The following is a 112,157-nucleotide window of genomic DNA, read 5'->3' on the forward strand; positions in this document are numbered from 1 at the left end:
TGAACTCTCCTCCCTGTGCGCCATGGGCCACCCCCTGGCGATCTGCCCGATTTTGCCAGCCGTCGCGTGCGGCGACGAGGAAACAGAGATGACACGCCCCTCGCACGACGCGCTCTGGGCATCAATGAAAGGATGGGCGGAGCGCGCAGCACGACGGGTCCGAAGCGCAGCACACCACCGGAGTGAGGCGCCTCGGAAACGTCGTACACAGCCGCCGGAACCGTGCTTCTCGAGCACAATGGTTTTCGACCACAAGTCGACAAAACTCAACAACCCGAACACAACCGTCGAGGAGTCAAAAGAAATGGCCTTCTCCGTCCAGATGCCAGCCCTGGGTGAATCCGTCACCGAGGGAACTGTCACGCGGTGGCTCAAGCAGGAAGGGGACACGGTCGAAGTCGACGAGCCGTTGCTCGAAGTCTCCACCGACAAGGTCGACACCGAGATCCCGTCCCCCGCTGCCGGTGTTCTGACGAAGATCGTCGCGCAGGAGGACGACACCGTCGAGATCGGTGGCGAGCTGGCCGTGATCGGTGAGGCCGGCGAGGCTCCCGCTCCCGCCGCTGCTCCCGCCCCGGCGGCTGCACCTGCCCCGGCTCCCGCCGCCGAGGCCGCTCCGGCTGCGGCTGCTCCTGCACCGGTGCCCGCCGCCGCGGCTCCCGCCGGTGCCGCTTCGGGTACCCCGGTCACGATGCCGGAGCTCGGCGAGTCGGTCACCGAGGGCACCGTCACCCGCTGGCTCAAGGCGATCGGCGACGAGGTCGCCGTGGACGAGCCCCTCCTCGAGGTTTCCACCGACAAGGTCGACACGGAGATCCCGTCCCCCGTCGCCGGTGTGCTGCTGGAGATCAACGCGCAGGAGGACGACACCGTCGACGTCGGCGGCCAGCTCGCCGTCATCGGCTCCGGCGCTCCGGCCGCAGCTGCCCCGGCCGCCCCGGCACCCGCACCGGCTCCGGCTCCGGCAGCACCGGCACCCGCCGCTCCCGCCCCGGCACCGGCTCCTGCCGCGGCTGCTCCGGCCGCTCCTGCTGCTCCGGCTGCTCCGGCCGCTCCGGCCGCTCCGGCCGCTCCGGCACCGTCGACCGACGGCGCGCCGTACGTCACGCCGCTGGTCCGTAAGCTCGCCGCGGACAACAACGTCGACCTCTCGAAGGTGACCGGCACCGGCGTCGGTGGCCGCATCCGGAAGCAGGACGTCCTCGCCGCCGCCGACGCGGCGAAGGCACCCGCTGCCGCGCCGGCAACTGCCGCACCCGCGGCCGCCGCACCGGCTCCGGCCGCGACCGCCGGCGTGCGCCCCGAGCTGGCCCACCTGCGTGGCACCACACAGAAGGTCAACCGGATCCGCCAGATCACGGCCGTCAAGACCCGTGAGTCGCTGCAGTCCACCGCGCAGCTGACCCAGACCTTCGAGGTCGACGTCACCAAGATCGCGGCGCTGCGTGCGCAGGCCAAGGCCGACTTCGCCGAGCGCGAGGGCGTCAACCTGACGTTCCTGCCGTTCTTCGCGAAGGCCGTCGTCGAGGCGCTCAAGGTTCACCCGAACGTGAACGCGAGCTACAACGAGGGCGCCAAGGAGATCACCTACCACGCTGCCGAGCACCTGGGCATCGCGGTCGACACCGAGCAGGGCCTGCTCTCCCCGGTCATCCACAACGCCGGCGACCTGTCGTTGGCCGGGCTGGCCCGCGCGATCGCCGACATCGCCAAGCGTGCCCGCACCGGTGGCCTCAAGCCGGACGAGCTGTCCGGTGGCACCTTCACCATCACCAACATCGGCAGCCAGGGCGCCCTGTTCGACACCCCGATCCTGGTGCCGCCGCAGGCGGCGATGCTGGGCACCGGCGCGATCGTCAAGCGCCCGGTCGTGGTCCAGGACGAGAACGGCAACGAGTCCATCGGCGTCCGCTCGATGTGCTACCTGCCGCTCACCTACGACCACCGTCTGGTCGACGGCGCCGACGCGGGTCGCTTCCTGACGACCATCAAGCAGCGCCTCGAGGAGGCGTCGTTCGAGGCCGATCTGGGCCTGTAAGGGTTCGCCGGGTCACACACTCGACGTGAGTCGTCGACGAGGGGCACCATCTCCACGAGGGATGGTGCCCCTCGTCGTTTCCCGACACCAAGGAGGAATCCCATGCGCGTGGTCGTCGCGGGCTCGTCCGGCCTGATCGGCAGCGCCCTCGTCGAGGCACTGCGGCGCGACGGCCACGACGTCGCGCGACTGGTCCGACGACGTCCGTCGGGCAGCAACGAATTCGAGTGGAATCCGCAGGCCGGTGTCGTCGACGACGCCGCCCTCCGTGGCGCCGACGCCGTCGTGAACCTGTGCGGCGCCGGCATCGGTGACCGGCGTTGGTCGGGTGCGTACAAGCAGGCCCTGCGGGACAGTCGCCTCACCCCCACCGACGTCCTGGCGCACGCCGTCGTGGACGCCGGTGTCCCGGTGCTCGTCAACGGCAGCGCCATCGGTTACTACGGCAACACCGGGGACCGGATCGTCGACGAACGCACCCCATCCGGAGGCGGGTTCCTGGCCCAGCTGTGCCGCGACTGGGAGGCCGCGACTGCGCCCGCCCGGGACGCCGGCGTCCGCGTCGTATCCGTGCGCACCGCCACGGTGCTGGCACCGAGCGGCGGGATGCTCGGCCGCTTGCGCCCGCTGTACTCGCTCGGGCTGGGTGGCCGCCTCGGCAGCGGGCGGCAGTACTTCTCGTGGGTGTCCCTGGCCGACGAGGTCGCCGCCATCAAGTTCGCCCTGACGCACGACGTGCGCGGCCCGGTGAACCTGTGCGCGCCCGAGCCGATCACCAATGCCCAGTTCAACGGCGCGATGGGCCGGGCAGCCCATCGGCCGGCTCCGTGGGTGGTTCCTGGGTTCGCCCTGTCGGCGCTGCTCGGCGAGTTCGCCCGGGAGGCGGTGCTGACCGGGCAACGCGCAGTCCCCACCGCCCTTCAGCAGGCCGGTTTCGCGTTCCGCCACGCCACCATCGACGCCGCACTCGGATACGCGTTCGGGCACTGACCCGGCCTCCCCGCCCGGCCGGCCGACGGTAGGCGGCTCAGGCGTAACGTCGTGAGCCATGAGCAGTGCCACCGCATCGGCCCGAATCAGTTCCCAGCCGATGGCCGTCGAGAATCTCGGACGCATCGACTACATGGACGCGTGGGAGCAGCAGCGCGTCCTCGCCGGATCCCGCGCGGACGACGAGGGAAGCGACACCCTGCTCCTCCTCGAGCACCCGGCCGTCTACACCGCCGGTCGCCGGACCGCACCCGAAGACCGCCCGATGGACGGCACCCCGGTCATCGACGTCGACCGCGGCGGCAAGATCACGTGGCACGGTCCCGGCCAGCTGGTCGGCTACCCCATCGTCAAGCTCGCCGAGCCGGTCGACGTGGTCAACTACGTCCGCCGGATCGAGCAGGCGCTGATCGAGGTGTGCACCGACCTCGGCATCACCTGCGGCCGCGTCGAGGGCCGGTCCGGTGTGTGGCTGCCGGCCACGCTGGTCGACGGCCAGTGGCTGCCCGAACGCAAGGTCGCCGCGATCGGCGTCCGCGTCCAGCGCGGGGTCACGATGCACGGCTTCGCCCTCAACTGCAACGCCGTACTCGACGGCTTCGACAACATCGTCCCGTGCGGCATCCGGGACGCCGGCGTCACGACGTTGTCGCGCGAACTCGGCCGCGACGTCACGATCGACGACGTCACTCCGGCGGTCACCGAGGCGGTGCTGGCGGCACTCGACGGGACCCTCCCGGTGACGGTCCACGACATCGAGCGTGTGACGTTCGACACCGCGGCGGTGCAGCGCCTCGAACCCGCCGTGCGGACCCCGGAGTTCACCACCGTTCGGTTCGGCTGACAGGCCCCGCCCAGCCCCGAGCGAAGGATCGGTCAGGCGTACGATCGGGGTCGTGACTGTCGCCCCAGAAGGACGGAAGCTGCTCCGCATCGAGATCCGAAACGCGGAAACTCCGATCGAACGCAAGCCCAATTGGATCCGGACCCGCGCGAAGATGGGTCCGGAGTACACCGAGCTCAAGGGGCTGGTGAAGAACGAAGGCCTGCATACGGTCTGCGAGGAAGCCGGCTGCCCCAACATCTACGAGTGCTGGGAGGACCGCGAGGCCACGTTCCTCATCGGCGGTGAACAGTGCACCCGCCGTTGCGACTTCTGCCAGATCGACACCGGCAAGCCCGCCGAACTCGATCGTGACGAACCCCGCCGCGTCGCCGAGAGCGTCCAGGCGATGGGCCTGCGCTACTCGACGATCACCGGCGTCGCCCGGGACGATCTGCCCGACGGCGGCGCGTGGCTGTACGCGGAGACGGTCCGCCAGATCCACGCCATGAACCCGGGCACGGGTGTCGAGAACCTGGTCCCCGACTTCAACGGCAAGCCCGACCTGCTGGCCGAGGTGTTCGAGTCCCGCCCCGAGGTGCTTGCGCACAATCTGGAGACGGTGCCGCGCATCTTCAAGCGGATCCGCCCGGCGTTCCGCTACGAGCGCTCGCTCGGCGTGATCAGCGCGGCCCGCGACTTCGGCCTCGTCACCAAGTCGAATCTCATCCTCGGTATGGGCGAGACCCCCGAGGAAGTGCACCAGGCGATGGTGGACCTGCACGAGGCCGGCTGCGACATCATCACCATCACGCAGTACCTGCGCCCGTCGCCGCGGCACCACCCGGTCGAACGTTGGGTCAAGCCGGAGGAGTTCGTCGAGCACTCCAAGGCCGCCGAGGAGATCGGTTTCGCGGGCGTCATGGCCGGGCCGCTGGTCCGCTCGTCGTACCGGGCCGGACGCCTCTACGCGCAGGCGATGGCACACCACGGTCGGGAGCTGCCCGAGGGTCAGGCCCACCTCGCCGAGGAGGGCAGCGCCTCACAGGAGGCCAGCTCGGTTCTCGAACGCCTCGCTCGCGCCTGACGTGCGCTCTCCCCTCACCGCGCGCGCGGTAGTGCGCGGTGAGGGACGTATCCTGTGAGGTATGGCGAACGGCAGTAGGTCCGGAAAAGCGGGCAAACCAAGCAAGGAAGCGAAGGCCGCAGCGAAGGCGGCTCGCAAGCAGGCGTCCAAGGAACGCCGGACTCAGCTCTGGCAGGCATTCCAGATGCAGCGCAAGGAAGACAAGCTGCTGCTGCCGCTGATCATCGGTGCCGTGGTGCTGAGCGCGGTCGTGTTCTTCCTGATCGGCCTGATCTTCGGCATTGAGTGGTTCCTGCTGCCGATCGGCATCCTCATCGGCGTGCTGCTCGCCTTCATCATCTTCGGCAAGCGCGTCCAGAAGACGGTCTACGGCAAGGCCGAGGGCCAGGCCGGCGCCGCCGCGTGGGCGCTCGAGAACATGCAGGGCGCGTGGCGCGTGACCAACGCCGTCGCCGGCACCACCCAGCTGGACGCCGTGCACCGGGTGATCGGCCGGCCCGGCGTGATCCTGGTCGCCGAGGGTTCGCCGCAGCGCGTCAAGGGCCTGCTCGCGCAGGAGAAGAAGAAGACCGCACGGCTGGTCGGCGATACCCCGATCTACGACTTCGTCGTCGGCAACGACGAGGGCCAGGTGCCGCTGTCGCAGCTCACCAAGCAGCTCAACAAGCTGCCGCGCAACATCGACACCAAGCGCATGGATTCGATCGAGTCGCGCCTCGCGGCGATCGGCAGCCGCACCGGCGCCGCGATGCCGAAGGGCCCGCTGCCTCCGGGCGCGAAGATGAAGGGCATGCAGCGCACGATCCGTCGCCGCTGACCTCTCCCCCACGTGACCGAATGTCACATCGGTTCAGTTGGACTGAACCGATGTGACATTCGGCGTCTACGGGTGTCTACGAAGTGGCTGCGTTCAGCGGACGCGAACCAGACCGGTGCCGGTCGCGCGGTCGTGCATGCCGCGACCGTCCACGTCGGTGACGACGGCGGGGACGATGAACACCATCAGCGCCTGTCGGACCAGCGCCCGGACGAATCCGACCTTGGCCGGGGCGTCGACGCGCGCGACCTGCAGCCCCATCATGTACTGGCCCGGCGTGAACGAGAACAGCGAGACGCAGGCGACGCCCACCACGAACCACAGCATCATGGTGTAGGTGCCGAGCCGCGGGTTCTGCAGCGGCTCCTCACCGATCAGCAGGAGCACGACGCCGGCCGCGCTGAGCCAGTCGATAGCGAGGGCCGCGACGCGGCGAGCGGTCGGGGCCAGTGACCCGGGACCGTCGGCCGGCAACCCCAGCAGCTCACCTCGGTAGGCCTGCGCCGTGGTCTGATTCTTCGGCAGTGCCGCCGAGGGTCCGGAGAGCCAGGAACCGGTCATACGTGCCATGCCATCCAGGATAGGCGTCGACGTGCGCGGACCGACCGGACGGCGGCCGATCGGTGCTGCTCGTCACACCCTTGCACCGTGGGAATGCTCACATTCGCCCCGCGTAGGCACGTGAACTCCGACGTGTAACACCGGCGAAACATAGGCTTGATTAACGGGCAACACCGCGTATCTACCGTCTTGCCTCGACGAAACCGCCGAAACCCGACCGGCAGGTAACCGACTGAAGGAGCACCAACGTGGCTTTCACCACGGCCGAAGAGGTCATCAAATACATCGCCGACGAAAATGTCGAGTTCGTCGACATTCGCTTCAGTGACCTGCCCGGCGTCCAGCAGCACTTCTCCATCCCGGCGTCCGCCTTCAACAAGGACGTCTTCGAGGACGGGCTCGCCTTCGACGGTTCTTCGGTTCGCGGTTTCCAGTCGATCCACGAGTCGGACATGATGCTGCTGCCCGACGTCTCCACGGCGCGCATCGATCCGTTCCGCAAGGCCCGCACGCTGAACATGGACTTCTTCGTCCACGACCCGTTCACCCGTGAGGCGTACAGCCGCGACCCCCGCAACGTCGCGCGCAAGGCCGAGGAGTACCTGAAGTCCACCGGCATCGCCGACACCGCGTTCTTCGGTGCCGAGGCGGAGTTCTACATCTTCGACAACGTCTCGTACGACTCGAGCATGAACGGCGCGTTCTACGAGCTCGACTCGATCTCGGGCGCCTGGAACACCGGCAACGACCGCAACGCGGACGGCAGCCCGAACCTCGGCTACAAGGTGCGCGCGAAGGGCGGCTACTTCCCCGTCGCTCCGTACGACCACTACGTCGACCTGCGCGACGACATCTCCACCAACCTGCAGAACGCGGGCTTCGAGCTCGAGCGCGGCCACCACGAGGTGGGCACCGGCGGCCAGCAGGAGATCAACTACAAGTTCAACACGCTGCTCGCGGCTGCCGACGACCTGCAGCTGTTCAAGTACATCGTGAAGAACACGGCGTGGCAGCACGGCAAGTCGGCCACCTTCATGCCGAAGCCGCTGTTCGGTGACAACGGCTCGGGCATGCACGTGCACCAGTCGCTGTGGAAGGACGGCAAGCCGCTGTTCCACGACGAGGCCGGCTACGCGGGTCTGTCCGACCTCGCCCGCTGGTACATCGGCGGCATCCTGCACCACGCGCCGTCGCTGCTGGCGTTCACGAACCCGACGATCAACTCGTACCACCGCCTGGTGCCGGGCTACGAGGCCCCGATCAACCTGGTCTACAGCCAGCGCAACCGCTCGGCGGCCGTCCGCATCCCGATCACCGGCAACAATCCGAAGGCCAAGCGCCTCGAGTTCCGCGCGCCGGACTCGTCGGGCAACCCGTACCTGAACTTCGCCGCGCAGATGATGGCCGGCCTGGACGGCATCAAGAACAAGATCGAGCCGATGGCTCCGGTCGACAAGGACCTCTACGAGCTCCCGCCGGAGGAGGCCCGCAACATCCCGCAGGCGCCCACCAGCCTGTCGGCGGTCATCGACCGGCTCGAGCAGGATCACGACTACCTCACCGAGGGTGGCGTGTTCACCACCGACCTGATCGAGACCTGGATCTCGCTCAAGCGCGAGCAGGAGATCGCCCCGGTCAATCTGCGTCCGCACCCGTACGAGTTCGAGCTGTACTACGACTGCTGATCGATTCGGCCGCCTGACCTGCATCGGGACGGTCGGGTAGTCGACTGCGATACGCAGTATCTTTCGGACGAGTCCATCCGCGCCGCGATCCCAGGATCGCACTGCGGGTGGACTCGTCCGCGTTTGCGCCCGACACTGGGGTGAGCACACTTCCAGTCGTCAGGGGGTGCTTGGCCGATGGCCGGCGAACCAGTCCTCGTTCCCGGGGCCGGCGGCGTGGGCAGGGCCGTCGTCGATCAGCTGCGCGCTCGCGACGTGCCGGTCCGGGTGATGGTCCGCCGCGACGACGCCCGCGCGGCCGAGGTGCGCGCGCTCGGTGCGGAGGTGGTCGTCGGGGACCTGACCAGGCCGGAGACAGTCGCGGCCGCGCTCGACGGCGTCGGGCGGATGTACTTCGCGATGAGTGTGTCTCCGGACCTCCTGCTCGCCACGACCGTGGTGGCCACGGTGGCGCGCGAGTACGGAAAGCTCGACGGTCTGGTGAACATGTCGCAGATGACGGTGTCCCAGATGACCGCCACGAGCACGGCCGAGTCGCACCAGCAGCGACTGCACTGGCTCTCTGAGCAGGTGCTGAACTGGTCCGGGCTGCCGGTGGTCCATCTGAGACCGACCGTGTTCCTCGACAACCCGCTGTTCACGACGCTGGCGGCGCAGTCGATCCGCGAACGCGGCACGCTGGCGTTGCCGTTCGGCGAGGGCCGGACCTCGCCGATCGCGATCGACGACGTGGCGCGGACGGCGGCCACCGTGCTGCTCGATCCGGCCCCGCGCGGCGGGCACGTGTACGAGCTGACCGGTCCGCGCACGCTCGACATGAACGGGGTGGCGGCGGAGTTCTCGCGGGGGCTGGGGCGCGTCGTGTCGTTCGAGGACGTGCCGCTGGACCGGTGGCTGGCCGACGTGCTCTCGAAGGCTGGGCTGCCACCGCACACCGAGCAGCACATCGCGACCATGGCACGGCTGCACCGGGAGAACCGCTACGACCGCGCATCGGACGACGTCCGGCGCCTGACCGGGACACCGGCGCAGACGGTCGAGGAGTACGTGGCCGCCCGCAAGGACTTCTACCTCGGTTGAGCCTCGACATGCGACGAGCCCCGTTCACACCGTGGTGTGAACGGGGCTCGTGCCGTTTCGAGCGGGGCTCGGATCAGTAGCGGCTGGCGCCGGAGAAGGGCATCGCGTCGATCGACGAGACCTTCACGTTCTCACCCTCGGTGGGGGCGTGGACGACCTTGCCGCCGCCGATGTAGATGCCGACGTGCTCGTTGCCGTAGAAGCCGACGACGTCACCGGGCTGCAGGTTGGCCTTGGACACTCCGGTGCCGCCGCCGACCTGGTCGTAGCTGACGCGGGGGACGGAGACGCCGGCCTGCTTGTGGGCCCACTGCACGAGGCCGGAGCAGTCGAACGAGCTCGGGCCGGTGGCGCCCCAGACGTAGGGGGAGCCGATCTTGGACTGCGCGGCGTTGGCGATGGCCTGGCCGTGTGAGGCAACCTGGGTCGGCTGGAGCGCGGTGTTGCCCCAGCTCGGAACGGTGAGGGGCTGTGCCATCGCGGGGGCGACGGGGATCATGAGGGCGCCGGCGGTGACTGCACCGAGCAGCAGGCCACGGGTCGTACGGGTCAGGCGGGTGGTCTTCAGGGCCATTCGAGGGTCCTCCGGGTCTTGCTTGTGGTCCGACACTTGGTCTGGCATCGGTGTTCGGGCACAACCCAGAGTTCCGGCGTTATCGGATCGAAACATCGGTAGAACTACGCACAGGGGTACCTGTTCGGCCATGCGGGTATACGTGCTATTCGCCCGGATCGCTCGACGGCCGGGCCCGCAATAGCGCTCTCACCAGGTGATATGCACTGCGCGAACAGAGGAGGAGGCTACCGACGCGACTGCGCGGTTCGTGATCCATACCACGGCATCACGATGTAACGGTGGCCCGAGAATGGCCCGCAGGCCGTGAGATCACGGTCGGACGATCACGGTTTCGCTACGTCAGGAACGTGTGTGACGACATCGCAACGTCGTGTCATCCGGGCAGTTTGCTCGCCAGGACGTCGACCTTCGTGATGGTCGGATGGGAGACGAAGAGTTCGTCGGCACGGGCCATGAGGGCCTGAGCGACGCGACCGGCCAGGTGCGCCTGGCGGCCGGTGTCGTCCGGGAAGGCGTCGAAGATGCCGAAGGTGGCCGGGCCGAACCGGAGCGCGAACCAGGCGGTAGTGTCCGGCTCCTGCCGGACCAGGGCCAGTGCGCTCTCGAGGAACTCCGCGACCTGCTGTTCCTTCCCACGCTTCGCCTCGACGCGAACCAACAGTGCTGCGCTGACCATCGGGCACCTCCGAAAACGACCGGTACCTCTCACTGTTCTCGGGGGCGCGGGCGACGTCAATGAGAAGGGGCGCCGCGACGACCATCGTCACGGCGCCCCATCACAGGAACTGTCAGTCGAGTGCGGCGAACCTCGGAAGGAGGTGTTCCGCCACCTGCTTCGCCTCGTCGATCAGCGGCCAGCCGGCCAGGATGAGCGACGTCAGGCCCGTCCGCTCCCGGAGGGTCCGGACGTGGTCGGTGATCTCGTCGGGGGCACCGACGTAGTACACCGCCGACGATCCGGTGGCGAAGATGTCGAGCGGCGACCACGCGGTGATGCCGGCGTACAGGCCGTCGCCCAGGTAGAGATCGTTCGGTTCCGGGAGCTTGCCCGCGACGATCGCGTCGACCCAGCCCTGACGCTGCGCGTCGCGTGCCGTGAACGTCTTCAGGTCCTGCTTGCCCGCGGTCCGGCGCCGCACCGCCTTGTCGAGGACCTCGGTGATCTGGTCGATGCCGGTCTTCTCGAACAGCGACCGGAATCGCTCCACCGCCTCGTCCCGGCTCGGACGGACGATCACGCCGGACAACGCGCCGAAGTCGGTGAACTCACGACCCGCTGCCGCCGCTGCCGCCCGCGCGCCGGCGAACTTGTCCTCGATGAACGACGTCTCGCGCAGCATCGCCAGGTACGCGTCGAGCACCTTGCCCGAGTTGGCCAGGCCCGCCGGGGAGTCCCCGGTGCCCCACAGTGGCACCTCGTGGTCGGCCGGGCGGTCGAGCCGCAGCGGCGTGTTCGGGAAGTTCGACTCGGTGCCCTCCCGGTAGTAGCGCCGGAAGTCCGCCCAGTACTGCTCCCCCAGCTCGTACCGCCGGTCGTGCTCGACGTTCATGTCGTACTTGGTGAGGATGTTGTCGCGGCCGTTCACCGAGTTGATCATCAGCCGTCCGCCGGTGAAGGCGTCGAACGTCAGCGCCTTCTCGGCGAGCAGACGGGCGGGAATCATGTTGGCGTACACCGCGACGAGGAACTTCATGCGCGTGGTGTGCGACGCGGCCCACGTCGCGGAGGCGAACGGATCGTTCGACCACGTGGCGACCAGCGCGCCGTCGAATCCGCCGTCGTCGATGGTCTTGGCGAGCTCGATCTGACGCGCGCCGTCCACCGGATAGAGCCCGCCCGGGCTCCACGGGTAGTCGCCGTCCGCCTGGGTCAGGTACCAGAAAGTCTGGAGGCTCATCGGTTTCCGCCCTCGGTCGACAGATCGATCGTATCGATGCGGGCACGCTCGGCGAGGGTGGCCGCATCGACCGCGTACAGCGCGTCGAGATACTCGACCGCGAACGATCCGGGGCCCGAGGACTTCTCGGCCGCGATCTCGGACGCGACCGCGACGTGCGCGTGTGCCGCGGCGAGACCCACGAGCGGGGACGGTGCCACCGCGAGATAGGCGGCGACCAGACCGCCGAGCGAGCAGCCGGTGGAGGTCACCCGCGGCAGCAGATCGCTGCCGCCGGCGATACGGACACCGACGACGGCGCCGTCGGCGTCCCGTCCGACCAGGTGATCCACCGGCCCGGATGCCGAGACGGCCTCGGCGTGCGCGAGCAGTGCGACGGCCGCGGGCACCGCCGCGGCGGGGTCGTCGGAGCTGTCGACGCCGCGGGTGTCGCCACCGAGTCCCGCGAGCGCGATGACCTCGGAGGCGTTGCCCCGGATGACCGTCGGGCGGTACGTCAGCAGATCGACCGCGAGGCCGCTGCGCCACGGCAGGCCGCCGACACCGACCGGGTCGAGCACCCACGGTGTCCCGGCGTCGTGCGCGGCCTCCGCGGCGAGCGTGAAGGCGGCGGCCGTGCCGTCGTCGGGCGTGCCGAGGTTGACCAGGACGCCGCCCGCGATCCGGGCGAACCCGGCCGCCTCGTGGGCGTTGTCGATGTGCGCGTTGCTCGCGCCGGCGGCGAGGACGACGTTGGTGAGGAAGTTCGCCGAGACAATGTTGGTCAGCGAATGGACGAGGGGCACCTGGGCGCGGAGCGCGGTCAGGGCGTCGGCGAGGTCGTCGCCGGTGAGAACTGCGGTCATCGGAAATCCTTGGGCAGAGCGGTATTCGGATCGGGGCGGATCAGGACCGGCGACATCGGTTCACTGTTCACCACCCGGCAGCGTCACGAGCGGCAGCGATGCGTCCGCTGTCCACTCCTCGAGCGATCCGTCGTAGATCTTGATGTCGTCGTAGCCGGCGAGCACCAGCCCGAGCGCGGTCAGGCACGCCGAGATGCCGCCGCCGCAGTACAGCACCACGGGGGCGGGCGACCCCGCGAGCGCGTCGGACGCTGCCGCGCGCACGTCGGCGATCCCGCGGAGGCGGCCCGTGTCGTCGAGCAGGCTCTTCGCGGACAGGTTCCGGCTGCCGGGGATGTGACCGCGGCGCGAGTACCGCGTCTTCTCCGCACCGGTGAACTGTGCGGGCGCGAGCGCGCACACCAGCGTGCCCGGGGCGCGGCCTTCGCTGATCGCGAGCACCTCGTCGCGGTCCACCCACATCGGCCGGTAGCCGCGCACCGGGAGTCTGTCGCCGACCGCGGGCGCGGGCGCGTCGTCGCCGGATTCGACCGGCAGACCCAGTGCCTGCCAGCGGGTCAGCCCGCCGTCGAGCACTCGGGCACCGATGCCGACGCTGCGCAGCAACCACCAGAAGCGCGACGCCCATGTCATCGAGCCCCGGTCGTAGAGGACGATATCCGCCCCCGCCGAGATACCCAGCGCGGCAATGTCGTCCGCAAGCCGGTCGACGGCCGGCCGACTGAAGTGCAGCCCGGTGGCGGGGTCGGAGAAGCTGGTCAGCAGATCGACGTGCCGCGAACCGGGGACGTGCGCGGCGCGCCACGGCGCGGCACCGGATTCCGGTCGGTAGTCGCCATCGAAACGCGCCGGCGCGAGATCCACGGTGACGTCGAGCACCACGAGAGACTCCCGCCCCAACTCCCGGGCGAGGGCCTCGGCCTGGATCAGGGGCTGTTCTGCGGTGCTCAACTCACACATCCTCGATAGACAGTCGGACGGTCGACGGCACGAACCTAAACGACGACGTGCGTATACGCAAGTATTCGACCGTCACCGATGGCATAATCAGCAAGTCAGACCACGGAACCGACAGATGGGACACCGATGACGCGCGAGGACGACCTGGCCGATCTGGGCGTACTGCTGCCGGCAGGCAACTCCGGACGCTCCGATCAGACGTCCAAGCAGTACCTGCGCCTGCGCGCCGACATCCTCGACGGCAAGTTTCCGCGCGGCGCCGCACTGCACGAGACGCAGCTCAGCGAGACGTACGGTGCCTCCCGCACGCCCATCCGGGAGGCCCTCAACTGGCTCGCCCACGACGGGCTGCTCGAACGCGCCTCGCGAGGATTCCGGGTACGGTCCGGCACCCCGGAGGACGTCATCGAGATCTACGCGGCGCGCGTGGCGCTCGAGTCGGAGGCGGCCGGCGCCGCGGCGGTCCGCCACACCGACCTCGACATGGCCCGCCTCGAGCGACTGCACACCTCGTGTTGCCACACCGACGACGACACCACGGCGCGGACCGACAACTTCCGCTTCCACGAGGCACTGTGGCAGGCCGCCCACAACACGACGATCATGACGCTGCTCGTGCGCCTGACCACCCAGCTGCGGATCTACGACAGCGGCCCGCCGTCGAACTACGGCGAACCGGACCAGCTGAACGCCGAGCACGAACTCATCCTCGAGGCCCTGCGCGCCCGTGACGAGCGGGCCGCCCGCGAGCACATGCGCACCCACCTCGAGCACAGTCGCGAACAACGGATTCGCCTGTTCGCCAACGGCTGACCCGAGACCGCGGCATCGACACAGAAGCCCGCGGGCCCCGAGCGCGCGGGCTTCCTCGTATCCAGAACAACTTCGTGCCCGGGTCGACACGCTTCCTCTACGCGCTGCTGCGCCGGCTCGACAACAGCGGCAGCTGACTCCCGGAGATCGTCAGCTACCCGAACCGGGGAACAGCTCAGCCAGCGACCCGGTGGTCGTCTCCAGCGAACCCTTGCCGGGATCGGGACCCGGGATCGGGCTGTGGATCGCGATGGTGTTGTCACCGGCCCGGTCCGGCGCCCGCGACATCCGGTTCGCGTGCGGTCACTCGCCCCCGAACACCCGCTGCACCACGGCCTTCGCGCGCCGCGTGACGCGCAGGTAGTTGTCGAGGAACTCGTTGGCGTCACCGCCCGGCCAGCCGGCGACCTGGGCGACGGCCGAGAGCACCTTCCCCGGTCCGGGCAGCTGGTCGGTGGGCTTGCCGCGAACCAGGACCAGGGCGTTGCGCGCCTTGGTCGCGGTCAGCCACGCATCGCGGAGGAGCTCGATGTCGGTCGCGCTCAACAACTCCGCCGCGCCGATCGCGTCGAGCGTCTCGAGCGTCGACGTGTTGTGCAGCGCCGGGATCTCGTGCGCGTGCCGCAGCTGGATCAGCTGGACGGTCCACTCGATGTCGGCGAGACCGCCACGACCGAGCTTGGTGTGGGTGGCCGGGTCGGCGCCGCGGGGCAGGCGCTCGGAGTCGACCCGGGCCTTGATCCGCCGGATCTCCCGGACCGCCTGGTCCGACACCCCGCCCTCGGGATAGCGCGTCTTGTCGATCATGTGCAGGAAGCGCAGCCCGAGGTCGGCATCACCCGCGATGGCGTGCGCCCGGAGCAGCGCCTGGACCTCCCAGGACTGCGCCCATTGCGCGTAGTACGCCTCGTACGACGTGAGCGTCCGCACCAGCGGTCCGCTGCGCCCCTCCGGGCGCAGCCCGATGTCGACCTCGAGTGGCGGGTCGGTGCTGGGCGCCCCCAGCAGGGTACGCACCCGGTCACCGATCAGGTTGGCCCACTTGACCGCTCGCGTCTCGTCTACACCCTCGCGGGGCTCGCACACGAACAGCACGTCCGCGTCGGATCCGTAGCCGAGTTCACCGCCGCCGAGTCGACCCATGCCGATCACCGCGAACGTGGCGGGCGCGGGCTCGCCCGACTCGGCCTCGCTCGCCCGGATCACCGCCGCGAGAGCGGCATTGAGCACCGCGGCCCACACTGACGAGAGTGCGCGGCACACCTGCGGGACGTCGAGCATGCCGAGGATGTCGGCGCTGGCCACCCGTGCGAGTTCGTACCGGCGCAGCGACCGCGCCGCGCCGACCGCCCGGACCGGGTCGATGTACCGCGACGACGACGAGAGGATGCCTCGGGCGACGTCCTCGGGTTGCGGTTCGAGCAGCCGCGGACCGGACGGGCCGTCGGCGAACAGCCGAATGACGTCGGGCGCCTTGATCAGCAGGTCGGGGATGTACGCCGACGAGCCGAGCACCGTCATGAGCCGCTGCGCCACCGCCGCCTCGTCGCGCAGCAGCCGCAGGAACCAGGTGGCGTCGACGAGCGCGTCCGACAGCCTCCGGTACGCGAGCAGGCCGGCGTCGGGATCCGGTGTGTCACCGAGCCATTCGAGCAGCGTCGGCAGCAGCAACGCCTGGATGCGACCCTTGCGCGAGGCACCGCTCGTGAGCGCCGTCAGGTGACCGAGGGCATTCTCGGGTGCCGAGTAGCCGAGCGCAGCGAGCTGGCGGACGGCGGCGTCCGGGCTCAGCCGCAGCGCTTCCTTGTCGATACGCGCGACCGACTCGAGCAGCGGCCGGTAGAACAGCTTCGAGTGCAGGCGGCGGACCCGGTGGGAGTTGCGCTTGATCTCCGCGTTGAGCACCCCCAGCGCGTCGTTGCGCCCGTCGGGGCGCATGTGGGCGGCGCGAGCGAGCCAGCGCAGCGCCTCCTCGTCGTCCGGCGGCGGAAGCGTGTGGGTGCGCTTGAGCTTCTGCAATTGGAGGCGGTGTTCGAGCAGCCGCAGGAACTCGTACGACGCCGTCAGATTCGCGGCGTCGTCGCGTCCGACATACCCGCCCGCGGCGAGCGCGGTGAGCGCGTCGACGGTGCTCTTGACGCGCAGCGACGTGTCCGCGCGACCGTGCACCAACTGCAGCAGCTGCACCGCGAACTCGACGTCGCGCAGACTGCCGCGGCCGAGCTTCAATTCGCGCTCGCGCAGTTCGGGCGGCACCGAGTCCTCGACACGGCGCCGCATGGCCTGGACCTCGGGCACGAAGTCCTCGCGCTCGGACGCGGTCCACACCATCGGCGCCACGGCGTCCGCGTACTGGCGACCCAGCTCCATGTCTCCGGTCATGGGCCGCGCCTTGAGCAGCGCCTGGAACTCCCATGTCTTGGCCCACCGCTTGTAATAGGCGATGTGCGAGTCGAGGGTGCGCACCAGCTCGCCGCGCTTGCCCTCGGGACGCAGCGCCGCATCGACGTCGAAGAACGCCGACGACCCGACGCGCATCATCTCACCGGCGATCCGACTCGACAGCGCATTGGACGGCTCGGCGACGAACACGACATCGACGTCGCTGACGTAGTTGAGTTCGCGGGCACCGCACTTGCCCATCGCGATCACCGCGATCCGGACCGGGCACGGCTCGTCCGGACACACGGTTGCCACCGCCACCGCCAACGCCGCCGTCAAGGCCGCGTCGGCCATGTCCGAGAGCTGGTGCCCCACAGTCTGATACGGGATCACCGACTCGTTCTCGACGGTGGCGGCGAGGTCCGCAGCCGCCAGCACCATCATCTGGTCGCGGTAGCACTTCCGCAGTGCCGCAACGGCTTCCGGACCGGTGACGGCGGCGCGGTAGAGCATCGACGAGGCGTTCGGTCCCGTCTCCGAAGTGGCGCCGACGCTCGCCAGGAGCCGGCGCGTCAACTCCGCTTTCGACGGCAACGCCACATCGCCGGCCAGCAACTTCCACGACGCCGGTTCGGCAACCAGGTGATCACCGAACGCACTCGACGCCCCGATCAGCCCGAACAGCCTGCCCCGCAGTCCCTTGTCGGTGCGCAACGCGGCGTCGAGCTCGCACCACGCGTCGCCGAGTTCCTCCCGCAACCGGTCGAGCGTGCGCAGCGCCAGGTCCGCGTTGGCGGCCCGCGACAATGCCCACAGCAGCTCGACGCCGTCGAGGTTGGACCATCCGAGCGCGTCCAGCTCGGCGGGCGCGGTCGGCTCGATCAGCCCGAGTCGACCGACACCGGGCACGGCCGATCGTGCGTGCGGCGGCTTCACCGGTCACCCCCGGTCTGGACGTCGTCACGAGTCGAACGTGGACTGGCCGGCTGGGGCACGCGGTTCACCTCTTGGGGGTCGAGTTGGTCGGTCGGCCCTACAGGCCGAGGTAGGCCTTCAGTTCGAACGGAGTGACCTGGCTTCGGTACTCCTCCCATTCACGCCGCTTGTTCCGCAGGAAGAAGTCGAAGACGTGCTCGCCGAGCGCCTCGGCAACCAACTCGGACCGCTCCATCTCACGCAGCGCGTCGGACAGGCTGCCGGGCAGCGGCTTGTAGCCCATCGCACGACGCTCGGCGTCGGTCAGGGCCCACACGTCGTCCTCGGCCTCGGGCGGTAGTTCGTAGCCCTTCTCGATGCCGCGCAATCCGGCGGCGAGCAGAACCGCGAACGTCAGGTACGGGTTGCAGGCCGAGTCGGGGCTGCGGACCTCGACTCGCCTCGACGACGCCTTGTTGGGCGTGTACATCGGCACGCGGATCAGCGCGGAGCGGTTGGACGGGCCCCAGGTCGCCGCCGTCGGGGCCTCGCCGCCGTGGACCAGGCGCTTGTACGAGTTCACCCACTGGTTGGTGACTGCGCTGATCTCGTTGGCGTGCTCGAGGATTCCCGCGATGAACGCCTTGCCGGTCTCCGACAGCTGCATCGGATCGTCCGGGTTGTGGAAGGCGTTGGTGTCGCCCTCGAACAGGCTCATGTGGGTGTGCATCGCCGAGCCGGCCTGATCGCCGAACGGCTTCGGCATGAACGACGCCCGCACACCCTCGTCGATCGCGACCTCCTTGACGACGTACCGGAACGTCATCACGTTGTCGGCCATCGACAGCGCGTCGGCGTAACGCAGGTCGATCTCCTGCTGCCCGGGCGCGCCCTCGTGGTGGCTGAACTCCACCGAGATGCCCATCGATTCGAGCGCGTCGATCGCGTGGCGACGGAAGTTCGGAGCCCGGTCGTGGACCGCCTGGTCGAAGTAGCCGCCGCTGTCGGCCGGGATCGGGGTGCTGCCGTCGACGGGGCTGTTCTCGAGCAGGAAGAACTCGATCTCGGGGTGCACGTAGCACGAGAACCCCAGGTCGCTCGCCTTGCCCAGCTGGCGGCGCAACACGTGCCGCGGATCCGCCCACGACGGCGTGCCGTCGGGCATCGCGATGTCACAGAACATGCGCGCCGAGTGTTGCGCGCCGTCCTTGTGCGCCCACGGCAGGATCTGGAACGTCGAGGCGTCCGGCTTGGCGACCATGTCGGCCTCGGAGACCCGGGAGAAGCCTTCGATCGCGGAGCCGTCGAAGCCGATGCCCTCCTCGAAAGCACCTTCCAGTTCCGCGGGCGCTATCGCCACCGACTTGAGGTACCCGAGGACGTCGGTGAACCACAGTCGGACGAACCGAATGTCGCGCTCTTCGAGGGTGCGAAGCACGAACTCCTTTTGCCGATCCATGCCCGCGAGACTAAGCACACAGCGTTAAATCTGTGTTACATCGTGAAATTCGTCTCGTCCGCCCCAGCTCAGCACGTCAGGTCCGGCGCGGGGGTGGTCAGATCCACGAAGTACGCGGTCACGGGGTCGTCCACGCACGCAACGCCGTCGAACGTCGCGGTGTGCTGAGCGCCCCGGTACGTGATCAGCGATGCCCCGAGCTGTTTGGCCAGGTCCACCCCCGCCTGGTACGGCGTGGCCGGGTCCTCGGTGGTCGACACCACCACCAACGTCGGCAGCCCCGCGAGCACCGACGGGTCGACGGTGTGCGGCGCGCCGGTGTTCGGCACGGGCCAGAACGCGCACGCGTCGAGCGGCGCGTTGCCGGTACCCCGGCCGTCGTCGAGGAACGGCGCCGCCTGCCGATACCGCACGTCCGCCTCGCCCGCGACCGCCCGGTCGGTCAGCGGCGGGTCGTCGACACACCGGATCGCGTTGAACGCGTCGTTGATGTTCGAGTAGCTGCCGTCGTCGCCGCGGCCCTCGTACCTGTCCGCCAGCAACAGCAGCGTGTCCCCGCGGCCCTGGGTCAGCTGGGCCAGCCCGCCGCGCAGGGAACTCCACAGGCTCGGCGAGTACAGCGCCTGCTGCACGCCCGTCGTGGCATCGTCGTAGCTGAGCCCGCGCGGATCCGTCGTGGCCGCCGGATGGGTCAGGAGTGGGTCGACCAGGGCCCGGAAGCGGCCGTTCGCCGCGGCCGGATCGTTCCCGAGCGGGCAGTCCGGGGACTTCGCGCACTCGGTCGCGAACGCGTCGAACGTCTGCTGGAATCCGGCCCCCTGCAGCACCACCTCCTCGACCGGGTCCTGCTCGGGGTCGAGCGCGCCGTCCAGGACCATCGCGCGCACATTCGCAGGGAAGGTCTCGGCGTACGCGGTGCCCAGTCGGGTGCCGTACGAGAATCCGAGGTAGTTCAGCTTCGCATCGCCGAGCACCGAGCGGATCACGTCCATGTCGCGCACCACCTCGCGCGTGCCCACGTGCTCGAGCAGCGGCAGCCCGGACCGTTCGGCACAGCGGGCCGCATAGGTGCGGTTCTTCTGCTCGCTCGCCGCGATCCCCTGCGGGCTCATGTCGACGTCGGCCTCGCGGCGTTCGGCGTCGGCCTCCTGCGGCGTCTGGCAGCGCACCTGCGGGGTCGACGCCCCCACGCCGCGCGGATCGAAGCCGATGAGGTCGAACCGCCGGGCCAGTTCGGTGCCGTCGGCGACCGAGGCGGTGCTCAGCCCCGAGGCCCCGGGACCACCGGGGTTGACGAGCAGCGAGCCGAGCCGCGCGCCCGTCGCCGGCGAGCGCGAGATCGCGATCTCGGCGGTGTCCCCGCCGGGATCGGCGTAGTCGAGCGGGACGGTGACCATCGCGCATTCGAGAGTCGGGTCCAGCATCTCCCCGCCGGTCCCGTAGCTGTCACACGAACCCCATTCGATCTGCTGCTTGTAGAACGACTCGAGGCCGGCCGGCACCACGCCGGCCCCGGCCACGGCCTCCGCTGCCACCGGCGTCCCCGTGACCTTCCGGCCGCCGTCCCCCGACGTCCCGGCACTGCAGCCGACGGCGAGCACGGCGACCGTCCCGATCGCGGCGGCCAGGAGCATTCGGGGTCTGGACTGCATGCCTTCGATCGTGCCACGTCTCCCCGAAACCCCAGGTCCCTCCGATTTTGCCGACGTCTCGCACGGCGGGGAACCCACCGACCACGACAAGCACCTCGAACGCGGCGCGCCGGTGTGACGAACGGCACCGAAACGGCACTTCGCGGCCCCGCGCCACGGTGGCAGACTTGAGCCGTCATCACCCAACCCGGGGACCCGCACCAGCGGGCCTCGAGGCCAGAAAGGGACAACGATGTCCGAGACCGCTCCGTACGGTTCGACCAGCTCCGCACCCTCCGGCGCCCCCAAGCGCAAGACCCGGATCCATCACCTCCAGGCGATGAAGACCGAGGGCACCCGCTGGGCAGAGCTGACCGCCTACGACTACTCCAGTGCCCGCCTCTTCGAAGAGGCCGGCATCCCCGTACTGCTCGTCGGCGACTCGGCGGCCAACGTCGTGTACGGCTACGACACCACCGTTCCCGTCACGATCGACGAGATGCTTCCCCTCGTACGCGGCGTCGTACGCGGCGCACCGCACGCCCTCGTGATCGCCGACCTGCCGTTCGGCACCTACGAGGCCTCGCCGCAGCAGGCCCTGGAAACCGCCTTCCGCTTCATGAAGGAGGGACAGGCCCACGCCGTGAAGCTCGAGGGCGGCGAGCGGGTGGCCCCGCAGATCGCGGCGCTGACCGCGGCGGGTATTCCCGTCCAGGCCCACATCGGCTTCACCCCGCAGTCCGTCAACAGCCTGGGCGGCTTCCGCGTCCAGGGCCGCGGAGACGGCGCCGAGCAGCTCATCGCGGACGCGATCGCGGTACAGGAGGCCGGCGCGTTCTCCGTCGTGATGGAGATGGTTCCGGCCGAACTCGCCGGCCAGGTGACGCGCAAGCTCACGATCCCGACCGTCGGCATCGGCGCCGGCAACGAATGCGACGCCCAGGTGCTGGTCTGGCAGGACATGGCCGGCTACACCAGCGGTAAGACCGCCAAGTTCGTCAAGCGTTTCGGCGAGGTCGGCGGCGCCCTGCGCGATGCCGCCGCGGCGTACGCCGCCGAGGTCGGCGCCGGCACCTTCCCAGGGGCCGAGCACAGCTTCTGACGCGCCGGCGCCAATGTCCGGGATCGGGGGCGGCGACCGAGGGATCGGTTGCCGCCCCCGAATCTTTGGCACACTCGATATTCCCGACCGCCGCCAGCCGGTCCCCGAGAGAAACCCGAGGTGCACCATGACCGAACGCCGAGGACGCCTCGCGGCCACCGTCGCCGCGAGCGCGGCACTGGTCGCGCTCGTCGCCGGATGCAGCAGCACCAGCGAGTCCCCGACGCCCGGCAACACCGCGAACACCGCCGACGCGACGTCGGCGGCGCCCTCCAAGTCCGGTCAGCCCGGCGCGTCGGGCGGCCAGGTCGCCGGCGTCACCGACGCGCAGGCCGCGCAGCTGTGCTCGGACATCGAAGCGCAGCTGCAGAACTGGCGGACCTACACCCCGACGCTCGGCAAGGGCGGCCTGAACACGGTCGTCATCTCGTGGGCCACCGAGAACGGCGTCGACCTGTTGAAGCTCGCCGGCGATCGCGGACAGATCGACACCATCACGTCGACGCAGTGCGCGCAGGTGCGCCAGGGCGCACTGGACGCGTTGGAGATCCCGAACCTGGCGTCCGGGCTGATCGGGTTCTGACCCGTGCGGACGCTGTATCCCCCGATCGCGCCGCACCAGACGGGTTTCCTCGCCGTCGGTGACGGCCAGCGCGTGTACTGGGAAGTGAGCGGCAATCCCGCCGGCAAGCCGGTGGTGTTCCTGCACGGCGGTCCCGGCGGCGGCACCGACCCGGCGCACCGGCAGTTCTTCGATCCCACCGCCTACCGCATCGTGCTGTTCGATCAGCGCGGGTGCGGCCGGTCCGCGCCGCACGTCGCCGACGGGGCCGATCTGTCGGTGAACACCACCGATCACCTCGTCGCCGACATCGAGGCGCTGCGCACGCATCTCGGCATCGACCGGTGGCAGGTGTTCGGCGGATCGTGGGGGTCGACGCTGGCACTCGCCTACGCGCAGCGGTTCCCGCAACGGGTCACCGAACTGGTGCTGCGGGGCATCTTCCTGCTGCGTCGCACCGAGATCGACTGGTATTACAACGGCGGGGCCGGACGCCTGTTCCCCGAGCGGTGGGAGCAGTTCCTCGCTCCCGTTCCGCCGGAGCAGCGTTCGGGCGACCTCGTCGAGGCGTATCACCGACTGCTGCACTCCGACGATCCGGACGAGGCGCTGCGCGCCGCGATCGCGTGGTCGAGCTGGGAGGGCGCCACCAGCACCCTGTTGCCGCGCCCGGAGCGGGTCGAGGAGACGTCCGAGCCGCGTTTCGCGTTGGCGTTCGCGCGGATCGAGAACCACTACTTCCGCAACGCCGGCTTCATCGACGAGGGCCAGCTGTTGCGTGACGCCGCGATCCTCGCGTCGATTCCCGGCGTCATCGTGCAGGGCCGCTACGACGTGGTGTGCCCGGCGACGAGCGCGTGGGAACTGCACCGCGCGTGGCCTGCGTCGGAACTCCACATCGTCGACGACGCGGGGCACGCCGCGGCGGAACCGGGCATCACGCATCACCTGGTGGAGGCCACGGACCGCTTCCGCGCGTGACGGTTTCCGTCGACGCACGGGGATTGCCCTGGTAGACCTGAAACCGTGGCAGCACGCAAGCACGGCGCCGCTGTCGTCGACGTGATCGTCCCGCAGACGCGGCAGCACTACGAGCGACTCACGTCGCTCGCCGCCGACGTGCGCGCCGACGTCCCTGATTCGGTGCATCAGATGCGGGTGTCCGCCCGACGCCTCCGCAGCCTGCTGGGCTCGTTCCGGCACGCGTTCCCGTCCGAGGCCACAGATACGTCGCGGGCCGAACTGCGCTGGCTCGGATCGGTTCTCGGCAAGGCGCGCGACGCCGAGGTGCTCGCCGCCCGGTTCTCGGATCTGATCGACACGCAGCCGGCCGATCTCGTGGTCGGGTCGGTGCACCAGCGGCTGGTCGGGACTCAGGAGGACCTGTACCGGTCCGCGCATGCACACGCGGTCGAGGTGCTCGACGAAGCCCGGTACGCGGCGTTGTGTGCACTGCTCGACGAGGTCACGTCGGGCGAGCACCACGTTCCGCCGGAGATGACGCTGCGCGGTGGACTGGACAAGGCGCACCGCCAGCTCCGCAAGGCCGCCAAGCGGGTGCGTGCGCTCGAACGGGAGGGAGACGCGGACATCGGGCCCGCCCTGCACCGGGTACGCAAGCGCGCCAAGAAGCTCCGGTACGCTGCCGAGGCCGTCGCGGTGGCGGAGCCGTCGGCAACCGACCTCGGGGCCGCCGCCAAGTCGCTGCAGACGATGCTCGGCGACCACCAGGACGGCGTCCTGGCCCGCGGATGGATCATCGACACGGTCGCGCAGGCCCGCGACGACGACGAGGACACGTTCACCTACGGGCTGCTCTACGCCATCGAGGAGCGGCAGTCGGTCAGGGCCGTCGCCGACCTGCCGCGGCACGTCAAGGCGATCCGGCGTGCACACCGGGAACTCGACTTCGACGCCTGACCCGGTGTCCGCCGGAGGCTTATGCCGGGAACGTGAACTGCACGGAGCGGCCGACGACGTCGGCGGCGGCCAGTCGCACCTTCACCTGGTCGCCTTCCGCCGGATCCCCTGCGCACTTGGCGATGACCGAGATGGCGGGCACGAAGACCTCCGCGCCGCGCTTTTCTCCGGCCGCCCGCAGGACCGTCGCATCGAAGACCTCCCCGACGCGGCCGGCGAGCAGGGTGGCCTCGGTGAGGTCGACGCACGCCCGGTCCACCTTGTTCGCGCGCGCATCCGATGAGCGCATCACGGCGGGCAGGCTCGGCAACGCCGATCGCACCCACTCGGGGACCGCGGCGCCCGCGGACACCGCGAGACACACCTCGGTGGTGAATCGGTCGGACAGTCGCCGCAGCGGCGCGGTGACGTGCGCGTAGGAGCCGCCGATCCCGGAATGCCCCGGCACGGCGGGTAACTCGCCGTCGAACGCGACGTAGTCGGCGCCGCGGAGCAGCGTCGTCGCCTCCGTCATCATCACGAGTGACGTCGAGGCGTTCGGATCGAGCGCGGCGAGCACCTCGCCGACACCCCGACCGTCGGTCCAGGGCACACCGAGCGCGGCCGCGGTGCGGCGCAGCGATTCCACCGCGCTGTGCGGCGGCGGCGGCATCGTCCGCAGCAGTCCGACGCCCGCCTCGAGCATCAGACGGGCGGCGCACATGCCGGTCAGCAGGGACACCTCGGCGTTCCAGTCGTCGGCGTCGGTCCGCGGCTGGATCTCGACCTTCCAGCCGTCGCCGTGCCGGACGACGCGCTGCTCGGGCAGCCGCAGTTCGATGGCGCCCCGCTCGAGCGCTGCGACGGCCCGCAGCCGGCCGAACTCGGGCAGCGACCGGATCGACGGGTGCAGTGTCCCGCTCTCCGAATGCGTCTGGACCGTGTCGTAATCGAACCGGGCCACCGAGCGGACGAGGGCCCGGGTGACGGCCACCGACGTCGGCTCGGCACGCTCGTCGAGCTCGATCCGCCACAGGGCGGCCGGACGGACCACGTCGGGCAGCAGGCTCGCCGTGTCCTCCGACAGGGCCCGCGGGTGCAGCGGCACCGAACCGTCCGGCAGGTAGAAGGTCTGCCCGCGGTCCCGGGTGGCGCTGTCGAGCGCGCCGCCCGGCCGCACCACCGCGGCCACGTCGGCGATGGCGTAGTGCAGCACGAACCCGTCCGCGGTCCGCTCGAGGTGCAGCGCCTGGTCGAGATCCATCGACCCCGGCGGGTCGATCGTCACGAGCGCGAGATCCGTCCGGTCCTCACGCTCGCCGATCCAACTGTCCACCGCGGCGGCCACCTCGGCGAGCGCCTCCGGCGAGAACTCGTCCAGGAGGGCGAATTCGGCTCGCACCGAGTCGAAGTCGACTCCGTGCGTGGTGACCCGGGCCATCCCGACGGCTCGGGGTCTACCGTTCAGTCGTTCCACTCGGCGTCCGCGTCGTCCGCCGCCTTGTTGCGTTCCGCCGCTGTCTGCAGCGCACGCTCGGCGCTCTCACGGTCCGGATACGGCCCCATCCGGTCGAAGACGTTGGTCGACTTGCCCTGGCTCACCGACCCGTCGGAAAGGCTGAAGTACCACTGCGTGTCGTCGTCGCTCATGACCTCAGTGTGCCCCGCGAGCGACGCCGTCACCATCGCATCCGGCGAGGCGCCGTGATCGCTTCGTGAAGTCGACGTGAAGTAGTCGACGTACCGCTGTGACAAAGTCGCTCGGACTGCTAATCTCTGCGCGTACGGCGCACTCGCGTCGACGCCTCCCGCGTCACCGAACCGCCGGTGCACCTGTCAGCCATGTACCGACGCGATGCGTCAAAGATCGGAGTTCTGCATGTCCTACATCATCTTCGACACCCTGCTTCCGTACCTCGGCCAGGCCGGCGCCGAGTACTGGGCCAAGCTGCTCATCGTGAACCCGCTCGGCGGCTACTTCGGGTAGCGATACGTACGACGAAGGCCCCCGGCGGAAAACCGGGGGCCTTCGTCGTATTCAGGCCTGGGCGGACGAGTCGGCGTGTAAGCCGGATCCTGTCCCCGACGCTCGCGCGCCGGGTGGCGACCATCCATCTGGGCACACCGTCGCCGGGTACCTCGAGCGGTTCACCCGCAGGCTCGGGCGAGCAGCCCTCGAACACCTGCGCAGCCGCACACCATGCCCCGGAGGACACCGGTGCGGCCTTCAACCTTGCTCCGGGCGGGGTTTACCTAGCCACCCCAGTCACCTGGGGTGCTGGTGCGCTCTTACCGCACCGTTTCACCCTCACCGACGCTCACGCGCCGGCGGTCTGTTTTCTGTGGCACTGTCCCGCGAGTCACCTCGGGTTGCCGTTAGCAACCGCCCTGCTCTGTGGAGTCCGGACTTTCCTCGGCAGCGGGCCTGACACCTCGTGGATGCCGGTTCCCGTCACCGCGGCCGCCCGACCAACTCGTCCGCACGACAAGCCTACTGGGTGGCCGGATCCGATCCGAATCGGCACCGCCGGTCCAGTCGGGTCGGCACCTCCGGTCCGGCGCCGATGTCGGGGCGCGCCAGTAGGGTCGCCGCATGACCCGATACGTGTCCCTGCTGCGCGGCATCAACGTCGGCGGCGTCAACATCAAGATGGCCGATCTACGCCGGGTGTTCACCGAACTCGGGTTCGACGACGTCAAGACCGTGCTTGCGTCCGGCAACGTCCTGTTCACCACCGACGCGACGGACACCTCGAAGTTGAAGTCCGACATCGAGTCCGCGCTGCGCGCCGCGTTCGGGTACGAGGCGTGGGTGTTCGTCCTCGACACGGAGACCCTCGCCCGGATCGTCGACGCCTACCCGTTCGATCCCGAGCGCGAGGGCTGGCACCCGTACGTGATGTTCACCGCCGAATCCGCGGTGCTCGCCGATCTGCTGACGGTGCGGGATGCCCTCGAGCCCGAGATCGAGCGGATCCAGGGCGGTGACGGCGTCCTCTACTGGGAGGTCGAGCGTGGTCGGACGCTCGACAGCACCTTCGGTAAGAACACCGGGAAGCCGAAGCTCAAGGCCGTGACCACCACCCGCAATCTGCGAACGCTGGTGAAACTGCTGAAGTAGACCGGCGTGCCATCATTCGTCGGTGACGGTTGTGGCGGTGATGCTCGTGGCCGCCGTGCTGGTCTTCGCCATCGTGCGGCCGCGCGGACTGCCGGAGTTCGTGGTCGCCGGCCCGGCCGCCGTCGTCGCGCTCGCCGTCGGCGTCGTGACACCGGCGCAGGCGTGGAGCGAGATCGTCGCGCTGGCACCCACCGTCGGATTCCTGGCCGCGATCCTCGTCCTGGCGCATCTTGCCGACGCCCTGGGCGTGTTCACGTGGGTCGCGCGCGTACTGACCCGCACGGGAGGGCGACGTCCCCGGCGGCTGCTCGTGCTGGTGTTCACCGTGGCGGCGGTGACGACGGCGGTGTTGAGCCTCGACGCGACGGTGGTGCTGTTGACGCCGGTGGTGATCCGGGCGGCCCGCGCGCTCGGGATGCCGGTTCGCCCGCCCGCGTACGCGACCGCGCACCTGTCGAATTCGGCGTCCACGCTCATGCCGGTGTCGAACTTGACGAACCTCATCGCGTTCTCGGCGACCGGACTGACGTTCGTTCATTTCACCGCGCTGATGGCGCTGCCGTGGCTCGTCACGGTCGTGATCGAACTGGCGATCTTCCTGGTGTTCTTCCGCCGCGACCTGGCCGATCCCACCACCGAGGTCGCACCCGCACCGCCCGTGACGCCGGCGGCACCGGCCCCGGTTCTGGCGCTGTCGGTCCTGGCGGTCACGCTCGTGGGGTTCGCCCTCGGGGGCGCGATCGGGATCGCACCGGGCTGGATCGCCGCTGCCGGCGCCGCGGTGCTCGTGATCCCGGCGCTGCGTGACGGACGCACCAACCCGCGGCGCATCGTCTACTCCGCCGATCTCTGGTTCTGCGCATTCGTGCTCGCGCTGGGCGTGGTGGTGGCCGGTGTCGCGACGGGGCCGATCGGCGACTGGCTGGGCGACCAACTGCCCGACGAGGCAACTCTCGGCGGGCTGCTCGCGATGGCCGTCGTCGCGGCGGTCGCGGCCAACCTGCTCAACAACCTCCCGGCGACGCTGCTGCTCCTCGCCGCGCTCGGACCGGCCGCGCCCACCGGTCTGGTGCTGGCGCTGCTGATCGGAGTCAATCTGGGTCCCAACCTGACCTACGTCGGATCGCTCGCGACGATGCTGTGGCGCCGCGTCGCGGCCCGCAACGGCTGCCGGCCCGAGCTCGGCACGTTCACCGGGCTCGGGCTGGCGACCACTCCCCTCACTGTCACCGCGGCGACGGTGACGCTGTGGTTGGTGTCGTGACCCCGCTCAGCGGGCCGGTTCGAGCGACTCGTCGGCGAAGGGATCGCCCTGTCGGGGCGCGTTGTACAGCGCCTCGTCGAGGATCTTCTCCCGCTTGGCGACGATGGTCGGCACCAGTGCCTGACCGGTGACGTTGACCGCGGTGCGGCCCATGTCGACGATCGGCTCGACCGCCAGCAGCAGTCCGACGCCCGCGAGCGGCAGACCCAGCGTCGAGAGCGTCAGGGTGAGCATGACAGTTGCACCGGTCGTCCCGGCGGTGGCCGCCGATCCGATCACCGAGACGACGACGATCAGCAGGTAGTCGGTCAGGCTCAGGTTCACGCCGTAGAACTCGGCGACGAAGATCGCGGCGATCGCCGGGTAGACGGCCGCGCAGCCGTCCATCTTGGTGGTGGCACCCAGCGGCACCGCGAACGACGCGTACTCCCGCGGCACACCGAGGTTGCGTTCGGTGACCCGCTCGGTCAACGGGAGCGTGCCGATCGACGACCGGGACACGAAGCCCAGCTGGGTGGCGGGCCACACTCCGGAGTAGAAGTTCTTCACCGACAGCCCGTGCACCCGGATGATCACCGGGTACACCACGAAGAACACGATCGCGAGGCCGATGTACACGGCGATGGTGAAGACACCGAGCTGGCCGATGGCGTCCCAGCCGTAGGTTGCGACGGCCTTCGCGATGAGGGCGGCGGTGCCGATCGGGGCGAGGCGGATGATCCACCACAGCACCTTCTGGACGATCGCGAGCAGAGCGGCGTTGAAGTTCAGGAACGGCTCGGCCTTCTCCCCCACCTTCAGCGCGGCGATGCCGATCGCGATCGCAACGACGAGCAACTGGAGGACGTTGAAGCTGAGCGACGTCGTCGCCGACAGGCCCGACGCGGCGTCACCGGTGACGGTGGTCTTGGCGCCGAGGCCGAGGAAGTTCTGCGGCACCAGTCCGGTGAGGAACGCCCACCACGACCCGCCGGCCTTGGGCGCGGTCGCCGACGCGGCGTCGACCGTGGTGTTGGCGCCGGGCTGGGTGATCAGACCGACCGCGATTCCGACGAGCACCGCGATGAACGCGGTGATCGCGAACCACAGCAGCGTCTGCACCGCGAGCCGGGCGGCGTTCGCGACGTTGCGCAGGTTCGCGATGGAACTGACGACGGCGGTGAAGATCAGCGGGATCACCGCGACGGTGAGCAGCGCGACGTAGCTCGAGCCGATGGTCTTCACGGTGCCGACGAGCCAGTTCTCGTTGCCGTCGGCGGCGTCGGGCATCGACCGGGCGATGAGACCGATGACGAGGCCGAGGATCAGACCGGCGACGATCTGGGGGCCGAAGGAGGTTGCCCACTTGGGCAGGGCGCGCCGAGGCGCGTCGAGGGTGGGGGCCGACATGGGGGCCTTTCGGGTGGAGATGTGACGACAGCGGCGCACAACGGAGAACACGCGAGAGACGGGACGCGCGGAGGTTGCTCTCGAAGGTCTGGCTGACGGGGACTCGAACGATCGGGCGTCAGACGGGACAGACCGCGCTCGCCTGCAGACAGTGGTCGACGTAGCGTCGACAGGTCAGCAGGGCGTTCACAGCGGACGACGCTACGCCCTGCGGCGGTGTGGAATCCAATCGGGTCCCCACCGGGTGGGACGGCGGGAGAATGAGCACCCACGGTGCAGATCGCACCGACACGCTGCGGCCACCGGAGGTGGAAGCGATGGACCAGCCGGAAGGCCTCGCCCGGACCACGACGCAAGTGGCGACCCTGGGCATCGCCGCAGCCATCCTCCTGACCGGACTGCTCGGGTTCGTCCCGGGCATCACCTCCGGCCTGGGCGACATCACCTGGGCCGGGCCCGGCACCGACGCCCGCCTGCTCGGGTGGACGGACGTGTCCGTCCTCCACAACGCCGCGCACATCGTGACGGGGATCGTCGGCCTGGCCATGTCGCGGAAGCTGGCCGCCGCCGAGATGTTCCTCATCGCCAGCGGCCTGCTCGCGGTGCTGTTGGGCGTGTACGGGCTGATCATCGACGCCGACACCGGATCCAACTTCATGCCGGTCGACTACGCGGCCAGCTGGCTCCACCTCGTCGTGGGGGTGGCGTTGGTGTTCCTCGGCGTCGCGCTACCGCGCCACGACGACGGCCCTACAAGTGCGACGTATCGTTGACCAGCCGCACCGACGACCCGCCGTCCGGGTAGAACTCGGCGATGCTGAGCGACGCCAGGTCCAGGTGCAGGCGGTACAGCAGCGACGGACCCACGTCCAGCGCGAGCTGCAGCAGCATCTTGATCGGTGTCACGTGGCTGATCACGAGGATGTTGGACCCGGCGTAGGCCGCGGTCAGGTCGGCGCGGACGGCCTCGATCCGCTCCCGGACCTCGTCGAAGCTCTCCCCCTCGGGCGGCCGCACCGCGGTGTCCGACAGCCATCGGCGGTGCAGATCCGGGTCGCGCTGGGCTGCCTCACCGAAGGTCAGGCCCTCCCACTTGCCGAAGTCCGTCTCGGTGAGTCCCTCGTGAACGGTGACCGGGAGGCCGAGCGCGCCGGCCGCGGCGTCGGCCGTCTCGCGGGCCCGGCCCAGCGGCGACGACACGACGGCGGCGATCGCGCCCTTGTCTGCGATCCGATCGGCCGCGGCGCGGGCCTGGGCGCGGCCGTAGTCCGTCAGCGGTGGGTTTCCGCGCCCGGAGTAGCGGCGTTCCACCGACAGCTCCGTCTGCCCGTGCCGCAGCAGCAACATCCGGGTGGGGGCGCCGACCGCGCCGGTCCAGCCCGGGGACGGCGCGGTGGCCGGTTCCGGCGCCGGCGTCTCCGCGGCCGCCGCGTCGGTGACGAAGCCCGACGTGATGGCGTCCTCGCCGTCCATCGCCTCGTTCGCGAGCCGGTCGGCATCGCTGTTCTCGCTGCGCGGGATCCACGTGTACGTGACGCGCGCGAAGGATCCGGCCACCTCCCGCGCCCGCTGGGCGAGCGGAATCATGTCTGGATGCTTGATCTTCCACCGGCCCGACATCTGCTCGACGACGAGCTTGGAGTCCATCCGCACGTCCACCTCGTGCGCACCCAGGTCGCGGGCCGCGGTCAGGCCGGCGATCAGTCCCCGATACTCGGCGACATTGTTGGTGGCGACACCGAGGAACTCGCGACGCTCCGCGAGGAGCCGGCCTCGCCCGGCGTCGAAGACCACCGCGCCGTAGCCGGCCGGGCCCGGGTTACCCCGCGAACCACCGTCGGCCTCGACCACGACCCGGTGGTGGGTCACAGACCGGACTCCTTGGTGCGCACCATGATTGCGCCACACTCGGGGCACCGGACGACGACGTCGGCGGGCGTCGCGGCGATCCGGGCGATTTCGCCGCGGTCGATCTCGATGCGGCACGCGCCGCAACGGCGGGCCTGCAGCAGTGCCGCGCCGACGCCGCGCTGCTCGCGCTGCTTCTCGTAGACGGCGAGCAGTTCGTCGGGGAACAGCCCCACCAGCGCGGCACGATCCGTATCGCACCGCTGCTGCGTCTTCTCCAGGTCGGCGACGGCGTCGTCGCGACGACGCTCGGCGTCGATCAGCTCGTCCTCGGCCTGCGTCAGCCGGGCACCGGCGTGATCGTGGTCGGCCTGCGAGGCCTCTCGCCGTTCCATCACCTCGAGCAGCTCGTCCTCGAGGACGCTCTGCCGGCGCTCCAGGCTGCCGAGCTCGTGCTGCAGCTCCGACAGCTGCTTCGGGGCCAGCGTGCCGCCCTCGAGCAGCTTCCGGTCGCGCGTCTCGCGCTGGCGGACGGCGTCCACCTCACCCTCGAGCTTCTTGATGTCGCGATCCAGGTCGTCGAGCACGATCTCCACGGCCACCGCCGCGTCCTTACGGGAGACGCGCTCGGCCTCGAGCCGCTCCACCTCCTGCTGCTCGGGCAGCACCCCGCGACGGTGCGCGAGCCGGGCCAGCTCGGTGTCCACACCGGCGAGCTGGAGAAGCTTGGACTGCACTGTGGGGTCGACGTTCACGCGTGGAAGCTCCTGCTGTGTTCTTGTTCTTCAGGGCTGCTCGGACGGCCCGAGATCAGGTGTCAACCGTACCTCCGAAAACGCCCTGCCCCGACCACATCGGCTGCCGCCTTCAGTGGCACGAGACGGTCCACGGATCGGTCCGCAACTCGGTCACCCGCACGTCCCAACCGTCGACGCCGGAGAAACGCGCGTCGAGCACGCCCTTGGCCTGCGCGCACCACGGCTGCTCGCTGGCCCAGTGCGCGACGTCGACCAGCGCCGGGCCGCCCTTGCGCAGGTGCTCGTCGGCCGGGTGGTGCCGCAGATCCGCGGTCACGTAGGCGTCGGCGCCGAGCTTGGCAACGGTGTCGAGCAGCGAGTCGCCCGACCCGCCACACACCGCGACGGTGCGGACGACCCGATCGGGGTCACCGGCGGCCCGCACACCCCACTCGGTGCGCGGCAGGGCCGACGCCACCCGCGCGGTGAACTCGCGCAGCGTCTGCGGCTGCGCCAGCTCACCGATACGGCCGAGGCCGCGGCTGCCCGGGAAGTCCGCCGTCTCGAACACGTCGAACGCCGGCTCCTCGTAGGGGTGCGCGGCGCGCAAGGCCCGCAACACCGCCGACCGGGCTGCCCGCGGGGCGATGACCTCGACGCGGTCCTCGACGACGGACTCGAGGTCGCCGACCGATCCGAGCGCGGGGTTCGCGCCGGCGAGCGGACGGAACTGGCCCTCGCCCGCCACGGTCCAGCTGCACTCGCGGTAGTCACCGAGTTCGCCGGCGCCGGCGTCGAACAGGGCCGCGCGCACCCGGGCGGTGTCGGCAGTCGGGACCATCACCACCCACTTGTCAGTGACGGTGTCGGGGATCGGGATCAACGGCCGGGTCTCGACCAGACCCAGCGCGTCGGCGAGCGCGTCGGATACCCCCGGGTCGGCCCGGTCCGCATTGGTGTGTGCGCTGTAGAGGGCGCAGCCGCCGCGGATGAGGCGGTGCAGCAGCGCCCCCTTGGGCGTGTGCGCGCCCACGGTGTCGACGCCGCGCAGCAGCAGCGGATGGTGCACCAGCAGCAGCTGCGCGCCGGATTCGAGTGCCTCGTCCACCACCGCGGCGGTGGCGTCGACCGCGACGACGACCTTGCGGACCTCCTCGGCGGGATCCCCGGCCACGAGTCCCACCGAGTCCCACGGCTCGGCCAGCGCCGGCGGATAGGCCGCCTCGAGGGCGGCGATCACATCGGCAAGTCGTGGTGCGGTCACAGTATCTCCCTCATCGTCGCGATCAGTTGCTCGGTCATCGCTCGCGGACGCACCGCGATGCGCAGAAAGTCGGGGCCCAGGCCCGGGAAGGTATCGCAGCGGCGCACCGCGACGCCCCGCGTGCGCAGGTGAGTGCGCATCCGCTCGCCGTCGGGCAGACGCAGGAGCAGGAACGGCGCCGACGCCGGTGTGTGCACATCGATGCCGGCGTCGCGCAGCAGCGTGACGGCGACCTCTCGGTCGGCAGCGATCGTCCGCGCCTTGCCCTCGGCCTCGGCGACCGCGGCAGGCTCGCTGCACGCGGTGATCGCCTCGAGTTGCAGGCTGCCGACCGGCCAGTGCGCCCGGCCGTGACACAGCCGCGCCAGGACGTCGGGGTGCCCGAGGGCGTAGCCGCACCGCAGCCCGGCCAGCGCCCACGTCTTCGTCAGGCTGCGCAACACCAGGACGTCGGGCAGCGACCGATCGGCCACCGAGTGGCCCTCCCCCGGTACCGCGTCCATGAACGCCTCGTCCACCACGAGGATCCGGCCCGGGTTACGCAGCGCGAGCACGTCGGCGGCCGGGTGCAGCACCGACGTCGGGTTCGTCGGGTTACCGAGCACGACGAGGTCGGCGGACTCGGGGACCGCCGACGGATCCAGCCGGTACGGCGCGTCGAGCGTCACGTGCGTCACCGGGACACCGGCCTCCCGCAGCGCCAGCTCGGGCTCGGTGAACGAGGGGTGGATCAGCGCGGCCTCGCGGATCTCGAGCCGCGGCAGCATCGCGAACCCTTCGGCCCCGCCCGCGAGCGGCAGCACCTCGTCCGGCGTGCGGCCGTGGCGGGCCGCGACCTGCTCGCGGGCGCGCCGGTCGGCGTCGGCTCCCGGATAGCGGCCGAGCCCAGCGACGGCGTCGGCGAGCCTGCGCCGCAACCACTCCGGCGGGCCGTCGCCCTGCACATTGACCGCGAAGTCGAGCAGCCCGGGACCGGTCTCGGCGTCGCCGTGGTGCCGCAACCGCGCGAGCGTGTCCGCGGCGGTGCCCGATCCGAATTCCATAGCCGTCGAGCCTACGGCGCGAGCGGGTGCTGGTCCGCCGCGGCCAGGCGCGCACAATGAACCGGTGACGTCCCCCTCTTCGCCTCTCGCCCCGGTCCTGCTGTTCGACCTCGACGGCACCCTCACCGACTCCGCGCTCGGCATCCACAACGGCTTCCGGCACGCCCTGACGGCGGTCGGTCGCCCGGAGCCCACCGCGGAGATGCTGGCGACGGTGATCGGTCCGCCGTTGATGGACTCGATGCGCGCGATGGGCCTCGACGAGGCGACCACGGCGGCGGCGCTGGCGGCGTACTTCGAGCGCTACGACGCGGTCGGCTGGTCCGAGAACGAGGTGTACGCCGGCATCGAACCGATGTTGGCGGTCGCGAAGGGTACCGGTGCGCGGCTCGCGGTCGCGACGTCCAAGACCGAGAAGTTCGCGATCCGGATCCTCGAGCACTTCGGCCTCGCCGGGTACTTCGAGGTGATCGGCGGCGCCAGTTCCGACGGCTCGCGGCGCGCCAAGGCCGACGTCATCGAGCACGTCCTCGGCGGGCTCGGCATCCCCGCGACGGCGGGCGGCACCGCCGACGTCGTGATGATCGGCGACCGCGAGCACGACGTCCACGGCGCGGCCCACTGGGGCATCCCGACCGTGTTCGTCGAGTGGGGGTACGGCTCCGCGGAAGAGGCGCAGGGCGCCCGCTGGTCGGCGCCCACGGTCGCGGACCTGTCCCGGATCGTGACGGCGGCGGCCTGAGATGAGCATGATTCACGTCACGTTCGTGTGCACCGGCAACATCTGCCGCTCCCCGATGGCGGAGCGGATCTTCGCCGAGCACGTACGCCGCGCCGGGCTCGACGACCGCGTTCGGGTGACGAGCGCGGGCACCCACGGCTACCACGTCGGCGACGGCGCCGACCGCCGCACCGACAAGGTTCTCGAGGCCGCCGGCTACCCCACCGGGCACCGCGCCGCCCAGGTCGACGACGACCATCTGGCCGCCGACCTGGTGGTTGCGCTCGATCGCGGACACGACCGGATCCTGGCGCAGCTCGGCGTGCCGGACGACCGACGCCGGCTGTTGCGCAGCTTCGACCCGGACGCGGACAGCGACTCGGTGCCCGACCCCTACTACGGCGACATCACCGATTTCGAGTTGGTGCGCGATCAGATCGAGGCCGCGGTGCCCGGCCTGCTGGCCTGGGTGCGGGAGAACTGACCTGCACCGAACCAGTACCGTGGGAGCCGTGGGAAGGCTGAAGTTTCTGTTGCGACCCGGCTGGCTGGCATTGGCAGCCGTCGTGGCCGGTTTCGCCTTCATGTGCTTCACGGTGCTGGCGCCGTGGCAGTTGGGCAAGAACACCCGGACGTCCGAGCGCAACACGCTGCTCGAGCAGTCCATCAACGCCGACGCGGTCCCGATCGACTCGCTGATCAGCGGGACGGGCCCCGCTCCGGGTGACGAGTGGCGCAAGGTCATGGCTACCGGCACCTACGTCCCCGACAGTGACGTACTCGTGCGGCTGCGCACGGTCGAGGAATCACCGGCGTACGAGGTCCTTACCCCGATGCTCCTGACGGACGGGCAGACCATGCTCGTCAACCGCGGGTACATCCGCCCCATCGAGGGCCTCGCCCCACCGCCGATCCCCGCGGCGCCGGCCGATCAGGTGACGGTCGAGGGTCGAATCCGCATGTCCGAGGGCACCGTACCCGGGAAGGACCCGATCACCGAGTTCGGCGCCAGGCAGGTCTACTTCATCGACTCGGGCCAGGTCGGACAGTTCATCGGCACCGACCTGGTCAACGGGTACCTGCAGCTCGACGACGCCCAACCGGGCGGGCTCGGCACCATCCCGCTCCCGCAGATCGACGCCGGGCCGTACCTGTCGTACGGCCTGCAGTGGCTCGCCTTCGGCATCATGGCGCCGCTGGGCCTGGCGTACTTCATCCGCGCCGAACTGCGCGAGCGGCGGAAGGCACGCGCAACCACCGCGGCAGCCACGTCGCCCTCCGAGCCGCCGGCGGACGTGCCCGCGGCCGCGGATGCTCCGGCCTCCGAGCCGTCCCCTGCACCCGAACCCGCGACCGCCACGGAGCCCGAGAAGGCACCGGCGGGCGACGACTTCCAGTTGCCGACCCGTCGCGGGCTGCGGAAGAAGTCCAAGAGCCCCGAGGCGCCACTGAGCCAGTCGCAGGCGAGGCTGGCCGACCGCTACGGCGAACGACGCTGAGCGCCGCCCCGCAGGCGGGGCGCAAGATGCTCGGGGCATGAAGGGTGCCAGGGTCGTGTCCGCGGCCGCCGCGATCGCTCTGGTGGTTCTCCCGCTCGGCATCGGCGTGACGGTCGCCGTGCGGGCAGCGCAGCAGGGCAAGGATCTTCAGGCGTGGCCGCTGGTCCTGCTGTGGGTGGTCTACGGATCGTTCGTGGCGACGGTCGCGTTCCGGGTGCTGCGCCGCACCGCGGTCACCGAGGCCGCCGAAGCGCTGGCGCAGGCGCGCCGCGCCGACGAGGCCCGGGTGCTCGACCAGATCCCCGCCCCGGCCCGTCCCGCGCGGATCCGCTTCGACGACCTCGACGATCCCGAGGCGATGCGACTGCTCGAGTACAACGACCGGCTGGCCCGCCTCCGCGATCAGCGGTGACGTAGCCGCGCCGCGGCGAGAACGAGCCCGGCGGAGGTGACGGCCGCGGCCGTCTGCACGGCCGTGGACAGCCGCGCGGCCCGCTCGAGGTCCGCGACGACGGGCGCGGGCCCGGAACCGAGGGTGGGGCGCATCTCCACCCCGTGCGCGTACTCGGTCCGGCCGCCCAGTTGCACCCCCAGCGCGCCGGCCGCCGACGCCTCGGCCACGCCCGCGTTGGGACTCGGGTGATCCGCCGCGTCGTGCCACCACGCGGCCAGCGCGGCACGGGGCGAGCCGCCGACGACGGGAGCGACCGCGACCGTCAGCACCCCGGAAAGGCGGGCCGGAGCGAGGTTGACGACGTCGTCCCAGCGGGCCGCCGCCCAGCCGAATCGGCTGTACTTGGCCGACCGGTAACCGATCATGGCGTCGAGGGTGTTCGAGGCCCGGTACGCGAGCAGACCGGGCACGCCCGCCACCGCACCCCAGAACAGGGCGCCGACGGTGGCATCGGAAGTGTTCTCCGCCACCGACTCCAGGCTGGCGCGGGCAAGCCCGTCGGCGTCGAGGGCGCTCGGATCGCGGCCACACAGCGACGGCAACAGGGCGCGCGCGTCCGCGAGGTCCCCGGCCTCGAGATGGCGGGCCATCGTGCGTCCGGTGCCCGCGAGCGACGTCCCGCCCAGCACGGTCCAGGTGGCGGCCGCGACTGCCGCGGTCTCGCCGACCCAGCCCAGGCGCGCGGCCCATCGCTGCGCCGCTGCCCCGATCGCCGCGGTGACGCCGACCAGAGCTGCAGTGTGTGCGGCCCCGGCCAGGCGACTGTCCGCGTAGGTGCGCTGCTCCAATACTGCTGCGGCGCGACCGAATCCGGCCACCGGATGCCACCGCTGCGGATCCCCGAAGGCGCGGTCGGCGGCGTACCCGAGCAGGAGGCCGGCCGCCCGCGCAGTGGGACGAGAACGTCGGGCCGGGACTCGGCGGGCAGAGTGAAGCACGCCGGTATTTCTATCAACCGTCCGTCACGCCGCACCCACGGCCTAGCGCACTACCCCCAGTCGAGCGAACGAGGCACCTGCTGCTTGGTGAACAGCCGTCCTGGTGCCGAGGCGATCACGACGGGATAAGTCGAGCAGGTGCACGCTCACACGGCGGGACCCGAGTGGACGACCGTCAAGTCCACGCGGGTGACGGCTCGTACGGTCGACACCGTCCACGACGCGGTCTTCGCACACCGCTCGAACGCGAGCAGACCGGTCTGGTCGTCGGTCGCGTAGTCCGCGTAGTCCATCGATCCGGATGATGCCGTGCCGGTGGCACCCTCGGCGGTGAAACGGGCCGAGCCGGACCTGACGCACCGGTACACACGGTCGTCGAGGATCACGTCGCCGCCGGGTTCGAGACCGGTCCCCTCACGCGGCGTCCACAGCGTCATCTCGAGTTCGCCCTCGTCGTACTCGACCGTGAGCCGGCGACGCCCGGTCGAGCCGTCGAGCAGGTGCTCGTGCCAACGAAAGTCCTCCTGGTCGAAGGTGATCGTGCCGCCGACGACGTGGTCGACACCGGCGTACGTCACGATGTCGCCGACACCGATCCGGAGCGGGTCGTACGTCTCCGGGTGATCGGCGAGCGGATCGACGCGCGGCGACAGACCGAAAGTCCTTGCACTCCAGATGAATACGCCGATCCCTATGATCACGAGCAGTATCAACAGGACGTTAAGAAGAATCATGACATCCATCCGGACGGTATTCCCCTCACGCAGGACTCATTGCGCCGGCAGACCCTACCCGCGCGCGGCCGCCGACAGCCAGTGACCCAGCGCGACCGCACCTTCGCACACGCTTGCCGGCATCGTCTCGGTCAGCACCCAGCGCGACACCGAGCGGGCTCTGCTCGCGAAGGAGCGGATCGGCCGGCTACTCGGCGTCGCCGGAGTCCGACATCGGTACCACCGGCTCCCCCAGCAGCCAACCCTCGAAGGCCTCGTTGCACAGGCAGGCCGGGGACCGACGCGCCCGCAGCAGCGCCACCGCCCCGGGCGGGTCCGCCTCACCGGACAGAACCAGCGCCCGCGCCGCGACGAGGCTCGAGCGGTTGAGCCCCACCTGGCAGTGGACCAGCACCGGACCGGTCTCGCGACACACGTTCACCCACAGCGCGAGCGCGTCGACCTGCTCGAAGCCCTGCTCGCCGCTGTCGTACATCCGCACGTAGACCTCGGAGTCGATGTTGTGCCGCACGTCGTACTGCTCCCACGGGTACAGCGACACGACGTGGGTGACGAAACTCGGGAGCACGAGGCCGTCCCGGCAGCCGCCCTGCCACAGGTTCGGCGCGATCTCGCTGATGACCGGGACGTCGAACGGGATGTGCCCGTGCGCGGTGATACCGACCAGATGCTGACGCATCGGGTCGATCTGGATGTCGATCGCTGTGGGATCGACGAGGTCGTCGTTCACGCTCGGGTCCGTTCGGGTCGCAGCCGGGAGTTCCTGAGGATTCCAGTATCTCCGCTTTTCCCGCTCCGCGACCGTGTAAAGACAAACGAACGGCCGTTACCGGACACAAAAGTGCCCCTCGCGCGGCGATAGCGGCGCAAGGGGCTTTTGTGGGCGCGGAGGGTTTCGAACCCCCGACCGCTGGTGTGTAAAACCAGAGCTCTACCACTGAGCTACACGCCCGAAATCCGGCGACGAGTGCCGCCGGAATCGCTTCAGGACTTTAGCGCGGTGAGCGCCTTCTCCCAAGCTGCCTGGTCACGGGGTTCGCCGGGACCGTTCATCTCCGCGAATCGAACGATCCCCTCCTTGTCGATCGCGAAGGTTCCGCGGTTGGCGAAACCGAGCTTGTCGTTGAACACCCCGTACGCCTCGGCGACGGCGCCGTGCGGCCAGAAGTCCGACAGCAGCGGGAATGTGTATCCCTGCTCGGCGGCCCAGATCTTGTGGGTGGGCGACGGGCCGACCGAGACCGCGAGGATCTCGGAATCGTCGTTCTGGAACTTCGGCAACTCGTCGCGCACGCGGCACAGTTCGCCCTGGCACACGCCCGTGAACGCGAGCGGGTAAAAGACGAGGAGGACGTTCTTCTTGCCGCGGAAGTCCGACAGCGTGACTTCCTGGTTGTTCTGATCCTTGAGTGTGAAATCGGGCGCGGTGGTCCCCACCTCGAGAGGCATGCCTGGTCCTAACGTCGGGTACGTCGGCGCATCCGCCACGACAAACCTACGCCGCGCGGATGAACCGAAATGAGACTACGGCGGTCGGTCAGCGCTTGGGAGCGCGCGCCTTGGGCTGGACCAACCGACTGCCGCTCCACGATCCGAGGTTCGCGGCCGACGTCTGCGTCAGGCCGGCGGTCGGAGCGGATTCGGCGATCTCGCTCGGCTCGACGTGTCCGGCCCGGCCGGTCTTGGGGGTGAGCACCCAAACGAATCCATCGTCCGATAGCGGGCCGATGGCGTCCATCAGCGCATCGACGAGGTCACCGTCGCCGTCGCGCCACCACAGCAGCACCACGTCGACGACCTCGTCGGAGTCCTCGTCGACCATCTCGCCACCGATGGTGTCCTCCACCGATGAGCGCAACTCGTCGTCGGTGTCCTCGTCCCAGCCCAGTTCCTGAACCACCATGTCGTGGATAACGCCGAGTTTCTGAGCGTAGTTCTGAGCGTCCTCCGCGGCGACCACGGTGGTGTCCTCCTCTGTTCGGTGGGGCACGAATTTCGCGCATCCCGGTCGGGATCGAACGTGTGTCGATCAATAGTGGAAAGCGAACATGGTCGAAGCCTTTCGCGCAAGCCGACGACGCCGAAAATCTCGAGAAAGTGATCGCCGGACCGGGCGGACCGCCCCTATCAGGGCAAATCCCCGACGGGTCTCGCGGGCGCGACGCGCCGAGTGACGGACAACAGGAGCGGGGGTGCTCAGTTCGTCTGGATGGTGAAAGATGAGTGCTGCGCCATATTCATATGGAAACTCGATCGGCCCTAACAAGGACCGGCCGAATGGAGCGGACGCGACACCGCGCGTCCCAACCACAATGAGGAGCACACCTTGTCAGACCTGATCCAGGGGCCCGCGTCTCAGCCGAACGCCGACACACCAGGCGTCACCGGTGGGGCCTCGTCACCCGCTGCGCACGTGCAGCCCGGCACCGACGGCCGGGTCCGCGTCATCCGCGAAGGGGTGGCCTCCTATCTGCCGGACATCGATCCGGACGAGACCAACGAGTGGCTCGAATCGTTCGACGGCCTGCTCGACCGCGCCGGACACGCGCGCGCTCGCTACCTGATGCTGCGCCTGTTGGAGCGCGCCGGTGAGAAGCACGTCGCGATCCCGGCGCTGACCTCGACCGACTACGTCAACACGATCCCCACCGAGAACGAGCCGTGGTTCCCCGGTGACGAGGAAGTCGAGCGCCGCTACCGGGCGTGGATCCGCTGGAACGCCGCGATCATGGTGCACCGCGCGCAGCGTCCGGGTGTCGGCGTCGGTGGTCACATCTCGACGTACGCGTCGTCGGCCGCCCTGTACGAGGTCGGCTTCAACCATTTCTTCCGCGGCAAGGATCATCCGGGCGGCGGCGACCACATCTTCGTGCAGGGCCACGCCTCGCCGGGCATCTACGCCCGCGCGTTCCTCGAGGGCCGCATCGGCGCCGATCAGATGGACGGTTTCCGCCAGGAGGCCAGTCACGCGAAGGCCGGCGGCGGCCTGCCGTCGTACCCGCACCCGCGCCTGCTCCCCGACTTCTGGGAGTTCCCGACCGTGTCGATGGGCCTGGGCCCGATGAACGCCATCTACCAGGCGCGGTTCAACCACTACCTGCACGATCGCGGCATCAAGGACACCGCCGACCAGCACGTGTGGGCGTTCCTCGGCGACGGCGAGATGGACGAGCCGGAGTCGCGTGGTCTCGCGCACGTCGCGGCCACCGAGGGCCTGGACAACCTGACGTTCGTCATCAACTGCAACTTGCAGCGTCTCGACGGCCCGGTTCGCGGCAACGGCAAGATCATCCAGGAGTTGGAGTCGTTCTTCCGCGGCGCCGGCTGGAACGTCATCAAGGTCGTGTGGGGCCGCGAGTGGGACGCGCTGCTGCATGCCGACAAGGACGGCGCGCTCGTCAACCTCATGAACGAGACGCCGGACGGTGACTACCAGACGTACAAGGCCAACGACGGCGCGTTCGTCCGCGAGCACTTCTTCGGGCGGGACCCGCGCACCAAGTCGCTGGTTGCGGACATGAGCGACCAGGAGATCTGGAACCTCAAGCGCGGCGGCCACGACTACCGCAAGATCTACGCCGCGTACGCGGCCGCGATGGCGCACAAGGGCCAGCCGACGGTGATCCTGGCCCACACCATCAAGGGCTACACCCTCGGCAAGCACTTCGAGGGGCGCAACGCGACGCACCAGATGAAGAAGCTGACGCTCGACGATCTCAAGCGCTTCCGCGACATCCAGCGCATCCCGATCTCCGACGCGGAGCTCGAGAAGGATCCGTACCTGCCCCCGTACTACCACCCGGGCCCGGATTCTCCGGAGATCCAGTACATGCTGCAGCGCCGCAAGACGCTCGGCGGGTTCCTGCCGTCGCGCCGCACCGATGCCGCGCCGCTCGCCCAGCCGGACGACAAGACGTACGCGCCGGTACTCAAGGGGTCGGGCAAGCAGGAGATCGCGACCACGATGGCCGTCGTGCGCATCCTCAAGGAACTGTTGCGCGACAAGGAGATCGGCAAGCGGATCGTGCCGATCATCCCCGACGAGGCCCGCACCTTCGGTATGGACTCGTGGTTCCCGTCGCTGAAGATCTACAACCGCAACGGACAGCTCTACACGTCGGTCGACGCCGAACTGATGCTCGCCTACAAGGAGAGCGAAGTCGGCCAGATCCTGCACGAGGGCATCAACGAGGCCGGTTCGACGGCGTCGTTCACCGCGGTCGGCACGTCGTACGCCACGCACGGCGAACCGATGATCCCGGTGTACATCTTCTACTCGATGTTCGGCTTCCAGCGGACCGGTGACGGCCTGTGGGCGGCGGCCGACCAGATGGCACGTGGCTTCGTGCTCGGCGCCACCGCCGGCCGCACCACCCTCACCGGTGAGGGTCTGCAGCACGCCGACGGGCACTCGCTGCTGCTGGCGTCGACCAACCCGGCCGCGGTCTCCTACGACCCGGCGTTCTCCTACGAGATCGCCCACATCGTCAAGGACGGCCTGCGCCGCATGTACGGCGGCACGGACGGCGTCGACGGCTTCGGTGGCGAGAACATCTTCTACTACCTCACCGTCTACAACGAGCCCTACGTGCAGCCCGCCGAGCCGGAGAACCTGGACGTCGACGGCCTGCTCAAGGGCATCTACCTCTACAAGAAGGCCGAGAACACCGGGCCCCGCGCCCAGATCCTGGTCTCGGGCGTCACGATGCCGGAGGGTCTGCGCGCGCAGCAGCTGCTCGCCGACGACTGGGGTGTCGCCGCGGACGTGTGGTCAGTGACGTCGTGGGGCGAGCTGCGCCGCGAGGGCATCGAGTGCGAGCGTGAGGCGCTGCACAACCCTGGTGTCGACGCTCCGCAGCCGTACGTCACGCGGGCGCTGTCGCAGGCCCAGGGTCCGTTCGTCGCGGCGTCCGACTGGATGCGGGCGGTGCCCGACCAGATCCGGCAGTGGGTCCCGGGCTCCTACACCACGCTCGGCACCGACGGGTTCGGTTTCTCCGACACCCGCCCGGCCGCGCGCCGGTTCTTCAACGTCGACGCCGAGTCCATCGCGGTCGCGGTGCTCTCGTCGCTGGCGAAGACCGGCGAGCTGGACCGCTCCAAGGCCGTGGAAGCGGCCGCCCGCTACCGGATCGACGACGTGCTCGCCGCTCCGGAGCAGACGTCGGACCCCGGCGTCGCGTGAGCTGAGCCGATCGAAGTGATCGGCCGCAGCACACACGGAACACACTGAACGCCCGCCCCGGCACGGAGTCCTCGGGACCCCGCGCCGGGGCGGGCGTAAGTTCCTTTTCATGGCCGCGGATCACACCGAGACGTCGAACCCTTCTCCGCCTGCACGTGCGGAGCGCCCGGCTCCGCCGCAGGCCCGACGCGAGCGCTACCAACCGCCGGTCCCGGACCCGACGGGAAGGCCGAGCCGCGACTCCCTGCCCGACGCGCTGCTGCGCCGCGTCAAGCAGTTCTCCGGCAGACTGTCGACCGAGGCGATCTCCTCGATGCAGGATCAGCTGTCCTTCTTCGCCGACCTCGACGCCGAACAGCGCGCGAGCGTCCAGATGATCGTCCAGAAGTCGGTGGTCAACTTCCTCGAATGGCTTACCGACACCGACAGCGACATCCGGTACACCATCGACGCGTTCCAGGTGATCCCGCAGGACCTGGCCCGCCGGCTCACGCTCCGGCAGACCGTCGAGATGGTGCGCGTGGCCATGGAGTTCTTCGAACAACGGCTGCCCGCCCTGGCCCGGAACGACCGGCAACTGGTCGCACTCACCGAGGCGATCCTCCGGTACGGGCGCGAACTCGGTTTCGCGGCCGCGGCGGTGTACGCGAGCGCGGCCGAGTCCCGGGGCGCATGGGACACGCGACTCGAGGCTCTGGTCGTCGATGCCGTCGTCCGTGGCGACACGGGATCGGAACTGCAGTCGCGCGCCTCGACCCTGAACTGGGATGCGACCGCACCGGCCACGGTGATCGTCGGCACTCCCCCGCCCGAGGAGGGCGTCGCGGTGATCGGCACGGTGCAGACCACTGCCCGGAAACACGGCCGGGCGGCACTCGCCGTCGTGCAGGGCGAGCGACTCGTGATGGTGGTGAGCGGCGAGTTGCACGGCAGCCCCGGCGCCCACGCGTTCATGCACGAATTGATGGAGAGCTTCTCGGAGGGGCCCGTGGTGATCGGCCCGACCACCCCGACACTGGGCGCAGCACACTTCAGCGCGGTCGAGGCGCTGGCCGGAATCGAGGCGGTCGTGGGGTGGCGGGGCGCGCCGCGACCCGTGTTTGCGGCCGAGCTGTTACCCGAGCGTGCCCTGCTCGGAGATACCGCCGCGGTAGCCGCCCTCAACGAGCGTTTGATCCAGCCGCTGTCGACCGCCGGCACCGCCCTCGCGGAGACCCTCGACGCGTATCTGGACTCCGGTGGCGCGGTGGAGGCGTGCGCCCGTCAGCTGTTTGTTCATCCAAATACGGTTCGGTACCGATTGAAGCGCATTTCGGAAATCACGCGCCGAGATCCCACGAACCCGCGCGACGCGTATGTGCTCCGCGTCGCCGCGACAGTCGGCCGACTTGCCCAAACGCGCGTTCAATCCGCGACTTCCGACGCATCCGTCACAAATTTCACATTCCGGAACGTCGGGGCGTAACGCTGGAGCGTCCAGATTCGATAGCGCGCGCCGACGTGGATTTTTGTAGGGAACCTACAAAACACCTGTCCAGAGTTCATCCCCGACAACATCTCGCACAGGCACGCTGACAGTGTTCCCTTGAATGCGTGATTTCGTTGCTAGCCCCGGGTCAGGGCTCCCAGTCACCCGGCATGCTCAGCCCATGGCTCGAGCTGCCGGGCGCACACGATCGCGTGGCGCTGTGGTCGAAGGCCTCCGGCCTCGACCTCGCGCGCCTCGGTACCACCGCATCGGCCGAGGAGATCACGGACACCGCCGTGACTCAGCCGCTCGTGGTGGCCTCCGCGCTCCTCGCGTACGAGGAGCTCGAACGCCGGGGGCTCGTCCCGGCGGACACCATCGTCGCGGGCCATTCCGTCGGCGAACTCGCCGCCGCGGCGGTCGCCGGAGTCCTCTCCGCCGACGACGCGGTCATGCTCGCCGCCATCCGTGGTGCCGAGATGGCGAAGGCGTGCGCGCTCGAACCCACCGGAATGTCCGCGGTTCTCGGTGGCGACGAGGACGCAGTCCTGTCGCGGCTCGAGGAGCTCGATCTCACGCCGGCCAACCGCAACGCGGCCGGTCAGATCGTCGCGGCGGGTCGTCTCGACGCGCTCGAGCAGCTCGCGGCAAATCCCCCGGAGAAGGCCCGCGTCCGCGCGTTGCCGGTCGCGGGGGCGTTCCACACTCGGTTCATGGCGCCCGCCCAGGACGCCGTCGCCGAGGCCGCGTCGCAGATCGCACCCAGCGATCCCGTCCGCACACTGCTGTCCAACTCGGACGGCGCGCCGGTCGCCTCCGGCGCCGACGCCGTGGCTAAGCTGGCCGCGCAGGTGACCCGACCTGTGCGTTGGGACCTGTGTACCGCGAGCCTGCGGGCTGCTCAGGTCTCGGCGATCGCGGAACTTCCTCCGGCAGGCACCCTGATCGGGATCGCCAAGCGCGAGATGCGCGGCACACCGACCGTGCCGCTCAAGGAGCCCGGAGATCTTTCCGCTCTGACCGAATTCACCGAAGACGGTTAGCTCGCTGCGCGCTCACGATGCGCCGGCAGGGTCGGCCCCGTCCGACCCGAACCTTGAAGACACGTACATCGAATGAAAGAAGGGAGCCACCTAGTGGCCGCCAACCAGGAAGAGATCATCGCCAACCTCGCCGAGATCATCGAAGAGGTCACCGGCATCGAGCCGTCCGAGGTCACGATCGAGAAGTCCTTCGTCGACGACCTGGACATCGACTCGCTGTCGATGGTCGAGATCGCCGTCCAGACCGAGGACAAGTACGGCGTGAAGATCCCGGACGAGGATCTTGCCAGCCTGCGCACCGTCGGCGACGTCGTCACCTACATCCAGAAGGTGGAGGCCGAGGGTGGCGAGGCAGCCGAGACCGTGAAGGCCAAGCTCGAGGCCGCTAAGAACGACGACGAGTGAGCCAACCGTGACTTCCGCTTCTGCCCGAGGGCGATTACCGAACATCGTCGTCACCAGCCTTGCGGCTACGACGTCGGTTGCCGGAGATGTGGATGGCACGTGGAAGGGCCTGCTGGCCGGTGAGAGCGGGATTGACGTGCTCCACGGCTCGTTCGTCGAGGAATTCGATCTGCCAGTGCGTTTCGGTGGCCAACTGAAGGTCCCGTTCGACGAAGCACTGAGCCGGGTCGAGATCCGACGGATGAGCTTCGTGGAGCGTCTCGCTCTGGTTCTGGGTCGGCAGGTCTGGCAGAACGCAGGCAGCCCCGAGGTCGACAAGGATCGCCTCGGGGTTGTCATCGGCACCGGGCTCGGCGGCGGCGAAGCTCTCGTCGACGCCGTCGACAGGCTGCGCGAGGGTGGGTACCGCAAGGTGTCCCCGTTCGCGGTTCAGATGGTGATGCCGAACGGACCGTCGGCCACCGTCGGACTCGAACTCGGCGCGCGCGCCGGTGTCATCACGCCGGTATCGGCGTGTTCGTCCGGGTCGGAGGCCATCGCTCATGCGTTCCGCATGATCGCGATGGGCGACGCGGACATCGTCGTCACGGGTGGAGTCGAAGGCAACATCGGCTCCGTGCCGATCGCGAGTTTCGCAATGATGCGCGCGCTCAGCACCCGCAACGACGACCCGAAGGCGGCATCGCGCCCCTTCGACAAGGACCGGGACGGGTTCGTCTTCGGTGAGGCCGGAGCCATGATGATCCTCGAGACGGAGGAGCATGCGAAGGCGCGTGGGGCAACGATCCACGCGCGCCTGCTGGGCGCCGGGATCACCTCCGACGGGTACCACATCGTGGCACCCGACCCGGAAGGCACCGGGGCGGCTCGCGCCATGACCCGGGCCATCGAGACCGCAGGTCTCACCAAGTCCGACATCAAGCACATCAACGCACACGCCACCGCGACTCCGATCGGCGATATCGCCGAGAGTCTCGCCATCAAGGCCGCGGTCGGTAAGCACGCTGCGGTGTATGCGCCCAAGTCGGCACTGGGCCACTCGATCGGCGCTGTCGGCGCCCTCGAGGCAGTGCTCACGGTCCTGAGTGTGCGTGAGGGCGTCATTCCCCCCACGCTCAATCTCGACAACCAGGATCCGGAGATCGATCTCGACGTCGTGAAGGGTGAACCCCGCTACGGCGACATCGATTTCGCGATCAACAACTCGTTCGGTTTCGGTGGGCACAACGTCGCGCTCGCCTTCGGCCGGGCATAACCCAGCCGAACTCGCTGGATTGCCAGGTGGGGGCCCCGCACCCGGGGTCCCCACCCCGAACTTCCGCCCCATGTGGGCTTGCTCAGGAGGACACGATGACAGTCTTGGCTCCCGCGACGCAGTCCGAAGCATCGATCGATCCGCGCGATCCGCTCGCGCGTCTCGCCAAGCTGTTCGATGCCGGTACCGTCGCACCCCTACACGACCGTGACAAGTCCGGTGTGCTCGCCGCAGCCGGCGAGATCGACGGTGTTCGCACCATCGCCTACTGCTCCGACGCCACCGTCATGGGTGGCGCGATGGGCGTCGAAGGCTGCAAGCACATCGTCACCGCGATCGACACCGCGATCGCCGAGAAGGCCCCCGTCGTCGGCCTGTGGCACTCGGGCGGCGCCCGTCTCGCCGAGGGCGTCGAGGCCCTGCACGCGGTCGGCCTGGTCTTCGAGGCCATGGTCCGCGCGTCCGGTCTCGTCCCGCAGATCTCCGTGGTGCTCGGTTTCGCCGCCGGCGGCGCCGCGTACGGCCCCGCTCTCACCGACGTCGTGATCATGGCCCCCGAGGGCCGTGTCTTCGTCACCGGACCGGACGTCGTCAAGAGCGTCACGGGCGAGCAGGTCGACATGGCCACGCTCGGCGGACCGGAGACGCACACAAAGAAGTCCGGCGTCGCGCACATCGCCGCGCACGACGAGGACGACGCCTACCACCGCGCGCGCCGCCTGGTGTCGATGTTCAGCGAGCAGGGCGAGTTCGATCTCGCCGCCGCCGAGCACGGTGACACCGACCTGCGCGCGCTCATGCCCGAGTCGGCCAAGCGCGCCTACGACGTGCGCCCGATCGTTCACGAGTTCCTCGACAACGTCGAGGGCGAGTCGAGCTTCGAAGAGCTGCAGGGCAACTGGGCTCGCAGCATCGTCACCGGCCTGGGTCGCCTCGGTGGCCGCACGGTCGGCGTGATCGCGAACAACCCGCTGCGCCTGGGTGGTTGCCTCAACTCCGAGAGCGCCGAGAAGTCCGCCCGCTTCGTCCGCCTGTGCAACGCGTTCGGCATCCCGCTCGTCGTCATCGTCGACGTCCCGGGTTACCTGCCCGGTGTCAGCCAGGAATGGGAGGGCGTCGTCCGCCGCGGCGCGAAGCTGCTGCACGCGTTCGCCGAGGCTTCGGTCCCCCGCGTCACGCTGGTCACCCGGAAGATCTACGGTGGCGCCTACATCGCGATGAACTCGCGGGCGCTCGGCGCGACCGCCGTGTACGCGTGGCCGGACTCCGAGGTCGCGGTCATGGGCGCGAAGGCCGCCGTCGGCATCCTTCACAAGCGTGCACTCGCCGCCGCACCGGAGGAGGAGCGCGAGGCGCTGCACGATCGCCTGGCCGCCGAGCACGAGGAAATCGCCGGCGGTGTCGGTCGCGCGATCTCGATCGGCGTCGTCGACGAGACGATCGACCCCGCCAAGACCCGCAGTGTCATCACCGCCGCGCTCGCCGCAGCGCCGGCGGGCCGCGGACGGCACAAGAACATTCCGCTGTGACACACGGCTTTTGACACGACGAAGGGGCCTCGCTGATGCGAGGCCCCTTCGTCGTACATGGTCGGCCACGGTCGGCCGCCGAACCGACTTGCCCGAATCACACGGAGGTCGAAGGACTTTCGCGGCACAACCCGGACAACCATCACTTCTGGGACATTCCGTTGCCGGACAGCGCTATTCAAACCACCGGAGGTGTCCGTTCCGCGGACGTCGCAACCTCTCCCGAGCCCGCGACTGACCGATGCCTAGCCGACGTCGCGATGCAGCCAGGTCACTTCGGCTCCCTCACCGCCGCTGCGGTACTGCTCGAGCACGTCGTCCCAGGGAGTGCCCAACGCGTGCTCGACGGCGGAGGCGAAGTCGGCGCGCCCACTCGTCAGCAGTGAACGCAGTTGCATCTCCCCGATCACGACGTCCCCGTTCGCGCTCATCGCGCCGCGCCACAGGCCCAGCCCCGGCACGTGCCCGAAGCGTTCGCCGTCGACGCCGTCGCTCGCGTTCTCCGTCACCTCGAAGTACAGCAGCGGCCACGCGCGCAGCGCGCCGGCGACCCGGGCCCCGGTCCCCACCGGACCGGCCCAGTCGCAGGTTGCTCGCAGTGTGCCGCCCGATGCGGGCTGCGACGTCCAGCGCAGATTGGGTCGGGCATCGAGGACCGAGGCGAGTGCCCACTCGACGTGCGGGCACACGGCGGCGGGCGACGAGTGGACGTAGATCACTCCGGTCGTCGCGTCCGCGAACTGGTTCAACGAGCGCACTGCAACACCTCCAGCCTCGACGAGGGACGTCTTCCCCAACGACCTCGCTCACGACCGGAGCCCCGTGCGCCGCAACGCGACACACAGTGCATCAGTGTGCCCTGTGATACCACTGTTACGCCAGTGATAGCAGTAAATTGATCTACCCGCGGGCCCGCAACTCGCCCAGCACGGCGTCGCTGATCTCGGGCCACAGCGGCTTGGCCCAGTCACCGAAGGCCCGGTCGGTGAGCACGACGCAGGCCGCGTCGACCTGCGGATCGACCCAGAGGAATGTGCCGGACTGGCCGAAGTGTCCGTAGGTTTCGGGCGAGTTGCCGGCGCCGGTCCAGTGCGGATTCTTGCCGTCGCGGATTTCGAAGCCGAGGCCCCAGTCGTTGGGGCGCTGCGAGCCGTAGCCGGGCAGCAGACCCGCAAGCCCCGGGAACTGCACCCGGGTCGCGTCGGCGTGGGTCTGCGGCGAGATCAACTTCGGCCGCAGCAGCTCGGCGGCGAACGCGGCGAGGTCGGCCGCGCTCGCCTGTGCCCCGTGTCCCGCCGGACCCACGAGCGCGGCGTCGGCCATCCCGAGCGGGGTGAACACGGCCTCTGCGACGTAATCCGGGAAAGCGATCCCGGTCTCGGCCTCCACGAACTCGGCGAGCACCTCGAAGCCCGCGCTCGAGTAGATCCGCTTTACACCCGGTTCGGCCTGCACCACCCGGTCACCGAACGCCAACCCGGATGCGTGCGCAAGCAGGTGCCGCACCGTCGATCCGGGTGGGCCGGCGGGCTGATCGAGCTCGATCGCGCCCTCCTCGACGGCCACGAGGGCGGCGTACGCGCACAGCAACTTCGTCACCGACGCCAGCGGGTAGACCCGCTGTGGATCCCCGAAATGCGCGACGCCTCGGCCACCGTCGTCGACGACGGCAGCCGAGGCGTTGTCCACCGGCCATTGCCCGATCCGATCGAGAGTCTGCACTCGATCAGACTACGAGGCGCACCCGATCGGCGATTTACCAGTCCGCTTCGGTGTAGCGGATGACACCGCGGATGTTCTTGTTGTCGAGCATGTCCTGGTAGCCCTCGTTCAGCTGCTCGAGCGAGTAGGTGTTGGTCACCATGTCCTCGAGGTTGAGCAGGCCGGCCCGGTACAGGTTCAGCAGGTTCGGGATGTCCACGCGGGCGTTGCAGCCACCGAAGATGTTGCCCCGCAGATCCTTCTGCAGCATCGAGAACAGGAACGAGTTGAGCTTGACGTCCATGTCGGCCATGTGCCCCATCGCGGTGACGACGCAGCGGCCGTTCTTCGCGGTGAGCGTAAGGGCCGGGTCGACGTACTCGCCCTTCATCTCACCGACCGTGATGATGGTCTTCTGACACATGCGGCCCCACGTGATCTCCATGATCGGGCCGATCGCCTCTTCCATCGACGGGAAGGCGTGCGTGGCACCGAACTTGAGGGCCTGCTCGCGCTTGAACGGCGACGGATCGATCGCGAACACGTGGCGTGCGCCGGACGCGACGGCGCCCTGGAGCGCGCTCATGCCGACACCGCCGACGCCGATGATGGCCACCGACTCACCCGGCTTGACCTCGGCGATGTGCGTCGCCGAACCCCATCCGGTCGGGACACCGCAGCCGACGAGGGCGGCGAGCTCGAACGGGATGTCCTTCTCGATCTTGACGACCGAGGACTCGTGCACCGTCATGTAGGGCGCGAACGTGCCGAGCAGGCACATCGGGATCACATTCTGACCGCGCGCCTGGATGCGGTAGGTGCCGTCGGCGATGGCCTGACCGCTCAGCAGCCCCATGCCGAGGTCGCACAGGTTCGAATTGCCCGACGAACACGACGGACAGCGCCCACACGCCGGGATGAACGAGAGTACGACGTGGTCGCCCACCTCGAGATCCTTGACACCCTCACCGACCTTGGTGATCACACCGGCGCCCTCGTGGCCACCCATCGCCGGGTAGGACGGCATCGGCGTCGCACCGGTGACGATGTGGTGGTCGGAGTGGCACATGCCGGCGGCTTCCATGCGGATCTGCACCTCGCCGGCGACCGGGTCGCCGAGTTCGATCTCCTCGATCGACCACTTCTCGTTGACGCCCCACAGCAACGCGCCCTTGGTCTTCATTGCAACCGCCCTTCCATGCCTGACTTCCGGTGGCTGTGACGATAGCCACAAATCTTCCAAATTGAAACAGGTTCTAGGGAGCAAGTAACCAAACGTCCCGTTTAGTGGGCGATTTACACAGGTCGCAGCGGTGTAACGCGCAATGACAAGTTGGTCGACCGACCAGTGGACACTCATCCAGCCGTCCGTCCGGACACCCGACCGGGGCCGCACGTGACGGCGGGAGACCGTTCACGGCGAGGTCGTCGGGAGTACATGTCGCCGTCCCCGCAACGACATCAGAGGCGATGAGGGTGTGCAGCCGGGAACAAACCGACCATCCACGACCCCGAAGCGATCAGGAGATCCCTGCCGATGAATCTCGCTCGTCAAGCCGCCTCCGCCGTGCTGGCTGCGGCGGCCCTCGCCGGTGCTGTCTCGGTCGGCGCCGGAGACGCCGCCGCGCAGCCGAGCACGGCCGGCGCCTCGCTCTGCAATTCCGCCGCGTTCACCGGATCACTCTCGACCGGCTCCCTGGCACTCGGCTCCCTCGCCGACCCCGCCTACCTGTGTGCACAGCCCGGCGATCTCCTCGACGTGCGCATCGGCGACGTTCACGCCACCCAGCCCTCACTCGGCTACGACGAGGTCTACTACAAGCTGGGGCGCTACACGCTCGGCAAGGACGCGATCAACAAGAAGTTCGACGACTGGTGCGAGGCCAACGGTCAGTCGAAGGCCGCGACGGCCGCGCCGAACGCCACCCTGTCCGATCCTGCGTCGTTCACGTGTGAGGTGCCACTCGGCCAGGAGACCGCCGAGAGCATCGCCCCGATGAAGACGGTGGTGATCGGCCCCGGCGGCCGCCCCTACCTCACCGACGGGCACCACACGTTGACGTCGTTCTACGAACTCGCCGACGGCGGGCCGGATCTGCATGTCCGCCTGCGGGTCCTGGGGAATCTGAGTGGCCTGTCACCCAAGGACTTCTGGGCCGAGATGAAGCAGAACAAGTGGGTGTGGGATCGCGACGTGGACGGCAATCCCGTTGCGGTCGAGAAGCTTCCCGACGGTATCGGGCTCACCAACTTCGCCGACGACCGATACCGCAGCCTGATGTACTTCGCGCGGGACATCGGCTTCACCGCCGGAACCATCCCGTTCCAGGAGTTCTACTGGGGCTCTTGGGTGCGTGGCGCGTCCGGCGTCGACCTCGACACCTGGAACCGGAACGATCTGAGCAGCTACCTCGACACCGTCAAGCGGGTGACGACGGCGCAGACCGCACTGCCGGCCGACTCCGTCGTCGAGGCGGGCTTCACGGCGCGCGAACTCGGCGCCCTGCCGCAGTGGAACGACGGAAAGGCCGAGGGGAAGGGCGAATTCGCGAAACTGTCGAAGCCGTACTCCGACGAGAAGCCCGGCAAGCTCGCATATGCGCTGGAGTACAAGCGCGGCCTGAACTGACCGGTCGAAGAGACGGGTGTGGCGGGCACCGGCGAGGCGCCCGCCACACGCGATGGAGAGATGGACCCGCTACGACAGGGCCGCGACCGAACCGCCGAACTCGACCAGACCGCTGAGCAGGTCGCCCGCACCGGAGAGCAGGTTGCCGAAGTCGCCGAGCGCGGTGAGCAGAGAGACGATCTGATCGATGTCCATGGAGTGTCCTTCTGGTCGAGTGCGGCGATGTGCCACACGGATTCGAGGCGGAACGCAGTGTTCGCGGTCCCCCGGAATGCACACTACGATTTAAGTAAGCCTAACCTCAATAGTGTGAGAAAGTGGCGTTCGCCATAGTGCGGAACGTGCGGGTCGGACGGCGCAGATCACGGCGGACCCGTTCCTGGACAGGCCTTTCGGCGAAGACGCCGACTCGAGACTGTCGCCCGTCCGCGCGTGAGCGCAGCGGAGATTCGGGCGGATTCGGGGATTCGGATTCCCCTCCCCCTTCAACGTACAGCGTGGTGGGGGTCTTGCGGCAAGCCCCGGTCGATGCCGCACAATCGTCGCCCTGAGCCAGAATCCGCGAGGGCGGCTGGCCGAAAATGCAACTCGGCGAACGGGTGGTTCATGTTCGATGTGATCATTGCCGGCGGCGGGCCGACCGGCTTGATGCTGGCCTGCGAACTGCGGCTGCACGGCGTGCACACGCTCGTGCTGGAGAAGGAGGCGGAACCGACCCCGCATGTCCGGGCACTCGGACTGCACGTGCGCAGCATCGAGATCATGGACCAGCGCGGCCTGCTGGAACGGTTCCTCCCGCTCGGCAGACAGATCACCTCCGGCGGCTTCTTCGCCGGCCTGAGCACGACGTGGCCGGAGGGGTTGGACACCGCGCATTCGTATGTCCTCGGCATCCGGCAGACCGTCACCGAGCGGCTGCTGACCGAGCGCGCGGTCGAACTCGGCGCCGAGATTCGCCGCGGCTGCGAACTGGTCGGGCTGAGCCAGGACGACGCCGGCGTGACCGCGGAACTGGGCGACGGGACCCGGCTGCGTGCGCGCTACCTCGTCGGGTGCGACGGCGGCCGCAGCACGGTGCGCAACCTGCTGGGCGTCGGGTTCCCCGGCGAACCCAGCAAGGTCGAGACGTTGCTCGCCGAGGTGGAGCTCGACGTGGCACCGGAGTCGCTGGCGTCGGTGGTCGCCGAGGTCCGCACAACCCAGAAGCGGTTCGGCGCCATGCCTCTCGGGGACGGGATCTACCGCGTGATCGTGCCGGCCGAGGGGGTGACCGAGGACCGTTCGGTGCCGCCGACGCTCGACGAGTTCGCGCGGCAACTGCGGGCGATCGCCGGGACCGATTTCGGCGTGCACTCGCCGCGTTGGCTCACCCGCTTCGGCGACGCCACCCGGCTGGCCGAGCGCTACCGGACCGGCCGGGTGCTGCTCGCCGGCGACGCGGCGCACATCCACCCTCCCACCGGTGGGCAGGGCCTCAACCTCGGCGTCCAGGACGCGTTCAATCTGGGCTGGAAACTGGCCGCCGAGGTGCGCGGCTGGGCGCCGGCCGGGTTGCTGGACAGCTACCACACCGAACGGCACCCGGTGGCCGCCGAGGTGCTGGACAACACCCGCTCCCAGATGGAGTTGCTGTCCCTCGAACCGGGCGCCCGGGCGGTGCGCCGTCTGATGTCGGAACTGGTCGACTTCGAGGTGGTCAACCGATACCTGATCGAGAAGATCACGGCGATCGGCGTCCGCTACGACTTCGGCGAGGGCCATGAACTGCTGGGCCGGAGACTGCGGGACGTGGATTTGAGCCAGGGACGCCTCTACCGGCTCATGCACGACGGCCGTGGGCTGCTGCTCGACCAGACCGGGCGGTTGTCGGTGGCGGGTTGGGCGGACCGTGTCGGCCACGTCGTCGACGTCAGCGAAGACCTGGACGTTCCTGCCGTGCTGCTGCGACCGGACGGTCACGTGGCCTGGGCCGGTGACGATCAGGAGGGTCTACTCGCCCAGTTGCCCCGATGGTTCGGCGCCGCCGCCGGCTGAGGTCGCGTCACGAGTGGGCATCCGCGATGCCGTGGCACCAGTGTGGGGCGGGCGGGGCTCGAACCCGCGACCAATGGATTATGAGTCCACGGCTCTAACCGACTGAGCTACCGCCCCCTGCCGCGGCGAGTTGTCGCCGACAGCGGAATCGTACCGCCCATCTTCGATTGTTCCTTCCTGCGGGGTGGCGCATGTCGCACTGCGGTCCCGGTCTGTCGGTGGCCGGCAGCAGACTGACCGGCAGCCCCGGTGAGCACCCTGCTGCCGCGACAGCCGAAGGACCGTGAATGAGCAACTGGACCTCCCGACCGATCTGCGCGTTCGATCTGGAAACTACTGGCCGAGACCCGCTCTCGGCACGGATCGTGACCGCGTGCGTCGTCACGGTCGACGGTGACCGGCCTCGGATGCGGAACTGGATGCTCGATCCGGGCGTCGAGATTCCCGCGGGCGCGAGCGCTGTGCACGGCATCTCCACGGCCCACGCGCGTGAATACGGCCGGAACTACGCCGACGGGTACCGGGAGATCCGGGAGGCCCTCTCGGACGCGTGGGCGGCCGGCCACGCCGTCGTCGCGTTCAACGCCGCCTACGACCTCACCGTGATGGACGCGGAGGGACGGCGCCTCGGTCTGCCGCCGCTCGACGTCGGCGGCCTCGTACTGGACCCGTACGTGATCGATCGCGAGGTGGACCGCGGCCGCCGCGGCAAGCGCACCCTGGGCGCGCTGTGCGAGCACTACGGGGTCGATCTCGGCGCCGCACACCAGGCGCAGGCCGATGCGCTCGCTGCGGCCGAACTGGCGCGTCTACTCCCCCAACGCTTCCCGCATCTGGCGGATCTCGACGACATGATGGCCCGGCAGACGACGTGGCACGCCGAGCGCCAACGCGACCTCGTCGATTACCTCCGGCGTGAGGGCCGGGACGCGTCGGACGTCGACGGTCGGTGGCCGATCCGCACAGCCGCTTGAGACACGTCTCCGAGAACGACGAAGGCCCCCACCCGTCAGGGTGGGGGCCTTCGTTCGGAGCTCCCCCGGCTGGACTCGAACCAGCAACCGTTCGATTAACAGTCGAATGCTCTGCCAATTGAGCTACAGGGGATTGTCCTGCTCGGCGCTGCCCTTTCCGGCGGCGCCTGAGAAACTGTAGCCCATACCCCCACCCAAGTACCAAATCGCCTGACCAGAGGCGGATCGTGCAGGATGTACGCAGGCACTTCGACGGGAGGAATCCGGAAATGTTGCGGTTGTTGGTTGGCGTTGCGGCGGGCTATGTCCTGGGCACCCGAGCCGGGCGGGCCCGGTACGAACAGATCAGCAAGGCTGCCAAGGCCGTGGCGACCAGCCCGGCCACCAAGAAGGCGATCGAGGTGGGCCGGCAGAAGCTGTCGGATTCACTCAACACGCAGCCCAAGCTCGAGCCGATGAAGCCGATCGACGAGAAGACGACAATCCTGGTCCCACAGGATCAGTTGCGGCGGAACTAGCGCGCGGCGGCGGCGCGGGTCAGGCGATGCCCTCGCCGCTGGTGTCGCCGATCGCCTGGTCGAGCAGGCTGCGACGGTACTGCTCGAGGGCCACGAGATCGCCCAGCAGGGAATGGAACTCGTCGGAGTCCGTGGTGGGCGAGATCCGCTGCAGCTTGGACTTGAGCTCGGCCACCTGCTCGCCGACCCATACCTCCTGCAGGCGGGCCAGCACGCCGTGGATGTAGCGGGGTGCGGTGTCGTCGTCGGTGGGTAGCGGCTCGACTGCGAGTTCCATCACGATCGACTGCACGACGAGATCGCCCGCATTGCGCCCCACCGCGTCGACCCATTCGCCTCCGCCGAGACCGGACGACGTGCCGCCGGCCGCACCGACCGCTTCCCGTACGGCGGCGTACGCCGGGTGGGTGAAGGTCTCGGTCGGGAGCGAATCGAAGACGGTGCCGGCGATCGCGGGGTACTGCAGCGCCGCCTTGAGCGCGTCCCGCTGCGGCCACAGTGCCGGATCTTTCGGCCGCGGGCGTGACACACCCGGCGCCGGGCTCGGCTCCGAAGCCGCCGGCGAGGCCGCGACAGGGCGACGCTTGGCGGGCGCGGCGCCACCGCCGCGGGCGAACTTGCGCGCCTCGTCCCGGACCCGGCGGCGCACCGTCGGGATGTCGTCCCAGCCGACCCACCCGGACAGCTGCACGGCGTACTGATCGCGCAGCGTCGACTCCTTGATCCGCGCCACCACCGGGACCGTGCGTCGCAGGGCCTCGACGCGCCCCTCGGCGGTGTCCAGATCATGTTCGGCCAGAAGCGATTTGACGACGAACTCGAACATCGGGGTGCGCCGGGCGACGAGGTCGCGGACGGCGGCGTCACCGGACTGCTGGCGCAGCTCGCACGGGTCCATGCCGTCCGGTGCGATCGCCACGAACGTCTGCCCGGCCATCTTCTGGTCGCCCTCGAACGCCTTCAGCGCGGCAGCCTGTCCGGCGGCGTCGCCGTCGAAGGTGTAGATCACCTCACCGCGGAAGTAGCTGTCGTCCATGAGGAGTCGGCGCAGCATCGCGAGATGCTCGTCACCGAACGCGGTGCCGCACGACGCGACCGCGGTCTTCACGCCGGCCAGGTGCATGGCCATGACGTCGGTGTAGCCCTCGACGACGACGGCCTGGTGTCCCTTGGCGATGTCGCGCTTGGCCAGGTCCAGCCCGAACAGCACCTGCGACTTCTTGTACAGGATGGTCTCGGGGGTGTTGACGTACTTGCCGGGCATGGTGTCGTCGTCGAACAGCTTGCGGGCACCGAAGCCGATGACGTCGCCGGCGAGGTTGCGGATGGGCCACAGCAGCCGCCGATGGAACCGGTCGATCGGTCCGCGACGGCCCTCCTTCGACAGGCCCGCGGCCTCGAGTTCCTTCGCGTCGAAGCCCTTCGCCATCAGGTGCTTGGTGAGGGTGTCCCAGCCGTCGGGGGCGTACCCGCAGCCGAACTGAGCGGCCGCGGCGGCGTCGAAGTTCCGCTCGGTCAGGTAGTCGCGCGCGGCCTGCGCGTCGGGTTCCTTCAGCCGGGCGGCGTAGAACTCCTGCGCGGCCGCGTTGGCCGCCACGAGCCGTGCCCGGGTGCCCCGGTCGCGCTGGACCGACGGCCCGCCGCCCTCGTACGAGATCTGGTAGCCGATGCGGTCGGCGAGCTGCTCGACAGCCTCGACGAAGCTGACGTGCTCGATCTTCTGCAGGAACGAGTAGACGTCGCCGCCCTCGCCGCAGCCGAAGCAGTGGAAGTGGCCGTGGTTGGGCCGCACATGGAACGACGGGGACTTCTCGTCGTGGAAGGGGCACAGCCCCTTCATGGAATCGCCGCCCGCGCGCTTGAGTGAGACGTACTCGCCGACGATGTCCTCGATCCGGGTGCGCTCGCGAACGGCCGCGATGTCTCTGTCAGGGATTCGGCCGGCCACGAAGGCAGTCTAGGCCCTTCGCGTGGGCGAGCACCTACCCCCAGCTGGCCTGGGCGCCGAGGCTCTGCTTGTCGATCCGCTCGAGCCGGCTCTCGGTGCACGACGCGATCTGGTCGACGATCACCCGCACCCGGGCGGCGTCGTCGTCGGCGGCGTGCCACGCCGGCAGGAACAGCGGATCCAGACCGGCCGGCGCGGTCCGCAGCAGCCACTCGGCCACCCGATGGACGCGGTCGCGCTGCCGGTCCTGACGGTTCTTGTGACCGGCGTCGGACATCACGTAGTGCAGGGCCACGGTCTTGAGCAACGCCACCTCGGCCGCCACGATCGGCGGCACCTCGAGATCCGCCTCGTACCGCGCCAGTGGGCCGGGCCCGGTAACAGCTCGGGTGCCGCTCACCGCCGCCGACGCGAACCGACCGACGAGTTCGCTGGTCAGGTTCTTCAGCGCCACCGCACTGGTGAGGGCGCCGTCGTAGTCCCCCACGGCGGCCACCACCGGCAGCCGCGACAGCCGATCGGCCGCCTCCACCAACTCGTCGACGATCAGTCCCCGGAACTGGGCCGACCCCAGCTCGGCGAGGGCCCGGACCTCGACGGGGTCGGCCAGCACGCGCAGGTCGATGCGGCCGGCGATCACGCCGTCCTCGACGTCGTGGACGGAGTACGCGACGTCGTCGGCCCAATCCATCACCTGTGATTCCAGACACTTCCGCCCCTCGGGGGCACCGTCGCGCACCCAGGCGAGGACGTCCGCGTCGTCGTCGTACGCCCCGAACTTCGCGCCCGGCGCGGGGCGCGTCCACGGGTACTTGATCGCGGCGTCGAGCGAGGCACGGGTCAGGTTGAGCCCGACGCTGCGCCCCTCCGGGTCGAGGACCTTGGGTTCGAGGCTGGTGAGGATGCGCAGGTTCTGCGCGTTGCCCTCGAAGCCGCCGCACTTCTCGGCGACCTCGTCGAGCGCCTTCTCGCCGTTGTGCCCGTACGGCGGATGCCCGATGTCGTGGGCCAGGCCGGCGAGGTCGACGAGGTCCGGGTCGAGGCCCAGCCCGTCGGCGATGCCGCGACCGATCTGCGCCACCTCGATCGAATGCGTCAGCCGCGTGCGCGGGGTGTCGCCGTCACGGGGACCGACGACCTGTGTCTTGTCGGCCAGCCGGCGCAGGGCAGCGGAGTGCTGCACCCGCGCCCGGTCGCGCGAGAACACCGACCGGTGCTGCGATGCCTCCGCCGTCGGCACCAACCCCGCGGTCTTGGGCGCCTCGGTCACCCGTCGTTCCAGATCGTGCGCGGCGTAGCCCGCACGTGCCGCGCGACCGTTCACTGCCCCGCCGTGTACGGGAAGTCCGCGGAGAAGTGGGTGAGCTGGTACCACAGCAAAGCGCCTGTCTCCCTGACGATTCCATGCAACTGCGATTCGCGGGTGATGACCGCGGGGCCCTGCCGCGTCGGTGCCGTCCACGCCTCGATGCCGGCGTCGCGCGCCATCGTCCGGGTGCGCAGCGAATGCCACGGGTCGCTCACGAGAACCGCCGAGCGCATCCCCTGCTGCCCCATCTCACGACTCACGGCCTCGATGCTGAGCAAGGTATCCGAGCCCTCCTCGACCGCGATGATCGCGTCCGCGGGCACGCCCTCGCCGATCAGGAAGTTCTTGCCCGACGCGGCCTCGGTGTACTCGTCGCCCTCCTGCTTGCCGCCGACCGTGACGATCGCCGGGGCCACACCCTGCTCGTACAGCTTGTGGGCCTGATCCAGCCGGGCCTCGAACACCGACGACGGCGTTCCGTCGTACTGCGCGGCCCCGAGCACGACGATCGCGTCGGCCGGCGTGGTGTTGTCGATGCGCGCCACCTGCCACACCCGCACCGCAGTTCCGCCGACGAGCACGATCCCGATCAGGATCGTGCCCAGCACCAGTCGGCCGACCCAACGCCCGATCGCGGCACCGAACGAACGGCGCGGCGCGGGACGCGGGTACAGCTCCGGCGGGTCGTAGCTGGGCGCGGTACTCACTCCCCGATTCTGCCAGTCGGCCACCGCAGGCGGCCGTGACGACGCGCCACACCGGATAGATTCGTGACATGGTCATCGCTCCGAGTCCGGCACAGTGTCCACACTCACGACACCGGTCCACACGCCGATCACTGACCGCGACGGTCGTCACCGCATTGCTCATGCTGGTGATGCTCGCGTTCGCCCCAGCCGCCTCGGCCGAGGCACCGATGCGGCTGCCCGACCACATCACCGACGTGTCCGGGGTGCTCGACGCCGGACAGCGCTCCGACGTGCAGGACGCACTCGACACCCTGTACGACGAGCACAAGGTCTCGCTGTGGGTGGTGTACGTGGCCGACTTCGACGGACAGTCGCCCGACGCGTGGACCACGCGCACTGCCGCCATGAGCGGGCTCGGCAACCGTGACGCGCTGCTCGCGGTCGCCACGACCGACCGGTCCTACTACTTCGACGTGCCCCAGGCGCTGTCGGAGGTCACCGACTCGGAAGTGCGGTCGATCTACCAGGATTCGGTGGAACCGGCCCTGCGCGAAGGCGACTGGTCGGGCGCCGCGATCGCCGCGGCGGGCGGACTCGGGGACGCGATGACCCCGACCCACACGTCGATGAAGGTCGTCGGCGTCGGGGCGGCAGTCCTCGTCGTCGTGGTTCTCGGGTTCTTCCTCTACTCCCGCAAGAAGCGGGGCGAGCGCCTCGAGCAGTCCGTGACAGCCGCGCGGCAGGTCGACCCCACCGACGCCACCGCGTTGGCGGCGCTGTCGATCCCGGCGCTGGACGCGCTCGCGAAGGATGCACTGGTCGAGATGGACAACGCCATCCGCACCAGCGAGGAGGAGCTCAACCTGGCGGTCGGCGAGTTCGGCGCCGACAGCACCGCCCCGTTCACCGCCGCCTTCGAGCAGGCACGTAAGACGCTCGCCGCCGCGTTCACGATCCGCCAGCGTCTCGACGACGACATCCCCGAGACGCCCGAGCAGCAGCGACAGATGCTGGTCGAACTCGTCACGACGTGTGCCCGCGCCGACCGGGAGCTCAACGCCCGCGTCGCCGAGTTCGATTCGATGCGCGACCTGCTGCTCGACGCCCCCGCCCGTCTCGACACGCTCACCCAGTCCGTCGTCGCGCTGACCGTGCGGGTCCCCCAGGCGGACGCGACGCTGGCGACGCTGCGCTCGGAGTTCCCCGCGTCGGTGCTCGCCACGATCGAGCACAACCCGGAGATGGCGCGGGAACGGATCACGTTCGCCGAGCAGAACATCGCGGCCGGGCGTGATGCGGTAGCGCTTCCGGCCGGCAAGCAGGGTCCGGCCGTGGTCGCGATCCGCGCCGCGGAGGGGGCACTGGACCAGGCTCGCACGCTGCTCGACGCGATCGACCGCGCCGACACCGACATCCGGCACGCGATCGCGACGCTGCCGGACGCGATGGCGGACGTGCAGCACGGCATCGCGACGGCCGCCGGGCTGGCCGCGCAGGGCGGGCAGAAGCTCGCCGACGCGAAGGCCGCCGCGGAGGAGGCGCTGCGAAACGCGCAGGCCACCAAGGACACCGATCCGCTCGGCAGCTTCAGCAAGGTCATCGAGGCGGACGCGAAACTCGACGCCGTCCTCGCCGAGGCACAGGAGGCCAAGCAGCAGGCCGACCGCGCCCGCGCCCGGCTGGCCCAGGACCTCACCGCGGCCCAGTCGCAGGTGACCGCGGCGGCGGATTTCATCTCGACCCGACGTGGTGCCGTCGGCGCCGAGGCCCGCACGCGGCTGTCGGAGGCGCAGCGCTACCTACAGGCGGCGCAGCAACTCGCCGACTCGGATCCGTCTCAGGCCCTGCAGCACGCGCAGGCGGCGACCCAGCTGGCGTCTCGGGCGCTGTGGTCGGCGCAGGCGGACGTGAACCGCTACCACGACGATCAGCGCCCGCCGAGCGGGGGCACCCGAGGTGGGGGCGGCAACGCGGCCGGCGCGATCCTCGGCGGCATCCTCATCGACACCGTGCTCCGCGGCGGCCTCGGCGGGGGCGGCAACTGGGGCGGCCGCGGCAGTGGCGGCTGGGGCGGACCCGGACCCGGCTCGTTCGGCGGACCCAGCAGTTCGGACCGTATCGGCCGGGGCGGCGGCGGCCGCTTCTAGCCCCGAAACGCCGAATGTCACATGCGTTCAGTCGAACTGAACGCATGTGACATTCGGCTGGGGAACCTAGGCGCCGATCAGACGCTGGGCGAGGTAGCCCTCCACCTGGTCGAGGGCGACGCGCTCCTGCGCCATGGTGTCGCGCTCACGGATCGTGACCGCCTGGTCCTCGAGGGTGTCGAAGTCGACCGTGATGCAGAACGGGGTTCCGATCTCGTCCTGGCGACGGTAGCGGCGGCCGATCGCGCCGGCGTCGTCGAACTCGATGTTCCAGTGCTGACGCAGCGTCGTCGCGAGATCCTTCGCCTTCGGCGAGAGGTCGGCGTTGCGGCTGAGCGGCAGCACCGCCGCCTTGACCGGCGCGAGGCGACGGTCCAGCTTGAGCACCGTGCGCTTGTCGACGCCGCCCTTGGCGTTGGGCGCCTCGTCCTCGGTGTAGGCGTCGACCAGGAACGCCATCAGCGAGCGGGTCAGACCGGCCGCGGGCTCGATGACGAACGGCGTGTAGCGCTCACCCGAGGTCTGGTCGAAGTAGCTCAGGTCGGTGCCCGACGCCTTGGCGTGGGTGGCCAGGTCGTAGTCGGTGCGGTTGGCGATGCCCTCGAGCTCGCCCCACTCGCTGCCCTGGAACTGGAAGCGGTACTCGATGTCGACGGTGCGCTTGGAGTAGTGCGACAGCTTCTCCTTCGCGTGCTCGTACAGGCGCAGGTTGTCCTTGTTGATGCCGAGGCCGGTGTACCAGTCCATGCGGTAGTCGATCCAGTACTGGTGCCATTCCTCGTCCTCACCCGGCTTGACGAAGAACTCCATCTCCATCTGCTCGAACTCACGGGTGCGGAAGATGAAGTTGCCCGGGGTGATCTCGTTGCGGAAGCTCTTGCCGATCTGGCCGATGCCGAACGGCGGCTTCTTGCGCGACGTGGTGAGCACGTTCGCGAAGTTGACGAAGATGCCCTGCGCGGTCTCCGGGCGCAGGTAGTGCAGGCCGGTCTCGCTGTCGACCGGGCCGAGGAACGTCTTGAGCAGGCCGGAGAACGCCTTGGGCTCGGTCCACTGGCCCTTGGTGCCACAGTCCGGGCACACGATCTCGGTCATCGACACGGCGTCCGGGTCGTCGAGCTTGTTCTTCTCGGCGTACGCCTCCTGCAGGTGGTCCTGGCGGTGGCGCTTGTGGCAGTTGAGGCACTCGACGAGCGGGTCGGTGAACACCTCGACGTGGCCGGACGCCTCCCACACCTGGCGGGGCAGGATCACCGACGAGTCGAGGCCGACGACGTCCTCGCGGCTGGTGACCATGTTGCGCCACCACTGCTTCTTGATGTTCTCCTTGAGTTCCACGCCGAGCGGACCGTAGTCCCAGGCCGACTTGGTACCGCCGTAGATCTCACCGCATGGGTAGACGAGGCCCCGACGCTTGGCGAGGTTGGCGACGGTATCGATCATGGACTTGGGTGCCACTTGGGTGCTCTCCATCTGGGTAATAGATGCGTGGTTCACGTGCGGATTTCGCCCGTCCAGCCTATCGGTAGCCGCGGCGGCGTCCCACGGGGCCGGTTGACATGCATATTCGTGCATATCAAAATGGAATTGATTTGCAATAAGGCTACCGGCCGTTCCGGTCCGATCGTATGTGAGGAGCCACCGTGAGTGTTGCCGACGCGGGCGACCTGCGCGCCGACGCGCATGGGCACGAGTCGTGCGCCGCCGAGACCCCCGCGGCACCGATGCCGTCGAAGGACACCCTGGTCGCGGCCGGGGAGATCCTGCGCGCACTCGCCGCACCGGTGCGGATCGCGATCGTGCTCCAACTTCGGGAGTCGCAGCGCTGCGTCCACGAACTCGTCGGCGCACTCGGTGTCACACAGCCCCTGATCAGCCAGCACCTTCGGGTGCTCAAGTCCGCCGGTGTCGTCCACGGCGAACGCATCGGCCGCGAGGTCATGTATCGACTCGTCGACGACCACCTCGCCCACATCGTCGTCGACGCCGTCGCACACGCGGAGGAACAATGACCGATAACCTGACGGACCCCACCGCCCGCCGCGCCCGCGTCACCGTCGGGGTGCGCTCCACCAAGCAGCGCAGCGCAATCTCGGCCCTGCTCGACGAGATCAGCGAGTTCCGGTCCGCCCAGGAACTGCACGACGAACTCCGCAAGCGCGGCGAGGGCATCGGCCTGACCACCGTGTACCGAACGCTGCAGACACTCGCCGACGCCGGCACCGTCGACGTCCTCCGCACCGACACCGGTGAATCGGTCTACCGACGCTGCTCGTCCGGGCATCACCACCACCTGGTCTGCCGCGGCTGCGGATTCACCGTCGAGGTCGACGGCCCCGCCGTCGAGCAATGGTCGCAGACCATTGCCGACGACAACGGCTTCACCGACGTCAGCCACACCGTGGAGATCTTCGGCACCTGCCGCGACTGCGCCAAGGTGCAGTAGCGGAAGCGCTACGCCAGCAGCCCCTTCCGGGCCTCCTCCGCGCCGGACAGCACCAGCAGCAGCATCGTGGCGAGCGGGGCGTCCGCCAAGCCGGTGGCCGGAAAGGTGTACCGCAGAACGACATCCGCAAGCTTGCCGCGGGTGATCACGTTGATCGTGCCGAACTGTGCCTGCGCGTTGCGCTCGGCCACCCGCTTGTGCAGCGCCGGCTTGACCGTCCGGTCCCACGCCAGCACGCCGGTCAGCGACAGCACGTCGAGGCCGTTGGCGAGCGTGACCGCCCGCAGCGAGCACAGCGCGCCGCCGTACTCGAACCGCAGCGAGCCGTCGTCGTCGGCTTCGACGGCCACGAAACCCGCAAGGGCGGCGCGGGCCCGGGCCTGCAGCGCCTCGGCCGCGTCCGTCTCGGCGCTCACTGGTACTTCACTCCCCCACTGTGCTGGATCATTTGACTCCGCCAAACCGGCGATCGCGGGAGGCGTACTCGACGCACGCCGCCCACAGGTCGCGGCGGTCGAAGTCGGGAAACAGCTTCTCCTGGAACACCAATTCCGCGTACGCCGCCTGCCAGATCAGGAAGTTCGACGTCCGCTGCTCGCCGGAGGGACGCAGGAACAGGTCGACGTCCGGCATGTCCGGCTCGTCGAGGTACTTCGCGAACGTGGCCTCGGAGATCTTCTCGGGGTCGATCTCCCCGGCGGCGGCGCGGCGCGCGATTTCCCGTGCGGCGTCGGCGATCTCGGCCCGGCCACCGTAGTTGACGCACATTGTCAGCGTCATGACGGTGTTGTCCTTGGTGAGTTCCTCGGCGATCTCGAGTTCCTTGATGACGCTGCGCCACAGGCGCGGTCGGCGCCCCGCCCACCGGACCCGGACGCCCATCTCGTGCATCTCGTCACGGCGGCGACGGATGACGTCCCGGTTGAAGCCCATGAGGAACTTCACCTCGTCCGGGCTGCGCTTCCAGTTCTCGGTCGAGAACGCGTACGCGGACAGCCACTTCACACCGATCTCGATGCACCCCTCGAGGGTGTCCATGAGGACTGCCTCGCCACGCTCGTGCCCCGCCGTCCGGGGCAGCCCCCGCTCCTGCGCCCACCGGCCGTTGCCGTCCATCACGAGCGCCACATGATTGGGGATCAACTCCGGCTGCAGGATCGGCGGCCGGGCACCCGACGGGTGCGGGGAGGGCGGGCGGATCTCGCGGTCAGGCTGAGCTTGCGGTTCGCGTCGTCGAATCACGCTCCCCATCCTGCCTGACCGCCTCGGTGTCCCCCACCGCCGCATGCGGTCGGGATCGTTCGATCAGAGGCAGCGTGCGCAACTGCCGTTCGAGGTGCCACTGCAGGTGCGCGGCGATGAGCCCGCTCGCCTGGCTGCGCATCGCGGGGGTCGCGGTCTCCGCGTCCGTCCACTGGCCGTGCGCGAGCGCGTCCATGAAGTCGAGCACACCGGGCGACGGTGTGGCCGCCCCGGGCGGACGACAGTGCACGCACACCGCGCCACCGGCGGCGACGTGGAACGCGCGGTGCGGCCCCGGCGCCGCGCACCGTGCACAGTCGGTGAGGGCCGGCGCCCAGCCCGCGTAGCCCATCGCCCGCAACAGGTAGGCGTCGAGGATCAGTTCGGCGGGCCGCCCGTGTTCGGCCACCGCGCGCAGGGCGCCGACGGTGAGACGATGCAGTCGAGGCACCGGGGCCTTCTCCTCGCCCGCCAGGCGTTCCGCGGTCTCGAGGATCGCGCAGGCGGTGGTGTAGCGGCCGTAGTCGTCGACGATGTCGGCACCGAACGCGTCGACGGTGTGCACCTGGGTGACGAGGTCGAGGCCGCGCCCCGGATGCAACTGCACGTCGATGTGCGCAAACGGCTCGAGCCGGGCGCCGAACTTCGACTTGGTCCGCCGCACGCCCTTGGCGACCGCGCGCACCAACCCGTGCTGCCGGGTCAACAGGGTCACGATGCGGTCGGCCTCCCCCAGCTTGTGCTGGCGCAGCACCACCGCATAGTCCCGGTACAACCTCACGTGCCCAGTCTCCCACGGCGCACCGACGACGCCCGACAGGTACGTTCACCGAATTCGCCCCGCCGCGAAATGGAACACGTTACTGTTCGTTCGAACGAACAGACGGACGAGCGGGGCGGTAATGGGCACTGAACTGCAGGAACACAGCGTCGACCCGGCTCCGGGACTCGAGGAGCAGGCGGCCGCACTCGCCGACGGCCGCACGACCGCCGTGGCCGCGGTCAGCGCGGCGCTCGATCGGATCGAGGCCAGCCAGCCCACGCTCAACGCGTTCCGCGTCGTGCGCCGGTCCGCGGCGCTGGCCGAGGCCGCCGACGCCGATCGCCGCCTGGCCACCGGCGAACGCCTGCCGCTGCTGGGAGTCCCGATCGCGGTGAAGGACGACGTGGACGTGACCGGGGAGCCGACGGCGTTCGGCTGCCCGGGAGACTTTCCGGCGAAGACCGCCGACTCCGAGGTGGTGCGACGACTGCGCGCTGCGGGCGCAGTGATCGTCGGCAAGACCAACAGCCCCGAGCTCGGTCAGTGGCCGTTCACCGGGGGCAGCGCTTTCGGCCACACCCGCAACCCGTGGGGCCGGGGCCACACCCCGGGCGGGTCCTCCGGCGGCAGCGCGGCCGCCGTCGCCGCCGGACTGGTACCAGCCGCCATCGGATCCGACGGCGCCGGATCGGTCCGTATCCCCGCGGCGTGGACCCACCTGGTCGGGATCAAGCCGCAACGGGGTCGAATCTCGACGTGGCCCGAGGCCGAGGCTTTCCACGGCATCACCGTCAACGGCCCGCTCGCGCGCACGGTCGCCGACGCCGCCCTCCTGTTCGACGTGGTCGCCGGCAACCACGACGGCGACCTGCACAAGCCGCCGCCCGTCACGGTTCGCGACGCAGTCGGACGCGACCCGGGGCGGCTGCGGATCGCGCTGTCGCTGCGGATCCCGTTCACCGCGACCCCGACGGCGCTGCACCCGGAGATCCGGACCGCCGTCAGCCGCACCGCACACACGCTTCGCCGCCTCGGTCACGACGTCGTCGTCGACGATCCCGAGTACGGAATCCTGTTGGGCCTCAATTTCCTTCCCCGTTCTCTCGCCGGGGTGAACGGGTGGCTCGACCAGCTACCGGATTCCGCGCTGGTCGATCCACGCACCCGCGCCAACGCCCGCACCGGGCGCCTGCTCTCGGGGTGGCCGCTGCGCGCCGCCCGCGCCGCGGAGCCACGCATGCGGCGCCGGGTCGGAGCGATATTCGACGACTACGACGTGATCCTCGCCCCCACCACCGCGACTCCCCCACCGCGTGTGGACGCGTTGGATGCGATCGGCGGTTTTCAGACCGACAAGGTGATCACGGCGGCGTGCCCGTACACGTGGCCGTGGAACATCCTCGGCTGGCCCAGCGTGAACGTCCCGGCAGGGTTCACTGCCGACGGCCTCCCGATCGGCGTGCAGTTGATGGGCCACGACAACACCGAGCCACTCCTGGTCTCCCTTGCCGCACAGATCGAATCGGTCGAGCAATGGTCCTCCCACCGGCCGCCGCGGTGGTGGTGAGTGTGACGAGCGTCCGGGATCGCGTCCTCGCGGCGGCGCTGCACATCGTCGGGACGGAGGGCGTCCCGGCCGTGACCAACCGGCGCATCGCCGCGGAGGCGGGGGTATCCCTCGGGTCGGTCACGTATCACTTCGCGTCGCAGTCGGATCTGCTGCGGGCCGCGTTGACCGGCTTCGTGTCCGAGGAGACCACGCGCCTACGTGAGATCGCGGAGACCTATCGGGACACCGGACTCAGCATCGAGGACGCCGCCGCGATCACCGAGCGGATCGCCCGCGATCTCGCGTTCTCGGCGGAGCGGATCGCGCCGTTCGAGTTGTACATCCAGGCGGGGCGCGACCCGGAGCTCCGGGACGCCGCCGACGAGTGCTTCGCCGCGTACGACGAACTGACGGTGACGATCCTGGGCGCGCTCGGCATCCCGAACCCGGAGTCTCTGGCCCCCACCCTGGTTGCGACCATCGCGGGCCTGCAGTTGCGCCGCCTCGCCACCGGGAACGGCGGACAGGACTTCTCGACAGCGGTGCTCCAGCTGATCCGCGGCGCCTTCCTGCCGCTGTCGTGATGCGCCGTCACGATGCATGCCGGATCGCGTCCACCACCACCTCCAGGTCGTCGTCGTTGTTGAAGAAGTGGAAACCTACCCGCAGCCGATTGCCGGTCACGGTCGCGACGACGCCGTGCCTGCGTAGCGATTCGGCCGTTCGCACTCCGTCCGGGACGTCGACTGCGACGATGTGCGACGCTGCGCCCTGGTTGGCATCACGGCATCCCAGCGCGGTTGCCTGTTCGCGGAAGCGTGCCGACAGTCGCAGTGTGTGCCGTTGAGTCAGATCTCGGTCCAGCTCCGACAGAACCGAAAGTGCGGCTTCGGCACCGACCCAGGAGAACCACGCCGGCGACGTGTCGCATCGCGACGCGTCGGACGCCTCCCGATATCCGCCGCCGAAGTAACCCTGCGGACTGCCCGTGCTCTTCCAACTCGGCGCCAGCGGCCGCAGGTCCGCGACCCGATCCGGCCGCACCACCAGCCACGCCGTCCCGCGGGGACAGAGCATCCATTTGTACCCGTGTACCGCGACGTAGTCGGCGGCGAGCTCGTCGAGCCGGCTATCGAGGACACCCAGCGTCTGGGTGACGTTGACGAACAGCCGGGCACCCGCGTCGTCGGTCGCCCGCCGCAGCGCCGGCAGATCGACGCGTTCGCCGTCCAACGTGATGACCTCGCTCACCGCGACGAGCGCGGTGTCGGGCCCGATCGCGTCGAGCAGGACGTCGGTGCGCGACAGTCCGGCCACCCGCGGGACGACTCGGACGCGGACGTCGTCACCGAGCAGCCGCATCCACGGATAGAGGTTGCTCCGGAACTCGTCCTCTGCCACCACGATCTCCCCGACGGAGATCGTGGAGGCCACCGTCGCCGCCGCCTCCGAGAGCGACCCGAGCGTGGCGACCGTTCCGGGCGCGACGCCGAGGTAGTCGGCGAACAGCTCGCGGGCGCGGGCCGCGGCCCCGTCCCAGTGCAGCCAGTCGAACGTCCCGCCGGACCAGTCCTCGAGCGCCCGGGTGAGTGCCGCGGTCACCGGGAGCGCGGCGGGTGGCGCTCCCGGGGTGTCGAGCCAGATCCGTTGGCCGAGTGCGGGAAACAGCGCCCTGAACTGAGAGTGGTTCATTCCGGGATCGCCACCACTGCCTCGATCTCGACGGCGAGTTCCGGTGCCGCGAGCGCGGCGACGACCGCGGCGGAGTGCGCCGGATAGACGCCGTCGGGGTACCACCGGGCGAACACCTCGTCGCGCGCGAGGGCGAACTCGCGGAACGAATCCCCTCCGACGAGGACAGTGAGCATCTTCACGATCTTGTCCGGACCGACGCCGAGGGCATCGAGAACGGCCTCGAGGTTCTCGAACGTCCGAGCCGCCTGTGCCCGGCACCCGCCCGGCACGATCGCGCCGGTCGCGTCGGCGCCGATCTGTCCGGAGACGAACGCCAACCGGTGCCCCGCGGGAACGATGGCGACGTGGCTGAACTTGCCCATCGGGGGTGCCACGTTCGCCGGATCGAAGTAGTTCACGAGTCGATCTTCCTTTCGGTGGAGAAAACGATCTTGCCGAAACCTCCGGCGTGCGCCATGTCGGCGAGCACCGCCGGCGCATCCGGGAGAGGTCGGATCGAGTCGACGACGGGACGAATCGAATGCCGCGTGACGAAGTCGAGCATGTCCCCAAACTCCTCCTCGCTGCCCATCGAGGTTCCGATGATCTCGATCTGACGGAAGAAGATCTCCCGCAACGACATCGAGACGTCCGCCCCGGTGGTGGCACCGAACGTGACGAGGCGCCCGCCCGGCCGGAGGGCGCGGACCGCGGCGTCGAACGCCGCGGTCCCGACACCGTCGAACACCACGTCCGCGGGCCGTGCGAGTGCCGAATCGAAGTCCTCGTTCCCCACGACGGCATGGGTGGCGCCCAGTTCGAGCGCGCGATCCGCAGCGGCGCGGCTGCGGCTGGTCACCGTCACCTCGGCGCCCGCGGCGACCGCCATCGCCAGCGCGAGGGGTGCGACGCCACCACTGATCCCGGTGACGACCACGTGCTCACCGGCGCGCAGGCGCGCCCGCGAGAAGAGCCCGCGGTAGGCCGTCAGACCGGCGAGCCCGAGCGCGGCCGCTTCGTGCGCGGACAGATGCGGCGGCACCGGATGCACGTTTCGTTCCGGCACGCACACATACTCGGCGAACGTTCCGGGTCGTGGGCCTCCCAGAATCTCGGGAACCTCCGGGACCTCGCCGGTGCGGGACCAGCCGAGACAGGGGTTGATCAGCACGGAGCGGCCGCGGAGCCGACCGTCGACGCCGGCCCCGACCGCCTCGATCGTCCCCACACCGTCGGCACCGATGATCAGCGGCTCGGATCCCTCTGCGCGCCGGTCGATCAGGAACAACTCGTGACGGTTGAGCCCGGCCGCGGCGAGCGCCACCCGCACCTCCCCGGCGGCCGGGGTCGGAGTCGGCAGTTCGGTGACCGACATCCCGGCGGCGCCGGGCAGTCCGGCATGAGTGGCGGCGATCACGACGTCACCGCGTCGGGTGCCTTGCCGGTGCGCAGCGACACACCGAGCGTCTCCGGCGTGACGAGCGCTGCGAGCAGGCTGATGAGCGCGCCCGCGGCGAGATACGCGGCCGGCGCGTAGGTGGAGTGGGTGTAGGTGACGAGCGCGGTCGCGATCAGGGGGCCGGCGCCGCCGAACAGGACGACGCCGAGGTTGTAGCCGATGGCGAGGCCGCTGTACCGCCGGGAGGTCGGGAACAGTTCCGAGAACAGCGCCGGCTGGGGCGCGAGCATCATCGCGTCGCCGATCAGGATCAACACGATGCCGAGGAGCACCGTCACGAACGAACGCTGGTGGATCAGTAGGAATCCGATCGGAGTGGTGACGACCACCCAGGCGGCACCCCAGAGCAGGAAGGGCCTGCGGCCCACCCGATCACACACTCGCGCGAAGGTCACGACCATGACGACCAGGAACAGCATCGCGACCAGGCCCGCGCCCCGCGCCGCCGACGAGTCGATGTGCAGTTCGGTGATGAAGAAGGTGGGGCCGTAGACCAGCAGGACGTACGTGCACATCGTGGGCGCGCACACCAGGCCGCACACCAGCAGGATCGAGCGCCAGTTCTCGCGGAGCGCGCTCAGGAGCGGGGACCGCTCCTTCGTGCCGCCCGCCGCCATCTCGGTGTACTCCTCCGACTCCTCGAGCTTGAGGCGCATGTACAGCCCGATCATGCCGAGTGGCAGCGCGAGCAGGAACGGGATCCGCCAGCCCCAGGACTGCAGGGCGTCAGAGCTGAGGGTCGCCGTGAGGATCAACGAACTCAATGCGGCGGTGAACATGCCCAGCGAGATGGTGATCGTCTGCCAGCTGCCGTAGTAGGCGCGACGGTGCGCGGGAGCCGATTCGACGACGTACGCTGCGGCCCCCATCCATTCGCCGCCGGCGGAGATCCCCTGGACGCATCGCAGGACCAGGATCAGCAGCGGCGCCGCCACACCGATGCTCGCGTAGGAGGGCACGACCGCCATGAGCGCGGTGGCGAGCGAGATCATCAGGATGATCGCGGAGAGCGTCACCTTCCTGCCGAACCGGTCTCCGATGTAACCGAAGAAGATTCCGCCGAGGGGGCGGACGACGAAGCTGATGCCGAAGACGAGGAAGGTGAGCATCAACGAGACCGCGGGATCGCCCTTGTCGAAGAACAGGACGGAGAACGTGGCCGCGAAGTAGCCGTAGAGGACGAACTCGTACCACTCGAGGAAGTTCCCGATGCAGGCGGCGACGATCGCCTTGCGTTTGGCCGGGGACAGGACATCCGAATCCTGTTGTGCGACTGAAGGGGTGGCAAGCTGGGACATGGGTCACTCCTGGGTCGGGGATGACGCGGGGATGGGAGAAGCCGTAGGGCTGTGATCGGTCTGAACACGGAAGAGCGGGGACTACCAGGCGGGCGATCCGAACGTCGGGATGTCGGTGACGTGATCGAGGTACGTGCCGTAGTCGATGTCGAGGCGGGCGAATCCGTACGCGGCGCGGACCTCACTCGTGACGGTGAGCAGCTCCAAAGGGTCACTGCGGCACGGTTGGTGCGCCAAGGTGGCCGACCCCGACCGCGGGGAGTGTTCGGATTCGAACGCGAAGGGGATCCGGACGAGGCGGCTGACGTCGAATCCGGTCCCCTCCGCGCTCGGGATGAGCTTGAGCGTGTAGTGGGTCGAGAACCACTCTGGTACCAGTTCGGTTGCCGGGCGGGCGCCGCCGAGGGCCACCCGCCCCGCGACCAGGTCGATGCCGGCGGCGTTCGTGATCGAGTACTCGATGCCGTCCGGGGTCTCGTCGAGCCGCACTCGACGCGCCTGCTTCTTCGGCAACCCGAACAGCTCGCGACCGAGGATGCCGTGGTTCAGCCCTTCGACGTAGGTCCCGACGGCATAGGCGCCGTCGCTCCCCCCGTCGTGACGGCAGCGGACCGAGATGCCGCCCTGCATGTAGGCCGGCCGCACCTCCTTCGTGCCGTCGGCGGCCGAGAACTCGGCCCCGATGAACTCCGCGATCCACACCGCCACCTGCGGGCGACCACCCGGTCCGAGCGGCGCCGGCAGGATCGCGTCGAGCACCTCGCCGTCCGTCTCGTACACCAGCGACAACCAGCGGACGCGGACCGATTCGGTGCCTGCGGCGAACAGGGGCGCGAACGCGGGCATCGCGGTGGCCGCTGCCGCGCGCCGAGGCGTCACGCGTACACCGCCGAGCCGTCGACGACCAGCGCGGCCTCGATCTCGGCGACGATCCGTTCGGTGGTGGGCACGACGGCATCGACGAGGCTGGGCGCGGCCGGGATTCGCGCCGGCGGGGCACCGATGCGCAGCGGCGGTTGCCGGAGGTCGACACCCGAGCACACCACGTCCGCAACGACCTCCGCGCCGAGACCGGCGAAGGTGTGCGCCTCGTGGACCACCGCGAGGCGGCCGGTACGCTGCACGGATCGCTTGATCGCGCCGGTGTCGAGGGGACGCAGCCATCTGGCGTCGATGACCTCGAGGTCGATCCCCTTGGCCGCCAGAGCATCCGCCGCCTCGAGCACCCGGAACTGCATTGCACCCCAGGTGACCACCGTCATCGTCGTTCCGGGCCGACGGGTCACGGCGCCACCGAGCGGCAGCACCGGTCCGCCCACGGCGAGGGGCGCCTTGGCGCCGTGGTAGAGCGTCCGGTTCTCGATAACGATGGTGGGATCGTCCGACCGGATCGCGGTCAGCAGGAGATCGTGAGCGTCCTGCGCCGTGGCAGGCATACACACCTGGAGTCCGGGCACGTGCGCGAAGAGGGCCTCGAGACTCTGCGAGTGCTGCGCACACGCGCCCGGCGCACTCCCCTGCTGCGTCCGCACCGTGATCGGCGCGGACAGCACGCCCTCGGAGACGTACCGGATGTTGGCTGCCTGATTCACCAACTGGTCCAGCGCGACCAGGGAGAAGTCCGCCCACATGATCTCGACGATCGGCCGTCGGCCGAACATCGCCGAACCGATCGCCCCGCCCAGGATCGCCGACTCCGAGATGGGAGTGTCGAACACCCTGTCGCCGAAGGCTTTCCGGAGTCCTTTCGTGACCCCGAAAACCCCGCCGGGGGCGGCGACGTCCTCGCCGAACACCAACGTGGTCGGGTCTTCGGTGAGGGCGCGGCGCAGAGCCTCGTTGACGGCGCCGGCGTAGGTCAGGTTCTTGATGTCAGGCATAGAGGTGCTCCAGTGCGGTGTGGGGATCGGCAATCGGATCGCGCAGCGCCCGGTCCGACGCATCGGCGACCTCGCGGGCCACGTCGGCCGCCACGGCGTCGAGGTCGTCCTGCGTCACGCCGGACGCCAGTAGCGACTGCGCGGCGCGGACCAGCGGTTCTTCGGGGGTGATCTCCTCGATCTCACCGTCGGGTCGGTACTGCTGGGCGTCACCGATGTAGTGACCGACGAGGCGATGCGTCATCGCCTCGAGCAGCACCGGCCCCTTGCCGTCGCGCGCGTGTTCCGCTGCCCGAGACACGGCCTCGGCGACCTTCTCGGGGTCGTTCCCGTCGATCCGCGCGCCGGTGAAGCCGTAGATGCCCGCCCGCTTGAACAGGACCTCGTTCTTGACCATGTCGACGATCGGCGTCATCTCGGAGTAGTGGTTGTTCTCGACGACGAAGATCACCGGGAGGTTGCGAATGGACGCGAAGTTCATCGCCTCGTGGACGGCACCCTGGTTCAGGGCTCCGTCACCGAAGGCCGCCACCGCGACCCGGCCCGAACCGTCGAATGTGGCAGCGAGCGCCGCACCCGCGGCGATCGGCGCGCCGGCACCGACGATCGAGTTCTCGCCGTACATCGCGTGCGCCGGTGTGGAGAAGTACGCCGACCCGCCGCGGCCACCGTTCGCGCCGGTGCTCCGGCCGAGGAGCTCGGCGAGGACCTGGTGCACCGAGGCCCCGAGGGCGAGCGCCCAGCCGTGACCGCGGTAGGTGGGGAACACTGCGTCGCGCGAAAGATCCAGCCCCGCAGCGCCACCGACGTAGATGGCCTCCTGACCATTGCACAGGTGGACCGATCCGACGATGTCGCCGGCCTTGCGCAGCCGGAGTATCTCGTTCTCGGTCGCGCGGATGCGGTGCATCTCGCGGAAGTATCGGAGCAGAACTCGAGACATGTGTCCTCCACAGTCTGATGGTGATGAGGTAGTAGATGGAGTGCCGGCAGTGCGACGGAGGTCGCGTCAGCGGCCGTCGCCCACCGCGCGCAGCGGTGTGGGCGAGGTGGCGCGAAGGTGGGACGTGGCCCGGTGCGCGACGTCGCGGACGTGCGTGCTCAGCGAGCCGAGATCGCGGTTGAATCGGGCGGTCGGCGCCGACACGGCGTAGGCGCCCGACGGCTTGCCGTCGACGTCGAAGAAGGGGGCTGCCACGCACGACACACCGATCTCGTACTCCTCGGCGTCGATCGCGTAGCCACGCTGGGCCACCAGTTTGAGTTCCGTCGCGAGCGCGCCGTGGTTCGGGATCGTGTTCGGGGTCAGCTGCGTGAAGCTGTCGTCGGGAAGCATCGCTTCGACGTCGCGCCCCGGCAGGTGCGCGAGGATCGCCTTGCACGATGCGCGGGCGTGCATGTTGCCGGTGTAGCCCACGTCGAGGTTTCCGACGTTCAGCATGTGCAGTCCGGCGATCCACTCCTGGAGCGTGACCGTGCCGTGGTACCAGCCGGAGATGTACACCGTCTCCCGGGTCAGCCGATGCAGCCTGGACAACAGCGCCGAGAGTGTCGGATCGGGACGGGTGTGATCGGCCACCGTCTTGCTCAGCCGTGCCGCCCGACTGCCCACGATGTAGGTGCCTTTGGGTAGCCGCGTGACGAAGCCGTCCTCCTGCAGGGTGCGCAGGATGTGATAGCAGGTGCTGCGATTGAGATCGAGCTGTCGTGCAAGGCTTTTCGCCGACGCCGTGCCGTCGGCCGCGGCGATGGCCTCGAGGACCTCCAGCCCGCGGGACAGCGTGCGTAGCGTCGTCCCCGGGTTGGAGGCGGTCACGACGTCGTCCGAGACGCGAGGGCGAGAAGTGTTCGCGCCAAAACCTGGGCCGACGTGACGACCTCGTCCTCCTCGATCGACTCGTCCGGGCTGTGCGCGAGCGCCGTATCGCCGGGGCCGTAGATGATCGTGGGGATGCCGCGGGGTCCGTACTGCGCAGCATCGGTGGCGGCAGTCAGACCCACCAGCGGCGTCTGCGACCCACGCACGATGTCGATGCTCTCCCGGACCGCATGCACGAGAGGAGCGTCGGCGTCGCTCTGCCATCCCGGCAACTCGTGCTGCCACACGACTCTGCTCGGTCGCGGGCCCCAGCCGGCGTCAGCGTCGACCTTCGCCACCAGTTCCTCGATCCGCGCACGCATCTCGTCGAGATCCTCGCCGGCGGCCACTCCCCATCGACCGGCCATCTCGGCGGTATCCGGCACTGCCGCCCGCCATGTCCCCGCGCGCACGGTCCCCATGACGAACGGGACGGGTGTCGGGATGTCCGCGAAGTACTCGTTCCGGTGGTCCTCCGCCCGGGCGTCCGCAAGTTCGGAGAGCGCGGAGTGGACACGCATCAGGTGCAGAAAGGCGTCCTGGCCACGCCACGGCGCCGACGTGTGGGCCGAGACCCCGTCGATCTCGACACGGAAGAACAGCAACCCGGTTCCGGCAGGCGCCGCGATCCCGCAGGTCGGTTCGAGAACGATGGCCGCCGCCGGTTCCGCGATCCGTTCGAAGGCGGCGCGGGTGCCGATACCTGTCGTCTCCTCGGCGATCACCAGCTGGACGGCAACATCGAAGGGCAAGTCCACGTCCAGGTTTCGCAGCGCCTGCAACGCGAACACTCCGGAGGCGACCGGCCCCTTCGTGTCGACCGATCCGCGTCCGTGAACGCGTCCGTCGCGGCGCACGCCGCTGAATGGCGGCAACGTCCAGGATTCGAGGTCGCCGGGCGGCACGACGTCGATGTGCCCGTTCAGCACGACCGTCGGCGCGTCACCGCGGGGCGGGCGGGGCCACGCGACGATGTTGCGTCGGTGCTCGAGCCGCGGCTCCGTGGCCGGGTCCGCGGCGCGTCCGGCCGCGGTCAGGTGAAGATGCTGTGTCTCGTAGGTCCAACCGTTCGCGTCGAACCAGTCGGTGAGGAACCCGTGGATGGTGTCCTCGTCCCCGCTGACACTGGGGCAACGCACAGCGCCGGAGAGGAACTCGAGCATCGGCTCCCTCAGGTCCTCGACCGTGTCGTGCAGCCGGCTCACCGCGGGTTCGGTAGCTTCGGTCGTCCGGGTCATCGCAACACCTCGTTCGGTCATCCGTTCGTTCGGTGGACCCACGATGAACTCCGAGCGATGGTTGGGCAACGAGGACGCCGATCCAGTGTCACTATATGAACTTTCGGTCGACCGGACTACTCCGATCGGCGCCGAATCGCCTGCCGACGCGGCATACATACCGGTCAGTCCGCTCCGGGGATCGAGATCGCCCTCACGGAATTTCAAATACCCGGACGAGGGGCCGAGCGATCTCGATCCCGATTCCGTTCGGACCTATCGTGACGCGCCTAGGCAACCGTGCCGCGGGGCACACGGCTCCACGGCTTCCGACAACCCTTGGCAGGAGCTTCAGAATGACCGAGGCCACGCTGTACGGCCGGCACCGATCCGTCATGCCCGATTGGATGTCGTTGTACTACCAGGATCCCCTCGAACTCGTGTCGGGGAAGGGACGTCACGTCGTCGGAGGGGACGGACGCACCTATCTGGACTTCTTCGGCGGTCTGCTCGCGACCATGGTCGGCCACGACATCCCCGAGATAACCGAGGCGATCCGCGCCCAGGCGGGACGCATCATGCACTCCTCGACGCTCTATCTGATCCGCGCCCAGGTGGAACTCGCCGAGAAGATCGCGGCCCGGGCGCCGATCGACGACCCGCGCGTCTTCTTCGTCAACTCCGGATCGGAAGCCGTCGAGACGGCGTTCCTGCTCACCAGTTGTGCGAAATCCTCGAACCAGGTCATCGCTCTGCGGGGTAGCTACCACGGTCGGTCGTTCGGCACCGTCGCCGCGACCGGGATCCGAGGATGGTCGGCCACCTCGCTCAGTCCGTTGCAGGTGACGTACGCGCACAGTGGATACAAGTACCGGAGTCCGTTCGGACACCTGGACGACGATGCCTACACCGCCGCGTGCGCCGACGAACTCCGCACGATGATCGAGACATCCACCTCGGGGAACGTGGCCTGTTTCATCGCCGAACCGGTCCAGGGGGCAGGCGGTTTCGCCACTCCCCCGGACGGGTTCTTCCTGGCGATGCAGGAGGTGTTGCGCGAGTACGAGATTCCGTTCGTCTCCGACGAGGTGCAGTCGGGCTGGGGACGGACCGGCAGGTCCTGGTTCGGAATCGAGCACTACGGCGTCCGGCCTCAGGCGATCACGTTCGCAAAGGGGCTGGCCAACGGTATGAGCATCGGTGGCGTCGTTGCCGAGGAGTCGCTCATGAACTCGCTGACCGCGAACTCGATCTCCACCGCCGGCGGCAATCCGATGGCGATGGCCGCCGGGAACGCGGTCCTGGACTACATCGAGGATCACGACCTGCAGTCCAACGCGGACCGCGTCGGCGCGCTGCTCTCCGACGGCCTCCGCGCGATTGCGGACCGCTGCCCGCTGGTCGGTGAGGTCCGCGGCGTCGGGCTGATGATCGGCGTCGAACTCGTCCTACCCGGTTCGAAGGCTCCCGCGGCGTCGGCGACCACCGCTGTCCTCGAGGAGGCGCGGGCCGCGGGCCTCCTCATCGGACGGGGTGGATTGCACGGCAACGTCCTTCGTGTCACGCCGCCGATGACGGTCACCGCCGAAGAGGCCACCGAGGCTCTCACGGTGCTGGAGTCCGTCCTGATGAAGGTGTCGGCCGCGGCCCGCGCGTGACGAGGCGATGACCGCACCGACCAACGCCTACGCCTACGGGCCTGCGTCGGATCGGGTCATCGCAGTGGATCGAACGCAGCCAGTTCGGGGGCCACCCTCCCGGTCACGATGCTGTCGGCGAGCAGGCGTCCCGTGACCGGGCCGAGGGTGATTCCCCACATCCCGTGGCCCCCGGCGACGTACACCCGCGGCGAACGAGTGGCGCCGACGAGCGGCAACCCGTCCGGCGTACACGGCCGGGACCCCACCCATTCGTCTCGTCGATCGTCCAGGTCCGCCCCACGCAGCAACGGACGGGCGGCCTCGACGATCGCCTCGATCCGCCGCCGATCGAGCGGTGCCTCCGGTGAGCGGAATTCCATCATCCCGGCAACCCGGAGACGGTCCCCGAGTGGTGTGCACGCGACACGTTGCGCCGGAAAGTAGACGGGACCCGACGGAACATGGTCGATCGGAACACTGAAGCTGTATCCCCGGCCGGCCTGCACGGGAAGGCCGACGCCGAATCCACGAGCGATGTCGCCCAGCCACGTTCCCGTGGCGAGCACCACGGCGTCGAACGGCCCCTCGTCGCCGATCGAGGTCGAAACTCGCACTGCGGCACCGTCGTCCACCACTCCAGTGACCTCGGCACCCTCGAGAACGAGGCCGCCGCGCCCGCGTACGGCCGCCGCGAGACTGTCCACGAAGCTGCCCGGATCGACGAATCGTTGACCGTGCAGTCGGATCGCGGCGCCGATCCGGTCGGACAGCGACGGCTCCACCTCGCGGGCATCGTCGCCGGACAGGACCTCGAATCCGACCTCCTGGCCCGCGCCTTGAACCTGCTCGATCTCCTCGAGCAGCACGGCGCGCTCCTGCTCGGTCCGATACGCGGCCAGAAAGGACTTCGCATTCCGCGTCCTGCCCGCAACCCCGTTCTCTTCGAGCGTGGCGAACGCCGGCAAGGCCTGCCGATTGACCTCCGCCAGTGCCGCCATCGCCCGCCGCCAACGCGGTGCCGTGCTGTGCAGGGCGAACGAGGCGAGAAACCGGATCAGCCGCAGGTTCAACGTCGGCGGAACGTACACAGGAGAACGTGGGCTGAGCAGGGCCCGGATTCCGTACCGGAGAACCGCCGGCTCCGGCAACGGCGTGCTGATACCCGGCGTGATCCATCCAGCGTTCCCCCACGACGCCCCGGCCGCCACACCCTCGCGGTCGAGCACCGTGACATCGATTCCCCGCTCCTGCAGAAACCATGCCGTCGACAACCCGACCATTCCGGCGCCGACGATCGCGGCTCGGCGTGGGGCAGCGTGACCGTTGACCATGTTCATACCTCTTTCCTCGATCTTTCCAGTCCCTTCGAGGATCGACCAGCGCACGCCGCCCGTCACCGTCACGAAGCGTCAACGGACGACACCGAAATTGTGCCGAAAGCACAGTCGGAACTCGCTGTTGCCGAACAACTGTCGGCCTTCGGGCCGTTCCGGCACTTTGGAGGAAGATGATCCGCCTCAGTTCCCTGCTCGACTCACTGGGCACGACGGTGGTGAGCCCGACAGCATCGGCCCGCCGAGACGACGTCACCGATGTCGTCCTTGCCGACGATGGCGGACCGGAGCCCGAGGGCTGCGCACAGCTCGTGCTCGGACCGGGAATTCACGGGACGTCGCGCGCGATCGAACTGCTGCGTCGTGCTGCCCGGGCACATTCTTGTGCGGTGGTGCTGTCGGCTCCTACCGCGTCCCATCCGGTCGTGGTCGACGCGGCCGAGTCGCTCGGTGTCGGAGTCGTCGAATTGCAGCCGACGACCTCGTGGACGCAGTTGGTGTGGCTCATCCGGAGCATCATCGACCGCTCCACCGCGTTCGCCGATTCCGCGGTTCACGACGAACCCGTCGACTACGACGCACTGTTCGCGCTCGCCGATGCTGCCGCCGCGATCGTCGGCGCGCCCGTGACCATCGAGGACGTCCATTCCCGAGTCCTCGCCTACTCCGAACTCCAGGACCGAACGGACGCCGCGCGGATCTCGACCATCGTCGGACGACGAGTGCCCGAGAGCGTGGTGCGGCATCTACGGTCGCGCGGAGCGTTCCGGCAGCTGCACAGCTGCGACGATCCCATTCGGATCGAGGCCGGGCCGGAGGGGTTCCTCCCGCGACTGGTCGTCCCGATCCGTGCCGGCCGAGAACTGCTCGGGTCCATCTGGGCCCTCGATCCCGAACCCCTGTCAGGAGATCGAACGAGCGAGCTCACCCGCACCGCATCGGCTGTCGCTCTCCACCTGGTCCGGTCGCGCGCCCAGTCCGGGATCGCGCGACGGCTGACCGCGGACCGAATCCGTGTGCTTCTGCTCTCGCCTGACGGCTCGACCACCGTCCCGCTCCCACCGGGACCATGGCGCGTCGTCGTGTTGTGGGACGTGCAAGGGCGCGGCGGTGATCAACAGCTCGTCCAGTGGGAACTCATCCTCCGCCGTCACGGCTGGCTCCAGCCGTTGCTCACGACGCTCGACGGACTTCCGGTCGCGGTCGTCGCCGATAGCGGGTCCTCGGCAGTCGCCGGAAGCTGGGAGTGGATGAAAGCGGTGGTTCCCGCAGCCGGCCCGAGGGCGCGCGCGTTGGCCGGCGCGCCCGCACACAGCCCGGCTGAACTGCCCAGATCGAGTACCGAAGCGATGGAACTGGCTCCCCTCGCACAGGAGGGACACATCGCCGATTCGTCGACGACGTTCGAGGGTGCGTGGACCGACCTCGTCCTCGCTCGCGCCCGCTCGGCGCTCCTCGCGATGCCCTTCCACGTCGGATGGGTGCAGGTGTTGATCGATCACGATCGGGAGCGCGGATCGGCCCTCGTCGCCACGCTGGCCACATACCTCGATCACTACGGCGAGCCCAAGCGCGCGGCGCGGGAACTCCACGTGCATCCGAACACCCTGCGCTACCGGATGAAGCAGATCGTCGATCTTTCCGGACTCGACTTCTCGGACCATCGGGTCCGGCTGGCGGCAGCGCTCGTGCTCAGCGCGATCACCACCACGGCCCGCGGACATCGTCGCGGCCGAGCGCACCAGCCCGTGGCGGCCGACCGGCCGGCCCGACAGGCACGTGTGCGGTGATACGTCGGGGCGCGGGTCAGTCGGCCCCGGGTTCGGGGGATGCGACGGATTCGAGGACCATCACCGGGATCCGGCGGTCGGTGGCCCGCTTCGCGTACCCCGCCCACGCCGGATAGATCGACAACCCGAGCCGCCACAACCGCTCGCGCTCCGCGCCTTCCGCCTCGCGCGCCCGAACGTCCCGCACCGCACCGCCGGCCACCGAGATCTCGGCCCGCGGGTGGGCGCGCAGGTTGTAGTACCAGGACGGGTTGTCCACCTGGCCGTAGTTGGAGGCGATCACGACGATCCGACCGTCGTCGGGCAGTCCGAGCAGCGGGAGGGTGCGCCGAAATCCGGTCCGCGCACCGGTCGTCGTGAGCATCACCACCGGCAGGCCCGTGAGCATGCTGGTCAGGGTGCGCCGCCCCCTGGTGATCCGGAAGACGGGACGGTCGATGTGGTGCAGAGTGCGAGCGAAAACCCAGGACACCGGAGCCAGGCCCGCGACCGAGCGCAGTCCGCGCTGAATCAGGTTGGCCTGACGATAGGTTCGCGCCTGCGACATCGGTACCTCCTCCCGATGGGATCGATCTTCGCACGCACGCTCGATCTGCACGCGGAAACGATCGGGTACCGATCGAAGCGACAACCGCACCTGTTGCGCGCTGGGGGTACGAGCCCCAGCGCGCAACATCTACGGTTCCGTCCCCGGCCGCTGGGGCAGGATTGCGTGGCGGCTACTCGGGGACCGGAATCCTCCCGCCGGCGGCAGCCCGACGAATGCAATCCCGCAATGCCGAACAGCTGTTGGAGACCAGGTTCGCCTTCACGGGCGACGTGGCGTTACTCAACTCGACACACACCTCCTTCGATCCCGCGGCCCACTGGATGCTGGTGTGATGCCAACTGTTCTTCTCCACGAGTACGCGATTGCGACAGAGGTCGCACGTGAGCGCCTGCATGGCTAGACCCTCTCCTCCTCGCCGGCCTGCCGGGCGAGGTTTGCGGCGACTTCCGCCTTCCATGCCTCGACCGGCCGGCTGGTGTCCAGTTCGAATTCGGAGCGTTGCACCATCTCCGGGGTGACGTCCGCGACGTCGACGCAGAACTGCTCGTACCAACGGCGCAGTTGGTAGACGGGCCCGTCCTCTTCACACAGGAGCGGATTCTCGATCCGCGTCTTGTTCTTCCAGATCTCGGCGTCCTGCTCGAACCCGATGCCGATGTAGCCGATCATCGCTTCCATCAGTTGCTCGGCGATCTCGGCGGGGACCTGCTCGGTCTTCTTGATCGAAATGCCGTACATGAGAACGAACTTGTCCGGACCGACCGGGTAGTGGCAGTTGATCAACATGGACTCGACCTCGTACCGGTCGTAGATGTACACGAGATCGTCTGTCATGAACGACGGGCCGTGATAGGCGGCGACCGATCGATTTCCCAGCAAACGGGGAATTTCCGGATCATCCCACTTGACGACGTCTTCACGGCTTTCGCCGCGTTGTTCCTGGATCGCGACGTGCCCTTCGAACACGTTCTTGAAGTAGGTCGGCATCCCGTAGTGCACATAGTAGAAGTGCGCCATGTCGACGACGTTGTCGATGATCTCGCGGCAATTCGTGTCGATCTCGAGCGCCTTCCACTCCCACTCGGTCCATTCGGCATCCGGAGTTCGAATCTCCGAGATCGTGACGTCAGGGGCCGGCGGATTTCCCTCCGGGTCGTGCCAGACGAAGATCAGTTCGTCCTTCTCCATCGCCAGCCACCGCCGCGTGCGAGCCAGCGGAGGCACCCGACGCGCATAGGGAATGTCGGCACATTTTCCGTTACCGTCCCATCGCCAGTCGTGGAACGGACACGCAACCGCGTCGCCCTTGATGACGCCCTGGCTCAGATCGCCACCCATGTGTCGGCAGTATGCGTCGAGGATCTTGATATCCCCCATGCTGTCGGCAAAGACGACAAGCTTCGTTCCGAAAGCCTCGACGGAGTGCGGCTTGCCGTCCTTGTAGTCCCGAGCCAAGCCCAGGCAATGCCACCCGCGCGCAAATCGGGTGGGCGGAACCCCCTGTTCGATGATGCGTATTTCATCCAGCTCAGTGGAAGCACTCATGGACATCCTCTTCCTCGATGATCATCAGACATTGATTTTCGGGCAGCGATCACCGCCCGCCCCAATCTCGCTCCACTAGAACCTGTTTCACCACATTTCCTCCCATCCACCGGGAAACGAAATAAGAGTTTCACCCTTTCGAAGAAACTTGCCTCAATTGACGCTTCGCATTGCGAATGTCGAAAAAGAAGTGTTCAGCTGAGCGGAAACCGTCTTCCACTCGCCGACTTCCCGCGAGCTGGGAGATGTTGTAGCGCACGCTATTTCGGTCAAGCAGAGTGATTCCGTCATCGATACCTTTGGTTCCACATCGAGGAGGATGGGCACAATGAGTTACGCAGAAGGCGATGTCCGAACAATCGAGGCCGAGGGCAATCCGGCCCGATTTGCGCGAGGATGGCACTGCCTGGGGTTGGCCGACCGATTCAAAGACGGGAAACCGCATCAAATCAAGGTGTTCGGGAGTGAACTGGTCGTTTTCGCCGACACCAAGGGTGAACTGAATGTCCTCGACGCATACTGCCGACACATGGGTGGCAACCTGGCCCACGGGACCGTCAAAGGCGACTCGATCGCGTGCCCCTTCCACGACTGGAGGTGGGGCGGAAACGGCAAGTGCACCGACATCCCCTACGCGCGCCGTGTGCCCCCGCTGGCACGCACGCGCTCGTGGTCGACGCTCGAGCGCAACGGCCAGCTGTTCGTCTGGCACGATCCGCAGGGGAACCCGCCGCCGGCCCACGTGACGATTCCGGATATCGAGGGCCACGGTTCACCCGAGTGGACACCGTGGCAGTGGAACTCCGTACTGGTCGAGGGATCGCACTGTCGCGAACTCGTCGACAACGTGGTGGACATGGCGCACTTCTTCTACGTGCATTTCAACACCCCGCGCTCGTTCAAGAACGTCTTCGAAGGGCACATCGCATCACAATCGATGAGCTTCACCCCCCGAAAAGACAAGCGCACCTTGGACTTCGGCGACGACAGTGTCACACAGTCCGACGCCTCCTACTTCGGACCCGCGTACATGATCGACGAGTTCCACGCCGACATCGGAGCCGATGAGCCGCTCGAGGCCGTCCTGATCAACTGCCACTACCCGGTGACATCGAACTCGTTCGTCCTGCAATACGGGATCATCGTCAAGAAGATGGCGGGAATGTCCGACGAGCAAGCAGCCGCGCTGGCCAAGGGATTCGGCGACGGCACGATCGCGACGTTCGAACAGGACATCGTCATCTGGAAGAACAAGACGAAGATCGACAACCCGCTCCTCTGCGAGGAGGACGGCCCGGTCTACCAACTGCGGCGCTGGTACGAGCAGTTCTACGTCGACGTCGAGGACGTCTCCGAGGACATGATCAGGCGGTTCGAATTCGAGATCGATACGTCCCGTGCCGCGGCGATCTGGGAGAAGGAGATGGAGGACAACCTGGCGGCCGAGCGCTGACGAGGTGATCAGACGGGAACGGCACCGCACTCCTCATCGGGAACGCGGTGCCGTTCTGCGTATCGAACTCCTAGAAGCCCAAGCGGCCCAACTGCTTCGGGTCGCGCTGCCAGTCCTTGGCGACCTTGACGTGCAGATCCAGGAAGATCTTGACGCCGAGCAGCTTCTCGATCTGCTTGCGCGCGACGGTGCCCACCTCGCGCAGCCGGGCCCCACCCTTGCCGATCACGATGCCCTTCTGGCTGGGGCGTTCGACGTACAGGAGAGCGTGGACGTCGAGCATCTCGCCCTGCTTCTCGGTACGGCCCTCGCGCTCGCGGATCTCCTCGATGACCACGGCCAGCGAGTGCGGCAGTTCGTCGCCCAGCCCCTCGAGCGCGGCCTCGCGGATCAGCTCGGCCATCAGAGTTTCCTCGGGCTCGTCGGTGAGCTCGCCGTCCGGGTAGAACGCCGGGCCGGGCTCCATCAGGCCGGCCAGGACCTTGACCAGCAGCTCCACCTGCTCGCCGGAGACCGCGGACACCGGGATCACCTCGGCCTCGGGGCCGAGGAGCTTGGAGACCGCCATGAGCTGGCTGACCAGTGCGTCCTTGCTCACCTTGTCGATCTTGGTGACGAGCCCGACGAGCTTGGTCTTGGGCGCCATCTGACGCACCTGGTCGAGGATCCACCGGTCGCCGGGGCCGATCTTCTCGTCCGCGGGGATGCACAGGCAGATGACGTCGACCTCGGAGTACGTGTCACGCACAAGGTCGTTGAGGCGCTGACCGAGCAGCGTGCGGGGCCGGTGCAGACCGGGGGTGTCGACCAGGATCAGCTGGGCGAAATCGCGGTGCACGATGCCGCGGATCGTGTGCCGGGTGGTCTGCGGTCGCGACGACGTGATCGCGATCTTCTCGCCCACCAGCGCGTTCGTCAGCGTGGACTTGCCCGTGTTGGGTCGTCCGACGAAACAGACGAAGCCGGAACGGAATTCGTTGTCGGTCCCTGTCATTTCTAGCTCACGCTCGCTGTCACTCGTAGTTCACGCTTCCGTCTTCGTTCGTGTCGCCGGCGCCCGCCGACTCCGCGCCGAGCACCCGCTCGACGTACACCGTGCTGATCCGCACGCGACCGCGCACGTCGGCGCCGCCCTCGCCGCGCAGCCGCAGCCCCGCGGTGACGACCTCCGACCCCGGGAGCGGCACGCGTCCGAGTTCGTAGCCGAGCAATCCGCCGACCGTCTCGACCTCGTCGTTGTCGATCCCGACGTCGAACAACTCCCCCAGGTCCTCGACCGGCAGACGCGCCGAGACCCGGTAGGTGCCGTCGCCGAGGTCCTCGACCGGCGGGGTCTCGTCGGTGTCGTACTCGTCGGCGATCTCCCCCACGATCTCCTCGATCACGTCCTCGATGGTGACCAGCCCGGCAATTCCGCCGTACTCGTCGACGAGGACGGCCATGTGGTTGCGGTCGCGCTGCATCTCCGACAGCAGGCTGTCGAGCGGCTTCGAGTCTGGTACGAATACCGCCGGGCGCATCACCTGCGACACGTTGACGCTGCGACCGCCGTCGGACGAGTAGTAGGTCTGCTGCACCAGGTCCTTGAGGTAGACCACGCCGAGCACGTCGTCGACGTTCTCGCCGATCACCGGGATGCGCGAGTGCCCGCTGCGCACCGCGAGCGACGTGGCCTGGCCGGCGGTCTTGTCGGACTCGATCCACACCATCTCCGGGCGCGGGACCATCACCTCGCGGGCGGACGTGTCGCCGAGTTCGAACACCGACTGGATCATGCGACGTTCCTCGTCGGCCACCACGCCGCGCTCCTGCGCCAGATCCACCAGTTCGCGCAGCTCGATCTCGGAGGCGAACGGCCCGGCACGGAAACCGCGGCCCGGGGTGAGCGCGTTGCCGACCAGGATCAGCAGGCGGCTGACCGGGCTGAGCAAGGCGCCGAGCGCGACCAGCGGCACCGCGCTCGCGAGCGCGATCGGGTACGCATGCTGGCGGCCGAGGGTGCGGGGACCGACGCCGATCGCGACGTAGTCGACCAGCACCATCACCACGATCGTGACGACGACACCCCACACCGGGCCGATCAGCTCGATCAGCGCGCCGGCGAGCAGGACGGCCGCCGCGATCTCGCACAGGATCCGAAGCAGGACCATGAGATTGACGTAGCGGGGACGGTCGGAGACGATCCGCACCAGACGCGCCGCGCCGGGGCGTTCGTCCTTGGCCAGCTCCTCGACCCGGGCCGGCGAGAGCGTGTTGAGTGCCGAATCCAGGGCCGCGAACAGGCCGCCCAGCGGCACCAGGACGACGGCGAGAACTATGAGGACGACGGCGTCGCTCACCGGCCGATCACCGTCCGCCGGGTATCACTGCTCGGCACCGTCGACGAACCCGGTCTTGCCGAGCAGCCGCTGGTCGCGTGCCGCGAGCTCGGCCTCGCGCTCCGCGCGCCGCAGGTCCTCGAACCAGTCCGCCAGCAGCTGGTTCTGCAGGCCGAACATCTCCTTCTCCTCCTCCGGCTCGGCATGGTCGTAGCCGAGGAGATGAAGGACACCGTGGACGGTCAGCAGCGCCAGCTCGTGGTCGAGCGAATGGCCGGCCTTCTGCGCCTGATCGGCGGCGAACGACGGGCACAGCACGATGTCGCCGAGCATCGACGGTCCGGGCTCCGGCGCGTCGGGACGTCCGCCCGGCTCGAGCTCGTCCATCGGGAACGACATGACGTCGGTGGGTCCGGGCAGGTCCATCCACCGCATGTGCAGATCAGCCATGGTCGCCGAGTCCACCAGCACCATCGACAGTTCCGCCGCGGGGTGCACGTCCATTCGGGCGATCACGAACCGGGCGACGCTGATCAGGTCCTCGTCGGAGACTTCCATCCCCGATTCGTTGGAGATCTCGATGCTCATGTACGTCGCTCTTTCGTCGGTCGCGCGCTGGTTCGTGGCCAGGCAAAGGAAGCTGTCGTGCGGAAGTTGTGGGGCGGGAACAACCCTACCGCCGGTGCGAACGCGACTGGACCGCTCGCCGCTGTGCGCGGTTTCCGAGCGGCAATTCGTCGGCGCGTGACGACTCGAACCGGTCGTACGCGTCGACGATGTCTGAGACCAGACGGTGCCGCACGACGTCGCTGCTGTCGAGGATCGCGAAGTGGATCCCGTCGATGTCGTCGAGGATCTCGGTGGCGGCACGCAGACCCGAGCGCGCTCCGCCGGGCAGGTCGACCTGGGTGATGTCACCGGTGACGACGATCTTGGAACCGAAGCCCAGGCGGGTCAGGAACATCTTCATCTGCTCGGCCGTGGTGTTCTGCGCCTCGTCAAGGATGATGAATGCGTCGTTGAGCGTGCGGCCGCGCATGTAGGCGAGCGGGGCCACCTCGATCACGCCGGCCTGCATGAGCTTCGGGATCGCCTCCGGATCCATCATGTCGTGCAGCGCGTCGTGCAACGGACGCAGGTACGGGTCGATCTTCTCGTGGAGCGTGCCGGGCAGGAAGCCGAGCCGCTCGCCCGCCTCGACCGCCGGGCGGGTGAGGATGATCCGCGTCACCTGCTTGCTCTGCAGCGCCTGCACGGCCTTGGCCATCGCCAGGTACGTCTTGCCGGTGCCGGCCGGGCCGACACCGAACACGATCGTGTTCTCGTCGATGGCGTCGACGTACCGCTTCTGGTTGAGCGTCTTGGGCCGGATCGTCTTGCCGCGCCGGGACAGGATGTCGAGGCTGAGCACGTCGGCCGGGGACTCCGACAGCCCCTGGGTGAGCATGCCCACGGTCCGCCGGACCGCGTCCGGACTGATCGGCTGATTGCGGCGCACCAGCGCGGCGAGCTGCTCGAAGACACGCTCGGCCAGCGCGACGTCCGCGGGAGTACCCGTCAGCGTGACGGCGTTCCCGCGCACATGGATGTCGGCGTCGAGGACCCGTTCGAGAGCGGTCAGATTTTCGTCCGAGGACCCGAGCAGGGGCGGCACCACCTCGGGAGGGAGTTCCATGCTCGAGCGTACGGTGCGCTCGGCCGGTTGCGCGGGATCCTGCGGGGCGCCGCTGTAGCGCGGCGAGCCGTTCTCGACTTGTTCACTCACGTGAGGGCTATGGCCTACTTCCAGGTCCGACGTATCCGCGACGGGTTGCCGCGTGTGCCCAAAGTCTAGCGCCCGACGGCGACACGGCCCACCGAGTTACCCCGCCGGCGCCTTGTCCGGTTCGCCGGAATCGGCCAGCCAGCGCGCGGCCCGCTCCACCACGTCCGCCGCCCGCTCGGGCGGGAGTCCGAGCAGAACCAGACCGGCCGTGGCGAACGTCTCGCCGCGGTCGACGATCGTTCCCCGGTTCGCATGCTCGAGCAGCGTCAAGGTCATGCCCTCGTACATCGCCACGAGCAGGTCGGCGGGTAGGTAGTCGGAGAAGACACCCTCGCGTTGCCCACGCTCGACGTTGTCGACGCTCGTGGCCCGCAGCGGCTCGAGCAGATCGTGGATCCGCTCCTCTCCCAGTTCACGCCGAGCGAACGAGAGCAGGATCCGGAACCGGTCGCCGATCGGCCACGTGCGCAGCGCCAGGACGGCCACCCCGAGGTCGGGTTCGTCGGGCGCCGGCGGCCCGGAGGCCAGGGACTCCGCGATCGCGGTCGACGCCTCCGCGACGAGCCCCTCGATCAGGGCATCGCGGTTCGGGAAGTGCGAGTAGACGGTCCGCCGCACCACACCGGCAGCCCGCGCCACGTCGTCCATGCTCGCGTCCGGATCGGCGGCGAACGCCGCGATTGCCGCCTCGAGAATGCGGGCACGGTTCGCGCGTGCGTGAGCGCGGAGTCGAGGAGCGGGCACGGGAGTCACCGCTACATCCTGCCCCGAGCACGGTTTGTGATCTGCGTCATGCACTACTTGCACACTGGTGTGCAGAAAACTAACTTGCACATCGATGTGAAATACCGATGTGATCCGACCGAGACGTGCGAGGGGCGGGCAACGATGACCGTGACGCTGTCGCAACTACCGGGCGTTGCCAGCACGCCCGTCGACCAGATGGACCGGCCCTACTCGCGCCGGTGGGCGGCCCTCGGTGTGCTGTGCCTGAGCCTGCTGATCGTCGTCATGGCGAACACCGCGCTCATCGTGGCCGCCCCCGACATGACTCGCGATCTGCATCTGACCAGTTCGGACCTGCAGTGGGTCATCGATGGCTACACCGTGCCGTATGCGGCGCTGATGCTGCTGTTCGGCGTTCTCGGCGACAAGTACAGCCGCCGCGGCGCGCTGTTCACCGGCCTGCTCGTCTTCGGTGGCGGCGCCGTGTTCGGCAGCTTCGCCGACAGCACGACCTCGGTGATCGTGGCTCGCATGATCATGGGCGTCGGCGCTGCGATCATCATGCCCGCGACATTGTCGCTGCTGGTCGCCACCTTCCCCGCCGCCGAACGGGCCCGCGCGATCGCCGCGTGGGCGGCCACCTCGGGCCTTGCGATCGCCCTCGGTCCGCTGCTTGCCGGGTGGCTGCTCGAGGGCCACTCGTGGCAATCGACGTTCCTCATCAATGTGCCGATCGCGGCGTTCGCGATCGTGGCCGCACTCGTGCTCGTGCCGCCGTCGAAAGCACACGGGCTCGGTCGTATCGACTGGCTCGGCGGGCTGCTGTCGGTCGTCACGATCGGGTGCCTCGTCTTCGCGATCATCGACGGGTTCCACTTCGGTTGGGGCGCGAGCGCACTGACGGCCGCGGCCGTATCAGTAATCGGTCTGGTCCTGTTCGTAGCGTGGGAACTGCGTCATCCGCAGCCGCTGCTGAATGTGCGCAAGCTCGGTGAGCGCACCGTGGGCGGTGCATCGCTGGCGGTGATGCTCATGTTCCTCGCGGCGTTCGGCTCGATGTTCTTCATCGCCCAGCAGTTCCAGTTCGTGCTGGGGTTCGGCCCCCTCGACACCGGCGTCCGCCTGCTGCCTCTCGCTGTCGCGGTGTCGGTCGGCGCGGCAGCCAGCGCCCGTCTCGCGCCACGCATCGGCACGCGCGCGATCGTGGCCGGCGGCATGCTCGTGGCAGCGACGGGCATCCTGCTGCTCGTCCGCGTCGACGGCGCCTCGACCTACCTCGACTTCGTGCCCACGCTCCTGCTCGTCGGAGTCGGCATCGGCCTGGCGGTCTCTCCCGCCACCGACGTGATCATGGGCAGCTTCCCGGAGAAAGATCTGGGTGCTGCCGGCGGGCTCAACGACACCGCTATCGAACTCGGCGGCTCGCTCGGGATCGCCATCCTCGGGTCGGTCCTCGCGTCCGCCTACAAGGACGGCATCACCGGGTTCCTCGCGGCGATCCCGATCCCGAAGCTGACCGGCCCACAGGCCGACCTGGTGGCGCAGGGGCTGCAGGCGTCGGGCGAGTCCGTCGGCGGCGCCGCGATCGTCGCCGAGGAGTTGGCGAAGAACCCCTTCGGCGCATCCCAGGCCCGACCCCTGATGGACGCGGCCACCGTCGCGTTCGCCGACGCGATCGAGCGCGCCAGCCTGGTAGGTGGCCTGGCCCTCGCGATCGGCGCGGTGGTGGTGGCGGTCGTGCTACCCGCCCGCCGACCCGGTCAGGACTGACCGGCGACCAGCACCTCGCGGGAGAGTTTCCAACTGCGCGTGTTCGGGTCCAGGAAGGCGAAGTGGTCCTCGCCCTCGATCAGGTTCAGCTCCACCGGATCCCCGGCGGCCCGGGCCGCGTCGCAGTACCGGGACGCGACCTTCGCGGGCACCTGCGCGTCCTCGGTGCCGTGCAGGCACACCACCGGCACGCCGATCGGCACCCGATGCTGTGGCGACGCCGAGCGGTACAGGTCCGGATCGCTTTCGAACGGGACACCGAACAGGTCCTCGATGTAGCTGATCCGGCGCCCTCGCTCGGCGGCCGACGCCATGTCCAGCGCACCGGCCTGCGAGACCACCAGCTCGGGACGGACCGTCGTATCCCGTTGTCCGGCAAGCCACACCGCGAGCTGGCCGCCCGCCGAGTGCCCGACCACGCGCACCCGGTCCAGGTCGAGCGGCACCGGCGACGCGTCGGCGACCGGCCCGGCGATGGCCACGAGTGCCGCGACGACGTCCGCCGACATCTCGGGCCAGCGCCCACCCGCGCCGATACGCCGATACTCGACGTTCCACACCGCGACCCCGCTGCGCGACAGTTCGACCGAGAACGACGTCCCGAGGTTGAGGTGGTACTTCCCGCTCCAGTAGCCGCCGTGAATCACCATGACGACCGGAACAGGCTCGCCCGCATGACCTTCCGGCGCGTAGAAGTGCCCGAACTGCTGGGCTTCGGGACCGTATTCGATGCGGGTTCTGGGCATCGGGATCTCTCCTGTGTCAGTCGAGGGGCGCGGCGGACCAGCGGTCGGTGAGCACACCGATCGCACCGAGCGCCACCGCGGCCGCGGTCGACGTCCGCAGCACCGTCGGCCCGAGCAGCACGGCGGTCGCGCCTGCGCCGGTGAGGGCGGCGACCTCGTCGTCGGACAGTCCCCCCTCCGGGCCGACCACGAGCGCCACCTCAGGGGCGTCGCGCAGCGGCAGTGACGCCAGCGGGGCCTGCGCCGACTCGTGCAGCACCGCGACGACGCCGCCGCGGCCGACGACGGCACGGACCAGGTCGAGCACCTGTGGGGTGTGGTGCAGGTCGGCGACGTCGGGCACGAACGAGCGCCGGGACTGCTTGGCCGCCGCGATCGCGGCGTTGCGCCAGCGCGTGACGCCCTTCTGGGTCTTGGCGCCCTCCCACCGGGCGACGCACCGCGCCGACTGCCACGGCACCACCGCGTCGACCCCGGCCTCGGTCGCGAGTTCGACGGCCAGTTCGGAGCGCTCGGCCTTGGGCAGCGCCTGCACCAGCGTCACGGACGGTGTCGGGGGCTGCTGGTCGCGGCGGGCCGTGACCTCGAGGTCGAGCCGGTCCTTCGCGGCCGCGGTGACCGTCGCGTCGGCGATACCGCCGCGACCGTCGGCCAGCAGCAGACGCTCACCGGGCTTGATGCGGCGCACCGTGGCGGCGTGCCGCCCTTCGGGCCCGTCGAGCACCGCAGGCTGCCCGACGTCGGGCAGCGGATCCAGATAGAAGACGGTCGCGGCCATCAGTGCGCCCGGCGCCCGTCAGCGGCCGCTGAACGCGTCGCGCAGGCGGGAGAACAGGCCCCCGCTGTTCTGCGAACGCGTCGAGACGACCTCGGCGTGGTCGCGGTCGCGATGGTTCTTGAACTCCTGCAGCAGCTTGCTCTGCTTGCCGTCGAGTCGGGTGGGGATGACCACCTCGAGGTGCGCGTGCACATCGCCGCGGACGCCCGAGCGCAGCTTCGGCATGCCGTGTCCGCGGAGCAGGGACACCGAACCGGGCTGTGTGCCGGGGTCGACGGTGATCTCGGTGGGGCCGTCGATGATCGTGTCGAGGGTGACGGTGGTGCCGAGCGCGGCGTCCACCATCGGCACCCGGATCGTGCAGTGCAGATCGTCGCCGTCGCGGACGAAGACCTCGTGCGGCAGCTCCATCACCTCGACGTACAGGTCGCCGGCCGGGCCACCGCCCGGGCCGACCTCGCCCTGCGCGGCGAGCCGGATCCGCATGCCGTTGCTGACACCCGCGGGCACCTTGACGTTGATGTCGCGGCGGGCGCGCACGCGGCCGTCTCCACCGCACTTGTGGCAGGGGTCGGGGATCGTCTCGCCGGCACCACGGCACGTGGGACACGGGCGCGACGTCATGACCTGGCCGAGGAACGAACGCTGCACCGACTGGACCTCGCCGGCGCCGCCACAGGTCTCGCAGCGCATCGGCTTGGAGTCCCCGTGGGTGCCCGCGCCGGCGCAGCCGTCGCACAGGATCGCGGTGTCGACCGTGATGGTCTTGGTGACGCCGGTCGCGCACTCTTCGAGCGTGAGCTTGGTCCGCAGCAGCGAATCGGCGCCCGGCTGGACCCGACCCTTCGGGCCGCGCGAGCCGCCGCCACCGCCGCCGAAGAACGCCTCGAAGACGTCACCGAGGCCACCGAAACCGGCGCCCGCGAAGCCGCCGCCGGCGCCGCCGCCGGACTCCATCGGATCGCCACCGAGATCGACGATGCGCCGCTTCTCGGGATCGGACAGCACCTCGTACGCCGTGGAGACCTCCCGGAACCGGGCCTGCGCCGACTCGTCGGGGTTGACGTCCGGGTGCAGCTCGCGGGCGAGCTTCCGGTATGCCCGCTTGATCTCCTGATCGGTCGCCTTCGGCCCGACGCCGAGCGTGCCGTAGTAATCCCGTGCCACTTTGGGTATCTCGTCCTTCTCTACATCGTTCGCATCACACGGTGGGCGCCACCGAGACCGCCTCCGGCCCGGGGGTCGCCGGACCGCACGCTACCGCTCGGCGAGTACCTCGCCGATGTACCTGGCAACGGCAGCCACCGAGGCAATTGTTCCCGGATAGTCCATCCGGGTGGGACCGAGGACCCCGACACCGCCGAACACGGTACCCGCGGCGCCGTAGCCGGTGGAGATCACCGACGTCCCGCGCATCTCCTCGACCTGAGTCTCCTCACCGATCCGCACCGTCACCCGGCCGGCATCCTGCGTGGCCGCGAGCAGCTTGAGGACCACCACCTGCTCCTCCAGCGCCTCGAGAACCGAGCGCAGCGAGCCAGGCAGTCCGGCCTGCGCGGCGAAGTCGGCGGCGTTGCGGGTGAGGTTCGCGGTGCCGCCGAGGACCAGCCGATCCTCGGGATGCTCGACGAGCGTCTCGACCAGCACCGTCGCCGAGCGGACGACCGCGTCGCGGATGCTCTCCGGCGCGTCCTCGGCCAGTTCGGAGACCGCGATCGACGCCGCCGCGAGCCGTTTGCCCTCGAGCGCGCCACCTAGCAGAGACCGCAACCGGGACAGATCCTCGTCGTCGATCACGTCACCGAGCTCGACGATGCGCTGATCGACGCGCCCGGAGTCCGTGATCAGCACGAGCAGCAGGCGGGCCGGTGTGAGCGCGACCACCTCGAGATGACGCACCGACGACGCCGACAGCGTCGGGTACTGCACGATCGCGACCTGCCGCGTCAGCTGGGCCAGCAACCGAACGCCGCGCCGCAGGACGTCGTCCAGGTCGACACCCGACTCGAGGAATTCGAGGATCGCGCGGCGCTCGGCCGCGGAGAGCGGCTTGACGTCGGAGATCCGGTCCACGAACTGCCGGTACCCCTTGTCCGTGGGCACGCGCCCGGAACTGGTGTGGGGCTGAGTGATGTAGCCCTCCGCCTCGAGGACGGCCATGTCGTTGCGGATCGTGGCGCTGGAGACGCCGAGATTATGGCGTTCGACCAGCGCCTTCGACCCGATCGGCTCCTGCGTGGCGACGTAGTCGGCGACGATCGCGCGGAGAACCTCGAACCGTCGTTCGTCCGTAGTCGACACCGCTGTACACCTCCACTTCGCCACGAGACCAGGATGCTGTCTCCCCCGGGAACGCACGCCCCGTGTGCAGCGCCCACCTCGATACCCAGTCTAATGGCCGGTGCGATCACGAACGGCGCAGGCCGCGCCGGGCATTCGGTACGAGCCCGACAACCCGGTCAGGCCTTAGGGTTGTCGCCGGGTCGGCGTGCGGGCCCGGCCAGCGACGAGGAACCAGGCGGAACACAGAATGATCTTCAAGGGTGTCCGGGACGGCAAGCCGTACCCGGACCACGGGTTGTCTTTGCGGGACTGGTCGCAGATCCCGCCGCGTCAGGTGCGTCTGGACGAGATCGTGACCACCACAAAGGTCCTCGAGCTCGACCGCCTGCTCTCCGAGGATTCCACCTTCTACGGCGACCTGTTCCCACACGCGGTGTTGTGGCAGGGCGTGATCTACCTCGAGGACGGCGTGCACCACGCCGTCCGATCCGCGCTGCGCAACCGCGTCGTGCTGCACGCGCGGGTCTACGACTACGACTCGGGTGCCGCAGCCGACTGACCTCAGTCGAGGATGTCCCGGACGACGGCGTCGGCGAGCAGCCGCCCACGATCGGTCAGCACGAGGTGGTCGGCCTCGATCACCGCGAGACCGTCCTCGACGACGCGCTCGGCGGCGGCGCGTTCGCTGTCGTGCAGATCCGACAGCGGCAGCCCCGTACGCAGGCGCACCGTCAGCATGACCCGTTCGACGTGGACGTCCTCGGCGGTGAGCGTTTCGGACCCGCCGACCGGGAGTTCACCGGCGGTCAACCGGTCCGCGTACCGCGCCGGGTGCTTGACGTTCCACCACCGCACCCCGCCGACATGGCTGTGCGCGCCCGGTCCGGCACCCCACCAGTCGCCACCGTCCCAGTAGCCGAGGTTGTGACGGCAGCGCGCATCCCCCGTCGCTCCGCTCGCCCCGCGCCCGTCGCCGTTCGCGGCCCAGTTCGACACCTCGTACCAGGTCAGCCCGGCGTCGGCGAGGCGCGCGTCGATGCGCTCGTAGCGGGAGGCGAGGACGTCGTCGTCCGGTGCCGGCAGTTCGCCGCGCCGCACCTTGCGGGCCAGCGCGGTGCCGTCCTCGACGATCAGCGCGTAGGCGGACACGTGGTCGACGCCCGCGTTCAGCACGGCGTCGAGCGACTTGTCGAGATCGGCGTCGGTCTCGCCGGGCGTGCCGTAGATCAGGTCCAGGTTGACGTGGTCGAAACCGGCGGCGCGGGCCTCGCGGGCGGCGGCCACGGCGCGACCGGGCGTGTGGGTTCGATCGAGAACCTTCAGGACGTGTTCGGCGGCGGACTGCATGCCGAGCGAGATCCGGGTGAATCCCGCCTCGCGCAGCGCCGCGAAGAACTCCGGCGACGTGGACTCCGGGTTGGACTCCGTGGTCACCTCGGCGTCGTCGGCGAGCCCGAAACTCTGCCGCACCGCACCGAGCACCTCCGCGAGTCCGTCCCCGCCCAGCAGCGACGGCGTGCCGCCCCCGACGAACACGGTGTCGACCGACGGCGCGCCCGTCATCTCGGCAGCGGTAGCCAGCTCCCGCTTCAGCGCCTCGAGCCAGGACTGCGGTGAGGCGGACGTTCCCAACTCGCCCGCCGTGTAGGTGTTGAAGTCGCAGTAGCCGCACCGCGTCGCGCAGAACGGGACGTGGACGTAGACGCCGAACGGCCGCGACCCCACTCCCGCCAGCGCCCGGTCGGGAAGTTCGAAGGGGGTCGGGACGACGGCAGGGGTCGAGACGGCGGATCCACTCACACGTCCAGTGTCCCAGTCATCCCGTTTCGCGCCACGATCCCCCGTCCGATCAGGATATTTCCCGAGATTTTCGGGGAAATATCTCCCCAGTGGTCGGCATACGGGAAATCCCGTGGCAGAATGGCTCCCATGACTGATCTCGGGGTGCGACTGGTGGCGCGACGCCACGTCGACCTCAAGCGTGTCTGCAGCTGTTGTTGTCTGCCTTGCGGCGTGTAGAGCAGCACGGCGTTCTCCAGCCCTGAGGGCTGTCGGCGCTCGCCTGCGTTCGTCTCCCCCCTTTCAGCCCGCTAATCCCGGCCGGCCGAAGACGACCCCGCGAGGAACAGCCCTCCTCTCCCTGTCTTCGCCCGGTGCACCGTGAGATTCACGAAATTCAGGAGCACCCATGACGTCGACCACCGACGCCGAATCGGTCGCGAAGGCTCGCACCGCCCGCCCCAAGAAGCGGGTGTCCGAAGGCCAGTGGGCCCTCGGCTACCGCGAGCCGCTCAACGCGAACGAGCAGATCAAGAAGGACGACAACCCGCTCAACGTCCGGGCCCGCATCGAGAACATCTACTCGAAGCAGGGTTTCGACAGCATCGACAAGGCCGACCTGCGCGGGCGGATGCGGTGGTGGGGCCTCTACACGCAGCGTGAAGAGGGCTACGACGGCACCTTCACCGGCGACGAGAACATCGACCTGCTCGAGGCGAAGTACTTCATGATGCGGGTGCGCTGCGACGCCGGCGCCCTGAACGTCGCACAGCTGCGCACCATCGGTGAACTCTCCACCGAGTTCGCCCGGGACACCGCCGACCTGTCCGACCGCGAGAACGTCCAGTACCACTGGATCGAGATCGAGAACGTCCCCGAGATCTGGAAGCGCCTCGAAGCGGTCGGCCTGAAGACCACCGAGGCGTGCGGCGACTGCCCCCGTGTCGTGCTGGGCTCCCCGCTGGCCGGCGAGTCGCTCGACGAGATCCTGGACCCGACGCCGGCGATCGACGAGATCGTCCGCCGCTACATCGGCGATCCGGAGTACTCGAACCTGCCGCGCAAGTTCAAGACGGCGATCTCCGGCCAGCAGGACGTGGTCCACGAGATCAACGACGTCGCGTTCGTCGGCGTGAACCATCCCGAGCACGGCCCGGGTCTGGACCTGTGGGTCGGCGGCGGTCTGTCGACCAATCCGATGCTGGCGCAGCGCGTCGGCGTGTGGGTGCCGCTCGACGAGGTCCCGGACGTGTGGGAGGCCGTGGTCGCCATCTTCCGCGACTACGGTTACCGCCGCCTGCGCGCGAAGGCGCGCCTGAAGTTCCTGATCAAGGACTGGGGCATCGAGAAGTTCCGGGAAGTCCTCGAAACCGAGTACCTCAAGCGCAAGCTCATCGACGGCCCCGCCCCGGAGCAGCCGCAGCGGCCGATCGACCACATCGGTGTCCAGCGGCTGCGCAACGGCCTCAACGCGATCGGGTTCTCCCCCATCGCCGGCCGAGTGTCGGGCACCATCCTGACCAAGGTCGCCGACGCGGTGGCGCGGATCGGTTCCGACCGGGTCCGGTTCACGCCGTACCAGAAGCTGATCGTGCTCGACGTGGCCGACGACAAGGTCGAGGAGCTCATCGCCGAGCTCGAGCCGCTCGGCCTGCAGGCACGGCCGTCGCACTGGCGCCGGAATCTGCTGGCGTGCAGTGGTATCGAGTTCTGCAAGCTGTCGTTCGTCGAGACCCGCAAGCGCTCACAGGTGCTCGCACCCGAGCTCGAGGAGCGCCTCGCGGACATCAACGCGCAGCTCGACGTGCCGATCACGATCAACATCAACGGCTGCCCCAACTCGTGCGGCCGGTCCCAGATCGCAGACATCGGGTTCAAGGGCCAGTTGGTCGACGACGGTGAGGGCAACCAGGTCGAGGGCTTCCAGGTGCACCTGGGCGGCAGCCTCGGCCTCGACAGCGGCTTCGGCCGAAAGCTTCGGCAGCACAAGGTGACCAGTGCCGAGCTCGGCGACTACATCGACCGGGTGGTGCGGAACTTCGTGAAGCACCGCACCGAGGGTGAACGATTCGCACAGTGGGCAGTTCGAGCAGACGAGGGGGATTTGCGATGACAGTTGATCTGACGACGGCAACGACGGACGACCTGCGGGCGATCGCCGCGCAGGGCGCGGCGGACCTCGAGGGCGCGTCCGCCCAGGAGTTGCTGCAGTGGACCGAGGACACCTTCGGCTCCAGCTATATCGTGGCGTCGAACATGCAGGACGGCGTTCTGGTTCACCTTGCCGCGCAGGTACATCCCGGTGTGGACGTGCTGTTCCTGGAGACGGGATACCACTTCCCCGAGACCATCGGCACCCGTGACGCGGTGGAGCAGGTGTACGGGGTCAACGTCATCAACGCGCAGGCCGAGGCTTCCGTCGCCGAGCAGGACGCGGCCGAGGGTAAGAACCTGTTTGCCCGCGAGCCCAACCGCTGCTGCGCGCTGCGCAAGGTGGCCCCGCTGAAGGCGACGCTGAAGAACTACCGGGCGTGGGTCACCGGCATCCGCCGGGTCGAGGCCCCCACCCGGGCGAACGCCCCGCTCATCTCGTTCGACGAGGCGTTCGGTCTCGTGAAGATCAATCCCATCGCCGCATGGTCCGACGACGACATGCAGGCGTACATCGACGAGCATTCGATCCTGGTGAATCCGCTCGTCGACGAGGGATATCCGTCCATCGGGTGCGCTCCATGCACCGTCAAACCACTCCCCGGCGCCGATCCGCGTAGCGGTCGGTGGGCCGGATCGGCCAAGACAGAATGCGGGTTGCACGCGTCATGACAATCGACATCACCGAGCCGCGACTTCAGCTCGACGGCACCAAGTTCGACACCCTCGATGCGCTCGAGTCCGAGGCCATCCACGTCTTCCGTGAGGTGGCCGGCGAGTTCGAGCGGCCCGTGATCCTGTTCTCGGGCGGCAAGGACTCGACGGTGCTGCTGCACCTGGCGATCAAGGCATTCTGGCCCGCGCCGCTGCCGTTCGCTCTGCTGCACGTCGACACCGGCCACAACCTGCAGGAGGTGCTCGACTTCCGCGACCACGTCGTCGCGAAGTACGACCTGCGCCTGCACGTCGCCAAGGTCGAGGACTACCTCGCCGACGGTCGACTGACCGAGCGTCCCGACGGCATCCGCAACCCGCTGCAGACCGTTCCGCTGCTGGACGCGATCACCGAGAACCGCTTCGACGCGGTGTTCGGCGGCGGCCGCCGCGACGAGGAGCGCTCGCGCGCCAAGGAGCGGATCTTCTCGCTGCGCAACGCCTTCGGACAGTGGGACCCCAAGCGCCAGCGCCCCGAGCTGTGGAACCTGTACAACGGCCGGCACGCGCCGGGCGAGCACGTGCGTGTGTTCCCGCTGAGCAACTTCACCGAGCTCGACATCTGGCGCTACATCGCCCGCGACAACGTCGAACTCGCCAGCATCTACTACGCGCACCAGCGTCCGGTCTACCGGCGCGACGGCATGTGGATGACGCCGGGCGTGTGGGGCGGCCCGGCCGACGGCGAGGAGCTCGAGGTCCGGTCAGTGCGCTACCGCACCGTCGGCGACGGCTCCACCACGGGCGCGATCCTGTCCGACGCCGCCGACAACGAGGCCATCCTGGACGAGGTCGCCGCGTCCCGGCTGACCGAGCGCGGCGCCACCCGCGGCGACGACCGAGTTTCCGAAGCGGCCATGGAAGACCGCAAGCGAGAGGGCTACTTCTGATCATGAGCGACCTGTTGCGCCTGGCTACGGCCGGCAGCGTCGACGACGGCAAGTCCACGCTCGTGGGCCGGCTGCTGTACGACACCAAATCCGTTCTGGCCGACCAGATCGACGCGGTCACCCGCGCGTCGGTCGACAAGGGCCTGTCCACCCCCGACCTGTCGCTGCTCGTCGACGGCCTGCGCGCCGAACGCGAGCAGGGCATCACGATCGACGTCGCGTACCGCTACTTCGCGACCCCGCGCCGCTCGTTCGTGCTCGCCGACACCCCGGGTCACGTGCAGTACACCCGCAACACCGTCTCGGGCGCCTCCACCGCGCAGCTGGTGATCCTGCTGGTCGACGCGCGCAAGGGCGTCATCTCGCAGACCCGCAAGCACGCCGCGGTCCTCGCGCTGCTCGGTGTGCCGCGACTGGTGCTGGCGGTCAACAAGATCGACCTCGTCGAGGATCCGGCCCAGGTGTTCGCCGACATCTCGGCCGAGTTCCGGTCGCTGACCGGCTCGTTGGGCTGGGACGACGCCGACGTGCACGCCATCCCGGTGTCGGCGCTGCACGGCGACAACGTCGCGGTGGCGTCGGAGAACACGCCGTACTACGACGGCCCGACGCTGATCGAGCACCTCGAGTCGGTGCCGGTGGACGAGGACAAGGACAGCCAAGGATCGATTGGCCTGCGCTTCCCGGTGCAGTACGTGATCCGCCCGCGCACCGCGGAGTTCCCCGACTACCGCGGCTACGCCGGTCAGGTCGCGGCCGGATCGGTCGTCCCCGGTGACGAGGTGGTGATCCTGCCGTCCGGTACCCGGACCACGGTCGACCGCATCGACACCGCCGACGGCGAACTCGATGTCGCCCACGCGGGCCGCAGTGTCACGCTGGTGCTCGCCGACGACGTCGACGTCTCGCGCGGCGACACCATCGCCGCGCCGACGAACGCCCCCGAGCCGATCGCCGAGTTCGACGCCACGGTGTGCTGGCTGGCCGAGAAGCCGCTGCGCCCGGGCGCGCGCCTACTGCTCAAGCACGGCACCCGCACCACGCAGGCCATCGTCGGCGCGCTCGTCGAGCGCCTCGACGAGCAGGAACTGACGTCCGAGCAGAGCCCGGAGACCCTCGAGCTCAACGAGATCGGCAAGATCTCGGTGCGGGTCGCCGAGCCGATCGTGGCCGACGACTACACCGTCAACCGCCACACCGGCAGCTTCCTGCTGATCGACCCCGCCGGCGGCAACACGCTCGCGGCCGGTCTCGTCGGCGACGCCATCGCGGCCGTCGAACTCGGTGAGCGGGTCTGACGCCGTGACACCGCCGCTGATCGCCGTCGCGCACGGCAGCCGTGATCCCCGATCCGCTCGGGTGGTCACGGCTGCCGTGGCGGCGATCCGCGCCCGCCGACCGGACCTCGACGTGCGGCTGTGCTTCCTCGACCTGACTGCACCGTCCGTGGATCAGGTCGTCGACGCTGTTGCTGCGGAAGGTCATTCCACTGCGGTCGTGGTACCGCTGCTGCTCGGCAGTGCCTTCCATGCCCGAGTGGATCTGCCCGGCATCCTCACCGCCGCCCGCGCGCGGCACCCTCAGCTGACGCTCGTCCAGTCGGACGTCCTGGGCCACGACCGCCGCCTCGTCTCCGCGGTCCGGGAGCGGATCGCGGAGACCGGTGTTGCCGGCGACGACGCGCGGAGCGGCGTCGTCCTCGCCGCGGTCGGGTCGTCCGATCCCCGCGCGAACGAGCGCACCCGCACGCTGGGCGCCGTGCTCGCCGAGGGCACACGTTGGGCGGGAACGACCGTCTGCTTCGCAACTTCCGCCGAACCGACCGTCGCACAGGCGGTTTCATTGCTGCGCACGCGAGGGGTCGAGCGCATCGTGATCGCACCGTGGTTCCTGGCGCCGGGACGCCTCACCGACCGCCTCTGCGCGGCGGCGCTGGACGCCGATCCCGACGTCGTCTTCGCCGAGACGATCGGCGCGCACCACCATGTCGCCGCGGTCGCGCTCGACCGGTACGACACCTCCGCAGTTGCAGCGGCACGGACTCGGCTCTCGGCCTAGACGGCGCGTGGCGCCTTCGCCGAAGCGCGCGCATCCTGTCGTTCCAGCCACTTCAGGATCGCCCGGTTCGTCTCTTCGGGCTTCTCCTGCTGGATCCAGTGTCCGCTGTCGAGGTGGATCTCGTCGACGTCGGGGACGAACGCCGCGAGGTTGTCGGCCCGGGTCACGGCGTCGCGGTCGCCGTAGATCATGAGAGCGGGCTGGTGGACGATCGGGTCGACGTCGGCGAGCAGGTGCCAGTCGCGGTCCATGTTCCGGTACCAGTTGATGCCGCCGGTGAACCCGGACTTCTCGAAGGCGCAGACGTAGACGTCCAGGTCGCTCTCGCTCATCAGGGGCTCGCCGAGGGGAGTCTCGGCTCGCGCGAGGTCGATCATCACCATCCCCGGTCGGGGCTCCTGGGGAGGCTCGTTCTTGCGGTACAGGTTGCGGAGGAACTGTGCCGGGTTCTCGTCGAACACGGCGTCGGCGACACCTGGCTTCCGGTTGAAGTGGACGAAGTAGTAGTCGCTGCCGAGCACCGCCTCCATCGATTCGATCCAGGGCACCTCTCCGCGCACGGGATACGGCAGGCTCAGGCAGATCACCTTGTTCACGCGTTGCGGATGCAGCAGGGCGAGGCTCCACACGACCATCGCGCCCCAGTCGTGGCCGATGAAGGTCGCGTCCTCGTAGCCGTAGTGGTCGAGGAGAGCGACGAGATCGCCCGCCAGGTGTGCGATGTCGTAGGCGGTGACATCGGTCGGGCGCGAGGAGTTGCCGTAGCCGCGCTGGTTGGGGGCGATGACGTGATAGCCGGCAGCGACGAGGGCGGGCACCTGATGACGCCACGTGAAGGCGAGATCCGGCCAGCCGTGGCAGAGCACGATGGGCCTTCCGGTGTTCTGCCTGCCTGCTTCGTAGACCTCCAGTTCCACGCCGTCGACGGCGATCAGGGTGGGCTCGGGGAAGTCGGTGCGGTTCATTGCTGGATTCATGTCACCAACGTAGGAACCTATACCGGTCACCACATGACCGGTTTTTCTGCGAATGTTGTCAGCATGCGAACTGACCGTCTGGTGGCGATCCTGCTCATGCTGCAGCGGCGCGAGCAGGTCACGGCCGCAGAAGTCGCGAAGGAACTCGAGGTCTCCGAACGCACCGCACGCCGCGATCTCGACGCCCTCGCCATGAGCGGCATCCCGGTGTACTCGCTTCAGGGTCGAGGCGGCGGCTGGCGGCTCCTCGGCGGCGGCCGCACCGATCTGTCCGGCCTGACAGAGAGCGAGGCCCGCGCCCTGTTCCTCGTCGCCGGGCCCGCCTCGGCGGCGACCCCGCCCGTGAAGTCCGCTCTGCGCAAACTCGTTCGCGCCCTGCCGGAACCGTTCCGCGCCCACGCCGAGGCCGCGGCATCCTCGCGGGTCCTGGACCCGCAACAATGGGGCGCGACTCGTATCGATCAGCAACCCCCTCACTTCCTCGACGACCTGCAAGACGCCGTGATCCGCGGCGTCCAGGTGCGGCTCGGGTACGTCGACAGCCAAGGCGCCGAGACCGAGAGGACCGTCCACCCGCTGGGCGTCGTCGCCAAGGGCCCGTCCTGGTACCTCGTCGCCCAGGCCGAGTCGGGCCGGCGAACCTTCCGGATCGACCGCGTCTCATCCGCCGGCCCGACCGGCGACCCCGTCCACCGCCCGGCGGACTTCGACCTCGCCGAGAGCTGGCGCCAGATCGCAGACGAAGTCGACCGCAGGCGATCGCCTGTCGAGATCCGCGCGACCTGCGCGCCCGACGGAATCGACCTGCTCCGAATCGCGGTCGGCGCCGACCTCGACATAGGCGGCACCACCGACGACGGCCGCATCACCGTCGTGATCCGCGGACCGAGCGAATACGGGCTCGCCGGCCACCTCGCCGGACTCGTCGAATGGCTCGACGTCACCAGCCCTCAGGGCGTGCGGGACCACCTCGCTGCGATCGGCACCGCGCTCGCCGAGCGCTACCGCTGATCGACGCGGCGGAACGCCAAGCCCTGCTCGCCGAGTGCGTCCGTGAGCACCCGGATCGCCTTGGGCCCCACACCGTGCAGAGCGAGCAACTCCTTCGTGGAGTGCTGCGCGACGGCGTCGAGCGTCGTGATGCCGGCCTCCTGCAGTGCCCGGGTCGCAGGCTTGCCGATGGCGGTCGGAAGCGTCGTCATGCCGGCGATCGTATGACCTGCGCGCCATGACGTCGAGCACATTCCCTTTACCTCGAGTTAGCTCGAGGTTCTAGCGTCAGGGCTGTACAGAATCCACCGGCAAAGGAATCCGCGTTGACGACTGCAGCAGCGACGACACGGCTCGGCGACCAGTTCCGCCGCGCGTTCCGGGGTCACCCCGCGGGCGTCGCGATCATCACCGCGCACGGGGCCACCGGCCCGGTCGGGATCACGTCGTCTTCGGTCGCGTCGATCTCCGCCGACCCCGCGGTGCTCGGTTTCTCGCTGCAGGCACTGCGGGGTTCGGCCGCCGAGATCGCCACGGCTTCGAGCGTCCTCGTGCATCTGCTCACCGCCGACAACGTCGCGCTGGCCCGCCGGTTCGCGGCGGCCGGCAGCACCCGGTTCGGCGTCGACACGGCCTGGTCGACACTGGGATCCGGCGAGCCACTCCTGCACGGCACCGGCACAGTGCTGCGCTGTGCCCCGCTCACGCGTACCGAGGTCGGACCGGCACTGGTCGTGACAGCCGCCGTGGACGAGATCCACGACGCCGACTCCCTCGCGGCACCGCTGGTGTACCAGAACGGCACGTACCACTGCGTGAGCGCCTGGACCGCACTCCCCTGATCCAACGTTCGTTCGGGCGCGGGTCCGCCACGACCGCTGCGGGAGAAATCTGAAGAAAAGCCTTACCTCGGATTTACTCTCGTGATCATGCAACCGACTCTCCGCCGCCCGTACCGAGGGTCCGGCGTCGCCGCTCTGGCGACCGCGACATGCCTGGTGCTCGCCGCGACCCTCGCACCCACTGCCTCCGCCGTGATTCCCGTCCCGAACGCGGGATCGTCGACCGGTAACGGGTGGGAGACGCGCACCGTGGCCCGAGCCGCATCGAAGGTCGTCGGACAGAGTGCACCCGGCATGTCGATCGCGATCGTCAAGCGCAACCCGAACAAGCCCGACGAGGCGATCACCACCACGTACTACTTCGGGATGGCGGACAAGGAGCGACACCGCCCGGTCGGCCCGCAGACGCAGTTCGAGATCGCCTCGGAGACCAAGACGTTCACCGCCGCTCTCCTCGCCAAGCGGATCACCGAGGGGCACTCCGACCTCGACGACCTCGCGCAGGACTACGAGCAGGACGTCACGTTCCCGACGATGGACGACAACGCCATCACGCTCGGAGACCTCGTCACGCACCGTTCGGGACTCACCGACGATCCCGGCAACCTGAACGCGGGCTGCCCGGGCGGCGGCGTCCACGGGTGCTCGGACGCGAAGGCGCTGTACAAACGCACCCTGCTGTGGGAGGGGCTGGAGGCGCCGGGCGCGCTGGCCGACGCGCCGGGATCCACCTGGCTCTACTCCGATTTCGGCTTCGGCGCCCTGGGCACCCTGATGGCGGACGCGTACGAGCCGGGACACGCCGAGCCCCGCTTCGCCGACGTCGTGCAGGGTGAGCTGACCGGGCCGCTCGGCATGACTGGAACCGTCATCGAGAGCCCCACAGCGGATCTGGCGGTGCCCTACTCGAACGGCAGCCCGACCGACCTCTGGTACAACACCGGCGCGCTCGCCGGCGGCGGTGGACTGATCAGCACGGCGTCCGACATGGCGAAGTGGGTCGCGGCCACGCTCGGCTACGGGGACGACCCGCTGGTACCGGTCCTGCAGTCGATGCTCGAGCCGATCGCGGGTGTGGCGCCGGCCAACATGCCGAACATGCAGATGGGCATGGCGTGGCAGCTCTTCCCCGCGCAGAACGGAGTCGACCGTCCCTACGCGTTCAAGAACGGGGGCGCCTCGGGAACGACCAGTGCCACCTACCTGATGCCGTCCGAGGGATGGGGCGTGACGGTGATGGCGAACGGCTCGGACTCGGTGGCCACGGACGGCGCCGCCTTCGAACTGATGCGTGAACTCGACCCCGACTACCCGGCCGCACCCGAAGGCGGCAGCGGCTCGTTGCCGTTCGGTTCGCTCGGATCCTGAACCGCTCGTACAACGACGAAAGCCCGGTTCCACATGAGGGAACCGGGCTTTCGTCGTTGCTCGGCGGGTCAGCCGGCGATGTCGCTGGGCCGCACGTACACGGTCTCGCCCTCGCGCAGCCCGAGCGCCTCGGCGTCGCTGCGCGTGATCTGCGCCGAGAGTTCCTGGGCGCCGGTCTTGGGCTGCAGCTCGACGCGCACCTCGAAGCCGAGGTGCACCACGCGGGACACGGTGGCCGCGAACGACTGTGGCAGCTGGTTGCGGTCCAGACGCAGATCGTGCGGGCGGACCAGCTGCCCGTTGAGGCGGGCGACCGGCCCGAGGAACGACATCACGAAGTCGTTGGCCGGGGTGTCGTACAGCTCCTGCGGGGTGCCGACCTGCTCGATCCGCCCCTTGTTGAGCACGGCGATCCGGTCCGCGACGTCGAGCGCCTCCTCCTGGTCGTGGGTGACCAGGACCGTCGTCACGTGGACCTCGTCGTGCAGGCGGCGCAGCCACGTCCGCAGGTCGTCACGCACCTTCGCGTCCAGCGCGCCGAACGGCTCGTCGAGCAGCAGCACCTGCGGGTCCACCGCCAGCGCTCGCGCCAACGCCATGCGCTGACGCTGGCCACCGGACAGCTGCGCCGGGTACCGGTGCTGGAAGCCGTCCAGCCCGACGATGCCGAGCAGTTCGTCGACCTTCTTGGCGATCTCCGCCTTGGGCCGCTTGCGAATCTTCAGTCCGAACGCCACGTTGTCGCGCACCGTCATGTGCTTGAACGCCGCGTAGTGCTGGAACACGAAACCGATGTCGCGCTTCTGCGGCGGCACCCCGGTCACGTCCTTGCCGGCGATGGTGATGGTGCCCGAGTCGGGATGCTCGAGCCCGGCGATCGACCGCAGCAGGGTCGACTTGCCCGAGCCGCTGGGGCCCAGCAGCGCCGTCAGCGAACCCGACGGAATGTCGAGGGTGACATCGTCGAGCGCAGCGAAATCGCCGTAGTTCTTGCGCGCACTGGTCACGGTAATCATGTCGTGCTCCTCTTGCGGTCGAGCAGAGTCATCAGCAGCAGGGTGATCAGGGCGAGCCCCATCAGCAGTGTGGCTGCCGAGTACGCCCCGAAGGAGTTGTGGTCGTCGATGTATCGCGAGTGCACGAGCAGAGTCAGCGTCTGTGACTGACCGGGGATGCCGGACGAGACCATGATGACGGCGCCGAACTCGCCGAGCGCGCGGGCGACGGTGAGCACGATGCCGTAGGTCAGGCCCCAGCGGATGGCGGGCAGGGTGATCCGAGTGAACGTCTGCCACTTGGACGCACCCAGCGTCGCGGCGGCCTGTTCCTGTTCCTCACCGATCTCGTGCAGGACCGGTTCGACTTCACGCACCACGAACGGGAGCGTGACGAAGATCGTCGCGATCACCATGCCGGGCAACCCGAAGATCACCTTGAATCCCGTCGATTCGATTCCGCCGAACCATCCGTTGGCGCCCCACAGCAGGATGAGCGACACACCGACGACGATGGGCGACACCGCGAACGGCAGGTCCACCACCGACTGCAGGAGCCCACGGCCCGGGAACCGTCCCCGCACGAGCGCCAGCGCCGTGACGATGCCGAACACGACGTTGATCGGGACGACGATGGCGACGATGAGCAGCGACATGTTCAGGGCCGAGATCGCGGCCGGGGTGCTGACCGCTTGGTAGAACGCGACGAAGCCGTGCTCGAACGTGCGGTACAGGATGACCGCGATCGGCATGAGCAGCAGCACGAACAGGTACGCCAGCACGACCGTCCGGAGACCGATCCGCGCCATGGGTGAGATCTTCACTGCGCATTCTCCTCTCGGCGCTGGTTGCGGGCCGCGAAGATTCGCAGGACGAGCAGCGTGACGAACGCGATCGCCAACAGCGTCACCGACACCGCGGCGGCGCTGACCGGACGGTCGATCTCGATCTGCTGCTGGATGTACTGCGACGCCACCTGCGTCTCCCGGGGGATGTTGCCGCCGATCAGCACCACCGATCCGTACTCACCGATGGCGCGGGCGAAGGCCAGTCCGGCACCGCTGATGACCGCCGGCGCCAGCGTCGGCAGGACCACAGAGCGAAAGATGGTCCAGTTGTTCGCACCGAGCGATGCGGCAGCCTCCTCCACCTCGCGGTCCGCCTCCATCAGTACCGGCTGCACCGATCGGACGACGAACGGCAGGGTCACGAAGGCCAGCGCCACGATCAGGCCCGGCTGGGTCGCATTGAGGTGCACCCCGATCGGGCTCTGCGGCCCGTACAGCGACAGCAGCACGATGCTCGCCACGATCGTGGGCAGCGCGAACGGTAGGTCGAT

At 69.1% G+C, this 112,157-nt stretch carries 108 protein-coding genes, 3 tRNA genes and 1 other RNA gene (1 of these 112 only partly in view); 48 read left to right on the forward strand and 64 right to left on the reverse strand.

All coding sequences use genetic code 11. The annotated features are described in order from the left end of the window. The first annotated feature begins 304 nt into the window (after positions 1-304). The 5 genes from sucB (at position 305) to ACQ5DX_RS13350 (ending at position 5,755) form a co-directional block, all read left to right on the forward strand. The gene (gene sucB, locus ACQ5DX_RS13330) at positions 305-2,038 is read left to right on the forward strand and encodes a 2-oxoglutarate dehydrogenase, E2 component, dihydrolipoamide succinyltransferase (protein WP_430333076.1); all 1,734 of its coding nucleotides are present in this window, start codon (positions 305-307) and stop codon (positions 2,036-2,038) included. A gap of 102 nt (positions 2,039-2,140) precedes the next feature. Next, positions 2,141-3,028, forward strand: a complete 888-nt coding sequence (locus ACQ5DX_RS13335) for a TIGR01777 family oxidoreductase (protein ID WP_430333077.1) — start codon at positions 2,141-2,143, stop codon at positions 3,026-3,028. A gap of 58 nt (positions 3,029-3,086) precedes the next feature. Beyond that, positions 3,087-3,872 (forward strand): lipoyl(octanoyl) transferase LipB, encoded by a 786-nt coding sequence (gene lipB / locus ACQ5DX_RS13340; RefSeq protein ID WP_430333078.1) that lies wholly within the window; start codon positions 3,087-3,089, stop codon positions 3,870-3,872. Positions 3,873-3,924: 52 nt separating this feature from the next. After that, positions 3,925-4,938, forward strand: a complete 1,014-nt coding sequence (lipA, locus tag ACQ5DX_RS13345; protein WP_430333079.1) for a lipoyl synthase — start codon at positions 3,925-3,927, stop codon at positions 4,936-4,938. A 61-nt stretch (positions 4,939-4,999) separates the two neighbouring features. Next, the gene (locus tag ACQ5DX_RS13350) at positions 5,000-5,755 is read left to right on the forward strand and encodes a DUF4191 domain-containing protein (RefSeq protein ID WP_430333080.1); all 756 of its coding nucleotides are present in this window, start codon (positions 5,000-5,002) and stop codon (positions 5,753-5,755) included. 93 nt (positions 5,756-5,848) lie between these two features. On the opposite strand, the gene ACQ5DX_RS13355 is transcribed toward ACQ5DX_RS13350, so the two are convergent. Next, positions 5,849-6,325, reverse strand: coding sequence for an RDD family protein (locus ACQ5DX_RS13355; RefSeq protein WP_430333081.1), 477 nt, complete (start codon positions 6,323-6,325; stop codon positions 5,849-5,851). A gap of 239 nt (positions 6,326-6,564) precedes the next feature. Between ACQ5DX_RS13355 and glnA (ACQ5DX_RS13360) the strand changes: the two genes are divergently transcribed. Continuing rightward, entirely contained in the window at positions 6,565-8,001 is a 1,437-nt protein-coding gene (glnA, locus tag ACQ5DX_RS13360; protein ID WP_430333082.1) for a type I glutamate--ammonia ligase, read from the forward strand. Between the two features lie 177 nt (positions 8,002-8,178). Then, on the forward strand, positions 8,179-9,081 hold the full coding sequence (locus ACQ5DX_RS13365; protein ID WP_430333083.1) for an NAD(P)H-binding protein: 903 nt from the start codon (positions 8,179-8,181) through the stop codon (positions 9,079-9,081). A gap of 73 nt (positions 9,082-9,154) precedes the next feature. On the opposite strand, the gene ACQ5DX_RS13370 is transcribed toward ACQ5DX_RS13365, so the two are convergent. From ACQ5DX_RS13370 to ACQ5DX_RS13390, 5 genes are all read right to left on the reverse strand, one after another. Beyond that, entirely contained in the window at positions 9,155-9,655 is a 501-nt protein-coding gene (locus ACQ5DX_RS13370; protein WP_430333084.1) for a C40 family peptidase, read from the reverse strand. A 376-nt stretch (positions 9,656-10,031) separates the two neighbouring features. Next, on the reverse strand, positions 10,032-10,334 hold the full coding sequence (locus ACQ5DX_RS13375) for a putative quinol monooxygenase (RefSeq protein ID WP_430333085.1): 303 nt from the start codon (positions 10,332-10,334) through the stop codon (positions 10,032-10,034). A gap of 112 nt (positions 10,335-10,446) precedes the next feature. After that, positions 10,447-11,556 carry an LLM class flavin-dependent oxidoreductase gene (locus tag ACQ5DX_RS13380; protein ID WP_430333086.1) on the reverse strand — a complete coding sequence of 370 codons (1,110 nt, stop codon included), beginning with the start codon at positions 11,554-11,556 and terminating at the stop codon, positions 10,447-10,449. Then, entirely contained in the window at positions 11,553-12,401 is an 849-nt protein-coding gene (thiM, locus tag ACQ5DX_RS13385; RefSeq protein WP_430333087.1) for a hydroxyethylthiazole kinase, read from the reverse strand. The genes ACQ5DX_RS13380 and thiM overlap by 4 nt, the downstream gene beginning before the upstream one ends. Before the next feature lie 60 nt (positions 12,402-12,461). Beyond that, the gene (locus ACQ5DX_RS13390) at positions 12,462-13,361 is read right to left on the reverse strand and encodes a sulfurtransferase (RefSeq protein WP_430333088.1); all 900 of its coding nucleotides are present in this window, start codon (positions 13,359-13,361) and stop codon (positions 12,462-12,464) included. Positions 13,362-13,487: 126 nt separating this feature from the next. On the opposite strand from ACQ5DX_RS13390, the gene ACQ5DX_RS13395 reads away from it, so the two are divergent. Continuing rightward, on the forward strand, positions 13,488-14,174 hold the full coding sequence (locus ACQ5DX_RS13395; protein ID WP_430333089.1) for a GntR family transcriptional regulator: 687 nt from the start codon (positions 13,488-13,490) through the stop codon (positions 14,172-14,174). Positions 14,175-14,324: 150 nt separating this feature from the next. Here the strand turns inward: ACQ5DX_RS13395 and ACQ5DX_RS13400 are convergent, their stop codons facing one another. The 4 genes from ACQ5DX_RS13400 to ACQ5DX_RS13415 all read right to left on the reverse strand — a co-directional run bounded on the left by ACQ5DX_RS13400 (position 14,325) and on the right by ACQ5DX_RS13415 (position 20,582). Continuing rightward, complete coding sequence (locus ACQ5DX_RS13400) at positions 14,325-14,462, reverse strand: hypothetical protein (protein WP_430333090.1); 138 nt, start codon at positions 14,460-14,462, stop codon at positions 14,325-14,327. Positions 14,463-14,477: 15 nt separating this feature from the next. Continuing rightward, positions 14,478-17,492 (reverse strand): bifunctional [glutamine synthetase] adenylyltransferase/[glutamine synthetase]-adenylyl-L-tyrosine phosphorylase, encoded by a 3,015-nt coding sequence (locus ACQ5DX_RS13405; protein WP_430333091.1) that lies wholly within the window; start codon positions 17,490-17,492, stop codon positions 14,478-14,480. 97 nt (positions 17,493-17,589) lie between these two features. Further along, a complete protein-coding gene (gene glnA / locus ACQ5DX_RS13410) occupies positions 17,590-18,930 on the reverse strand; it encodes a type I glutamate--ammonia ligase (RefSeq protein WP_430333092.1) in 1,341 nt (446 codons plus the stop codon). Positions 18,931-18,998: 68 nt separating this feature from the next. Next, positions 18,999-20,582 (reverse strand): alpha/beta hydrolase, encoded by a 1,584-nt coding sequence (locus tag ACQ5DX_RS13415; protein ID WP_430333093.1) that lies wholly within the window; start codon positions 20,580-20,582, stop codon positions 18,999-19,001. Positions 20,583-20,814: 232 nt separating this feature from the next. Between ACQ5DX_RS13415 and panB the strand changes: the two genes are divergently transcribed. From panB to ACQ5DX_RS13435, 4 genes are all read left to right on the forward strand, one after another. Beyond that, on the forward strand, positions 20,815-21,663 hold the full coding sequence (panB, locus tag ACQ5DX_RS13420; protein ID WP_430333094.1) for a 3-methyl-2-oxobutanoate hydroxymethyltransferase: 849 nt from the start codon (positions 20,815-20,817) through the stop codon (positions 21,661-21,663). 127 nt (positions 21,664-21,790) lie between these two features. Then, positions 21,791-22,246, forward strand: coding sequence for a hypothetical protein (locus ACQ5DX_RS13425; RefSeq protein ID WP_430333095.1), 456 nt, complete (start codon positions 21,791-21,793; stop codon positions 22,244-22,246). A 3-nt stretch (positions 22,247-22,249) separates the two neighbouring features. Further along, the gene (gene pip, locus ACQ5DX_RS13430; RefSeq protein WP_430333096.1) at positions 22,250-23,206 is read left to right on the forward strand and encodes a prolyl aminopeptidase; all 957 of its coding nucleotides are present in this window, start codon (positions 22,250-22,252) and stop codon (positions 23,204-23,206) included. 45 nt (positions 23,207-23,251) lie between these two features. Beyond that, entirely contained in the window at positions 23,252-24,145 is an 894-nt protein-coding gene (locus ACQ5DX_RS13435) for a CHAD domain-containing protein (RefSeq protein ID WP_430333097.1), read from the forward strand. A 19-nt stretch (positions 24,146-24,164) separates the two neighbouring features. On the opposite strand, the gene ACQ5DX_RS13440 is transcribed toward ACQ5DX_RS13435, so the two are convergent. From ACQ5DX_RS13440 to rnpB, 3 genes are all read right to left on the reverse strand, one after another. Beyond that, a complete protein-coding gene (locus ACQ5DX_RS13440; protein WP_430335648.1) occupies positions 24,165-25,565 on the reverse strand; it encodes an RNB domain-containing ribonuclease in 1,401 nt (466 codons plus the stop codon). A gap of 23 nt (positions 25,566-25,588) precedes the next feature. Continuing rightward, entirely contained in the window at positions 25,589-25,774 is a 186-nt protein-coding gene (locus tag ACQ5DX_RS13445) for a hypothetical protein (RefSeq protein WP_430333098.1), read from the reverse strand. Positions 25,775-26,173: 399 nt separating this feature from the next. Continuing rightward, positions 26,174-26,601: RNase P RNA component class A (gene rnpB, locus ACQ5DX_RS13450), an RNA gene on the reverse strand. A gap of 116 nt (positions 26,602-26,717) precedes the next feature. Here rnpB and ACQ5DX_RS13455 point away from each other — a divergent pair. Both ACQ5DX_RS13455 and ACQ5DX_RS13460 read left to right on the forward strand, forming a co-directional pair. Next, positions 26,718-27,245 (forward strand): DUF1697 domain-containing protein, encoded by a 528-nt coding sequence (locus ACQ5DX_RS13455; protein WP_430333099.1) that lies wholly within the window; start codon positions 26,718-26,720, stop codon positions 27,243-27,245. A 22-nt stretch (positions 27,246-27,267) separates the two neighbouring features. Further along, positions 27,268-28,509 (forward strand): ArsB/NhaD family transporter, encoded by a 1,242-nt coding sequence (locus ACQ5DX_RS13460; RefSeq protein ID WP_430333100.1) that lies wholly within the window; start codon positions 27,268-27,270, stop codon positions 28,507-28,509. Positions 28,510-28,515: 6 nt separating this feature from the next. On the opposite strand, the gene ACQ5DX_RS13465 is transcribed toward ACQ5DX_RS13460, so the two are convergent. After that, entirely contained in the window at positions 28,516-29,898 is a 1,383-nt protein-coding gene (locus tag ACQ5DX_RS13465; RefSeq protein WP_430333101.1) for a dicarboxylate/amino acid:cation symporter, read from the reverse strand. A 260-nt stretch (positions 29,899-30,158) separates the two neighbouring features. Here ACQ5DX_RS13465 and ACQ5DX_RS13470 point away from each other — a divergent pair, with 260 nt between their 5' ends. Continuing rightward, positions 30,159-30,671, forward strand: coding sequence for a DUF4383 domain-containing protein (locus tag ACQ5DX_RS13470; protein WP_430333102.1), 513 nt, complete (start codon positions 30,159-30,161; stop codon positions 30,669-30,671). Here the strand turns inward: ACQ5DX_RS13470 and ACQ5DX_RS13475 are convergent. The 4 genes from ACQ5DX_RS13475 to cobC form a co-directional block, all read right to left on the reverse strand. After that, complete coding sequence (locus ACQ5DX_RS13475) at positions 30,649-31,767, reverse strand: bifunctional RNase H/acid phosphatase (protein ID WP_430333103.1); 1,119 nt, start codon at positions 31,765-31,767, stop codon at positions 30,649-30,651. The two genes, ACQ5DX_RS13470 and ACQ5DX_RS13475, sit on opposite strands and share 23 nt — an antisense overlap. Beyond that, entirely contained in the window at positions 31,764-32,501 is a 738-nt protein-coding gene (locus ACQ5DX_RS13480; RefSeq protein ID WP_430333104.1) for a zinc ribbon domain-containing protein, read from the reverse strand. Before ACQ5DX_RS13480 ends, ACQ5DX_RS13475 begins: the two co-directional genes overlap by 4 nt. A gap of 112 nt (positions 32,502-32,613) precedes the next feature. Further along, entirely contained in the window at positions 32,614-33,747 is a 1,134-nt protein-coding gene (locus tag ACQ5DX_RS13485; RefSeq protein ID WP_430333105.1) for a Nif3-like dinuclear metal center hexameric protein, read from the reverse strand. Then, complete coding sequence (cobC, locus tag ACQ5DX_RS13490; RefSeq protein WP_430333106.1) at positions 33,744-34,790, reverse strand: Rv2231c family pyridoxal phosphate-dependent protein CobC; 1,047 nt, start codon at positions 34,788-34,790, stop codon at positions 33,744-33,746. Before cobC ends, ACQ5DX_RS13485 begins: the two co-directional genes overlap by 4 nt. Before the next feature lie 64 nt (positions 34,791-34,854). Here cobC and ACQ5DX_RS13495 point away from each other — a divergent pair, with 64 nt between their 5' ends. From ACQ5DX_RS13495 to ACQ5DX_RS13510, 4 genes are read left to right on the forward strand one after another with little or no spacing between them, the layout of a single operon-like run. After that, entirely contained in the window at positions 34,855-35,532 is a 678-nt protein-coding gene (locus tag ACQ5DX_RS13495; protein WP_430333107.1) for an HAD hydrolase-like protein, read from the forward strand. A 7-nt stretch (positions 35,533-35,539) separates the two neighbouring features. Beyond that, complete coding sequence (locus ACQ5DX_RS13500; RefSeq protein ID WP_430335649.1) at positions 35,540-35,995, forward strand: low molecular weight protein-tyrosine-phosphatase; 456 nt, start codon at positions 35,540-35,542, stop codon at positions 35,993-35,995. Positions 35,996-36,023: 28 nt separating this feature from the next. Continuing rightward, positions 36,024-37,010 (forward strand): SURF1 family cytochrome oxidase biogenesis protein, encoded by a 987-nt coding sequence (locus ACQ5DX_RS13505; protein WP_430333108.1) that lies wholly within the window; start codon positions 36,024-36,026, stop codon positions 37,008-37,010. Positions 37,011-37,047: 37 nt separating this feature from the next. Then, complete coding sequence (locus ACQ5DX_RS13510) at positions 37,048-37,422, forward strand: hypothetical protein (RefSeq protein WP_430333109.1); 375 nt, start codon at positions 37,048-37,050, stop codon at positions 37,420-37,422. On the opposite strand, the gene ACQ5DX_RS13515 is transcribed toward ACQ5DX_RS13510, so the two are convergent. From ACQ5DX_RS13515 to ACQ5DX_RS13540, 6 genes are all read right to left on the reverse strand, one after another. Further along, a complete protein-coding gene (locus ACQ5DX_RS13515; RefSeq protein WP_430333110.1) occupies positions 37,413-38,402 on the reverse strand; it encodes a cobalamin biosynthesis protein in 990 nt (329 codons plus the stop codon). The two genes, ACQ5DX_RS13510 and ACQ5DX_RS13515, sit on opposite strands and share 10 nt — an antisense overlap. 146 nt (positions 38,403-38,548) lie before the next feature. Further along, a complete protein-coding gene (locus ACQ5DX_RS13520; protein ID WP_430333111.1) occupies positions 38,549-39,145 on the reverse strand; it encodes a DUF4178 domain-containing protein in 597 nt (198 codons plus the stop codon). A 178-nt stretch (positions 39,146-39,323) separates the two neighbouring features. Next, entirely contained in the window at positions 39,324-39,866 is a 543-nt protein-coding gene (locus ACQ5DX_RS13525) for a protein-tyrosine phosphatase family protein (protein ID WP_430333112.1), read from the reverse strand. A 150-nt stretch (positions 39,867-40,016) separates the two neighbouring features. After that, positions 40,017-40,088: transfer RNA gene (locus tag ACQ5DX_RS13530), tRNA-Val, on the reverse strand. A 32-nt stretch (positions 40,089-40,120) separates the two neighbouring features. Beyond that, entirely contained in the window at positions 40,121-40,585 is a 465-nt protein-coding gene (locus ACQ5DX_RS13535) for a peroxiredoxin (protein ID WP_430333113.1), read from the reverse strand. An 88-nt stretch (positions 40,586-40,673) separates the two neighbouring features. After that, positions 40,674-41,096, reverse strand: coding sequence for a DUF3052 domain-containing protein (locus ACQ5DX_RS13540; protein ID WP_430335650.1), 423 nt, complete (start codon positions 41,094-41,096; stop codon positions 40,674-40,676). A gap of 453 nt (positions 41,097-41,549) precedes the next feature. Here ACQ5DX_RS13540 and aceE point away from each other — a divergent pair, with 453 nt between their 5' ends. The 6 genes from aceE to ACQ5DX_RS13570 all read left to right on the forward strand — a co-directional run bounded on the left by aceE (position 41,550) and on the right by ACQ5DX_RS13570 (position 50,021). Beyond that, positions 41,550-44,321 carry a pyruvate dehydrogenase (acetyl-transferring), homodimeric type gene (gene aceE, locus ACQ5DX_RS13545; protein ID WP_430335651.1) on the forward strand — a complete coding sequence of 924 codons (2,772 nt, stop codon included), beginning with the start codon at positions 41,550-41,552 and terminating at the stop codon, positions 44,319-44,321. Positions 44,322-44,430: 109 nt separating this feature from the next. After that, positions 44,431-45,786: a PucR family transcriptional regulator gene (locus ACQ5DX_RS13550; RefSeq protein ID WP_430333114.1), complete on the forward strand. Its 1,356-nt coding sequence runs from the start codon at positions 44,431-44,433 to the stop codon at positions 45,784-45,786. 128 nt (positions 45,787-45,914) lie between these two features. Further along, positions 45,915-46,832: an ACP S-malonyltransferase gene (locus ACQ5DX_RS13555; RefSeq protein ID WP_430333115.1), complete on the forward strand. Its 918-nt coding sequence runs from the start codon at positions 45,915-45,917 to the stop codon at positions 46,830-46,832. 93 nt (positions 46,833-46,925) lie between these two features. After that, the gene (gene acpM, locus ACQ5DX_RS13560; protein WP_430333116.1) at positions 46,926-47,237 is read left to right on the forward strand and encodes a meromycolate extension acyl carrier protein AcpM; all 312 of its coding nucleotides are present in this window, start codon (positions 46,926-46,928) and stop codon (positions 47,235-47,237) included. Positions 47,238-47,244: 7 nt separating this feature from the next. Then, a complete protein-coding gene (locus ACQ5DX_RS13565) occupies positions 47,245-48,492 on the forward strand; it encodes a KasA/KasB family beta-ketoacyl-ACP synthase (RefSeq protein WP_430333117.1) in 1,248 nt (415 codons plus the stop codon). Between the two features lie 95 nt (positions 48,493-48,587). Further along, the gene (locus ACQ5DX_RS13570) at positions 48,588-50,021 is read left to right on the forward strand and encodes an acyl-CoA carboxylase subunit beta (RefSeq protein WP_430333118.1); all 1,434 of its coding nucleotides are present in this window, start codon (positions 48,588-48,590) and stop codon (positions 50,019-50,021) included. A 245-nt stretch (positions 50,022-50,266) separates the two neighbouring features. On the opposite strand, the gene ACQ5DX_RS13575 is transcribed toward ACQ5DX_RS13570, so the two are convergent. The 3 genes from ACQ5DX_RS13575 to ACQ5DX_RS13585 form a co-directional block, all read right to left on the reverse strand. Then, on the reverse strand, positions 50,267-50,779 hold the full coding sequence (locus tag ACQ5DX_RS13575) for a DUF3145 domain-containing protein (RefSeq protein ID WP_430333119.1): 513 nt from the start codon (positions 50,777-50,779) through the stop codon (positions 50,267-50,269). 142 nt (positions 50,780-50,921) lie between these two features. Continuing rightward, positions 50,922-51,743 carry a serine hydrolase domain-containing protein gene (locus ACQ5DX_RS13580; RefSeq protein ID WP_430333120.1) on the reverse strand — a complete coding sequence of 274 codons (822 nt, stop codon included), beginning with the start codon at positions 51,741-51,743 and terminating at the stop codon, positions 50,922-50,924. A 34-nt stretch (positions 51,744-51,777) separates the two neighbouring features. Continuing rightward, the gene (locus ACQ5DX_RS13585; protein WP_430333121.1) at positions 51,778-52,905 is read right to left on the reverse strand and encodes an NDMA-dependent alcohol dehydrogenase; all 1,128 of its coding nucleotides are present in this window, start codon (positions 52,903-52,905) and stop codon (positions 51,778-51,780) included. 354 nt (positions 52,906-53,259) lie between these two features. Between ACQ5DX_RS13585 and ACQ5DX_RS13590 the strand changes: the two genes are divergently transcribed. Continuing rightward, complete coding sequence (locus ACQ5DX_RS13590) at positions 53,260-54,351, forward strand: ParB-like protein (protein WP_430333122.1); 1,092 nt, start codon at positions 53,260-53,262, stop codon at positions 54,349-54,351. Between the two features lie 69 nt (positions 54,352-54,420). On the opposite strand, the gene ACQ5DX_RS13595 is transcribed toward ACQ5DX_RS13590, so the two are convergent. After that, complete coding sequence (locus ACQ5DX_RS13595) at positions 54,421-54,546, reverse strand: hypothetical protein (RefSeq protein WP_430333123.1); 126 nt, start codon at positions 54,544-54,546, stop codon at positions 54,421-54,423. Positions 54,547-54,957: 411 nt separating this feature from the next. Here ACQ5DX_RS13595 and rox point away from each other — a divergent pair, with 411 nt between their 5' ends. After that, positions 54,958-56,385, forward strand: coding sequence for a rifampin monooxygenase (rox, locus tag ACQ5DX_RS13600; RefSeq protein WP_430333124.1), 1,428 nt, complete (start codon positions 54,958-54,960; stop codon positions 56,383-56,385). Positions 56,386-56,428: 43 nt separating this feature from the next. Here the strand turns inward: rox and ACQ5DX_RS13605 are convergent. Then, positions 56,429-56,502 (reverse strand) — tRNA-Ile (locus ACQ5DX_RS13605). 170 nt (positions 56,503-56,672) lie between these two features. Between ACQ5DX_RS13605 and ACQ5DX_RS13610 the strand changes: the two genes are divergently transcribed. Further along, positions 56,673-57,359, forward strand: coding sequence for an exonuclease domain-containing protein (locus ACQ5DX_RS13610; protein WP_430333125.1), 687 nt, complete (start codon positions 56,673-56,675; stop codon positions 57,357-57,359). A 60-nt stretch (positions 57,360-57,419) separates the two neighbouring features. On the opposite strand, the gene ACQ5DX_RS13615 is transcribed toward ACQ5DX_RS13610, so the two are convergent. Beyond that, a tRNA-Asn gene (locus tag ACQ5DX_RS13615) sits at positions 57,420-57,492 on the reverse strand. A 136-nt stretch (positions 57,493-57,628) separates the two neighbouring features. Here ACQ5DX_RS13615 and ACQ5DX_RS13620 point away from each other — a divergent pair. Continuing rightward, a complete protein-coding gene (locus ACQ5DX_RS13620) occupies positions 57,629-57,877 on the forward strand; it encodes a hypothetical protein (RefSeq protein ID WP_430333126.1) in 249 nt (82 codons plus the stop codon). A gap of 19 nt (positions 57,878-57,896) precedes the next feature. Here the strand turns inward: ACQ5DX_RS13620 and dnaG are convergent, their stop codons facing one another. Genes dnaG through ACQ5DX_RS13635 form a run of 3 tightly spaced genes read right to left on the reverse strand, consistent with a single transcriptional unit; the run spans position 57,897 to position 61,766 of the window. After that, on the reverse strand, positions 57,897-59,825 hold the full coding sequence (gene dnaG, locus ACQ5DX_RS13625) for a DNA primase (RefSeq protein WP_430333127.1): 1,929 nt from the start codon (positions 59,823-59,825) through the stop codon (positions 57,897-57,899). Positions 59,826-59,859: 34 nt separating this feature from the next. After that, positions 59,860-61,149 (reverse strand): deoxyguanosinetriphosphate triphosphohydrolase, encoded by a 1,290-nt coding sequence (locus ACQ5DX_RS13630; protein WP_430333128.1) that lies wholly within the window; start codon positions 61,147-61,149, stop codon positions 59,860-59,862. After that, the gene (locus tag ACQ5DX_RS13635) at positions 61,146-61,766 is read right to left on the reverse strand and encodes a YdcF family protein (protein ID WP_430335652.1); all 621 of its coding nucleotides are present in this window, start codon (positions 61,764-61,766) and stop codon (positions 61,146-61,148) included. Before ACQ5DX_RS13635 ends, ACQ5DX_RS13630 begins: the two co-directional genes overlap by 4 nt. Before the next feature lie 143 nt (positions 61,767-61,909). Between ACQ5DX_RS13635 and ACQ5DX_RS13640 the strand changes: the two genes are divergently transcribed. Beyond that, a complete protein-coding gene (locus ACQ5DX_RS13640; protein WP_430333129.1) occupies positions 61,910-63,970 on the forward strand; it encodes a TPM domain-containing protein in 2,061 nt (686 codons plus the stop codon). Between the two features lie 66 nt (positions 63,971-64,036). Here the strand turns inward: ACQ5DX_RS13640 and ACQ5DX_RS13645 are convergent, their stop codons facing one another. Further along, complete coding sequence (locus ACQ5DX_RS13645) at positions 64,037-65,428, reverse strand: glycine--tRNA ligase (RefSeq protein WP_430335653.1); 1,392 nt, start codon at positions 65,426-65,428, stop codon at positions 64,037-64,039. A 185-nt stretch (positions 65,429-65,613) separates the two neighbouring features. On the opposite strand from ACQ5DX_RS13645, the gene ACQ5DX_RS13650 reads away from it, so the two are divergent. Beyond that, the gene (locus ACQ5DX_RS13650; protein WP_430333130.1) at positions 65,614-65,982 is read left to right on the forward strand and encodes an ArsR/SmtB family transcription factor; all 369 of its coding nucleotides are present in this window, start codon (positions 65,614-65,616) and stop codon (positions 65,980-65,982) included. After that, positions 65,979-66,416 carry a Fur family transcriptional regulator gene (locus ACQ5DX_RS13655; RefSeq protein WP_430333131.1) on the forward strand — a complete coding sequence of 146 codons (438 nt, stop codon included), beginning with the start codon at positions 65,979-65,981 and terminating at the stop codon, positions 66,414-66,416. Before ACQ5DX_RS13650 ends, ACQ5DX_RS13655 begins: the two co-directional genes overlap by 4 nt. An 8-nt stretch (positions 66,417-66,424) precedes the next feature. Here the strand turns inward: ACQ5DX_RS13655 and ACQ5DX_RS13660 are convergent, their stop codons facing one another. From ACQ5DX_RS13660 to recO, 3 genes are read right to left on the reverse strand one after another with little or no spacing between them, the layout of a single operon-like run. Then, complete coding sequence (locus ACQ5DX_RS13660; RefSeq protein ID WP_430333132.1) at positions 66,425-66,832, reverse strand: hypothetical protein; 408 nt, start codon at positions 66,830-66,832, stop codon at positions 66,425-66,427. 28 nt (positions 66,833-66,860) lie between these two features. After that, positions 66,861-67,667 (reverse strand): isoprenyl transferase, encoded by an 807-nt coding sequence (locus ACQ5DX_RS13665; protein ID WP_430333133.1) that lies wholly within the window; start codon positions 67,665-67,667, stop codon positions 66,861-66,863. After that, on the reverse strand, positions 67,624-68,439 hold the full coding sequence (gene recO / locus ACQ5DX_RS13670; protein WP_430333134.1) for a DNA repair protein RecO: 816 nt from the start codon (positions 68,437-68,439) through the stop codon (positions 67,624-67,626). Before recO ends, ACQ5DX_RS13665 begins: the two co-directional genes overlap by 44 nt. A 121-nt stretch (positions 68,440-68,560) precedes the next feature. On the opposite strand from recO, the gene ACQ5DX_RS13675 reads away from it, so the two are divergent. After that, the gene (locus tag ACQ5DX_RS13675) at positions 68,561-69,988 is read left to right on the forward strand and encodes an amidase (protein WP_430333135.1); all 1,428 of its coding nucleotides are present in this window, start codon (positions 68,561-68,563) and stop codon (positions 69,986-69,988) included. Further along, the gene (locus tag ACQ5DX_RS13680) at positions 69,985-70,554 is read left to right on the forward strand and encodes a TetR/AcrR family transcriptional regulator (RefSeq protein WP_430335654.1); all 570 of its coding nucleotides are present in this window, start codon (positions 69,985-69,987) and stop codon (positions 70,552-70,554) included. The genes ACQ5DX_RS13675 and ACQ5DX_RS13680 overlap by 4 nt, the downstream gene beginning before the upstream one ends. 7 nt (positions 70,555-70,561) lie before the next feature. Here ACQ5DX_RS13680 and ACQ5DX_RS13685 read toward each other — a convergent pair whose 3' ends face one another. From ACQ5DX_RS13685 to ACQ5DX_RS13725, 9 genes are all read right to left on the reverse strand, one after another. Beyond that, positions 70,562-71,662, reverse strand: a complete 1,101-nt coding sequence (locus ACQ5DX_RS13685; protein WP_430333136.1) for an aminotransferase class V-fold PLP-dependent enzyme — start codon at positions 71,660-71,662, stop codon at positions 70,562-70,564. Beyond that, on the reverse strand, positions 71,659-72,063 hold the full coding sequence (locus tag ACQ5DX_RS13690; protein WP_430333137.1) for a RidA family protein: 405 nt from the start codon (positions 72,061-72,063) through the stop codon (positions 71,659-71,661). Before ACQ5DX_RS13690 ends, ACQ5DX_RS13685 begins: the two co-directional genes overlap by 4 nt. Beyond that, positions 72,060-73,061 (reverse strand): zinc-binding dehydrogenase, encoded by a 1,002-nt coding sequence (locus ACQ5DX_RS13695; RefSeq protein ID WP_430333138.1) that lies wholly within the window; start codon positions 73,059-73,061, stop codon positions 72,060-72,062. The genes ACQ5DX_RS13690 and ACQ5DX_RS13695 overlap by 4 nt, the downstream gene beginning before the upstream one ends. Then, positions 73,058-74,401, reverse strand: coding sequence for an MFS transporter (locus ACQ5DX_RS13700; protein WP_430333139.1), 1,344 nt, complete (start codon positions 74,399-74,401; stop codon positions 73,058-73,060). Before ACQ5DX_RS13700 ends, ACQ5DX_RS13695 begins: the two co-directional genes overlap by 4 nt. 81 nt (positions 74,402-74,482) lie before the next feature. Next, positions 74,483-75,280, reverse strand: a complete 798-nt coding sequence (locus ACQ5DX_RS13705; RefSeq protein ID WP_430333140.1) for an acetoacetate decarboxylase family protein — start codon at positions 75,278-75,280, stop codon at positions 74,483-74,485. Further along, positions 75,277-76,281, reverse strand: a complete 1,005-nt coding sequence (locus ACQ5DX_RS13710; RefSeq protein ID WP_430333141.1) for an alpha-ketoacid dehydrogenase subunit beta — start codon at positions 76,279-76,281, stop codon at positions 75,277-75,279. The genes ACQ5DX_RS13705 and ACQ5DX_RS13710 overlap by 4 nt, the downstream gene beginning before the upstream one ends. Continuing rightward, positions 76,274-77,224, reverse strand: a complete 951-nt coding sequence (locus ACQ5DX_RS13715; protein WP_430333142.1) for a thiamine pyrophosphate-dependent dehydrogenase E1 component subunit alpha — start codon at positions 77,222-77,224, stop codon at positions 76,274-76,276. The genes ACQ5DX_RS13710 and ACQ5DX_RS13715 overlap by 8 nt, the downstream gene beginning before the upstream one ends. Positions 77,225-77,290: 66 nt before the next feature. Continuing rightward, a complete protein-coding gene (locus ACQ5DX_RS13720; protein ID WP_430333143.1) occupies positions 77,291-78,097 on the reverse strand; it encodes an IclR family transcriptional regulator in 807 nt (268 codons plus the stop codon). Beyond that, complete coding sequence (locus ACQ5DX_RS13725) at positions 78,094-79,377, reverse strand: M20 family metallopeptidase (protein WP_430333144.1); 1,284 nt, start codon at positions 79,375-79,377, stop codon at positions 78,094-78,096. Before ACQ5DX_RS13725 ends, ACQ5DX_RS13720 begins: the two co-directional genes overlap by 4 nt. Before the next feature lie 335 nt (positions 79,378-79,712). On the opposite strand from ACQ5DX_RS13725, the gene ACQ5DX_RS13730 reads away from it, so the two are divergent. Then, positions 79,713-81,014, forward strand: coding sequence for an aspartate aminotransferase family protein (locus ACQ5DX_RS13730; protein WP_430333145.1), 1,302 nt, complete (start codon positions 79,713-79,715; stop codon positions 81,012-81,014). A 56-nt stretch (positions 81,015-81,070) separates the two neighbouring features. Here ACQ5DX_RS13730 and ACQ5DX_RS13735 read toward each other — a convergent pair whose 3' ends face one another. Next, the gene (locus ACQ5DX_RS13735) at positions 81,071-82,327 is read right to left on the reverse strand and encodes an NAD(P)/FAD-dependent oxidoreductase (protein ID WP_430335655.1); all 1,257 of its coding nucleotides are present in this window, start codon (positions 82,325-82,327) and stop codon (positions 81,071-81,073) included. Positions 82,328-82,503: 176 nt separating this feature from the next. Between ACQ5DX_RS13735 and ACQ5DX_RS13740 the strand changes: the two genes are divergently transcribed. Next, positions 82,504-84,120 carry a PucR family transcriptional regulator gene (locus ACQ5DX_RS13740; protein WP_430333146.1) on the forward strand — a complete coding sequence of 539 codons (1,617 nt, stop codon included), beginning with the start codon at positions 82,504-82,506 and terminating at the stop codon, positions 84,118-84,120. Positions 84,121-84,136: 16 nt separating this feature from the next. Here ACQ5DX_RS13740 and ACQ5DX_RS13745 read toward each other — a convergent pair whose 3' ends face one another. After that, positions 84,137-84,667, reverse strand: coding sequence for a nitroreductase/quinone reductase family protein (locus tag ACQ5DX_RS13745; RefSeq protein WP_430333147.1), 531 nt, complete (start codon positions 84,665-84,667; stop codon positions 84,137-84,139). A 399-nt stretch (positions 84,668-85,066) separates the two neighbouring features. Then, entirely contained in the window at positions 85,067-86,221 is a 1,155-nt protein-coding gene (locus ACQ5DX_RS13750; RefSeq protein WP_430333148.1) for a Rieske 2Fe-2S domain-containing protein, read from the reverse strand. Positions 86,222-86,534: 313 nt separating this feature from the next. Between ACQ5DX_RS13750 and ACQ5DX_RS13755 the strand changes: the two genes are divergently transcribed. Further along, positions 86,535-87,668 (forward strand): Rieske 2Fe-2S domain-containing protein, encoded by a 1,134-nt coding sequence (locus ACQ5DX_RS13755; RefSeq protein ID WP_430333149.1) that lies wholly within the window; start codon positions 86,535-86,537, stop codon positions 87,666-87,668. Positions 87,669-87,738: 70 nt separating this feature from the next. Here the strand turns inward: ACQ5DX_RS13755 and era are convergent, their stop codons facing one another. The 5 genes from era to ACQ5DX_RS13780 form a co-directional block, all read right to left on the reverse strand. Continuing rightward, complete coding sequence (gene era / locus ACQ5DX_RS13760; protein WP_430333150.1) at positions 87,739-88,662, reverse strand: GTPase Era; 924 nt, start codon at positions 88,660-88,662, stop codon at positions 87,739-87,741. 19 nt (positions 88,663-88,681) lie between these two features. After that, on the reverse strand, positions 88,682-90,007 hold the full coding sequence (locus tag ACQ5DX_RS13765; RefSeq protein WP_430333151.1) for a hemolysin family protein: 1,326 nt from the start codon (positions 90,005-90,007) through the stop codon (positions 88,682-88,684). A gap of 24 nt (positions 90,008-90,031) precedes the next feature. Further along, the gene (ybeY, locus tag ACQ5DX_RS13770) at positions 90,032-90,574 is read right to left on the reverse strand and encodes an rRNA maturation RNase YbeY (protein WP_430333152.1); all 543 of its coding nucleotides are present in this window, start codon (positions 90,572-90,574) and stop codon (positions 90,032-90,034) included. Positions 90,575-90,659: 85 nt separating this feature from the next. Beyond that, positions 90,660-91,751 (reverse strand): PhoH family protein, encoded by a 1,092-nt coding sequence (locus ACQ5DX_RS13775; protein ID WP_430333153.1) that lies wholly within the window; start codon positions 91,749-91,751, stop codon positions 90,660-90,662. Positions 91,752-91,847: 96 nt separating this feature from the next. Beyond that, positions 91,848-92,504: a TetR/AcrR family transcriptional regulator gene (locus ACQ5DX_RS13780; RefSeq protein WP_430333154.1), complete on the reverse strand. Its 657-nt coding sequence runs from the start codon at positions 92,502-92,504 to the stop codon at positions 91,848-91,850. A gap of 135 nt (positions 92,505-92,639) precedes the next feature. On the opposite strand from ACQ5DX_RS13780, the gene ACQ5DX_RS13785 reads away from it, so the two are divergent. Beyond that, on the forward strand, positions 92,640-94,247 hold the full coding sequence (locus ACQ5DX_RS13785) for an MFS transporter (RefSeq protein ID WP_430333155.1): 1,608 nt from the start codon (positions 92,640-92,642) through the stop codon (positions 94,245-94,247). Here the strand turns inward: ACQ5DX_RS13785 and ACQ5DX_RS13790 are convergent. From ACQ5DX_RS13790 to hrcA, 4 genes are all read right to left on the reverse strand, one after another. Beyond that, positions 94,238-94,993: an alpha/beta hydrolase family protein gene (locus tag ACQ5DX_RS13790; RefSeq protein ID WP_430333156.1), complete on the reverse strand. Its 756-nt coding sequence runs from the start codon at positions 94,991-94,993 to the stop codon at positions 94,238-94,240. The two genes, ACQ5DX_RS13785 and ACQ5DX_RS13790, sit on opposite strands and share 10 nt — an antisense overlap. Before the next feature lie 16 nt (positions 94,994-95,009). Beyond that, positions 95,010-95,771: a 16S rRNA (uracil(1498)-N(3))-methyltransferase gene (locus ACQ5DX_RS13795; protein ID WP_430333157.1), complete on the reverse strand. Its 762-nt coding sequence runs from the start codon at positions 95,769-95,771 to the stop codon at positions 95,010-95,012. Positions 95,772-95,789: 18 nt separating this feature from the next. Next, complete coding sequence (gene dnaJ, locus ACQ5DX_RS13800) at positions 95,790-96,938, reverse strand: molecular chaperone DnaJ (protein ID WP_430333158.1); 1,149 nt, start codon at positions 96,936-96,938, stop codon at positions 95,790-95,792. A 90-nt stretch (positions 96,939-97,028) separates the two neighbouring features. Continuing rightward, positions 97,029-98,072, reverse strand: coding sequence for a heat-inducible transcriptional repressor HrcA (hrcA, locus tag ACQ5DX_RS13805; RefSeq protein ID WP_430333159.1), 1,044 nt, complete (start codon positions 98,070-98,072; stop codon positions 97,029-97,031). 229 nt (positions 98,073-98,301) lie between these two features. Here hrcA and ACQ5DX_RS13810 point away from each other — a divergent pair, with 229 nt between their 5' ends. After that, positions 98,302-98,613 (forward strand): type II toxin-antitoxin system VapB family antitoxin, encoded by a 312-nt coding sequence (locus ACQ5DX_RS13810; RefSeq protein WP_430333160.1) that lies wholly within the window; start codon positions 98,302-98,304, stop codon positions 98,611-98,613. 2 nt (positions 98,614-98,615) lie between these two features. Here the strand turns inward: ACQ5DX_RS13810 and hemW are convergent, their stop codons facing one another. Continuing rightward, positions 98,616-99,854 (reverse strand): radical SAM family heme chaperone HemW, encoded by a 1,239-nt coding sequence (gene hemW / locus ACQ5DX_RS13815; RefSeq protein ID WP_430333161.1) that lies wholly within the window; start codon positions 99,852-99,854, stop codon positions 98,616-98,618. A 129-nt stretch (positions 99,855-99,983) separates the two neighbouring features. Here hemW and ACQ5DX_RS13820 point away from each other — a divergent pair, with 129 nt between their 5' ends. From ACQ5DX_RS13820 to ACQ5DX_RS13845, 6 genes are all read left to right on the forward strand, one after another. Beyond that, complete coding sequence (locus ACQ5DX_RS13820; RefSeq protein ID WP_425334508.1) at positions 99,984-100,073, forward strand: Ms4527A family Cys-rich leader peptide; 90 nt, start codon at positions 99,984-99,986, stop codon at positions 100,071-100,073. A gap of 169 nt (positions 100,074-100,242) precedes the next feature. Continuing rightward, a complete protein-coding gene (locus ACQ5DX_RS13825; protein ID WP_430333162.1) occupies positions 100,243-101,946 on the forward strand; it encodes a nitrite/sulfite reductase in 1,704 nt (567 codons plus the stop codon). Continuing rightward, a complete protein-coding gene (locus ACQ5DX_RS13830) occupies positions 101,943-102,656 on the forward strand; it encodes a phosphoadenylyl-sulfate reductase (protein ID WP_430333163.1) in 714 nt (237 codons plus the stop codon). The genes ACQ5DX_RS13825 and ACQ5DX_RS13830 overlap by 4 nt, the downstream gene beginning before the upstream one ends. Continuing rightward, positions 102,653-103,588, forward strand: coding sequence for a sulfate adenylyltransferase subunit CysD (cysD, locus tag ACQ5DX_RS13835; RefSeq protein ID WP_430333164.1), 936 nt, complete (start codon positions 102,653-102,655; stop codon positions 103,586-103,588). The genes ACQ5DX_RS13830 and cysD overlap by 4 nt, the downstream gene beginning before the upstream one ends. A gap of 2 nt (positions 103,589-103,590) precedes the next feature. Next, the gene (locus ACQ5DX_RS13840; RefSeq protein ID WP_430333165.1) at positions 103,591-104,886 is read left to right on the forward strand and encodes a sulfate adenylyltransferase subunit 1; all 1,296 of its coding nucleotides are present in this window, start codon (positions 103,591-103,593) and stop codon (positions 104,884-104,886) included. Further along, on the forward strand, positions 104,873-105,646 hold the full coding sequence (locus ACQ5DX_RS13845) for a sirohydrochlorin chelatase (protein ID WP_430333166.1): 774 nt from the start codon (positions 104,873-104,875) through the stop codon (positions 105,644-105,646). The genes ACQ5DX_RS13840 and ACQ5DX_RS13845 overlap by 14 nt, the downstream gene beginning before the upstream one ends. Here ACQ5DX_RS13845 and ACQ5DX_RS13850 read toward each other — a convergent pair. Beyond that, positions 105,643-106,623 (reverse strand): alpha/beta fold hydrolase, encoded by a 981-nt coding sequence (locus tag ACQ5DX_RS13850; RefSeq protein ID WP_430333167.1) that lies wholly within the window; start codon positions 106,621-106,623, stop codon positions 105,643-105,645. The two genes, ACQ5DX_RS13845 and ACQ5DX_RS13850, sit on opposite strands and share 4 nt — an antisense overlap. Positions 106,624-106,686: 63 nt before the next feature. Between ACQ5DX_RS13850 and ACQ5DX_RS13855 the strand changes: the two genes are divergently transcribed. Beyond that, a complete protein-coding gene (locus ACQ5DX_RS13855; protein WP_430333168.1) occupies positions 106,687-107,634 on the forward strand; it encodes a helix-turn-helix transcriptional regulator in 948 nt (315 codons plus the stop codon). On the opposite strand, the gene ACQ5DX_RS13860 is transcribed toward ACQ5DX_RS13855, so the two are convergent. Beyond that, positions 107,625-107,825, reverse strand: a complete 201-nt coding sequence (locus ACQ5DX_RS13860) for a hypothetical protein (protein WP_430333169.1) — start codon at positions 107,823-107,825, stop codon at positions 107,625-107,627. The genes ACQ5DX_RS13855 and ACQ5DX_RS13860 overlap by 10 nt on opposite strands. 114 nt (positions 107,826-107,939) lie before the next feature. On the opposite strand from ACQ5DX_RS13860, the gene ACQ5DX_RS13865 reads away from it, so the two are divergent. Together ACQ5DX_RS13865 and ACQ5DX_RS13870 are read left to right on the forward strand one after the other, a co-directional pair. After that, positions 107,940-108,455 (forward strand): flavin reductase family protein, encoded by a 516-nt coding sequence (locus ACQ5DX_RS13865; RefSeq protein WP_430333170.1) that lies wholly within the window; start codon positions 107,940-107,942, stop codon positions 108,453-108,455. A gap of 87 nt (positions 108,456-108,542) precedes the next feature. Further along, on the forward strand, positions 108,543-109,823 hold the full coding sequence (locus ACQ5DX_RS13870) for a serine hydrolase domain-containing protein (protein ID WP_430333171.1): 1,281 nt from the start codon (positions 108,543-108,545) through the stop codon (positions 109,821-109,823). 68 nt (positions 109,824-109,891) lie between these two features. Here the strand turns inward: ACQ5DX_RS13870 and ACQ5DX_RS13875 are convergent, their stop codons facing one another. The 3 genes in view from ACQ5DX_RS13875 to cysT are tightly spaced (at most 11 nt apart) and all read right to left on the reverse strand, a layout consistent with a single transcriptional unit that may run on beyond the window. Continuing rightward, positions 109,892-110,839, reverse strand: coding sequence for a sulfate/molybdate ABC transporter ATP-binding protein (locus ACQ5DX_RS13875; RefSeq protein WP_430333172.1), 948 nt, complete (start codon positions 110,837-110,839; stop codon positions 109,892-109,894). Further along, positions 110,836-111,627 (reverse strand): sulfate ABC transporter permease subunit CysW, encoded by a 792-nt coding sequence (gene cysW, locus ACQ5DX_RS13880; RefSeq protein ID WP_430335656.1) that lies wholly within the window; start codon positions 111,625-111,627, stop codon positions 110,836-110,838. The genes ACQ5DX_RS13875 and cysW overlap by 4 nt, the downstream gene beginning before the upstream one ends. Before the next feature lie 11 nt (positions 111,628-111,638). Then, positions 111,639-112,157: the 3' portion of a sulfate ABC transporter permease subunit CysT gene (gene cysT / locus ACQ5DX_RS13885; protein ID WP_430333173.1), read on the reverse strand. Its footprint extends 369 nt past the window's final position; only the last 519 of its 888 coding nucleotides appear in the window; its start codon lies beyond the right edge, outside the window; its stop codon occupies positions 111,639-111,641.

The sequence above is a fragment of the Rhodococcus sp. ACT016 genome (assembly GCF_050477185.1).
In the GTDB taxonomy this organism is placed as follows: Bacteria; Actinomycetota; Actinomycetes; order Mycobacteriales; family Mycobacteriaceae; genus Prescottella.

What these genes read in the sequence shown, in the direction of transcription:
- sucB (WP_430333076.1), top strand. Translation starts at nt 305, where the DNA reads ATGGCCTTCTCCGTCCAGATGCCAGCCCTGGGTGAATCCGTCACCGAG.
- ACQ5DX_RS13335 (WP_430333077.1), top strand. Translation starts at nt 2,141, where the DNA reads ATGCGCGTGGTCGTCGCGGGCTCGTCCGGCCTGATCGGCAGCGCCCTC.
- lipB (WP_430333078.1), top strand. Translation starts at nt 3,087, where the DNA reads ATGAGCAGTGCCACCGCATCGGCCCGAATCAGTTCCCAGCCGATGGCC.
- ACQ5DX_RS13350 (WP_430333080.1), top strand. Translation starts at nt 5,000, where the DNA reads ATGGCGAACGGCAGTAGGTCCGGAAAAGCGGGCAAACCAAGCAAGGAA.
- ACQ5DX_RS13355 (WP_430333081.1), bottom strand. Translation starts at nt 6,325, where the DNA reads ATGGCACGTATGACCGGTTCCTGGCTCTCCGGACCCTCGGCGGCACTG.
- ACQ5DX_RS13365 (WP_430333083.1), top strand. Translation starts at nt 8,179, where the DNA reads ATGGCCGGCGAACCAGTCCTCGTTCCCGGGGCCGGCGGCGTGGGCAGG.
- ACQ5DX_RS13370 (WP_430333084.1), bottom strand. Translation starts at nt 9,655, where the DNA reads ATGGCCCTGAAGACCACCCGCCTGACCCGTACGACCCGTGGCCTGCTG.
- ACQ5DX_RS13375 (WP_430333085.1), bottom strand. Translation starts at nt 10,334, where the DNA reads ATGGTCAGCGCAGCACTGTTGGTTCGCGTCGAGGCGAAGCGTGGGAAG.
- ACQ5DX_RS13380 (WP_430333086.1), bottom strand. Translation starts at nt 11,556, where the DNA reads ATGAGCCTCCAGACTTTCTGGTACCTGACCCAGGCGGACGGCGACTAC.
- thiM (WP_430333087.1), bottom strand. Translation starts at nt 12,401, where the DNA reads ATGACCGCAGTTCTCACCGGCGACGACCTCGCCGACGCCCTGACCGCG.
- ACQ5DX_RS13390 (WP_430333088.1), bottom strand. Translation starts at nt 13,361, where the DNA reads ATGTGTGAGTTGAGCACCGCAGAACAGCCCCTGATCCAGGCCGAGGCC.
- ACQ5DX_RS13395 (WP_430333089.1), top strand. Translation starts at nt 13,488, where the DNA reads ATGACGCGCGAGGACGACCTGGCCGATCTGGGCGTACTGCTGCCGGCA.
- ACQ5DX_RS13400 (WP_430333090.1), bottom strand. Translation starts at nt 14,462, where the DNA reads ATGTCGCGGGCGCCGGACCGGGCCGGTGACAACACCATCGCGATCCAC.
- glnA (WP_430333092.1), bottom strand. Translation starts at nt 18,930, where the DNA reads ATGGATCGGCAAAAGGAGTTCGTGCTTCGCACCCTCGAAGAGCGCGAC.
- ACQ5DX_RS13415 (WP_430333093.1), bottom strand. Translation starts at nt 20,582, where the DNA reads ATGCAGTCCAGACCCCGAATGCTCCTGGCCGCCGCGATCGGGACGGTC.
- panB (WP_430333094.1), top strand. Translation starts at nt 20,815, where the DNA reads ATGTCCGAGACCGCTCCGTACGGTTCGACCAGCTCCGCACCCTCCGGC.
- ACQ5DX_RS13425 (WP_430333095.1), top strand. Translation starts at nt 21,791, where the DNA reads ATGACCGAACGCCGAGGACGCCTCGCGGCCACCGTCGCCGCGAGCGCG.
- ACQ5DX_RS13440 (WP_430335648.1), bottom strand. Translation starts at nt 25,565, where the DNA reads ATGGCCCGGGTCACCACGCACGGAGTCGACTTCGACTCGGTGCGAGCC.
- ACQ5DX_RS13445 (WP_430333098.1), bottom strand. Translation starts at nt 25,774, where the DNA reads ATGAGCGACGACGACACGCAGTGGTACTTCAGCCTTTCCGACGGGTCG.
- ACQ5DX_RS13455 (WP_430333099.1), top strand. Translation starts at nt 26,718, where the DNA reads ATGACCCGATACGTGTCCCTGCTGCGCGGCATCAACGTCGGCGGCGTC.
- ACQ5DX_RS13465 (WP_430333101.1), bottom strand. Translation starts at nt 29,898, where the DNA reads ATGTCGGCCCCCACCCTCGACGCGCCTCGGCGCGCCCTGCCCAAGTGG.
- ACQ5DX_RS13470 (WP_430333102.1), top strand. Translation starts at nt 30,159, where the DNA reads ATGAGCACCCACGGTGCAGATCGCACCGACACGCTGCGGCCACCGGAG.
- cobC (WP_430333106.1), bottom strand. Translation starts at nt 34,790, where the DNA reads ATGGAATTCGGATCGGGCACCGCCGCGGACACGCTCGCGCGGTTGCGG.
- ACQ5DX_RS13500 (WP_430335649.1), top strand. Translation starts at nt 35,540, where the DNA reads ATGATTCACGTCACGTTCGTGTGCACCGGCAACATCTGCCGCTCCCCG.
- ACQ5DX_RS13510 (WP_430333109.1), top strand. Translation starts at nt 37,048, where the DNA reads ATGAAGGGTGCCAGGGTCGTGTCCGCGGCCGCCGCGATCGCTCTGGTG.
- ACQ5DX_RS13520 (WP_430333111.1), bottom strand. Translation starts at nt 39,145, where the DNA reads ATGGATGTCATGATTCTTCTTAACGTCCTGTTGATACTGCTCGTGATC.
- ACQ5DX_RS13535 (WP_430333113.1), bottom strand. Translation starts at nt 40,585, where the DNA reads ATGCCTCTCGAGGTGGGGACCACCGCGCCCGATTTCACACTCAAGGAT.
- ACQ5DX_RS13550 (WP_430333114.1), top strand. Translation starts at nt 44,431, where the DNA reads ATGGCCGCGGATCACACCGAGACGTCGAACCCTTCTCCGCCTGCACGT.
- ACQ5DX_RS13570 (WP_430333118.1), top strand. Translation starts at nt 48,588, where the DNA reads ATGACAGTCTTGGCTCCCGCGACGCAGTCCGAAGCATCGATCGATCCG.
- ACQ5DX_RS13585 (WP_430333121.1), bottom strand. Translation starts at nt 52,905, where the DNA reads ATGAAGACCAAGGGCGCGTTGCTGTGGGGCGTCAACGAGAAGTGGTCG.
- ACQ5DX_RS13590 (WP_430333122.1), top strand. Translation starts at nt 53,260, where the DNA reads ATGAATCTCGCTCGTCAAGCCGCCTCCGCCGTGCTGGCTGCGGCGGCC.
- ACQ5DX_RS13595 (WP_430333123.1), bottom strand. Translation starts at nt 54,546, where the DNA reads ATGGACATCGATCAGATCGTCTCTCTGCTCACCGCGCTCGGCGACTTC.
- rox (WP_430333124.1), top strand. Translation starts at nt 54,958, where the DNA reads ATGTTCGATGTGATCATTGCCGGCGGCGGGCCGACCGGCTTGATGCTG.
- ACQ5DX_RS13610 (WP_430333125.1), top strand. Translation starts at nt 56,673, where the DNA reads ATGAGCAACTGGACCTCCCGACCGATCTGCGCGTTCGATCTGGAAACT.
- ACQ5DX_RS13620 (WP_430333126.1), top strand. Translation starts at nt 57,629, where the DNA reads ATGTTGCGGTTGTTGGTTGGCGTTGCGGCGGGCTATGTCCTGGGCACC.
- ACQ5DX_RS13640 (WP_430333129.1), top strand. Translation starts at nt 61,910, where the DNA reads ATGGTCATCGCTCCGAGTCCGGCACAGTGTCCACACTCACGACACCGG.
- ACQ5DX_RS13655 (WP_430333131.1), top strand. Translation starts at nt 65,979, where the DNA reads ATGACCGATAACCTGACGGACCCCACCGCCCGCCGCGCCCGCGTCACC.
- ACQ5DX_RS13665 (WP_430333133.1), bottom strand. Translation starts at nt 67,667, where the DNA reads ATGGGGAGCGTGATTCGACGACGCGAACCGCAAGCTCAGCCTGACCGC.
- ACQ5DX_RS13675 (WP_430333135.1), top strand. Translation starts at nt 68,561, where the DNA reads ATGGGCACTGAACTGCAGGAACACAGCGTCGACCCGGCTCCGGGACTC.
- ACQ5DX_RS13685 (WP_430333136.1), bottom strand. Translation starts at nt 71,662, where the DNA reads ATGAACCACTCTCAGTTCAGGGCGCTGTTTCCCGCACTCGGCCAACGG.
- ACQ5DX_RS13700 (WP_430333139.1), bottom strand. Translation starts at nt 74,401, where the DNA reads ATGTCCCAGCTTGCCACCCCTTCAGTCGCACAACAGGATTCGGATGTC.
- ACQ5DX_RS13710 (WP_430333141.1), bottom strand. Translation starts at nt 76,281, where the DNA reads ATGCCTGACATCAAGAACCTGACCTACGCCGGCGCCGTCAACGAGGCT.
- ACQ5DX_RS13715 (WP_430333142.1), bottom strand. Translation starts at nt 77,224, where the DNA reads ATGTCTCGAGTTCTGCTCCGATACTTCCGCGAGATGCACCGCATCCGC.
- ACQ5DX_RS13725 (WP_430333144.1), bottom strand. Translation starts at nt 79,377, where the DNA reads ATGACCCGGACGACCGAAGCTACCGAACCCGCGGTGAGCCGGCTGCAC.
- ACQ5DX_RS13730 (WP_430333145.1), top strand. Translation starts at nt 79,713, where the DNA reads ATGACCGAGGCCACGCTGTACGGCCGGCACCGATCCGTCATGCCCGAT.
- ACQ5DX_RS13735 (WP_430335655.1), bottom strand. Translation starts at nt 82,327, where the DNA reads ATGGTCAACGGTCACGCTGCCCCACGCCGAGCCGCGATCGTCGGCGCC.
- ACQ5DX_RS13740 (WP_430333146.1), top strand. Translation starts at nt 82,504, where the DNA reads ATGATCCGCCTCAGTTCCCTGCTCGACTCACTGGGCACGACGGTGGTG.
- ACQ5DX_RS13745 (WP_430333147.1), bottom strand. Translation starts at nt 84,667, where the DNA reads ATGTCGCAGGCGCGAACCTATCGTCAGGCCAACCTGATTCAGCGCGGA.
- ACQ5DX_RS13750 (WP_430333148.1), bottom strand. Translation starts at nt 86,221, where the DNA reads ATGTCCATGAGTGCTTCCACTGAGCTGGATGAAATACGCATCATCGAA.
- ACQ5DX_RS13755 (WP_430333149.1), top strand. Translation starts at nt 86,535, where the DNA reads ATGGGCACAATGAGTTACGCAGAAGGCGATGTCCGAACAATCGAGGCC.
- era (WP_430333150.1), bottom strand. Translation starts at nt 88,662, where the DNA reads ATGACAGGGACCGACAACGAATTCCGTTCCGGCTTCGTCTGTTTCGTC.
- ybeY (WP_430333152.1), bottom strand. Translation starts at nt 90,574, where the DNA reads ATGAGCATCGAGATCTCCAACGAATCGGGGATGGAAGTCTCCGACGAG.
- ACQ5DX_RS13785 (WP_430333155.1), top strand. Translation starts at nt 92,640, where the DNA reads ATGACCGTGACGCTGTCGCAACTACCGGGCGTTGCCAGCACGCCCGTC.
- ACQ5DX_RS13790 (WP_430333156.1), bottom strand. Translation starts at nt 94,993, where the DNA reads ATGCCCAGAACCCGCATCGAATACGGTCCCGAAGCCCAGCAGTTCGGG.
- ACQ5DX_RS13795 (WP_430333157.1), bottom strand. Translation starts at nt 95,771, where the DNA reads ATGGCCGCGACCGTCTTCTATCTGGATCCGCTGCCCGACGTCGGGCAG.
- ACQ5DX_RS13810 (WP_430333160.1), top strand. Translation starts at nt 98,302, where the DNA reads ATGATCTTCAAGGGTGTCCGGGACGGCAAGCCGTACCCGGACCACGGG.
- ACQ5DX_RS13820 (WP_425334508.1), top strand. Translation starts at nt 99,984, where the DNA reads ATGACTGATCTCGGGGTGCGACTGGTGGCGCGACGCCACGTCGACCTC.
- ACQ5DX_RS13825 (WP_430333162.1), top strand. Translation starts at nt 100,243, where the DNA reads ATGACGTCGACCACCGACGCCGAATCGGTCGCGAAGGCTCGCACCGCC.
- ACQ5DX_RS13830 (WP_430333163.1), top strand. Translation starts at nt 101,943, where the DNA reads ATGACAGTTGATCTGACGACGGCAACGACGGACGACCTGCGGGCGATC.
- cysD (WP_430333164.1), top strand. Translation starts at nt 102,653, where the DNA reads ATGACAATCGACATCACCGAGCCGCGACTTCAGCTCGACGGCACCAAG.
- ACQ5DX_RS13840 (WP_430333165.1), top strand. Translation starts at nt 103,591, where the DNA reads ATGAGCGACCTGTTGCGCCTGGCTACGGCCGGCAGCGTCGACGACGGC.
- ACQ5DX_RS13850 (WP_430333167.1), bottom strand. Translation starts at nt 106,623, where the DNA reads ATGAATCCAGCAATGAACCGCACCGACTTCCCCGAGCCCACCCTGATC.
- ACQ5DX_RS13855 (WP_430333168.1), top strand. Translation starts at nt 106,687, where the DNA reads ATGCGAACTGACCGTCTGGTGGCGATCCTGCTCATGCTGCAGCGGCGC.
- ACQ5DX_RS13860 (WP_430333169.1), bottom strand. Translation starts at nt 107,825, where the DNA reads ATGACGACGCTTCCGACCGCCATCGGCAAGCCTGCGACCCGGGCACTG.
- ACQ5DX_RS13870 (WP_430333171.1), top strand. Translation starts at nt 108,543, where the DNA reads ATGCAACCGACTCTCCGCCGCCCGTACCGAGGGTCCGGCGTCGCCGCT.
- ACQ5DX_RS13875 (WP_430333172.1), bottom strand. Translation starts at nt 110,839, where the DNA reads ATGATTACCGTGACCAGTGCGCGCAAGAACTACGGCGATTTCGCTGCG.
- cysW (WP_430335656.1), bottom strand. Translation starts at nt 111,627, where the DNA reads ATGGCGCGGATCGGTCTCCGGACGGTCGTGCTGGCGTACCTGTTCGTG.